Origin of the sequence: Mycobacterium sp. 94-17 (assembly GCF_035617725.1) — a bacterium.
Lineage (GTDB): Bacteria > Actinomycetota > Actinomycetes > Mycobacteriales > Mycobacteriaceae > Mycobacterium.
The window spans coordinates 1-115343 of the sequence record NZ_JAPIYN010000017.1; the positions used below are offsets into that span (position 1 = coordinate 1).

The 115343-nt window shown below is 65.5% G+C and carries 105 protein-coding genes, 1 tRNA gene and 6 pseudogenes (1 of these 112 running past the window's edge); 67 read left to right on the top strand and 45 right to left on the bottom strand.

Annotated elements, in window-relative coordinates:
• Window positions 1-256: 256 nt before the first annotated feature.
• Window positions 257-874, bottom strand: coding sequence for a TetR/AcrR family transcriptional regulator (locus OQ789_RS18690; RefSeq protein ID WP_324687579.1), 618 nt, complete (start codon window positions 872-874; stop codon window positions 257-259).
• 474 nt (window positions 875-1348) lie between these two features.
• On the opposite strand from OQ789_RS18690, the pseudogene OQ789_RS18695 reads away from it, so the two are divergent.
• Together OQ789_RS18695 and OQ789_RS18700 are read left to right on the top strand one after the other, a co-directional pair.
• A pseudogene (locus OQ789_RS18695) lies at window positions 1349-1501 on the top strand ((2Fe-2S)-binding protein); the annotation flags it as partial.
• A 169-nt stretch (window positions 1502-1670) separates the two neighbouring features.
• Window positions 1671-1919, top strand: a complete 249-nt coding sequence (locus OQ789_RS18700) for a hypothetical protein (RefSeq protein ID WP_324687581.1) — start codon at window positions 1671-1673, stop codon at window positions 1917-1919.
• Here OQ789_RS18700 and OQ789_RS18705 read toward each other — a convergent pair.
• Window positions 1916-2569 (bottom strand): QsdR family transcriptional regulator, encoded by a 654-nt coding sequence (locus OQ789_RS18705; protein WP_324687582.1) that lies wholly within the window; start codon window positions 2567-2569, stop codon window positions 1916-1918. The two genes, OQ789_RS18700 and OQ789_RS18705, sit on opposite strands and share 4 nt — an antisense overlap.
• 229 nt (window positions 2570-2798) lie before the next feature.
• On the opposite strand from OQ789_RS18705, the gene OQ789_RS18710 reads away from it, so the two are divergent.
• From OQ789_RS18710 to OQ789_RS26035, 15 genes are all read left to right on the top strand, one after another.
• Window positions 2799-3563, top strand: a complete 765-nt coding sequence (locus OQ789_RS18710) for an SDR family NAD(P)-dependent oxidoreductase (protein WP_324687583.1) — start codon at window positions 2799-2801, stop codon at window positions 3561-3563.
• A 116-nt stretch (window positions 3564-3679) separates the two neighbouring features.
• Window positions 3680-5218 carry a wax ester/triacylglycerol synthase family O-acyltransferase gene (locus OQ789_RS18715; protein WP_324687585.1) on the top strand — a complete coding sequence of 513 codons (1539 nt, stop codon included), beginning with the start codon at window positions 3680-3682 and terminating at the stop codon, window positions 5216-5218.
• 760 nt (window positions 5219-5978) lie between these two features.
• Window positions 5979-6584 (top strand): hypothetical protein, encoded by a 606-nt coding sequence (locus OQ789_RS18720; protein WP_420716152.1) that lies wholly within the window; start codon window positions 5979-5981, stop codon window positions 6582-6584.
• A gap of 213 nt (window positions 6585-6797) precedes the next feature.
• Window positions 6798-7214 (top strand): hypothetical protein, encoded by a 417-nt coding sequence (locus tag OQ789_RS18725; RefSeq protein ID WP_324687588.1) that lies wholly within the window; start codon window positions 6798-6800, stop codon window positions 7212-7214.
• 11 nt (window positions 7215-7225) lie between these two features.
• Entirely contained in the window at window positions 7226-7741 is a 516-nt protein-coding gene (locus OQ789_RS18730; RefSeq protein ID WP_324687589.1) for a hypothetical protein, read from the top strand.
• A gap of 565 nt (window positions 7742-8306) precedes the next feature.
• Window positions 8307-9206, top strand: a complete 900-nt coding sequence (locus tag OQ789_RS18735; protein WP_324687590.1) for an ABC transporter permease — start codon at window positions 8307-8309, stop codon at window positions 9204-9206.
• Complete coding sequence (locus tag OQ789_RS18740; protein WP_420716149.1) at window positions 9206-10075, top strand: ABC transporter permease; 870 nt, start codon at window positions 9206-9208, stop codon at window positions 10073-10075. The genes OQ789_RS18735 and OQ789_RS18740 overlap by 1 nt, the downstream gene beginning before the upstream one ends.
• An 11-nt stretch (window positions 10076-10086) precedes the next feature.
• Window positions 10087-11229: an MlaD family protein gene (locus OQ789_RS18745; protein ID WP_324687591.1), complete on the top strand. Its 1143-nt coding sequence runs from the start codon at window positions 10087-10089 to the stop codon at window positions 11227-11229.
• On the top strand, window positions 11226-12299 hold the full coding sequence (locus OQ789_RS18750) for an MlaD family protein (RefSeq protein WP_324687592.1): 1074 nt from the start codon (window positions 11226-11228) through the stop codon (window positions 12297-12299). The genes OQ789_RS18745 and OQ789_RS18750 overlap by 4 nt, the downstream gene beginning before the upstream one ends.
• 50 nt (window positions 12300-12349) lie before the next feature.
• Window positions 12350-13267, top strand: a complete 918-nt coding sequence (locus OQ789_RS18755) for an MlaD family protein (RefSeq protein WP_324687594.1) — start codon at window positions 12350-12352, stop codon at window positions 13265-13267.
• Entirely contained in the window at window positions 13267-14394 is a 1128-nt protein-coding gene (locus tag OQ789_RS18760; protein ID WP_324687596.1) for an MlaD family protein, read from the top strand. The genes OQ789_RS18755 and OQ789_RS18760 overlap by 1 nt, the downstream gene beginning before the upstream one ends.
• Before the next feature lie 8 nt (window positions 14395-14402).
• Window positions 14403-15395, top strand: coding sequence for an MlaD family protein (locus OQ789_RS18765; RefSeq protein WP_324687597.1), 993 nt, complete (start codon window positions 14403-14405; stop codon window positions 15393-15395).
• Window positions 15395-16381 carry an MlaD family protein gene (locus tag OQ789_RS18770; protein WP_324687696.1) on the top strand — a complete coding sequence of 329 codons (987 nt, stop codon included), beginning with the start codon at window positions 15395-15397 and terminating at the stop codon, window positions 16379-16381. Before OQ789_RS18765 ends, OQ789_RS18770 begins: the two co-directional genes overlap by 1 nt.
• A 53-nt stretch (window positions 16382-16434) precedes the next feature.
• Window positions 16435-17106, top strand: coding sequence for a hypothetical protein (locus tag OQ789_RS18775; protein ID WP_324687598.1), 672 nt, complete (start codon window positions 16435-16437; stop codon window positions 17104-17106).
• On the top strand, window positions 17106-17474 hold the full coding sequence (locus OQ789_RS26035; RefSeq protein ID WP_420716150.1) for a DUF732 domain-containing protein: 369 nt from the start codon (window positions 17106-17108) through the stop codon (window positions 17472-17474). The genes OQ789_RS18775 and OQ789_RS26035 overlap by 1 nt, the downstream gene beginning before the upstream one ends.
• 307 nt (window positions 17475-17781) lie before the next feature.
• Here the strand turns inward: OQ789_RS26035 and OQ789_RS18780 are convergent.
• The 3 genes and pseudogenes from OQ789_RS18780 to OQ789_RS18790 form a co-directional block, all read right to left on the bottom strand.
• Window positions 17782-18684 (bottom strand): annotated as a pseudogene (locus OQ789_RS18780) (lytic transglycosylase domain-containing protein); the annotation flags it as partial.
• A gap of 194 nt (window positions 18685-18878) precedes the next feature.
• The gene (locus tag OQ789_RS18785) at window positions 18879-19943 is read right to left on the bottom strand and encodes an alpha/beta hydrolase (RefSeq protein ID WP_324687600.1); all 1065 of its coding nucleotides are present in this window, start codon (window positions 19941-19943) and stop codon (window positions 18879-18881) included.
• 213 nt (window positions 19944-20156) lie between these two features.
• Window positions 20157-20480 (bottom strand): hypothetical protein, encoded by a 324-nt coding sequence (locus OQ789_RS18790; RefSeq protein ID WP_324687601.1) that lies wholly within the window; start codon window positions 20478-20480, stop codon window positions 20157-20159.
• 916 nt (window positions 20481-21396) lie between these two features.
• Here OQ789_RS18790 and OQ789_RS18795 point away from each other — a divergent pair.
• Window positions 21397-22038 (top strand): TetR/AcrR family transcriptional regulator, encoded by a 642-nt coding sequence (locus OQ789_RS18795; RefSeq protein WP_324687602.1) that lies wholly within the window; start codon window positions 21397-21399, stop codon window positions 22036-22038.
• Between the two features lie 33 nt (window positions 22039-22071).
• Here the strand turns inward: OQ789_RS18795 and OQ789_RS18800 are convergent, their stop codons facing one another.
• Window positions 22072-23229, bottom strand: coding sequence for a zinc-binding dehydrogenase (locus OQ789_RS18800; RefSeq protein ID WP_324687603.1), 1158 nt, complete (start codon window positions 23227-23229; stop codon window positions 22072-22074).
• A gap of 208 nt (window positions 23230-23437) precedes the next feature.
• Entirely contained in the window at window positions 23438-24430 is a 993-nt protein-coding gene (locus tag OQ789_RS18805) for an acryloyl-CoA reductase (RefSeq protein ID WP_324687604.1), read from the bottom strand.
• A 473-nt stretch (window positions 24431-24903) separates the two neighbouring features.
• Here OQ789_RS18805 and OQ789_RS18810 point away from each other — a divergent pair, with 473 nt between their 5' ends.
• From OQ789_RS18810 to OQ789_RS18820, 3 genes are all read left to right on the top strand, one after another.
• Window positions 24904-25422, top strand: a complete 519-nt coding sequence (locus OQ789_RS18810) for a hypothetical protein (RefSeq protein WP_324687606.1) — start codon at window positions 24904-24906, stop codon at window positions 25420-25422.
• A gap of 43 nt (window positions 25423-25465) precedes the next feature.
• A complete protein-coding gene (locus tag OQ789_RS18815) occupies window positions 25466-25813 on the top strand; it encodes a hypothetical protein (RefSeq protein ID WP_324687607.1) in 348 nt (115 codons plus the stop codon).
• 156 nt (window positions 25814-25969) lie between these two features.
• Entirely contained in the window at window positions 25970-27313 is a 1344-nt protein-coding gene (locus OQ789_RS18820) for a flavin monoamine oxidase family protein (RefSeq protein WP_324687608.1), read from the top strand.
• A 276-nt stretch (window positions 27314-27589) separates the two neighbouring features.
• On the opposite strand, the pseudogene OQ789_RS18825 reads toward OQ789_RS18820, so the two are convergent.
• The 4 genes and pseudogenes from OQ789_RS18825 to OQ789_RS18840 all read right to left on the bottom strand — a co-directional run bounded on the left by OQ789_RS18825 (window position 27590) and on the right by OQ789_RS18840 (window position 31520).
• Window positions 27590-28335, bottom strand: a pseudogene (locus tag OQ789_RS18825) (glucose 1-dehydrogenase).
• Between the two features lie 189 nt (window positions 28336-28524).
• Window positions 28525-29052 (bottom strand): hypothetical protein, encoded by a 528-nt coding sequence (locus OQ789_RS18830; RefSeq protein WP_324687609.1) that lies wholly within the window; start codon window positions 29050-29052, stop codon window positions 28525-28527.
• A gap of 82 nt (window positions 29053-29134) precedes the next feature.
• On the bottom strand, window positions 29135-30340 hold the full coding sequence (locus tag OQ789_RS18835; RefSeq protein ID WP_324687610.1) for an acyl-CoA dehydrogenase family protein: 1206 nt from the start codon (window positions 30338-30340) through the stop codon (window positions 29135-29137).
• Window positions 30333-31520 (bottom strand): acyl-CoA dehydrogenase family protein, encoded by a 1188-nt coding sequence (locus OQ789_RS18840; RefSeq protein ID WP_324687611.1) that lies wholly within the window; start codon window positions 31518-31520, stop codon window positions 30333-30335. Before OQ789_RS18840 ends, OQ789_RS18835 begins: the two co-directional genes overlap by 8 nt.
• A 277-nt stretch (window positions 31521-31797) precedes the next feature.
• Here OQ789_RS18840 and OQ789_RS18845 point away from each other — a divergent pair, with 277 nt between their 5' ends.
• The 5 genes from OQ789_RS18845 to OQ789_RS18865 all read left to right on the top strand — a co-directional run bounded on the left by OQ789_RS18845 (window position 31798) and on the right by OQ789_RS18865 (window position 35443).
• Window positions 31798-32337, top strand: coding sequence for a VOC family protein (locus OQ789_RS18845; RefSeq protein WP_324687612.1), 540 nt, complete (start codon window positions 31798-31800; stop codon window positions 32335-32337).
• Between the two features lie 108 nt (window positions 32338-32445).
• Window positions 32446-33477, top strand: coding sequence for an NADP-dependent oxidoreductase (locus OQ789_RS18850; RefSeq protein WP_324687613.1), 1032 nt, complete (start codon window positions 32446-32448; stop codon window positions 33475-33477).
• 39 nt (window positions 33478-33516) lie between these two features.
• A complete protein-coding gene (locus OQ789_RS18855; RefSeq protein ID WP_324687614.1) occupies window positions 33517-34491 on the top strand; it encodes an SDR family oxidoreductase in 975 nt (324 codons plus the stop codon).
• Window positions 34492-34555: 64 nt separating this feature from the next.
• On the top strand, window positions 34556-34849 hold the full coding sequence (locus tag OQ789_RS18860) for a putative quinol monooxygenase (RefSeq protein ID WP_324687615.1): 294 nt from the start codon (window positions 34556-34558) through the stop codon (window positions 34847-34849).
• Window positions 34850-34906: 57 nt separating this feature from the next.
• Window positions 34907-35443, top strand: a complete 537-nt coding sequence (locus OQ789_RS18865; RefSeq protein WP_324687616.1) for a flavin reductase family protein — start codon at window positions 34907-34909, stop codon at window positions 35441-35443.
• A gap of 4 nt (window positions 35444-35447) precedes the next feature.
• Here OQ789_RS18865 and OQ789_RS18870 read toward each other — a convergent pair whose 3' ends face one another.
• Together OQ789_RS18870 and OQ789_RS18875 are read right to left on the bottom strand one after the other, a co-directional pair.
• Window positions 35448-36215 (bottom strand): SDR family NAD(P)-dependent oxidoreductase, encoded by a 768-nt coding sequence (locus tag OQ789_RS18870; protein ID WP_324687618.1) that lies wholly within the window; start codon window positions 36213-36215, stop codon window positions 35448-35450.
• 151 nt (window positions 36216-36366) lie between these two features.
• Window positions 36367-36705: an NIPSNAP family protein gene (locus OQ789_RS18875; RefSeq protein ID WP_324687619.1), complete on the bottom strand. Its 339-nt coding sequence runs from the start codon at window positions 36703-36705 to the stop codon at window positions 36367-36369.
• A 319-nt stretch (window positions 36706-37024) separates the two neighbouring features.
• Here OQ789_RS18875 and OQ789_RS18880 point away from each other — a divergent pair, with 319 nt between their 5' ends.
• Window positions 37025-37618 (top strand): TetR/AcrR family transcriptional regulator, encoded by a 594-nt coding sequence (locus tag OQ789_RS18880; protein WP_324687620.1) that lies wholly within the window; start codon window positions 37025-37027, stop codon window positions 37616-37618.
• A gap of 288 nt (window positions 37619-37906) precedes the next feature.
• A complete protein-coding gene (locus tag OQ789_RS18885; RefSeq protein WP_324687621.1) occupies window positions 37907-38425 on the top strand; it encodes a VOC family protein in 519 nt (172 codons plus the stop codon).
• Window positions 38426-38533: 108 nt separating this feature from the next.
• On the opposite strand, the gene OQ789_RS18890 is transcribed toward OQ789_RS18885, so the two are convergent.
• Entirely contained in the window at window positions 38534-38923 is a 390-nt protein-coding gene (locus OQ789_RS18890) for a PPOX class F420-dependent oxidoreductase (RefSeq protein ID WP_324687622.1), read from the bottom strand.
• 418 nt (window positions 38924-39341) lie between these two features.
• Between OQ789_RS18890 and OQ789_RS18895 the strand changes: the two genes are divergently transcribed.
• The 6 genes from OQ789_RS18895 to OQ789_RS18920 all read left to right on the top strand — a co-directional run bounded on the left by OQ789_RS18895 (window position 39342) and on the right by OQ789_RS18920 (window position 47284).
• Window positions 39342-40502 (top strand): amidohydrolase family protein, encoded by a 1161-nt coding sequence (locus tag OQ789_RS18895; protein WP_324687623.1) that lies wholly within the window; start codon window positions 39342-39344, stop codon window positions 40500-40502.
• Complete coding sequence (locus OQ789_RS18900) at window positions 40487-41467, top strand: TIGR03620 family F420-dependent LLM class oxidoreductase (RefSeq protein WP_324687624.1); 981 nt, start codon at window positions 40487-40489, stop codon at window positions 41465-41467. Before OQ789_RS18895 ends, OQ789_RS18900 begins: the two co-directional genes overlap by 16 nt.
• On the top strand, window positions 41468-43165 hold the full coding sequence (locus OQ789_RS18905; protein WP_324687625.1) for a thiamine pyrophosphate-requiring protein: 1698 nt from the start codon (window positions 41468-41470) through the stop codon (window positions 43163-43165).
• An 86-nt stretch (window positions 43166-43251) separates the two neighbouring features.
• Window positions 43252-44922, top strand: a complete 1671-nt coding sequence (locus OQ789_RS18910; protein ID WP_324687627.1) for an AMP-binding protein — start codon at window positions 43252-43254, stop codon at window positions 44920-44922.
• Window positions 44919-46427, top strand: a complete 1509-nt coding sequence (locus tag OQ789_RS18915) for an aldehyde dehydrogenase family protein (RefSeq protein ID WP_324687629.1) — start codon at window positions 44919-44921, stop codon at window positions 46425-46427. The genes OQ789_RS18910 and OQ789_RS18915 overlap by 4 nt, the downstream gene beginning before the upstream one ends.
• The gene (locus OQ789_RS18920; protein WP_324687630.1) at window positions 46424-47284 is read left to right on the top strand and encodes an enoyl-CoA hydratase; all 861 of its coding nucleotides are present in this window, start codon (window positions 46424-46426) and stop codon (window positions 47282-47284) included. The genes OQ789_RS18915 and OQ789_RS18920 overlap by 4 nt, the downstream gene beginning before the upstream one ends.
• A gap of 123 nt (window positions 47285-47407) precedes the next feature.
• Here the strand turns inward: OQ789_RS18920 and OQ789_RS18925 are convergent, their stop codons facing one another.
• A complete protein-coding gene (locus OQ789_RS18925) occupies window positions 47408-47995 on the bottom strand; it encodes a TetR-like C-terminal domain-containing protein (RefSeq protein ID WP_324687631.1) in 588 nt (195 codons plus the stop codon).
• A 102-nt stretch (window positions 47996-48097) separates the two neighbouring features.
• On the opposite strand from OQ789_RS18925, the gene OQ789_RS18930 reads away from it, so the two are divergent.
• The 3 genes from OQ789_RS18930 (at window position 48098) to OQ789_RS18940 (ending at window position 50385) form a co-directional block, all read left to right on the top strand.
• Window positions 48098-48316, top strand: coding sequence for a hypothetical protein (locus tag OQ789_RS18930; RefSeq protein WP_324687632.1), 219 nt, complete (start codon window positions 48098-48100; stop codon window positions 48314-48316).
• Window positions 48317-48386: 70 nt separating this feature from the next.
• Window positions 48387-48878, top strand: a complete 492-nt coding sequence (locus tag OQ789_RS18935) for a hypothetical protein (RefSeq protein ID WP_324687633.1) — start codon at window positions 48387-48389, stop codon at window positions 48876-48878.
• 319 nt (window positions 48879-49197) lie between these two features.
• Window positions 49198-50385 carry an amidohydrolase family protein gene (locus OQ789_RS18940; RefSeq protein ID WP_324687634.1) on the top strand — a complete coding sequence of 396 codons (1188 nt, stop codon included), beginning with the start codon at window positions 49198-49200 and terminating at the stop codon, window positions 50383-50385.
• A 67-nt stretch (window positions 50386-50452) separates the two neighbouring features.
• Here OQ789_RS18940 and OQ789_RS18945 read toward each other — a convergent pair whose 3' ends face one another.
• The 5 genes and pseudogenes from OQ789_RS18945 to OQ789_RS18965 form a co-directional block, all read right to left on the bottom strand.
• Window positions 50453-50776, bottom strand: a complete 324-nt coding sequence (locus OQ789_RS18945) for a 2Fe-2S iron-sulfur cluster-binding protein (RefSeq protein ID WP_324687635.1) — start codon at window positions 50774-50776, stop codon at window positions 50453-50455.
• A 28-nt stretch (window positions 50777-50804) separates the two neighbouring features.
• Complete coding sequence (locus OQ789_RS18950) at window positions 50805-51179, bottom strand: oxidoreductase C-terminal domain-containing protein (RefSeq protein WP_324687697.1); 375 nt, start codon at window positions 51177-51179, stop codon at window positions 50805-50807.
• Window positions 51180-52023: pseudogene (locus OQ789_RS18955) on the bottom strand (NAD(P)/FAD-dependent oxidoreductase); the annotation flags it as partial.
• Window positions 52024-52079: 56 nt separating this feature from the next.
• Window positions 52080-52865, bottom strand: coding sequence for an SRPBCC family protein (locus OQ789_RS18960; protein ID WP_324687636.1), 786 nt, complete (start codon window positions 52863-52865; stop codon window positions 52080-52082).
• A 5-nt stretch (window positions 52866-52870) separates the two neighbouring features.
• Window positions 52871-53458: a Rieske (2Fe-2S) protein gene (locus OQ789_RS18965; protein ID WP_324687637.1), complete on the bottom strand. Its 588-nt coding sequence runs from the start codon at window positions 53456-53458 to the stop codon at window positions 52871-52873.
• A 419-nt stretch (window positions 53459-53877) separates the two neighbouring features.
• Here OQ789_RS18965 and OQ789_RS18970 point away from each other — a divergent pair, with 419 nt between their 5' ends.
• From OQ789_RS18970 to OQ789_RS18995, 6 genes are all read left to right on the top strand, one after another.
• Window positions 53878-54789 carry an LLM class flavin-dependent oxidoreductase gene (locus OQ789_RS18970; RefSeq protein ID WP_324687638.1) on the top strand — a complete coding sequence of 304 codons (912 nt, stop codon included), beginning with the start codon at window positions 53878-53880 and terminating at the stop codon, window positions 54787-54789.
• A gap of 171 nt (window positions 54790-54960) precedes the next feature.
• Window positions 54961-56502, top strand: coding sequence for an amidohydrolase family protein (locus OQ789_RS18975; RefSeq protein ID WP_324687639.1), 1542 nt, complete (start codon window positions 54961-54963; stop codon window positions 56500-56502).
• A 92-nt stretch (window positions 56503-56594) separates the two neighbouring features.
• Complete coding sequence (locus OQ789_RS18980) at window positions 56595-57059, top strand: hypothetical protein (RefSeq protein WP_324687640.1); 465 nt, start codon at window positions 56595-56597, stop codon at window positions 57057-57059.
• Window positions 57060-57362: 303 nt separating this feature from the next.
• A complete protein-coding gene (locus OQ789_RS18985) occupies window positions 57363-58856 on the top strand; it encodes an amidohydrolase family protein (protein WP_324687641.1) in 1494 nt (497 codons plus the stop codon).
• 361 nt (window positions 58857-59217) lie between these two features.
• Window positions 59218-60045 (top strand): mycofactocin-coupled SDR family oxidoreductase, encoded by an 828-nt coding sequence (locus tag OQ789_RS18990; protein WP_324687642.1) that lies wholly within the window; start codon window positions 59218-59220, stop codon window positions 60043-60045.
• A gap of 114 nt (window positions 60046-60159) precedes the next feature.
• Complete coding sequence (locus OQ789_RS18995; RefSeq protein WP_324687643.1) at window positions 60160-60777, top strand: TetR/AcrR family transcriptional regulator; 618 nt, start codon at window positions 60160-60162, stop codon at window positions 60775-60777.
• A gap of 562 nt (window positions 60778-61339) precedes the next feature.
• Here OQ789_RS18995 and OQ789_RS19000 read toward each other — a convergent pair.
• Window positions 61340-61975 (bottom strand): TetR/AcrR family transcriptional regulator, encoded by a 636-nt coding sequence (locus tag OQ789_RS19000; protein WP_324687644.1) that lies wholly within the window; start codon window positions 61973-61975, stop codon window positions 61340-61342.
• Window positions 61976-62107: 132 nt separating this feature from the next.
• Here OQ789_RS19000 and OQ789_RS19005 point away from each other — a divergent pair.
• Window positions 62108-62314, top strand: a pseudogene (locus tag OQ789_RS19005) (sigma factor-like helix-turn-helix DNA-binding protein); the annotation flags it as partial.
• 149 nt (window positions 62315-62463) lie between these two features.
• Here OQ789_RS19005 and OQ789_RS19010 read toward each other — a convergent pair.
• Window positions 62464-62601 (bottom strand): hypothetical protein, encoded by a 138-nt coding sequence (locus OQ789_RS19010; RefSeq protein WP_324687645.1) that lies wholly within the window; start codon window positions 62599-62601, stop codon window positions 62464-62466.
• A gap of 341 nt (window positions 62602-62942) precedes the next feature.
• On the opposite strand from OQ789_RS19010, the gene OQ789_RS19015 reads away from it, so the two are divergent.
• The 5 genes from OQ789_RS19015 (at window position 62943) to OQ789_RS19035 (ending at window position 68561) form a co-directional block, all read left to right on the top strand.
• Window positions 62943-64778 carry a CocE/NonD family hydrolase gene (locus tag OQ789_RS19015; protein ID WP_324687698.1) on the top strand — a complete coding sequence of 612 codons (1836 nt, stop codon included), beginning with the start codon at window positions 62943-62945 and terminating at the stop codon, window positions 64776-64778.
• A gap of 53 nt (window positions 64779-64831) precedes the next feature.
• On the top strand, window positions 64832-65956 hold the full coding sequence (locus OQ789_RS19020) for a M42 family metallopeptidase (protein WP_324687646.1): 1125 nt from the start codon (window positions 64832-64834) through the stop codon (window positions 65954-65956).
• Between the two features lie 195 nt (window positions 65957-66151).
• Window positions 66152-67138: a GNAT family N-acetyltransferase gene (locus tag OQ789_RS19025; protein ID WP_324687647.1), complete on the top strand. Its 987-nt coding sequence runs from the start codon at window positions 66152-66154 to the stop codon at window positions 67136-67138.
• 55 nt (window positions 67139-67193) lie between these two features.
• Window positions 67194-67883, top strand: coding sequence for a DUF5642 family protein (locus OQ789_RS19030; protein WP_324687648.1), 690 nt, complete (start codon window positions 67194-67196; stop codon window positions 67881-67883).
• Window positions 67884-67910: 27 nt separating this feature from the next.
• Window positions 67911-68561, top strand: a complete 651-nt coding sequence (locus tag OQ789_RS19035) for a DUF5642 family protein (protein WP_324687649.1) — start codon at window positions 67911-67913, stop codon at window positions 68559-68561.
• Here the strand turns inward: OQ789_RS19035 and OQ789_RS19040 are convergent.
• On the bottom strand, window positions 68558-69154 hold the full coding sequence (locus tag OQ789_RS19040; RefSeq protein ID WP_324687650.1) for an alpha-ketoglutarate-dependent dioxygenase AlkB: 597 nt from the start codon (window positions 69152-69154) through the stop codon (window positions 68558-68560). The two genes, OQ789_RS19035 and OQ789_RS19040, sit on opposite strands and share 4 nt — an antisense overlap.
• Window positions 69155-69248: 94 nt before the next feature.
• Here OQ789_RS19040 and arcA point away from each other — a divergent pair, with 94 nt between their 5' ends.
• The gene (arcA, locus tag OQ789_RS19045) at window positions 69249-70460 is read left to right on the top strand and encodes an arginine deiminase (protein ID WP_324687651.1); all 1212 of its coding nucleotides are present in this window, start codon (window positions 69249-69251) and stop codon (window positions 70458-70460) included.
• Window positions 70461-70514: 54 nt separating this feature from the next.
• Here the strand turns inward: arcA and OQ789_RS19050 are convergent, their stop codons facing one another.
• Window positions 70515-71363, bottom strand: coding sequence for a DUF559 domain-containing protein (locus OQ789_RS19050; protein WP_324687652.1), 849 nt, complete (start codon window positions 71361-71363; stop codon window positions 70515-70517).
• 117 nt (window positions 71364-71480) lie between these two features.
• Window positions 71481-73076 (bottom strand): dolichyl-phosphate-mannose--protein mannosyltransferase, encoded by a 1596-nt coding sequence (locus tag OQ789_RS19055; RefSeq protein ID WP_324687653.1) that lies wholly within the window; start codon window positions 73074-73076, stop codon window positions 71481-71483.
• A 24-nt stretch (window positions 73077-73100) separates the two neighbouring features.
• Between OQ789_RS19055 and rsmI the strand changes: the two genes are divergently transcribed.
• Window positions 73101-73937, top strand: coding sequence for a 16S rRNA (cytidine(1402)-2'-O)-methyltransferase (gene rsmI, locus OQ789_RS19060; RefSeq protein ID WP_324687654.1), 837 nt, complete (start codon window positions 73101-73103; stop codon window positions 73935-73937).
• Between the two features lie 10 nt (window positions 73938-73947).
• Here the strand turns inward: rsmI and OQ789_RS19065 are convergent, their stop codons facing one another.
• From OQ789_RS19065 to OQ789_RS19075, 3 genes are read right to left on the bottom strand one after another with little or no spacing between them, the layout of a single operon-like run.
• Window positions 73948-75198, bottom strand: a complete 1251-nt coding sequence (locus OQ789_RS19065) for an aminodeoxychorismate synthase component I (protein WP_324687655.1) — start codon at window positions 75196-75198, stop codon at window positions 73948-73950.
• A gap of 51 nt (window positions 75199-75249) precedes the next feature.
• Complete coding sequence (locus OQ789_RS19070; RefSeq protein WP_324687656.1) at window positions 75250-76161, bottom strand: RNA polymerase sigma-70 factor; 912 nt, start codon at window positions 76159-76161, stop codon at window positions 75250-75252.
• Window positions 76158-77333, bottom strand: a complete 1176-nt coding sequence (locus OQ789_RS19075; protein ID WP_324687658.1) for an NAD(P)/FAD-dependent oxidoreductase — start codon at window positions 77331-77333, stop codon at window positions 76158-76160. The genes OQ789_RS19070 and OQ789_RS19075 overlap by 4 nt, the downstream gene beginning before the upstream one ends.
• Before the next feature lie 327 nt (window positions 77334-77660).
• On the opposite strand from OQ789_RS19075, the gene OQ789_RS19080 reads away from it, so the two are divergent.
• A complete protein-coding gene (locus OQ789_RS19080) occupies window positions 77661-79331 on the top strand; it encodes a hypothetical protein (protein WP_324687699.1) in 1671 nt (556 codons plus the stop codon).
• A gap of 16 nt (window positions 79332-79347) precedes the next feature.
• On the opposite strand, the gene OQ789_RS19085 is transcribed toward OQ789_RS19080, so the two are convergent.
• From OQ789_RS19085 to metG, 3 genes and pseudogenes are all read right to left on the bottom strand, one after another.
• A complete protein-coding gene (locus OQ789_RS19085; RefSeq protein ID WP_324687659.1) occupies window positions 79348-79761 on the bottom strand; it encodes a VOC family protein in 414 nt (137 codons plus the stop codon).
• A pseudogene (locus OQ789_RS19090) lies at window positions 79703-80301 on the bottom strand (helix-turn-helix domain-containing protein). The gene OQ789_RS19085 and the pseudogene OQ789_RS19090 overlap by 59 nt, the downstream one beginning before the upstream one ends.
• Before the next feature lie 114 nt (window positions 80302-80415).
• Window positions 80416-81972: a methionine--tRNA ligase gene (gene metG / locus OQ789_RS19095; protein ID WP_324687660.1), complete on the bottom strand. Its 1557-nt coding sequence runs from the start codon at window positions 81970-81972 to the stop codon at window positions 80416-80418.
• 33 nt (window positions 81973-82005) lie between these two features.
• Between metG and OQ789_RS19100 the strand changes: the two genes are divergently transcribed.
• The 5 genes from OQ789_RS19100 to OQ789_RS19120 all read left to right on the top strand — a co-directional run bounded on the left by OQ789_RS19100 (window position 82006) and on the right by OQ789_RS19120 (window position 87933).
• On the top strand, window positions 82006-82857 hold the full coding sequence (locus OQ789_RS19100) for a TatD family hydrolase (RefSeq protein WP_324687661.1): 852 nt from the start codon (window positions 82006-82008) through the stop codon (window positions 82855-82857).
• A gap of 157 nt (window positions 82858-83014) precedes the next feature.
• Complete coding sequence (locus OQ789_RS19105) at window positions 83015-84142, top strand: resuscitation-promoting factor (RefSeq protein WP_324687662.1); 1128 nt, start codon at window positions 83015-83017, stop codon at window positions 84140-84142.
• On the top strand, window positions 84106-85059 hold the full coding sequence (gene rsmA, locus OQ789_RS19110) for a 16S rRNA (adenine(1518)-N(6)/adenine(1519)-N(6))-dimethyltransferase RsmA (RefSeq protein ID WP_324687663.1): 954 nt from the start codon (window positions 84106-84108) through the stop codon (window positions 85057-85059). Before OQ789_RS19105 ends, rsmA begins: the two co-directional genes overlap by 37 nt.
• A gap of 61 nt (window positions 85060-85120) precedes the next feature.
• Window positions 85121-86077 carry a 4-(cytidine 5'-diphospho)-2-C-methyl-D-erythritol kinase gene (locus OQ789_RS19115; RefSeq protein ID WP_324687664.1) on the top strand — a complete coding sequence of 319 codons (957 nt, stop codon included), beginning with the start codon at window positions 85121-85123 and terminating at the stop codon, window positions 86075-86077.
• A 221-nt stretch (window positions 86078-86298) separates the two neighbouring features.
• Window positions 86299-87933 (top strand): fatty acyl-AMP ligase, encoded by a 1635-nt coding sequence (locus tag OQ789_RS19120; RefSeq protein WP_324687665.1) that lies wholly within the window; start codon window positions 86299-86301, stop codon window positions 87931-87933.
• Between the two features lie 30 nt (window positions 87934-87963).
• Here OQ789_RS19120 and pth read toward each other — a convergent pair whose 3' ends face one another.
• The 4 genes from pth to OQ789_RS19140 form a co-directional block, all read right to left on the bottom strand.
• Window positions 87964-88539, bottom strand: coding sequence for an aminoacyl-tRNA hydrolase (pth, locus tag OQ789_RS19125; protein ID WP_324687666.1), 576 nt, complete (start codon window positions 88537-88539; stop codon window positions 87964-87966).
• Window positions 88540-88551: 12 nt separating this feature from the next.
• Window positions 88552-89226 (bottom strand): 50S ribosomal protein L25/general stress protein Ctc, encoded by a 675-nt coding sequence (locus OQ789_RS19130; RefSeq protein ID WP_324687667.1) that lies wholly within the window; start codon window positions 89224-89226, stop codon window positions 88552-88554.
• Window positions 89227-89595: 369 nt separating this feature from the next.
• Window positions 89596-90465 carry an oxidoreductase gene (locus OQ789_RS19135; RefSeq protein WP_324687668.1) on the bottom strand — a complete coding sequence of 290 codons (870 nt, stop codon included), beginning with the start codon at window positions 90463-90465 and terminating at the stop codon, window positions 89596-89598.
• Between the two features lie 11 nt (window positions 90466-90476).
• The gene (locus OQ789_RS19140) at window positions 90477-91718 is read right to left on the bottom strand and encodes a cytochrome P450 (protein ID WP_324687669.1); all 1242 of its coding nucleotides are present in this window, start codon (window positions 91716-91718) and stop codon (window positions 90477-90479) included.
• Window positions 91719-91848: 130 nt separating this feature from the next.
• On the opposite strand from OQ789_RS19140, the gene OQ789_RS19145 reads away from it, so the two are divergent.
• Window positions 91849-95133 carry a helix-turn-helix transcriptional regulator gene (locus OQ789_RS19145; RefSeq protein WP_324687670.1) on the top strand — a complete coding sequence of 1095 codons (3285 nt, stop codon included), beginning with the start codon at window positions 91849-91851 and terminating at the stop codon, window positions 95131-95133.
• Window position 95134: 1 nt separating this feature from the next.
• Here the strand turns inward: OQ789_RS19145 and OQ789_RS19150 are convergent, their stop codons facing one another.
• From OQ789_RS19150 to OQ789_RS19170, 5 genes are all read right to left on the bottom strand, one after another.
• The gene (locus OQ789_RS19150; RefSeq protein ID WP_420716151.1) at window positions 95135-95794 is read right to left on the bottom strand and encodes an LpqN/LpqT family lipoprotein; all 660 of its coding nucleotides are present in this window, start codon (window positions 95792-95794) and stop codon (window positions 95135-95137) included.
• Window positions 95791-96147 carry an arsenate reductase (glutaredoxin) gene (gene arsC, locus OQ789_RS19155; protein WP_324687671.1) on the bottom strand — a complete coding sequence of 119 codons (357 nt, stop codon included), beginning with the start codon at window positions 96145-96147 and terminating at the stop codon, window positions 95791-95793. The genes OQ789_RS19150 and arsC overlap by 4 nt, the downstream gene beginning before the upstream one ends.
• Window positions 96148-97128 (bottom strand): ribose-phosphate diphosphokinase, encoded by a 981-nt coding sequence (locus OQ789_RS19160; RefSeq protein ID WP_324687672.1) that lies wholly within the window; start codon window positions 97126-97128, stop codon window positions 96148-96150.
• Between the two features lie 94 nt (window positions 97129-97222).
• Complete coding sequence (glmU, locus tag OQ789_RS19165) at window positions 97223-98716, bottom strand: bifunctional UDP-N-acetylglucosamine diphosphorylase/glucosamine-1-phosphate N-acetyltransferase GlmU (protein WP_324687673.1); 1494 nt, start codon at window positions 98714-98716, stop codon at window positions 97223-97225.
• A 172-nt stretch (window positions 98717-98888) separates the two neighbouring features.
• Window positions 98889-98960, bottom strand: a tRNA-Gln gene (locus OQ789_RS19170).
• Between the two features lie 162 nt (window positions 98961-99122).
• Between OQ789_RS19170 and OQ789_RS19175 the strand changes: the two genes are divergently transcribed.
• On the top strand, window positions 99123-99716 hold the full coding sequence (locus tag OQ789_RS19175) for a TetR/AcrR family transcriptional regulator (protein WP_156656103.1): 594 nt from the start codon (window positions 99123-99125) through the stop codon (window positions 99714-99716).
• Between the two features lie 21 nt (window positions 99717-99737).
• On the opposite strand, the gene lysA is transcribed toward OQ789_RS19175, so the two are convergent.
• Window positions 99738-101087, bottom strand: a complete 1350-nt coding sequence (lysA, locus tag OQ789_RS19180) for a diaminopimelate decarboxylase (RefSeq protein ID WP_324687675.1) — start codon at window positions 101085-101087, stop codon at window positions 99738-99740.
• Between the two features lie 120 nt (window positions 101088-101207).
• Here lysA and mfd point away from each other — a divergent pair, with 120 nt between their 5' ends.
• The 8 genes from mfd to OQ789_RS19220 all read left to right on the top strand — a co-directional run bounded on the left by mfd (window position 101208) and on the right by OQ789_RS19220 (window position 110836).
• Window positions 101208-104864 carry a transcription-repair coupling factor gene (gene mfd, locus OQ789_RS19185; RefSeq protein ID WP_324687676.1) on the top strand — a complete coding sequence of 1219 codons (3657 nt, stop codon included), beginning with the start codon at window positions 101208-101210 and terminating at the stop codon, window positions 104862-104864.
• A 49-nt stretch (window positions 104865-104913) separates the two neighbouring features.
• Window positions 104914-105948 carry a nucleoside triphosphate pyrophosphohydrolase gene (locus OQ789_RS19190; protein WP_324687677.1) on the top strand — a complete coding sequence of 345 codons (1035 nt, stop codon included), beginning with the start codon at window positions 104914-104916 and terminating at the stop codon, window positions 105946-105948.
• A 238-nt stretch (window positions 105949-106186) separates the two neighbouring features.
• Complete coding sequence (locus OQ789_RS19195; RefSeq protein ID WP_324687701.1) at window positions 106187-106915, top strand: lytic transglycosylase domain-containing protein; 729 nt, start codon at window positions 106187-106189, stop codon at window positions 106913-106915.
• A gap of 67 nt (window positions 106916-106982) precedes the next feature.
• Window positions 106983-108272: a phosphopyruvate hydratase gene (eno, locus tag OQ789_RS19200; protein ID WP_324687678.1), complete on the top strand. Its 1290-nt coding sequence runs from the start codon at window positions 106983-106985 to the stop codon at window positions 108270-108272.
• A 20-nt stretch (window positions 108273-108292) separates the two neighbouring features.
• The gene (locus OQ789_RS19205) at window positions 108293-109000 is read left to right on the top strand and encodes a septum formation initiator family protein (protein WP_324687680.1); all 708 of its coding nucleotides are present in this window, start codon (window positions 108293-108295) and stop codon (window positions 108998-109000) included.
• Window positions 108993-109481, top strand: coding sequence for a DUF501 domain-containing protein (locus tag OQ789_RS19210; RefSeq protein ID WP_324687681.1), 489 nt, complete (start codon window positions 108993-108995; stop codon window positions 109479-109481). The genes OQ789_RS19205 and OQ789_RS19210 overlap by 8 nt, the downstream gene beginning before the upstream one ends.
• Window positions 109475-110434 (top strand): Ppx/GppA phosphatase family protein, encoded by a 960-nt coding sequence (locus OQ789_RS19215; RefSeq protein ID WP_324687682.1) that lies wholly within the window; start codon window positions 109475-109477, stop codon window positions 110432-110434. Before OQ789_RS19210 ends, OQ789_RS19215 begins: the two co-directional genes overlap by 7 nt.
• Before the next feature lie 102 nt (window positions 110435-110536).
• Window positions 110537-110836: a hypothetical protein gene (locus OQ789_RS19220; RefSeq protein ID WP_324687683.1), complete on the top strand. Its 300-nt coding sequence runs from the start codon at window positions 110537-110539 to the stop codon at window positions 110834-110836.
• Between the two features lie 113 nt (window positions 110837-110949).
• On the opposite strand, the gene OQ789_RS19225 is transcribed toward OQ789_RS19220, so the two are convergent.
• The 4 genes in view from OQ789_RS19225 to kdpB are tightly spaced (at most 34 nt apart) and all read right to left on the bottom strand, a layout consistent with a single transcriptional unit that may run on beyond the window.
• Entirely contained in the window at window positions 110950-111630 is a 681-nt protein-coding gene (locus OQ789_RS19225) for a response regulator (RefSeq protein WP_324687684.1), read from the bottom strand.
• A gap of 34 nt (window positions 111631-111664) precedes the next feature.
• Window positions 111665-114241 carry a sensor histidine kinase KdpD gene (locus OQ789_RS19230; RefSeq protein ID WP_324687686.1) on the bottom strand — a complete coding sequence of 859 codons (2577 nt, stop codon included), beginning with the start codon at window positions 114239-114241 and terminating at the stop codon, window positions 111665-111667.
• Between the two features lie 12 nt (window positions 114242-114253).
• A complete protein-coding gene (locus tag OQ789_RS19235; RefSeq protein ID WP_324687687.1) occupies window positions 114254-115177 on the bottom strand; it encodes a potassium-transporting ATPase subunit C in 924 nt (307 codons plus the stop codon).
• A gap of 1 nt (window position 115178) precedes the next feature.
• On the bottom strand, window positions 115179-115343 hold the 3' portion of the coding sequence (gene kdpB, locus OQ789_RS19240) for a potassium-transporting ATPase subunit KdpB (RefSeq protein WP_324687689.1). Its footprint extends 1998 nt past the window's final position; the window shows 165 of its 2163 coding nt (coding positions 1999-2163); its start codon lies beyond the right edge, outside the window; its stop codon occupies window positions 115179-115181.

The following is a 115343-nucleotide window of genomic DNA, read 5'->3' on the forward strand; positions in this document are numbered from 1 at the left end:
ACTTCAAAGACTCAGGCACCTTCGTTCCCCACAACCGCAGGGCACGCCGACCTCAAAGCCGGCACCTAGCCCCGCTGGAATCCGAAGAGCCAGATAAGTGCCACGGGGGTGGCCGCCCGCCTTACGCCTTAAGCTCGACGCCGACGTGAGCTCCCGACAACCACTCTCGAGGTGCTGGACACCGACAGGCCGGCCGCGTTGAGACCAAGCTCATCAACCAGGGCATCGTCGCGATCCCCTCGTTTCGCCACGGTTCTCAGGGCAGATTGATTCGCCAGTACAGTCCGACAAGGAAATCCGCGAGCTCGGCCGCGGTCATGTCGAGGAGTCCTTCGGCCCATGAGATCAAGAGTTCCGAAGCGGCCCCGGTCAAGGCGAAAGTCTTCGCCCGGACGTCTATTGGGCTGGTGTCGAAATCGCCCACATCGTTTCCTGACCACCGGTAGAAGTTCTCGGCAGCACGCAAAAGAATTTCGTTTCGACGAGCGCCGGCGCGATCGCCCTTACCCAGTGCTTCGATAAAGATGATCCGGATCATGCGGGGATCGCTGGCCAGCGCGTCGACAGATGTTCGCAGTACGATCGATAGCCGCGAAATATCGTCGTCAGGCGCCTCGACGACAGCCGCGTTCACCGCACTTTCGACCGTCTCGTTGGCGAGCTCGAGCACCGCGTCGAACAATGCGTCCAGGTCGCTGAAGCTCTCGTAGAAGTACCGCTCGGTCAGGCCGGCCTCAACGACTATGTCTTTGACCCGAACCGTTCCCGAATCCGCCGAGCCGAATAGGTTCATGCCGGCCTCTATCAGCTTTCGGCGTCGCTCAGCGATTCGCTGCTCACCTGTTGCTCCGCCGTACACGCGGCCAGCCGACACCTTCGCTCCTGCCAGTTAAGTTCTCCGGCTCAGCATAAGTGCTGACCGTCGGCGCGCCCGGCCAACGACATTCGTCTAGATGGTCGGAGATAGATGGTCAATCGACCGTTCGGCAGTCCGTGGGCCTTGATCAAGCCGTACAAAAGTCGCCCGGGCAGTATTGATGGAGTATCTGAAATTAGATATTGTCAGAAGTATGGCACGGCCAGCAGGGCACACCATCCGGCGGCGAAAAATTCCCAGGCAGGGCATCGCTTTGGCGACCTCAAAACGGCCGCAGGGGAATCACGGCGCGGCGACTCGGACTGATGAGCGTCGCCCGATCGTGCGCACCGAGTTCGCCGACACCCTCAACAGACCCTCGATTGCAGGCAGTTTGATTGACTTCAGTCCCGCGAGGCGCCTCGCAATCGTCATCGCCCAACCTTGGCGAGGCATGACTATCGACGACCGTGGCGAATCCGGGTGCCGCTGATGTACGTGTGTCTGTGCCACGGCATTACGCGGCAAACCGTTGTTGGCGCGGTCCTCGAGGGTGCATCAACAACCAACGAGGTCGCTAATGCGACAGCGGCAGGTTCAGACTGCGCCAGGTGCCGGCGCCTCGTTCAGGCAATCATCGAAGCGGAAATCCGGGGTCTAGTGACCGATTCCAGAACCGGCAAGCTAGTGGCTCCGGAGCATGAAAAGTCCACTCACTCAACGTGTTGCGGTCGGCGGGGGAGATTTACTCCACATTCGGCGCAGCAGCCACTGCCGGGGACGTCACCGATCCGATCCGCGACCCCATGATCGCGTGGAATTAGACTTAGAGGTTTGGTGGCACATCGAGATTCGTGATGCGGTTCAGGTCGGCATTCGGCGTTTCTTAATGCGCGGGTTCGACATCCCTGCCGGACTGCCGCCCGGCTGGAAGCTACTGGGGGTCGAACTCGTCGTTATCGACAAATCAGATCGGCTGGCCGATCGCCGGCCCGATGATCAACGCAGTCAAGAGCTTTGCCTGGCCAAGGATTCAAGGCTGAGCCTGCGCGAGGAAGCCTAACCAGTCGGCGCGCCGGCGGCGCTATCGCGATCGAGCAGAACGGCGATAGCCTGCTGGGCTTTGGTGATGTCTGGTTGATCGCCAGTGATGATGTCGGCGTAGAGGAAGGACTCGACAATCCGCACGATCAGGTAGGCGAGGTCATTCGGCGGTAACGGTGGATGTAGCTCAGAATTTGTAATCTCTTCGCGCAGAAGGGTTTCCACCGCAGCAACCAACCGCTTCTGGACTGCGCTCGCGCGGGTGGTCAGGATTCGTAAAGCCCGCTCGGGTTCGCGCCGCAGAAACTCTCGGAAGTAGTCGGCCTCGTCGAGGATGGTGGCAAATCGATCCATAATGGCCACAATTCGCTGCCCTCCGCGGCCGGGTGCACCCTCGGCTGCCAGCGCCAGCGTCGGCTCGGCGAGCGACCAGATGATCTCGGCGAGCAACTCGTCTCGCCCGCCGACCCAGCGAAATAGGGTGGCACGGTTCACCCCTAGTTCGGCGGCCAGTTCCTGCATCTCGATCCGGCGACTCGCGATGAACCACCGGCGAGCGATGCGGAAGGCGGTCAACGCGTCGGGGCGACGGTCCGCCTCCGCCAGCATGCGGGCCAACTGCGTGTCGGTGATAGCAGACCTCCTGGTGGTTGGGTCCGGCGGCTTCATCCAGCCGCGCAGCGCAGGACTGCAACATTCTATCAGGCGTTGCACACTTGGGCGGCCTCCTGAGTGGTTCGGACTCCGCGACTAAGTCAATACAGGCGGTGATCTGGTGGTGTGGCGATGCCTTCTGCCGACTGGCTAAAGTGTGACACATATCTTATCCGTTGCAGTAGTGCAACATATAGGAATACGATGCACAGCGATAATCCTCGAGCTGAAAGTTGAGAGTTTGATGGGCATCCTGGACCGCTTCCGGATCGATGACCGGGTCGCGATCGTTACCGGCGCATCCAGCGGTATTGGCGTCTCGTTCGCACAGGCCCTCGCCGAGGCCGGCGCCCACGTGGTGCTCGGAGCGCGACGCGAGGACCGGTTGGCCGAAACCTGCGCTCTCGTGGAGTCGGCTGGCCGCAAAGCCGTCGCGGTTCGTACCGATGTCACCGATCCAGATGCTTGCCAGGCGTTGGTCGACGCCGCGATGGACACGTTCGGGCGCGTCGACATCCTGGTCAACAACGCAGGGGTGGGCACCGCCGTGCCAGCTATCCGCGAGACGCCCGACGAATTCCGGTCGGTCATCGATATCAACCTGCACGGTTGCTTTTGGATGGCTCAGGCCTGCGCCAAGGTGATGCAGCCGGGCAGCTCGATCATCAACATCAGTAGCATGCTCGGCCTCACCACCAACGGGTTGCCGCAGGCCGCGTACGCGTCGTCCAAGGCCGGCCTTATCGGCCTCACCAGGGATCTGGCCCAACAGTGGACCGGCCGCAGGGGCATCCGGGTCAACGCACTGGCTCCCGGCTACTTCAAGTCCGAGCTGACCGATCGTTTAGACGCCAGTTACTTCGAATCCGCCGTTATCCCGCGCACCCTCAGCGGGAGGCTCGGTGATGCCGAGGAGCTCAGCGCCGCGCTGATCTTTCTGGCCAGCGACGCCGGCAGCTATGTCACTGGCATCACGCTGCCCGTCGAGGGCGGCATGTTGACCAGATGAGGATCGGCGCAAGCCGGCCCTCACCGACGTCAAACCGCGACTCCGACCGGTAAGTCGCTCAAATGCCCACTGCGCGAATAATTTCCGTCGACGTACCTGAGTAAAAGGAGCAGCCCGTGAAGCAGCTCAGCGGTTTGGACGCCGCCTTCCTTTATATGGAGACTCCGACAACGTTCGGCCACGTCACCGGCCTGACGATTTTTGAAAGGCCCAACCCCGATTACGATCCGTATACGGCGGTGTATGCGAAGTACGCCTCACTGATCGGCAAACTCGAACCGTTGCGGCGGCGCCCCGTTGAGGTGCCGTTCGGGCTCGACCACCCGTACTGGGTCGTCGACGCCAACTTCGACCTCGAGTTCCACATCCGCGAGCTGCACCTGGCGCGGCCCGGTCGTGCCGATCAGCTGGCCGATCAGGTGTGCCGGATCGTCGGGCGGCCGATGGATCGCAACCGGCCGCTGTGGGAGGCGTACGTCATCGACGGTCTGGCTGATGGGCGCTGGGCGCTGCTCAACAAGTATCACCACGCCACCATCGACGGCGCGTCCGGGCAGTTGTTGCTGGAAAGCCTGCTCGACGCCACCCCCGACGCGCCGCCGGCACAACCCAGCCCCGAGTGGCGACCCGAACCGCTTCCCACCGATGTCGAGTTGTTGCGCCTCGCGCTGGTGAATCTGGCCGGTAATCCGTTCAAGGCGCTGCGGGTCCAGGCTCGAATCGTGCGTCAGCTAGCCGACGCCGCCGGAATCGACAGCCTGAGCAGCGCTGCGACGGTGGCGGGAAAGGTGGTCAAGCGCGTGGGCCGGCTGGGCAGCGGAGCTCGCCCCAGGATCCCACTGCCGGCTACGCCGGCACCCCGCACGCCGTGGAATAAGACGATCACTCCGCACCGCCGCTTCGCCATGCGCACCGCGTCGCTGGAGAACATCAAACGACTTAAGGCCGCGACCGGCGGAACGGTCAACGACATCGTCATGGCGATCTGTGCCGGCGGGTTACGGGAGTATCTGCTGGCTCATGACTGCCTGCCGGACCGTCCGTTACGGGCCATGGTGCCAGTGTCGATCCGGACGGGCGATGAGGCGGATCCGTGGACCAACCGCGTGTCGGCCATCGTCGCCGAATTGCCGACAGACTGCGATGATCCGGTCGAACGCGTCGTCCGCTGCCGGGAAGCTATGCAGCGCGCGAAACGTCAGTTCGAGTTGGTTCCGGCGGCCGAACTCGCCGATCTCACGCAGTATTCTGCACCGGTGCTGGCCATAGCCGCGGTGCGGCTGGCGTCGCGGCTGCGGCTGGCCAACCGGGTCGCCCAGCCCTTTAATCTGGTGATCTCCAACGTTCCGGGGCCCCGTCGGCCGTTGTACTTCACCGGCGCGAAACTGTGTCACCAGTACCCGATGTCGATCGTCACCGACGGGCAGGGCCTCAACATCACTGTGACCAGTTATCTCGACCGGCTGGACTTTGGATTCATCGTTGACCGTGATCTGGTGCCCGATGTCTGGGACCTGGCCGAAATGCACATCGCCGAGATCAGCCGCCTGTTCGAGGCCACCGGCGCCGAGTGGGCACAGCCGACCATGCCTGACTCCCCGCGACGCGGACAGATTGAGCTCGCCCAGACAGTCGGTACGGCAACCACAACTTGAGTCCCGCAGTCGGGATGGACCGACTCCTTGACTTAGAGCCTCGCCCGTGACTGGTCGCGAGCTTGACAGTGTGACGCCCCGCACACATAATCTGACATGTCGACATGTCAATTTGGTGTCGACGCGGCAAGGTCAGCGGGTCCTCAGCTCGCGGATACGACGATTGCGTTCCCTTCGCGAATAGACCCGTTCCCCGCGACTAGGAAGTGAGTGAGGCATGACGAAATCTCCATGCTTCATAAGTTCGCGCCTGGACGACGGATCATTCTTGCCGGCAACCCTCGAGTCGGTCCGCCGTTGCCCCGCCCGGTCCGACTTCATCGAGCTGTGCTTCACGACGGAAGAGGGCTCGTGGACGTGGTGCTTTCGGGACCCGCCTGAGCGGAGCGACTGCGGCTCGGGTGGCCCGCTCGCCTTGACGATGGGACCGTATGGCGCCCGGGCTCGTTACGTCGACGACGGCGGTCTAGGGCTTGCGTTGCCCGCCTCGGAAGCCCTGCCCATGATCCTCGACGGTTCCCAGACGTACGTTGCACGGCGGCTGGTCGAACGGACGGCAGCCAATTCGGCAACGCCCCCTTCGACATTCAGGTCTGTGGCGCCGAGAGCGTGATCCGAGACTGCATCGGGTGAGCACGGTGGACATCAGCGCAGGGCGCACAGCAGAAGGCGTCGATTTGCCGCGAACGGTGCGGTCGGCCTACAGCCGCATCGAGTCGGCGCAAATTGGTTTCGGAGGTTGCGAATGAGATCGGTCATGATGCGGCCTGGCGCAAAACGCCGCGTATCCGTAGTGCTTTGCTGTCTCGCGTCCCTGGCGGTGGTTTGCGTCGCAGTGGGACTTCCTGCAAGTGCCGATCCGTCGGACCCACCCCCTCCGCTCTTGCCACAGTTCACTCCGACTGCGAGCAACTTCACCCCGCAGTTCCCGTATCCCTACGACGAAACGCGTAATAAGGTCACCCCCGCCGACATCAACGCGGAGCGGGAAATGTGTCAGTGGTTCAATGCGCAGTATTACGACCTGCGACGCCAGCTCGATCAATTCGGATTCAATCTGCTGGCGGCCAACAACGACTGGACGGTCGGCACAATCCAGGCGCAGGCTGACAACGTGGCCACCAACGTCGAGCAGGCCGTCGCTTTCCTTGCCCCGCGCGCGCAGGCTCTGACGCAGACCCAGGATTTCGCGGGCGACAACTACTTCCCCATCTATCAGGGGGAGAGTTTTTATCGGTTGTGGCAGCACCTGTCCAATACCGGCGTCGGTATCAGGGCAAGAAACACTGCCTGGATATACGGTCCCTCGCAACAACGAGAGGAACACTGGGGCAGCAGGATACAGAAGTCGCACGTTTGTGACTAACGGCCAAATCCGTTGTGGGAAGGATAGTTTGCTGAAACCCGGGAGTATGCAACCTATGACTTGCCGTCGTGTCAGAGGGGGGTTGTGATGTCCGCGCTGCATCAGTCCAGCAGTCGGGCGTCCGGGCGGCGGACATCTCGTCTCGCTGGCCGACTCACGGTCGTCGCGGCCTTGCTCGCTACGTGCTTCGCCACCGTGACCACCCTCGGTGCGGTGAAATCCAATGCCAAGGTAGGCGAATTGGGACCGCCTCCTGCCGACCCGGAGGTCAAGCAAGCCCTCATCGACCTTTATCAAAGGGGTCAGCCGCCGGACTTCGCGGTGGACGTTCAATTCGTCGGCCCGATCCTCGTGGGTCAGCCGACGGTGCATCCAAACCCTCCGCCCCAACCATGGTGCGTGCGATGTGCTCATCCTGACCCCGGCTCGAGCGCTATGTACCCTGTGCTGGCGCTTGTCACAGTGACGACCACACAGGGACTGGTGTCCAGTGCGTTGCCCGCTACCAGCTCGGTCGACACCACCACGGTCACCTATGACGGCAAGCCCTGCCCTGGGGATCCCAAGGCGCAATATTGCCCGACCTACTTTTTCTACCGCGACGATGGCGGCCATTGGCAGGTCGCCTGACGAGAATGTAAGTGCTTGAGGAAGTGGTGTTTTCGGTGTCGACTACGTGGGGACGGATCGAGATGGCGACTCGGCGTGCGGTTGTTGTGGCGGTGATGATTGCTGTGACGGCGATGGTGCTGGCGCCCTCGTCGTCGGCGGATTCGACCGCGGATTTGCGATCAGCGGTGGCGGCTAAACGTGGTGGCTGTCCTGCACTGCAATCCGATCCAGTGCTTGAGGGGATCGCTCAGCGCGCCAACCTAGAGACGCAGAACTACGCAAACCACACCGCACGGTTCCAGCCTATGGAGGATCCGATGCCGACCTTGCGCCAGTTGTCGTACCCTGCGGGCAAAGCCAAATTGTTGTCCGGTTTCGCAAACGCCAACCAATTCGCGGACGCCCCGCAAAAGGCCATCTACGGGGCCACGCTATTTGGTTGGGACACCATTCCCGATTGCTCCTACACGCGGTATGGCGCCGACGTCGTGACGGACACCAACACCGGCAACACCACTGCAGTAATCGTCTTGGCAGGCGACTGAATCTCCTTGCACACGGGATGGCCGGTGCGGCCGTGGTAATTCATTGCATGCCCACCGGGCGGCGCTGGTGACTGTCGCCGATCCGGGGATGGAGCCGGTTCAGTTACCGGCGCCGATCAATAGGCTGCGCCGGCCATTTTCAGATGCGCGGCGAGCGCTGATTTGTTTACGCTTCAGCAAATTTATTCGGCCACGTCGGCGGCCCAGGCATAGGCGCAGTCGACAGGAGCCCAGCTGCAACTGGGCGGTGGCGATCCACTGGCGCAAGTCGTCGCCTTCAGGGCCCCCGCCGCTGCTTTGGCACTATCGGCGGGTAGACGCCAGCGCGCCGGTGAGCACTCGGCAGAGTGCGGGACCGCAGGTGAGACTGTCCGTATGTCGATCAAGCGCACATTATCTGGACTAAGACTAATTAGAGCGATCTATTTGACAATCTGACAATGCAGTGCGATAAGATCCTCGGAACGACTGAGATGGCGGTCACAGTCACCTACGCTTACGCAGGTGACTGCACCCGGCAACTTCATCTCGGCCATCAGATGATAGGGAACGAGCCAGCAAACAGATGACAGTCACGAGCACTGACGCACGCGTCGCAGTCGACCCGGCTCGCGGGCGACGCGGCCGGGTACTGGCGGCGGGTCCGATCCGCCGTCGCCCGCCCGCGGGGCTCCAGCGGCTGGCGAAGGCGCCGGTGGTCAGTGCTAACACGGCCGGTCGTGCGGTACTGATGGCAGCAGCGGTCGTTCGCTACATCGTCCAGGACGCGATATCCCTGCGATTTCCGGTCGGCGAAACGATTCACCAGTGTTGGTCCCTATATAAGGTCACCGCGCTGCCGGCGCTTTTGATGGCGATTCCTTTCGGCGGCATGGTGGCCGTCCAGACGTCGGGTTTGATCAATCAGGTGGGGGCGGCGTCGATCGTGGGCGCAGCCAGCGGCGTCGGCGTCGTCCGTCAGGGAGCGCCGCTGACGGCCGGCTTGCTGATGGGCGGCGCCGCGGCATCGGCGATCGCATCGGACCTCGGTGCACGGGCGATTCGCGAAGAGCTCGACGCGTTGCGTGTGATGGGAGTCGACCCGGTCCGGAATTTGGTGATGCCACGATTCGTCGCCTTGATCATCTTGGCTCCCGTTCTGATGGCCGTCATTCTTGCCTCGTCAGTCATCGCGTCGTTCATGCTGGCGATCACGGTCAGCGACGTGACGAGTGGGAGCTTTTGGGCGTCGTTCGGCGCGTTCGCCAAGATGGTCGACGTCTGGTTCGCGATCGGTAAGGCGGTCGTGTTCGCGGCAATCGTGGGAATCGTGTCATCGCTGAAAGGCACTGAGGCCAAAGGCGGACCACGAGGTGTGGCCGATGCCGTGAACGCGGCCGTCGTTGTGAACGTGGTCGGGATCGTCCTCGCGAATCTCGTGATCACACAGGTGCAGGCGATGTTCTTCCCGATGGCGGTGGCGTAATGACCAGTAGGGCAACGGCGCCGTCCCGATACCTCGATCAGTTTCCATTCGTCGAACGATCCCTCGGTGTTCTGCAGGCGCCACTGCATACGATGGGCGGCGCCCTTCTTTTCGTTGGGCAAGTCTTCTATCTCGCGCCGGTAACCATCAAGAATTACCGCAAAGAGACTCTGGCCCGGATGATCAGCCTGTCCTTTGGTCGTGGGTCTTTGATCGTCGACGGAGGTGTGATCAGTGTTCTGACCATCCTGGGCATGGCGATCGGTGCCTCAATCGCAATTGAGGCGTGGGCGACGTTGAACCTGTTGGGTTTTGGTGCGCTTTCAGGAATTGTGGGTGGCCTGGCCAACGTCCGGGAAATGTCGCCCCTGGTCGCCGGGATCGCTTTCGCCGCGCAGGCCGGTGCCCGAATGACAGCCGAGATCGGTGCGATGCGCATCGCCGAGGAGATCGACGCGATTGAGGCGCTCGGTTTGCGGCCGGTGCCGTACGTGGTCGGAACGCGTTTTATCGGCGCCCTGCTGATCGTGATACCTGGGTACGCGCTCACGCTGCTGGTTAGTTTCTTCGTCTCCAACGCCATGATCACCACGGTCTACGAGTCGCCCGCGGGAACCTATAAGCACTATTTCGTTCAATTCCTGTCGCCGACTGACTTGATGTATTCCACGCTGAAGGCAACGGCCTTCTGCGCTGCGGTGACGATAATCCACTGTTACTACGGTTATTTCGCGTCCGGTGGTCCGGTTGGTGTGGGTATTGCCTCTGGGCGTGCGGTACGTGCAAGCCTGGTGGCGATCATGGTGCTGGACTTTGTCCTCACCGTGGCCTTATGGGGCCTCAAGCCGACATTTGTGTTCACCGGGTAAGGGTTTCGATCATGACTACGCTGCTCAACGTCGGCGACGAACGGCACAAGCGCATTCTCACCTTTATCGGTGCAGGGTTCGTTCTGATCGTGCTCCTTGCCCTACTGCTCTACGTCACCGTGATCAATCCGTCCGGGCGGCCCGCAAAGAACACCATCTCGGTTGCCTTCGAAACGCCATACCTTGGGCAGGGGGTCGACAACGGCACCGCGGTTATCTTGCACGGCGTCAAGGTTGGTCAGGTTACGGATATATCCAAACTTGCCGGCAATCACGTCCGGGTGAACGTCGAGTTGCAGAACGGCCCCACCAAAGGATTGACCGACGCCGTCGGGATCGACTTTCGTCCGGCCAACTACTTCGGTGTGACCGGCATCAATCTGCTCCCCGCGGATCGCGGGCAAATGTTGCGCAACCACGCATCGATCAATGTCACGCCGACGGGCAACTTCACCCTCCAAACCCTGTTGTATCGCTTGGGTGAGCTGTCGCACCAAGTCATCACGCCACAATTGATCAGTGTGACTGACCGGGCCACCCGCTACACCGATGCGCTCAATCCACTGTTCGAAACGATGATTCTGGTTTCAACAACCGTCACCGACATTCAAACCGTCCCCACGGAGCAGCTTTTGCGCAACACGGCCGCGATCAGCGTCGGTCTGCCTGGCTTCCTGGACGCGGCGATCAGCACCGGTAACCACTACCTGCACAACTACCCCGGCGTGGGTTTCGACCCCGTTAAGGATCGGGAGGGTGATCCGTATCTGCGGTACTACACGCCCCAGGAGTTGAAGCAATACAACGATGCAACTCACCAATTGGCCACCGATCCGGATAAGTTCGTGTTTGGCCGGCTCAGATCTTACTTCTACGGTGCCCGGTACGACCTCTTCAGCAAGATCGGAGATCTGGAGAAGTCGCATACGTATGACTTGTTCCCCCTGCTGGAAGAAGCTCGTGTGATGGCCGACGTCGTGCCACAGATTGTGAACCCGCAAGACTTCGGGGACAAGCTGCGCGAACTGCGTACACGGCTGGAACGCATGTATGCGGGTTCGGGGGATCAGCGCGCTCTGCAGGTGCGCATCGTGCTGGACCAGTTGCCCGGGGTCGCGGCGCCGCTGGGGCTCATCCTTGGGGGGGCCGGATGAGGAAAAACCTTGGTGCATTATGGAAATTCGCCGTCGCGGCGGCGGTCAGCGGGCTGTTGCTGATCGTCATCTCGAATGTGATTCGGCAACCCGTTGCAGGCGAGACCCGTAGCTATACTGCAGAATTCACTGACATCTCCGGCCTGCACGAAGGGGCGGACGTGCGCGTTCGCGGTGTGCGGGTCGGCAAAGTGCAATCGCTTGCGCTCAACAGATCACAGGGGCGCACCGTTGCGAAGGTCCAGTTCACCTTGGAGCATCGCTACACCATCGTGCCCACGAGTCGCCTGGCGGTGAAATTTCAGGCGCTCACCGGATTGCGCTACATCGACGTGGCCAACGCAGCCCAGGGGCCGGCGCCCAATCGGATGACCAGCATCCCGACGTCGATGACGGTACCCTCCTTCGATGTCACCGTGCTGTTCAACGGTCTGCAGCCGGTCCTGGCAACATTGGATCCCAGCGAAATCAACATCTTCACCGAGAATGTCGCCACCTTCTTGGCCGGCGACGGCAATGGTCTGGGCCCGATGCTCGACAGCATCAAGAGACTGACATCGCTGGTCTCGGATCGTGAAGCGGTGATCTCGACGATCATGCGCAATCTGAAGCGGGTCGCCGAAGGCGTGCGCGGGAAGTCCGATGAGCTGCCCAAGATTTTGGATCAGGTTCGAATAGTTGCCGATTCTGCAATGACAGTGCTGGACGAGTTCCGCAAATCACAGATCTATGGCCCAGCCTTCACCGGTGAGGTAAGTCGCCTCCTTGACGGCCTGGGACTCAATTCCGGGGAGTGGACGACGCCCTCAGTGGAGGGTCAGCCGGTTGGCACCCCGCTCGTCAACCCGAACTACAAGCCTGGGTGGGATCCGGCAAAAGCCTTCGATAAGGCGATCACCAATGTTTACAACGAGATCGAGGGCATCAAGCGGATACCGGTGGTGTGGGAGAACATCCCCGAGCCGCCCGCCGCGGGTACACCCGCCCCGTGTTCCAAAGGCCAAGCCGTGCTACCCATTCCGATGGACGTGCTCCTAAACGGACGCAAGGTTCTCATATGCAATCAATGACGAGGTCATCATTGCGTAGCCCCCTGCTTTGGGGTGTCTTAACGATCGCCTTGACGACGATCATCGCGTTGGTTGTTGCCTGGGTGTACATCTCACCGCCGCACCGCCAGCTTGTCTCGTTCTATACCGATGACGCGGCCTCGGTACGGGCGGGCGATTCGGTTCGTGTGGCGGGTATGGACGTCGGCACAGTGAAGAAAGTTTCACTTGAACCGCAACACGTCCGGGTGCAGCTTTCGGTGAAAGACGGCGTGTTCATCGGGGACCAGACGCAGGTCGATGTGCGTATGCTCACTGTCGTCGGCGGGCATTTTGTCACCCTGGTGCCGCTCGGTGATCGGCCTCTGGGGCGCCATCCCATCCCTGTTGACCGAGTTACAATGCCTTACAGCCTGATTCGGACTTTGTCGGACGCGACGAAGATCACCGACCAGGTCGCGCCCAAGCCGATCAACGAATCGCTGAACCAGATTCAGCAGGGCCTGACCGGAAGCAACACCGAAATCCTGGCCAAGATCCTCGACGCCGGCGACTCCGTCAGCGAGGTTCTCGAACGCCAGCGCGGCCAGCTGACCAGCATCCTGGAAATGTCCAACGAATACCTGCAGATGATGAACGGCAACAGGAAACTGCTTGATTACCTGATTACCCGCGTCGCCATACTCGAGGAAACACTTACCCTCTACGGCAAAGGATTTGCGTCGTCGATCGACGGTCTCGGTCTTATCATCGATAAGATTTTCCCATTCGTTCCCTTCTACATGTCTCACCGGCAGGACTTTGTGGCCAGGGTTCGCGGGGTACTCGGCGAATTCCGTGCAATCGCTGACCGCAACGGGCTTGTCGTCCGCGTACTGCACCGCATCAAGGGACGGATGCAAACAACTCTCGACGCGCAAAACAATGGAACGCCACCCGAGCTCCTCGCGACAGATCTGTGTTTCCCGATCGAGGGGAGTCGCTGCTAATGCGCGGTCTTGGTGCGGCGAACCGTTCTTTCGTGGCCACGGCGGTGGCGATCACGTCTATCCTCGGCGTCAGCTCATGTTCGATGTCCTCAGCATCGTCAGCGAATGAGTACTGTGCGATCTTGTCCGACGGAGTCGGGCTCTACGAGGGCAACCATGTGACCCAGATGGGTTATCCGATAGGCGAAATCCGCAACATCGAACCACGCGCCGCCGACGTCAAGGTCTCGTTCTCCCTCCGGGCGGGACGCCCGGTGCCAGAAGGGGTTCGGGCGGTTACCCGGTCGCCGTCCATTCTGGCCGACCGTTCGCTCGAACTGGTCGGAAACTACACCGGCGGCCCGAAACTCAAGCCGAACGAGTGCATTCCGCTCCGCCAAACCTCCACCCCGCTGAGTATCTCGCGGATCATCGGTTCGGCCACCGAATTCGTGAATGCGATCAACCCGGAAGGCTCGACCAACATCGCCGATGCGCTACGCGGCATCGACCAAGCGATGGCCGGCCAGGGAGATCGCACCAATCAATTACTGGCCCGGTCCTCGCGGCTGCTGGATAACCCGGATCAGACGATCTCCCAGATGGGCGAGATCACCCGTAACCTGGCTGAATTGACCTCGATGCTCCGCGCCAACCGTGCGCCGATCAAACAGATCCTCACCGACGAAGCTGCCGTAGGTCCTGACTTGGTGAAGACCGTGCATGGAGCCCTAGAATTCGACGGGCCATTGTCCGAGATCGAGTTCATGATCCTTGACATCGAGTTGGAAATGGGGCCCGAGCTTCAGAACCTCCTGGATGAAACGGGCGAACAGATGCGGATCTGGAGTCCGCACTACAAGGGCATCGCCAACATGCTCAATTTCTTGCCAAGGATGATCAGCGGCGTCAACGGTGAGCCGCCGGGAGCGATAGCCGGGGGAATCGCCAAGCACCTCAACAATCACTTGTTCCCAGTGCTCACCTGGCGTCCGCCGTTGTTCCGGATACCGACACCCAATGGGCTGCTGGCGTGCGGGGCCATGAATGCCTCGGCCCCGGGCAGCTGCGCCGATGTCGGCGGGCGGCCCTACGCGGTCGACGTCGCACTCTTACAGTACGTACTCACCGAGGCCCAGAAGCGATGAAAATTCGGATGCGTGCGCTGCTCTGCGCGGTGGTCTGCGGCCTTAGCGCCACGGGGTGCTCAGCGCTGAATTCCCTTTCTGTCGATGCGATTCCGGCGCCGGGCCACTCGTATAACGATGGCTACGACATCGTCGCCGAGTTCGCGAACGTCCTCAATTTGCCGGACAGGGCGAAGGTCGTCATGGACGGTACGACCGTGGGAGTGGTGAGCAAGGTCGCGGTGGCCGGCAACCATGTCGATGTGACGGCTCGCATCGCTGAGGGGATCCAGGTTCCGTCCGACACATCTGCGGTGCTCCAACAGGCCACGGTGCTCGGTGACATCTACCTGGCACTGGAACCTCCGCCTGGTGGCGCAACCGCGGCACGGCCGCTAGCCGCTGGAGGACGGATTCCCCTGCAGCAGACGGTATCTCCACCTCAACTAGAAGACACCATCGCCAATTTGGCGAACTTCATCGGCAGCGGCTCAATACAGCGAGGGCAGAACACGCTGGTGCGGCTGAACCGGATTACTCCGCCGAAGGACGAGGTGCGCAGGGTGGTGTCGCAGGTGACGACCGACCTCAACCAACTATCCGACAACGTCGACACTGTCGACACCATGATCGCCGGACTGGAGCAAACGTCGAATGCGGTGGGCGGGTGGGCCCCAGAACTGAGCTACTGGCTCACGCCGCAGGGCGTGCGGGGATTCGAACGATCCACCGTCATTGCCCGGGAGTTCGGCAACCTGCTGCCGTCGATTGGGACGATCTATAGCAGCGGTTACTACATCGTTCCGACCTTTTCTTCTCTCGCCAACGCCATGGCAGCGATACGAGGAGGAAAGCAGGCTTTCGAGGAGGAGTACCCACGCTTTCGGAAGTTCATCCTCGACTACTTCCTACCGCAAGAAAAGCATCCCGCGATCAACATCACCTCGATCGTCGGCCCTGACGGGCGAGAGTTGTCGGGCAATGTGGAACAGGTATTACGGATGTTAGGAGCCGTCCCGTGATGCACCGAGTGACAGCGGTTTTCGCCGTCTTTGCCGCGATGATCACCGCGTTCCTGGTCTACGTTGCCCATCTGGGCATCCGCGTCGCTCCGCCCGCGGACCGGACCAACCTTGCCATGGACGTCGCGGACGTGAACAACCTGGTCGTCGGCTCCAACGTTCTGCTGCGTGGGGTTTCGGTGGGCAAGGTGGACAACATCGAAACGTCGATCTCGCACGCCACCATTGACTTTTTCATCGACAACAAGTTCAAGGTTCCCCGGGACACCGTGGTTCGCCTGGAGAACCTTTCCGCGCTCGGCGAGTCCTACCTCGAACTCGAGCCGCGAAAATCCGGCGGGGAGGCATTCAAAAACGGGCAGCGCATCCCCAGCGAATTGATCGTTGCGCCGAAGTCGATCTCAGAGCTGGGAACCGCTGTCGGCCGGACGCTGAACCAGCTTGATCCTGGACAACTTCAGAAGGTGGTCAACGAAGCCGACGCCGCCCTGCCGGACCCTTACACCGTCCTTCCCAACTTGGAGCGCGCGAGCCAGGTCCTGCACAACACCACCGCGGGACTCAGCGGCCGGGGCAGACAAGCGCTGGAAAACCTGCAAAGTCTGCTGGAGCACGCCGGCTTCGTCGGTTCGCTGCTCGCCCAGGCAGCACCGGACATGAAAAAACTCGGCCCGTATATTACGAACATGTGGGCAGCCGGGGTGAACCAAAACTTGCGCAGCGACATGCCGGGGACCGTTTACCTCTTCGGTAGGTTCATGCAGCGCATCCAGAATTTTTTGGACGATCGGGGCTCTGATCTGCGGGTCCTTACCGAACCGCTGAAGCCCAACGTCCAGGCGATTGCGAGCGCTCTCCGCAACATCGACAGCAGCCAGATCCTGACCAACCTGTTGGCGGCGGTACCTCCCGACGGTGCGATCGAACTTCACGTCGCGCTCCCGCCCCAGGCTGCTAAACCGCCCCCACCGCAGGCTGATCAATGATGTGTCCTGAAACTGAAGACCCCGAGAAGAACACCACGGAAGATGGTGAGGCCATGAACGTCACTGAGTCGACCGCAAAGACCACGCCTGTGGATGCCGACGATTCAGACACGGGGGAATCGGACGATAGCGGTGCCGACGTTAAGCCAGCCGACGATCGCGACACCGACGTCGCGCAGAAAGATCCAGCCACCCGCGAGGGGCGACGGATCTCTTTGTCCGTTCGTAGTTTGTTGTTGGGCATCGTCATCGTCGGTCTGGTCGCGGCGTTGGGCGTGATGACCTGGATGTACCTCGGCGCTAACCGCAAGGTTGATGCCCAGTCGCAGCAGACCAGCGATAATAGCCACGCCGAGCAAGTCGCGCTCGACTACGCCGTACGCGCCGCGATTATGGATTACAAGGATCTGGGCCCGTGGAAGCGGGCGTTGGTCGAGGGAACCACGCCCGAGTTGGGCAAAAAACTCACCGACGCCGCGAATGCGATGGAGCAGATTCTGCTTCCGCTACAGTGGTCTTCTACAGCGAAACCCATTGCCGCCAAAGTGAGATCGCACGAAAAGGGTATCTACATCGTTGATTCGTTCGTCAGCGTCATGACCAAGACCATCCAGGCCAAGGACAGCCTGCAGTCCACGGCGACGTACAGCGTGACAATTGACCCGTCCAACGGCTGGAAAATCAGCGACGTCGGCGGAATCGGTCAAGTGATCGGAGACAGGTGATGCGTCGTGGCAGGCCTAGATCGGTCGTGATCGGGACCGCGTTGGCGGCGGGGCTGACACTGGTGTCCGGCACTATCGGAATTGGCCCCGCCAGCGCCGATGGCAAGTCCTATCTCCGGAAACTGAGCGATGCGGGCATCCACACCCCGCGCGGTGACTACGAGCTACAGGAGTGGGGTTTTGAGGTGTGCGCACTGAGGAGTCGGGGCAAGTCTCCAAAGCAGTGGGTGCAGCAAGCGGTATACCAGGACGCCACCCATCCACCCTATGGACTGACTGAAGCCCAAGCGAACTTCATCGTCGATACCGCGGTGAGCGACCTGTGCGACGACCAGGACGGGCCACCCCCTTACGTGCCTCTCCCATAGGTGAAACTGCTTTCTCTAAGGAGTTTCACCTTCCGACGCAGTGCAGCCGAGTAGATGTCAATATCTGTGAAGTCGCGCTTCGCCAAACGCCAGCTGATTTCGGCTGACTCGAGCCTGTCGTTGAGCGGCTCGTCGACCCGCATAGCCTGGTGAGGTAGCCGGCGACTTCAGTTGCGCTGGATGCAATTTCGCAAACCGAGCTGAGGGAGCGTTCTGAGTAAGCCTCTGCCCGGTGCGTGCGCTCTCATTCTCGTATTCAGATGCTCCGCCCTGGGTGCCACGTCGATTGCTTCGGAGTCACTCAGGGTGGGCCGAAGTTGATCAGGGGCATCTTGGCCAGTGGGTCGGCCGACGGCAAGCCGTAGATATTGAGCGGGAGCCCCGGCCCAATGCCCTCTGGATTCTCCAAATGCACATCACCGAGCGGCGGCGCAGGCCCGGTCGGCGCCGGTAGGTCGACCGGCACCACGCCGGTGGCATACGCCGCTGCCCAGCCCAGCACGTATTGGGCGTACGGCATGGAATTGTTGTAGCGCAGGATGGCCGACAGTGCCTGCTGCTGGTCCCGCAGGTTCAGCCCGCCGCTGCACAGATACCGAGCGGCGGCCAGAGTGGAGTCGTAGAGGTTCTGCGGATCGGCCACCCCGTCGCTGGCGGAAGCGTAGCGCGCCCAGGTGCCGGGCAGGAATTGCATCGGTCCCATCGCGCGGGCATAGGTGACTCGTCCGCCGACATTGCTTTCGATGATGACCTCGTTTCCGGCCAGCGTGCCGTCCAGCGTCGGGCCGTAGATAGGCGGTACGGCTGTGCCGCGGGCGTCCGTCGTACCGCCGTTGGCATGCATCGACTCGATGCGCCCGATACCGGCCAACAGATTCCAGCCGATCCCACACGCGGGATCGGAGGCCGCCATCATCTGTTCGGCATGGCGGTAGGCGGATAGCGCAATCGGTGGGATGCCCAGTGCATCAGGAGATTTCACCACCATGGTCAGCGTCGGGATTGGCGCAGTGGGCACCTCGATGTGGAAGCTGGCCGGTGGACGGTTGACCGCAATTACGGCGGGGCCGCGTGGGTCACTATCGAAGGCCATAAGGGCGGCCAGCGACGTGATGGCGGTACTGCGCACCGTCGTTGCGGGCGTGGGGAACCGGGAGGCGGTGGCCGCGCCGACCGCAGTGGCGAATACCAGGGGAGCGATCACCGCAATGCTTAACGCCGAACTCCACGCCGCGCGGACTCCTCTCTGGCGCGACGTCGGTGGCGACAGGCGACTCGGCGGCGAAGCGACTGAGGCAGCAGACGATCTGCACACCAAAGCCGGTCGCTTGGCGTGAGGTATTCGACGATGACGCGCCATCTTGTTGCGCCTCCTTTCCGCGCACGCCGCAACCAGCGCCGATGTCAGTTGTGATGGGCCCCTTGGGGCAGGGCCTCGGCACGTGCGCGATGCAGCGGTCGCACGATGCGATTGCCCACCGGCCGCTGAACGTCGTGCTGGGACGTGATGCACCGTGGTGTCACCGCACGGATGTACGCGCCGATCTGTTGCAGGGAGCGGACGGCCTCGGGCACCAGCGGGGTGGTGAGCTGAAAGTCGTGCATCTGACCCGGCCAGATCCGCACCTCGGTCGGCACGCCTACCGCGGTCAGCCTGGCGGCGGCCAGTTGCGCGTCGTGCAGTAGCGCCTCCGAACCGGAAACGTGGATCAATGTCTGCGGCAGGCCGGGTTCGATGTGATCGAGCGGCTCGTAAAGCTCTTCGGCCTCGCCGTCGAAGGTGTGTTTGGCGGTGGCGCCGGCGACCAGCGCGATCAGCGCGTCGAAAGCTTTTGGCGGGAACATCGCATCGGTCTTGATGTTGGGATGTGCCTGTTTGGGTTCCTTGGCCAGCTGCAGCAACGGCGACATCGCGACCAGCGCCGCCGGCTCTTCGCCGTCGGCTTGCAGCCGCTGCGCCAGTGTCAGTGCAAGGTAGCCACCTGCGGAATCACCGGCCAGCACGATCTGCTCCGGCTCGTAGCCGCCTTGGCGCAGCCAGCGGTAGGCGTCGTGGCAGTCATCGAGGGCCATGCCGACCGAATGTTGGGGGATCAGACGGTAATTGACCACCAGCACAGGTGCGTCGGCGTATCGCGAGATCGCGCTGACCACCCGGCTGTGTGAGTTCGTTCCGCAGGACAAGAAGGCGCCGCCGTGCAAGTAGAGAACTATCCGCCCGCTGCCGTCGGCCGGCAGTACGCCGGGGGCCCGGACCAGCTGCGCGGTTGCGTTGGGCAATGTCACCGTCGCCCTGATAGCTCTTGGCGCGGGAAGAATTGCGGCGCAGGCGTATTCGAGAATGCCGAATGGCCAGGGGAGATGGGGCATCGTGCTGCCCAGTGCCAGAGCCGGCTTGATTGTCAGCCGCGATATCAGTGCCGCCATCCGTCCGGCCATGCTGGGCCCGGCATCGTCTTGTGTCTCCACGCAAACGTCGTCGTGGCGCCAGCGACACTCCGCGGCGCTGTGGCGACTCGAGCGAAAATCTCCGATGATCGCACGACTGCGGACACCATCGACGGGTGTCGAGGCGAGGTTCATTGCAAACCCTCGTGTCCGCTCGCCGCGCTTGCAGTAGTCAACGGCGCGGTGTCAGACGATTCAGTGTCGATCACGACATGCCCCCTATTGCCGCGTTCCTCATTGGTTCGCCGCCCTGATGTACAGGCCGGCGATGAGTTCGAGCCACTGACGGACATCTTGTTGGGTAGGCAGTTGAATGCGGCGCGGGAATAGGTTGGCCTGCGACCGTTCGACGGCGTCGACGATCCTCTTGGTGACGTACATCAGCCAGTAGGAACAGTCGACAGGTTTGAACGCACCGCAGATCTCTACTCGGTCATCCCCGAAGACGCTTATCCGCCGACCGCCGTCGTGGTCAATGGTGGTGACCACGGTCGGCAGTCCTGAGTTTGCAGTGACTGCAGTCGGCTTGGCTTCTTGTGTGTTCGACACTGTGATCACGCTTCCTCCCTTGGTGTTTCACTCGGCCGGCGAGTCGGAGTTGAGCCCCTCATACGGGCCGCGTATTCTGACGAGCTCCCACGGACAAACCATCCGAGACGTGCCCATGGCCGTCTGCACTTGAATGAGCATGGTGCCTACGTCGGTGACCGTCCCGACATGTAGACCTTCGCGAACCTTGTCGCCGATGCAGAATCGCATTCTTGCTGCCCTCCAAGGCTTCCCATGCGTGCTATCACCAGCATTAGCAGGGATGGGACCCGTCACGACCATCACCGTCCGTAATCGAGTCGTGGGACGGTCAATTCATGGCGCCTGTACCAGCGGAGGGTGTCTCTCCCGTCGCGCCAATAGACCTTGTACCTGATGGCGTCTGTGTCAACGATGACGCCGGCACCGCATCGATGATCAGACCGTGACAGCACGGTATCGCCGGCTACCGGGATACGCGGATCGCGTCCGGTAATCATGGCCGGGGCCGCCGGCTTTGATAGCGAATCTCGGCGACGAAGCGACGCCCATCGTCGTCAAACACTTCCCATGAAAATGGACCGCGCCATTGTGTGGTTCCCAGTGCATGGACGGTACGGCGCGCATCTTGCTCGCAACGGATATTTGCGAGCCGCCGCCCGTCACTGGTGATAAGGGTCCACATCGCTACCGCCGCAGGCCGTCGTTGTCGGAGGGGCGCCGTCTATCGAAGGCGTTCGCAAGTGACCGATTGTCATGGTGGCGGCTCCCTTCGCCGATGAATCGATGAACCCATGATGTAACGGGTGACGTTTTACGTTATTTGTCAGCCTATTCCTCGGAAAAGACGAAAGTCAAGGTCAAAGTCGCATAGATCTGCTGACAGGTCGTGACGCATATACGTGGATTGTCACGCGCGGTCATGAGTATTTAGTACGATGAGCGCATGCCTCGAGGAGCCCGTAACCAGTCGACTGCACCTGCGGCAGCGAGGGACGATCCACGCGACCGGATTCTGGCCGGCGCCGAGCGCTGTATCGTGCGCCACGGCGTTCGAAAGACCACGATGGAAGACATTGCCTCCGAGGTGGGCATGTCAAGGCCGGGTGTCTACCGCTATTTCAGCGATCGCGACGACCTGCTCATCGAGCTGATCACTCGGCACGGAGCGATGCTGCGCGATCGCGCACACAAAGTCATGTCCCGACAGAACGGTCTTCAGGACCAGATCGTCGAGGGGCTTCTGTATGCGGCGAGCGAGTCCATCCTCGATCCCGTGTTGCGACATATCGTCGACCCGGAGAGCTCCGGCCTCGGTCAGCGAGTCATCGAATCGCGGAATTCGGAGCTGCTGTCCGCCGAATTCTTTGATCCTTTCCTTGACGTCGCTTACGTCAACAATGAACTGCCACGTGACCTGCCACGGTCGGACGTCTATCTCTGGTTGACCAGCGTCGGATTGATGCTGATGCGAGGGCTCAAGCATGGTGAGGTCGACCCGGCGCGCTATCGGTCCATATTGCGCCGTTTTGTCGCCCCGGCTTTCGCCGGCCCAAAAAGTAGACCGTCAGCCAAGCGATCGACATAAAACTCGTAGCGGTTCAGGGTATTTGAAGGCCCGTCAGGGAGTCGCGGCTGGACTGGCGGGATCGATCAGAATCTTGGCGTGTTCGGCGTTACCGAGGGCCGCGAAGGCGGCATCCACACCAGCCAGTCCGACGGTTCCGGTGATGAGGGGCGCCGCGTCGACTGTTCCGTCAGCGAGCATGTGCAGCGTGTCGCGGAATTCGCCGGGGTCATAGCCGGTGGAGAAGCGAAGGTCGATCTCTTTGTTGATGGCCATTGCGGGGCGGAAGCTGTCAGGTTCGAGGCACGCGCCCGCCACGATGATTCGACTCATCATGGGAACGGTCGCCAACAGGTTGTCGATCATGCCCGGCACGCCAACGCACTCGAAGATGACCGGGCCCGAAGGGCCCATCTCCAGCTTCTGCGCCGCACGAAAGGCTTGCCACCAAGGCAAATTCGGGATCCGGCGCAACTTCTCCATCGTGTCGAACCCGAGGTTCAGCAGGTCCGGGACATTGTTGAGCCGATTCGGCCGGGGCGACGACGAGAACGGATCCGCGTTGCGCGGATCGACCACCACGTCAGCACCCAAGCGGGTGGCCAACTCCCGGCGCCGCGGAGAGAAGTCGGATGCGACCACGGTCCGCACGCGGGCCGCCTTCAGCATCGCGATCACGGCCAGCCCGATCGGCCCGCAGCCGATGACGTAGGCATTCTGCTTCTTGCTGATTCGGCTGCGGCGCACCGCATGCCAGGCGACCGCCATCGGTTCGGTCAGCGTCGCGTCCGCGGCCGGCAATCCGTTTGGCACCTCGAAGGTCATCGATTCCTGGACGACGATCTGTTCGGCATACCCGCCGGGCACCTGTGTAGAGGCCCCGATGAACTGGATGTCGCGCCCGTCGCGACAGATGGGCATCGCCACCACCGGGGTGCCTGGTTTCCAGCGGCGCCGCGTGTCGGGCCCGTATTCGACGACCTCGCCGCAGAATTCGTGGCCGAAGACGACTTCGTCCATGTGCCGGGGCATCTGATCATAACCGACGGTCGCGGCCATATCGGCAAGCTGGTCAGTGTGCACGCGCGCGTGCAGATCCGAGCCACATATCCCGCACCGGGTTACGTTGATCAGTACCTGGCCCGGTCTCGGCCGAGGATTAGGTATTTCAGTGACTTCCAGCGCACCAGCACAACATACGACTGCCTTCATGTTCCCACCGTAGTGTCGATCGGCCTATTGAATACCCCGCAATAAGGTGGCATTTCGACACTTGCGGGGTTGGCGGCTCTCGGTCAGTCGGTTGCCCTGTCCGAGAGCTCCCGTCGTACCCACCGTCCGAGCCCTGATGGTCCGGCCGTCGTCTCGCCGCCGTCGACGATCAAGATCTGGCCGGTGGCGTCGTTGTTGGCCATGTCGCCTACAGTCGGACGATCGTCCGGCCTTTGACACCGCCGCCGAGGATGTTTGCGGTGACTGCGGGGATCGCGTCAAGGCCAATCTCATGAGAGATGCTGTCCGCCAAATTCTTTGGCTTGAGGTCAGCTCCGAGGCGCTTCCAGACGGCGACACGCACGTGCGCCGGGCACTGAACGGAGTCGATCCCCAGCAGGTTGACGCCCCGCAGGATGAATGGCAACACGGTGGTGTTCACCGCGAAACCGCCGGTGAGCCCACAGGTCGCGACCGAGCCGCCGTAACGCGTAGTCCGCAGCAGGTAAGCGGTTGTGTCTGCACCCACCGGGTCCACAGCTCCAGCCCAGAGCTCGGCCTCCAGCGGGCTGTTGCTTTGCGCTGAGACTTCTTCGCGACCGAGGATCTTGCTGGCGCCCAGCTGTTGGAGGTACTCGTGCTCCGACTCCTTGCCGGTGCTCGCGGCGACCTCGTAGCCGAGTCCTGCGAGCATATTCACCGCTGTGCTGCCCACGCCGCCGGTGGCGCCCGTTACGAGCACGGGGCCGTCTCCTGGCTTCAGGCCGTTCTGCTCGAGTCGTTGGATCGACAGCGCAGCGGTGAAGCCGGCGGTGCCCAGCGCCATCGCCTCCTTCAATGTGAGGCCCGCAGGGAGCGGCTCGAGCCAATCACTGGACAGGCGTGCGTACTCGGCGTAGCCGCCGAATTGCGCTATTCCCAGGTCGCGGCCGATCGCGAGTACTTCCTGGCCGGCGGTGAAGCGCGGGTCGCTCGACTCGACAACCGTGCCCGCGAGGTCGATGCCCGGCACCATCGGGTACGACGCCACCACGGGGCTCTCCGGTAGGCAGGCGAGGCCATCCTTGTAGTTGACGCTCGAGTACTGCACGCGCACGGTGACGTCGCCAGCAGGCAGGTCATCGAGCGTGAGCTGCTGCACTCCGGCACGGAACCCGCCGTCATCCTTGTTCAAGACGAACGCGCCAAAAGAATCGGACATGACACCCTCCTAGATCGGGCGCCCGGCGACAACGGCTGCGGAGGCCGCAGCGAGTGTGGTCTCGGGCATTCGCTTTCTTCACTGGTTACTGCAATGGAGACCGGATCGATCACCGATGGACGCGCCACCTAGCATCTGAAACCCACACGGACGGCACCTTGCGCGACACCGGGGCAAGCCACAGGCGATAGATTGATCTAGTAGACCGAGCCTAATCATTGTGCCGCGACCTCGTCAACAGTGGGCCATTGCCCTGGCATGTGACCAAACCCCGTACGCCGGTTGCGTGTGGGACCGTTGACTACACGAGGAGATTGTGACTAGGCTCATGGCCCTAGATCAATCTATCTAATGGCGATGTCGCGTGAATCCCCATCGCCGCTGTCGAGTAGGACAGCGGCGATGGGCGCGCCCCAGGTTGGCGATAGATGCGATCTCAGCCCGGTGACGGATCAAAGGAGACCCTGCAGGCGATGGAAGAAATGACCAAGAACGAAATGGAAGAAATTCTGCTCGCGCACGAGAAGGGCGAGCTGGAAGAAGACCTCGATGCCACGATGGCCACCCTGGTTGACAACCCACACTACGAGCTTCCGACCCTGGGATTTGCATTCGACGGATACGACGCTGTCCGCGAGGCCTACAGCCGCATCATGCCCGGCACCCGGAAGCGGAATGTGGCAGCCAAGATGCGAGTGCATGCCATCGACAGCAACACGCTGGTCCGTGAGGCGCACGTGTCGTTCACGAAATCTAACGGCGAGCGGGTGACCGGCAACTACATCGTCGTGATGTCGTTCGATCCCGCGCAGAAGCTGATTTCTGGCGAGCGGATGTACATGGACACCAACTTCGCCGAGATGATGAGCGAGAACCTCGGTCCAGACTTCGCCGAGGTGCCCGGCGTCACAAAGCTCAGTGACGTGGCTCCAATGATCGACCGGCACGACGCGTACGAAGTGGCCGAGCGTAAGGGAATCACCATCAACTAGCTTTGCTTTCGCCGAAACATGCCGTAGCGGTGAGGCATTTGCAATGAACACTGTCTTCTCGCGGTGGCCCCCGGCCATCGGGGCCACCGGCCATCGGGGCCACCGCGAGAGTCGCCGTCGGCGGTGTTCTCTGTCCGGGGCGAGCCTGACGCTCGCGTCCGGTGAGCTGTTCCGCATTGGTGGCGGGCGTTTCAATCGCTATGGCATCTACGGCAACAAGGGCATCGAGAACGCCAATCTGACTGCGGAGTTCGTTGCTGACCGGTTCGCTGAAAGCCGCGATATGAGCGATTCGGAAATTGTGTCCGACGCCGCGTATGACATGGCGCGCTTCAACGCCACACTTGCATCTGATTGGCAGAAAGACCTCACGTCGGACTGGTGCAAATAGTTCCAGGGATCGATGGGACCACGCTGATGAACTCCGGATTCTGTTACGGCGCATGCCCCATCGGGATGACGGTCGCCACCACGGCCGCTACGGCACGCACGGCTACGTCAGGATGTAACTGATGTTGGTGGCTGCGGGTGTGGAAGAGGGTGCCGAATGAGCGATCTTGACGTGATCGTTGTGGGTGCCGGGCTGTCCGGCTTGACTGCGGCCTCGGACATCGCGAGTGCCGGGCTCTCCGTCGGAGTGATCGAGGCGCGTGACCGGATCGGTGGCCGGATATACACCATCTCAGATGATTTCGGTCACCCCGTCGAGTTCGGCGCCGAGTTCGTCGGACCTCATCAGACGGCGATCCTTGAACTCGCCGACCGGTACGGCCTTCGACTCCAGCCGACATTCGACGTCGGGATCCACATCGGCAGTTTCGGCCGGGGGGAGCGGCGGTGGACCGGCGATCGGCCCGCGTTGAGCGTTGGGGGCCTTCTCGGCACGGGAGCCGGTATCGGACTCTTGAATGCACTGTCTCGCACCGTCGATCCTGCAGCGCCGTGGTCGGGGCGACTCGCGGGATATCTGGACGGGCGGTCGGTAGCACAGTTTCTGGACCGGCTGCCGCGCGAATCCGTCGGACTGCTGGGCGTGGCGATGCGGTCCATCTTCGCCACCGACATCGACAGGTTGTCTCTGCTGCATGCGGTGATGTGCATTCGGTCGGCCGGCGGCTTCCGTCGCTACCTGCGAACAAATGGGTCACAGCAGCTGCGGTTCGTCGACGGCGCCTGCGCGCTGTGTGAACGACTGGCCGCGACCTTGCCCTCACCGCCGATCTTGAACGCACCTGTCTCGGCTGTGGCGCAGGGCGATTCAGGTGTAGAGGTCGTAACGGACGATGACACGCTACGCGCTGCCGGGGTCGTCGTCGCTCTACCGCCACCGCATGCGGCCGCACTCAGATTTGACCCGCCGCTTTCTGAGGGCCGCCGGCGCCACCTGGCGGCTGCGAACCCCGGGACGGTCCTGAAGTATCACCTCGCCTACCCCAGGCCGTTCTGGCGCGGTGCCGGTCTCAGCGGCAAGAGCATATCCAACGACGATCTGGTCAATGCGACTTTCGACTTCTCCACCGACGATCAAGGGGTCCTGGTGGCCTTCGTCGTCGGGGCGCAAGCACGTCGTCTGCTGGGCCGGTCTGTTCCCGAGCGGCTCGACGCGGTGCTCGCCGACCTGTCCCACCGCTTCGGCCCCGAGGCGGCCCACCCGACCCACGCTCGTATCCACGTCTGGAACGAGGACCAATGGTCACCTGGCTGTTTCGGAGCGTTCCACAGCCCTGGCACCTGGACGTCGAACCGGGCGGTTCCGTCACACCCACAAGGCCGGATCCATTTCGCGGGAACCGAGACGGCTAGCTGCTTCTACGGTTCGATGGAGGGTGCGGTGACAGCCGGCCACCGCGCCGCCACCGAAATCATTGCCGCACAACGGAAGAGACGGTGACCGTGCCGTCGGCTCACCGTCGCGCGTTTCCACCGCGACGCCTCCTGCACTCGGTTTGTGGATACACCCGCACAGGAGTACCTCGAACGGGTCGACGCCTTCATCGACCGCGGGGTCGCCCCGGGCAGAGTCACGTTATGAGCGGCAGCGGCGCGACCGCCCGCGGGCCGTTCCACCGCACCACAGCCTCACGCGCGAAATCGGATAGCCGAAGAAGGATTTATTTCCTAGTGATGAGGAAGCCAGGTCGGACAGATGACCAACAACGGTGCGGCGTCAGGGAACGATTCCTCCGGTCGCCAGCACCAATTGTCCGGTGATCCACCGCGCGTCCGACGATGCCAGCAACGAGACCGCGTCGGCGATGTCGGCCGGCTGCCCGATGCGGCCCAGTGGTGTCCGGGCGATCAAGGCATCGTCCTGCTCTTTGGTGTTCGTCCCGATCAAGTCCGTGGCGGTGAAACCCACGCCGATCGCGTTGACAGTGATGTTCCGCGGCCCGAGCTCGGCGGCAAGCGCGCGGGTCGCGGCCTCAAGCCCTGCTTTGGTCGCCACGTAAACGGTGCTCCATGGGAGCGGATAGACGGTGACGCACGAGCTGATGTTGATGATGCGGCCCCCGTCGGCCGGAAGCAGCGGCGCTGCAACCTGTATGGCGGCAATCGGCCCGAGGACATTGACCGCGAATGCCGGCGCGTGAACTCTTCGGTGATGTCCGCGAGGGGTTCTCTGCCCACGGTTTGTACCGCGTTGTTGACCAGGATGTCGAGGCGTCCGAACTCCGTGGCTGCCTTCTCAACGAGCATTTGCGCTTGCGACCAGTCACCCATGTCGGCCTGGATAGCGATCGCCCTACCCCCCGCCTGCTGAATACGTTCTACTACTGCCTGTGCTTTGTCCACGGACGCAACATAATTCACCACGACGGTCGCCCCATCGGCCGCCAACCGCTCCGCGGTTGCCGCACCGATGCCGCGCGACGATCCGGTAACGATCGCAACTTTGCCTTCCAGATCCGCCATCCGAACACCCTTCTCTTACATTGACAAAAATTCTGTGCGGAACAAATTTCGCGACAGTTGTTGCAGTCATTCGCGGCTCCACCGGATTCGAGCGGCCGCAGTGCTCGAGGCGGGGCACGTCGAACGGCTAAGAGATCATTGCGATCCCGCGTGCAGTTCATGTCCATCGGGGATAAGGGTCGTGAGAAGTTATCTTTCCTTGTGCGGACCGATGGTCAGCCCCTCCGATTCGGCCCACGCAAAGGCGTCGTGCTTGGCGATGATCGGCAACCTATCCGCGGTCCGGGACACGCCGGGCACCTCTCCGAAGTCGGGGCCTAGTTGTTCAGACATCATCTGCCCGAAGAGGGGATCCATGTACATGCGCTCACCCGAGATGAGTTTCAGTTCAGGATCAAAGGCCAGCACCACCAGGTACAGGCCACTGACCCGTTGGCCCTCGAGGTTGTTGAAGGACATGACGGCCTCGCGCAGCAGCGTGTTCTCGGCGATCGCGTGTATCCGCTTCTCAGCGGCGACATCACGATGGTCGACCGGCAGGATTCGGCGGTACATCTCACGTACCGCCGCCTGTCCGTCGATGATCCATCCGAGCGCGGAGAGCTCGTAGTGCGGATCGGGCACCACCGTGGCCATCGTGGCGTCGATATCCTGTTCCAGCTCAGCGATTTCGTGAGCCAGCAGCACATCTTCCATTTCCTTGAGTGTCAAACTCATATGACGCGCCCTCTCGGTGATATTGCTGCATCGCTTTGCGGTTGTGTCGGCGGTTGAATCGAGGGCCGCAGGGCGGGAGTCGTCACCGGCCTGCGGCCCTCGTAATTCCTCCGGCCGCGACCGTGATTTCGTAATCGCTTGTGGCGGTGTCGAGCACGAGTTCGGCGATCCGGGACCGGTGCTCCTCGACACTGCCGAGGAGGGCGGCGTCGGTGAAGGCGCGCTTGAAGTACAAGTGCGCCTGGTGTTCCCACGTGAAGCCGATGCCGCCGTGCACCTGGACGGTATCCATCGCTATGCGGCTGAAGGCGGCCGAGCAGGCCGCCTGCGCTATCGACGCTACAAGCGCTGGATCGTCAGTGCCGTCCTGCAGTGCCCACGCGCCGTAGTAAGCCGCGGAGCGAGCGTGCTCCTGATCGACCAGCATGTCAGCGAGCCGGTGTTTGACAGCCTGGAACGATCCGATGGGTCGGCCGAACTGCAGCCGTTCCTTGGCGTACGAAACGCTCAGGTCGAGCAGGTGCTGGGCGCCACCCACCTGTTCGGCGGCCAGCAGCACCGCGCCGACGTCCAGTGCGTGCTGGCAGATGCGGGCCGCCGCCTCCGGGCCGGCGAGTAGCCGCGCCGCGGCGTCGGTGAGCGTGACGGTGGCCTGCGGCCGGGTCAGGTCCATCGTGGACAGCGCGGCGCGTTCTATCCCTGACCCTGCGGCGTCGATGACCAACAGCGCCAACCCATCCGGTACGGTCGCGGCGACGACCAGGTCGTCCGCGGCGCCCGCGTCGACGACGCGCTCGACGGTTCCGGAGACCGTCCACGTGTCGCCCGATCCGGTGGCCCGCATGGTCACGGCATCGACGGCGAGGCGCCCTGCCTGTTCCGGGACGGCGAAGGCGGCGGTCCGGATGCCGGCGACGAGTGGCCCCAGGGTCTCGGTGCGCACCGGTGTGTCCGGCGCGGCGACCAGCGCGGGAATCGACAATGCGAGGGTGCCGAAGACGGGCCCGCAGAACACGGCGGCGCCCAGCTCCTCGACGGCAATCGCGGCGTCGACGAGGCCGCCGCCTGAGCCATCGAGCTCCTCGGGTACACCGAGTCCGAGCACACCGAGCTCGGATCCGAGCCGCCACCATGCCTTTTGGTCGAACGGGGGAGTGGACTCCATCAGCCGCCGCACGGTGGACTCGTCGGAGTGCGCGGCGCAGAAGCGGCGCACCGCAGTGCGCAACTCCTGCTGCTCCGGCGTGAAGACGAATTGTGCGCTTGGGATTGAGCTTTGGTCAGCCACGGGGCACCTCACGCCAGGGTCCGGCGTCGGCACGCAGATCGCCAGGCAGGCCCAGGATCCGTTCGCCGAGAACGTTTCGCAGCACCTCGGAGGTGCCGCCCTCGATGGTGTTGGCGCGTGAGCGCAGAAATCGCTGCTGCACCGGCCCTTGGTCCTCATCGGGGCTGGCGGCACGCATGGTGTAGTCGCCGTAGAGAAGACCCTCCGGTCCGAGCACGTCCATGCAGAACTCGTAGATCTGCTGGTTCAGTTCGGCGCCGACGAGCTTGTCGATCGACCTCTCTGGGCCGGGGCCGCGGACGGTCGCGGTGGCGCGGGCGCGCTCCGAAGTCAGCCGCTGTGCCTCCGAACGCAACCAAAGTTGGGCGAGGCGATCGCGTCGCACCGGGGTGTGGCGGTCTGGGCGCTGGGCCCACAGCGCGACGGCATCGGCGATCGTGCCGCCGCCGCGATGGGCGCCGCTGGCGCCGATCGAGTTGCGCTCGTTCATCAGCGTCGTCATGGCGACCTGCCAGCCGGCGCCGACCGCACCCAGCCGGTGCGCGTCCGGGATCCGGACGTCGTTGAGGTAGACCTCGTTGAACTCGGCGTGGCCGGTCATCTGGCGCAGCGGCCGGGTTTCGACGCCCAATGCGCGCATGTCGACGACGAAGTAGGTGAGGCCCTTGTGCTTTGGCACGTTCGGGTCGGTGCGGGCAAGCAGCAGTGCCCAGCCTGCGCGGTGCGCCAGGGTGGTCCACACCTTCTGCCCGTTCACCACCCAGTCGTTACCGTCACGGACGGCCGAGGTGGATAGCCCCGCGAGATCGGACCCGGCACCGGGCTCGGAAAACAACTGGCACCAGATTTCCTCCGTGGTCGCGAGTGGGCGCAGCCACTCGCGCTTGAGCTGGTCGGTCTGCGCGTGCTCGCAGACTGTCGGCGCGGCCATGCCATAACCGATGAGATTCAGGGTGTACGGGGCGGGGATGCCGGCGCGCTGCAGGATCGCGTCCGCCACGGCCTGGTGGCCGCGCGAGACTCCCAGTCCGCCAAAGCCTTCGGGAAAGTGCACCCAGGACAGGCCGGCGTCGAACCAGGCCCCGAGGAATTCGGTAATGGAAACGGATCGGGGGTCGTGGTCCTGTACGACCCCGCGCGCCGCTTGCGCTACTTGCGCAGATTCGCCTTCAGTGCTCAACTTCAGCTCCAGTGATCACGGCTCGCTTGCGAGACGATCGCATTGCGCTCCCGTCGTCGTCGGCAACAAGTGATCGGACGATCCGGTGCCGCCCACACCCCGCGGACAACGGGCGGCGCTGGGACCACACGAGCGCGGTCCGGAAAATCGGGCTGGCATTAGATAGAACGATCTAATACCCTAAGCTATCGGGATGCGTCCCGTCATGTCAATGTGGGTCCAGGTACGGCAGGACGTCGTGAGGGGTTGCGCGCGTGAATACACGGAAGGCGAGTAAGTGCTGGTAGCAAAGCAATACAACCAGATAGCCTGGGTTGTAGATGATCTCGACGCGGCCGTCCAATATTGGCTGCAGACAGCCCGGATCGGTCCGTTTTTCGTTGGCGCGCATGTCGGTGGGATCTTCACCGAAGCGTCTCATCGGGGCAGCCCGGCCGAATTGGACATCAGCTGCGCGATCGCCCAGGCGGGTCCGGTTCAGATTGAGCTCATCAAGCAACACGATTCAGCTCCGTCGCCGTACCGTGACGTCTTCGCAGAAGGCGAGGGCGGCCTGCACCATATCTGCAGCTTCGTCGATGATATTGACGCCGAATGCCGCAACTATCAGGAGCACGGTTTCGAGGTGGTGATGAGGGGAGTGGTTGCGGGCCAGACGCCGGTTGCCTACGTCGATACTCGGCCGATGATCGGTTGCATGAGCGAGCTGATGGAGCGGCGTGGTCTCGCGGTGGAGATGTTCGCCGCCAGCGCGGCGGCCGCAGCCGACTGGGACGGTACCGATCCCATCCGCGACCTGGCGACACTGATGTCTTGAGGCTCAACTCCGCCGCGTATTTCGACGCGACAACGCCTCGGGTCGCACGCGCGGCATGACTTCTCCTCGCGTTGTTCCGCTCAACCCTTGGACGAAAAAGCATGTGACATGGCTGGGATGAATCCGGCATGGGTGCTCAAGCACCGACCCGATCATGAGGTCCAGAGCACAGACCTCGAGTTGGTCGAATCGCCCATCGCGCACCTCTTGCACGATCAGATCTTGGTGAAGAACATCTATCTGTCGTTGGATCCGACCAACCGAATATGGATGAGCAGCCGCGATCAGTATCTACCGCCGGTAGGCATCGGTGAGGTCATGCGCGGAGTAACGGTCGGTGTCGTGCAGGACAGCACTTCGTCTCGTTTCCAGCCAGGCGATACCGTCCTTCTCGGGCAGGGCGGCTGGCAGCTGTACACCATTTCTGATGCTGCGACGGCGACCCGCATCCGGCAGCGGCACCACATCCCGCTCACCGCCTCGCTGTCGGTCTTGGGTGCGACTGGCCTCACCGCGTACTGCGGTCTCCTTGACATCTGCCGTCCCAATCCCGGTGAGACGCTTGTCGTCTCGGCGGCCGCCGGTGCTGTCGGATCAATTGTCGGCCAGATCGCGATCAAGGGTTGTCGGGTGATCGGGATCGCCGGCGGCCCTGACAAGTGTCGGTGGATCGTAGATGACCTGGGATTTGACGGTGCAATCGACTACAAGTCCTCGGATGTCGGAGATGAACTCGACCGGCTCTGTCCTGAAGGGGTGGACATGAACTTCGAGAATGTGGGCGGGCCGATCATGGATGCCGTCTTCTCCAGGTTGAACCGAAACGGTCGAATGGCGTTGTGCGGCATGATCTCGTCGTACAACACGGAGGGACCCATGGCCGGCCCGACAGACTTTGGCCGTGTGCTCATGAACCGGTTGACGATTCAGGGCTTCGTCGTGCTCGACCACTTTTCGCGGGCTCGCGAAGCCTACGCCGACCTTGCCACCTGGATCGGCTCCGGACAGTTGCGCTGGAGAGATCGCGTCGTGCACGGTTTGGACAGCGCGCCGGAGGCGATGAACAGGCTCTTCTGCGGGGATCACGACGGCAAGCTCATCGTGCAGATCGCGGATGAAGCCCCGCTTGAGGCCCGCTAGGGCGCCATAGCGCGAAATCGACTCGACTCGCCGAGGGCCGTGTGGCTGGCCCGAAAACTGTCCGCTGATTTCCGCGTCAACCGTTTGATAAATCTGACACAATTTCATGTCAGATTGGGTTATGGTGTCTGTATGACAACGAATTGGCCAGCAGGACAGGCGGCTTTCGTGACGGGCGCGGCGTCGGGAATGGGACTCGGGATGGCCCGCGCGCTCGTCGCCGCGGGCGCCAAAGTGGCGCTCGCCGATATCGACGCCACCAGGTTGGCGAAGGTCGAAAAGGAGTTGACCGATACCGGCGGCACCGTGCTCGCTGTGCCACTCGACGTCACCGACGCCGACCAATGGGCGGCCGCGGCCGATCGCGCCGAAGAGGTCCTCGGCCCGATCTCGATCCTGTGCAACAACGCGGGCGCCAACGGTGGAGGGGAGCTCGACAAGACGCCACTGGAAGTCTGGCGCTGGGTCTACAAGATCAATGTCGAAGGGCAGTTCATCGGCTTGGCGACCTTCCTGCCGCGTTTCAAGAGGCGCGGCGGCCGCGCCCATATCGTCAACACCGCGTCAATGGCCGGGATCGTGCCAATGGTCCGCGTCGGCGCCTACTCGTCGGCGAAGTTCGCCAGCTTCGGTCTGTCGATGGTGCTGCGCAGTGAACTCGAGGGCACCGACATCGGTGTCTCGGTGCTGTGCCCCGGAACGGTGAACACCCGCATCAGCGAGAGTTCTGGCGAAGGCGAAGCGAAATTGCTCGGCGTAGAAGTGAACACCGCTGCGGTCGAAGGCAACAACGCCCTACTGGCACGGGGTGCCGACCCCAACCGCGTCGGTGAGCAGGTTGTCGAAGCCATTCAGAAAGGGCAGTTCCTGATCATCACGCATGGCGACTGGCTGCCGCTCGTCGAAGCCGTGCACACCGAAATCCAAACCACATTCCATGAATTCGACAATCGCCACGGCCCCGACATCACCGCCAAAATTCTGGCCGGGGGCATCAGCCCGGTCACCACATAGATAACGGGCGAAGGGCCAGCGCACATGGACGATGCGGGGTCAAGCTAGAACGATAGAGAGTGGAATGACCGTCCAGGCCATCATGGAACTCACAATCAAGGAAGGTCGCTACGACGACATCCGTGACTTCATGGTGAAGATCATCCCGGAAACCCGTCCCTACAAAGGTTGTGTGTGCATCGAATTCGTTCGGAACCAGGACAACCCCGCACATCTGCTGGTGATGGAGAAGTGGAATAGCCGTGAGGACTATGAGAACTACTTCACCTGGCGGATGGAATCCGGGATCATGGAGACGATCGCCGACATGATCGAGGGTGAGCCGAAACTGCAATTCTTCGATCCGGTCGGACTGTGAACTCGGGTCTACTGGGCGAGTGATGTTCTCGCCATGGCAATTTCGGAGGGCTGACAAATGATCGCTTTCAAGTCGCCTGCCGCCGAACCAGACCTGCTGCGTCGGGCATTCGGATGCTTCCCGTCCGGGGTCACCGCCGTGTGCGCGATGGTCGATGACGCTCCGGTGGGTATGGCCGCCAGCTCGTTCACGTCAGTGTCGCTCGAACCTCCACTGGTCTCGGTGTGCTTTCAGGCATCGTCGACTACGTGGCAGCGGCTGCGTGAGCGGCCCCGCTTGGGGATCAGCGTGCTGGCGCAGGGCCAAGACAAGATCTGCATGAGCCTTGCCCAGAAGGCCACTGAACGCTTCGCCGATGTCGCTTGGGACCACGCTTCCGGGGGTGCCGTGTTCATACTTGGCGCCACCGCGTGGCTGGAGTGCTCCCTACACGGTGAGATTCCGGCCGGCGACCATGCCGTCGCACTGCTGGAAATCCAAGGCCTGCAGGCCAATCCCAAGTCCGCTCCGCTCGTCTTCCACGGCAGCCAATTCCGCCGACTCGCGGGCATCGCGTTCGAAGCGGACGTGGCCGACTTCGCCAACAACGAGTAGATCCCTAGAAGATCGAGTATCCGCCGTCGATGACGATCTCGTCACCGGTGTGGAACCCGCCGACGCCGCCGGCAAGGTACACGGCGATCCGTGCGAAATCGTCGGGTGCGCCCCAACGGCGCTGTGGCATTCGCTTCATGACGTTTTCTTCGAACGTCGGGTTTCCGAACTCTCGCGACACCAAGGGCGTCTCGGTCCAGCCGACCACCATCGAATGTGCGTTGATCCCATACCGCGCCAGTTCCACGGCGCACCCCTTGATCATCGCGGTCAATCCGGCCTTGCTCGCCGCGTAGGCCTGACCGCGGGGGGTTCCGTGGTGAGCCGAAACGCTCGACGTTCCTACCAGCACGCCCCCGCCGCCGCGCGCGATCATGTGCCTCGCCGCGCTGCGCAGGGTAAGGAATGCTCCATCCAGATTCACCCTGGTGACCTCTTGAAAATCAACGAGACTCGTGTCGACGAACGCAATATCGGGGGCCCGCACTCCCGCGTTCGCGAAGCAGGAGTCGACCCTTCCGAAGTGCTCCACTGTCTCCGCGAAGCTCGCGGTCACCGCGCGCTCGTCGCCTACGTCGCACCGGATCGCCCGCACCCGTGTGCCGTGCTTCGCGAGCTCCTGGCCCGCGGCCTCGTTGCGCTCGGCGTTGGTGCCCCAGATGCATACGTCGGCGCCACTTTGGGCGAGTCCGTGTGCCATGCCGAGCCCGATCCCGGAGTTGGCTCCGGTGATCAGAGCGACGTGTCCGGTGAGGTCGAAGAGCGAAGGCAAGCGTTGTCCTCGGGGTCGTCCTAGCCAGGCGGAAGGGTGTCGAGATTGTGGGCGCGCGCAGGAGCCTCCTCCGGCACCGATCGGCCCACAGGGTGATGACCGCTGGGAACCGCGTGAAAGCCCCAGCCGCGGTGAAGCTTTCACGTGCACATCAGCGCAGTTTCGAGAATTCGGTGGGTTCGATGAACACGGACGTTGCGCCGGCCGTGACCTGCTCGCCGCTAGACCTCGCCGCAGTCCATTCGGGATCCGCCCAAAAGTCCTCCCACGATTTCTTGGCGGCTTCCCTGCTCGCATGGGCCACGACGTAGATGAGGGTGTCGGTGCGCTTGCCCTCGTCGTCGGTTTGCACCCAGAAGCCGATGTTGGTCATACCGTGCTTCTCGAACAGCGCCGCGGCATGATCCCCGATGCGACTCACGAGCGCGTCGATTTTGCCCGGCACTGCCTCGTACGTACGGAGTTCGAAGATGCGGGTATCTGAGGCCATTAGATCAATCTATCATATGGTTGGCCAGCCCGGAGGAGACGATGAACTTTCCGGGGTCGACCCGGGCCGCATGATTGGGCGTAGCGCTTTTTGTGGGATCCAGACGCATATGCAGGGCCTGGCTACGTACTGAAAATGATTGCGAGAGAGGGCCGAAGCTAGGAGACGTCTGGAGCGGTCGAGGTCTGAGGCACCGCGATTGCCCAAGCGCTCCAGGTGCGAGGGCCTAGCGTCAGATTTGTGACAGATTGATCTAGCAAGGTACTGTAGACACGTGTCTACCACCTCGTCAGCGACCGCAAAGCAGCCAGACACACGAGTGCGTCTGGTGGAGTCCGCGGCCGAGCTGTTCAGCCGGCAGGGCTTCGGCGCGACCGGCATCAAGGCCGTCCTCGCGGCCGCCGCCGCACCTTACGGATCGCTGTACCACTTCTTTCCCGGCGGTAAGCAGGAGTTGGGGGCCGCCGCCCTCACTCATGGCGGCGCACGTTACCGGGAGCTTCTCGAGTCGGCGTACCCGCCCGGCGCGGACGTTGTCGAGGCGACGGCCAATTCCTTCGTCCAGGCGGCCGGCATGCTCGAGGAGACCGACTACGGCTATGCCTGCCCAATCGCGACGATCGCGTTGGAGGTGGCCAACAACGACGAGCTGATGCGGACAGCCGCCGCGGACGCGTTCGAATCGTGGCTGGAGGTGCTCGAGCAGCGATTCACCGCGGCCGGGATGACCGCGGAGCGCGCCCGCGATGTAGCGGTGGAGATCTTTTGCCTGATCGAAGGCGCGGTCCTGCTGTCACGCACCACGCGATCGTCAGTGCCGATGCACACCGCCGGGCGGGCGGCGGCGAAAGCGGTTGCCGCTGGACTTGCCGAGCGCAATAACCGAAAGAGTCGCAAGAACCGAGCGAGCTGACCGATCGGGCAACGAAGGGAGCGCCGACAAGCCCGTCGATCCGCACCTGGGCGCGAATCCGGGACCACGCGGCTTCGCTCGTCACCGCATCTCATGCCGTGCGAGTCGGTAAGCAGTCCGATTCCGTATCACCACTTGTCAGTGGATAGATTGATCTAGTAGAGTCGACTTTGCTGCTTTGTTGACGAAGCAGGACATGAAGCTCGCTGCGCTGAGAGCTCACTGCCTGGTGAGAGTTGCTCGTCGTCGCCGCATCAAGGGGAACGGAATCGGAGAGGTTTAGGGCAAATGATCAAGATCGAGAGGGTGGCGCACGTCGTCATAAAGGTTCGCAGCCTGGAGAAGTCGCTTGATTTCTATACCCGGGTCCTCGGGTTGAAGGTGATGGGCAAAATTCCTCCGGCAGTCGTCTTCCTTTCGACCGGCCGCGACCACCATGAGCTAGGAATAGCCGAACTCGGTTCCGAGGCGCCAGATGGAACGTTCTACCAGATCGGAATGGAGCATTTCGCATTCAAACTCCGCAGTGAGGATGATCTGCGCGAGGCGTATGACACGCTCTTGCGCGAAAACGTCAAAATCGCCTACACCGTCAACCACGGGGTGACGAAGAGCGTCTATTTCTACGACCCTGACGGCAATGAGCTCGAAGTCTATGCAGACAATTCCCCAGAGGAAGTCGCAAGCTTCGAGAATCCTTATGGCGGGATGGAAAAACTATCATTTGCTGCCGACAAGCCTTCACTGATGGATTCACTCATCGAGGCTCAGCAGTCGATGGCCGGCGCGGCGGCACCCGAAGCCTAAGGGATTCAGCGCGATACGGCCATCGCCGCGAACACCGCGTTCGGGTAGCGGGCTGACCGCGCCGGACGAGAGGACGTCGGCGCGGCCGCTTCGCGGCAGATGCATCGGTCAGCCCTGAGCAACAATGCGGCTCGGCAGCAAGGTGATAGCGACCCGCCCCTCGCGCGGCCCAGGAAAAGCGGCTGGATCATGGCCGTAATGCCGAAGAATATTCTCGAAAAGCTCCAGCTTCGGATCCTCGCCGACTTCCACCGCCCCCCGAATCTCGAGTGTCCGGAACGGATTACTCGGATCGATGATGAACAGCGTCGCCTGCGGATGTGCAATCACATTTTTGTACTTTTGCCTTGAAGTCACCAGCGACGCCTTCACCGTGTCACCTTCCGTGACGAACCAGATCGCCGTCACTTGAGGTGTCCCGTCGGCGCCGACGGTGGACAGCGACGCGACAAGCGGCGCCTCGACTAGGTCGCGGTGGGATTCAGGAATGACGGGCATGGTTCCCTTCCAGTTGGGTGATGGTGTGCGCCCTCGCCGGGCTGTCCGCCAAGGGTTGACGAGTTCGGACAATTATGATTGTCTGATCGTACTAGAGCAATCTATTTAGTCTGCTGGGTCGGCGCTACGTCGGCGGAGCATCAATTGAACCGGCGGGGCGAATGTGTAGCGGCCGACTTGGAGCCATGGGAGGCGTGTATGGGCACCAAACATGGAGATCGCATGGCACTGGAACGCGCGATCTGGAGAAGGTCAACCGGTTCTGCGCCGATGTCCGCGGCGCAAAGGCCAACTCGAAGGGCAACTCGAGCGGAACTCCCGTTGGCGCTTGCTTTCAACCCACTCATCATGAACCGCGAAAGAATCAGCCAGAGAGGTTGCAATGAAGCTCCTTGCACATGACGTTGACAGTCACGAGATGATCCCCAGCCACCTGCTCGAGGACGTCCTGGGCCAGCCCGGCCGAATCATGGGCAAAGTCTTTGAATCCGCGGACAAGCTCCGCCCAGATCCGACTGCGACCAACATGCACCAGACGGACATCGTCGGCGACATGAAAGATATTGACCCCGAGGATATCTGGAAGGTCAAGGGACCGTCGGCACCGAGCGCGATCGACCTCGGCCGGCGCGTCGAGGTGCTGGACGTGATGGGCATCGATCGTCAGCTGGTCTTTCCGACCACGGCGATCGCAGCGATGATCGTCGGTGGCATGAATGACATTGCCTACGAAATGCGGTTCGGCGGTGACATGTCGGTGTTCGAGGGTGCATCACGACCAGACTTCGCCAAGAGTTTCCTGCGCGCGTACAACGAGTGGGTCATGGACAACGCGGTTTTGGCCGACGGGCGAATCCGGATGGTAGGCATCGTCCCCACCCGCCCCGACGTGAACGAAATGATCGACACGGCAAAGAGATTGATCGAGGCCGGTGTCCGTGCGGTATACTTGCAGGCCGACGTCCCACCCGGCGGGGTCTCACCGGCGCACTCGCAGCTCGACCCGTTGTGGCGCCTCTTCGAGGAAAACGACATCACCGTCACGCTGCACATCGGAACCGAGTTCGCCTTCTTGGACCCGGGGTGGATGATCGCCGAGACCTTCCAGGATCTGTTCCAGTCACCGGAGATCCCGAATACCAATATTCAGCTCTTCTCGACGGTGCATATGGCAGTCGACAACTACGTCTCTGCCATGGTGCTCGGTGGGGTGTTCGAGAGATTCCCCCGGCTGCGGCTCGGTCTGATGGAGGTCGGGGCGCACTGGGTCGGATGCGCCGCGCGGCGGATGGACATGTACATCAAGGTGTTTCCCGGAGCCGCGGCGGCGAAATTCTCATTGAAGCCCTCCGAGTACATCGCGCGCAACATCCGAGTCTCACCGTTCAATTTCGAGCCCGTCGACCGCTACTTCCAAGATGACCCCGAGTTGGCCGACGTGTTCTGTTACTCCACCGACTACCCGCATGTCGAAGGCACCAAAGACTCGATGAAAAACATGCTCAACAAGATCGAGCCCCTCGGCGAGGAGATCACCACAAAGTTCTTCCGAACGAATGCCGAGTGGCTCTTGCCGTGACAGCCGCTGTGACTGACAAGGCTTGCATTCCAGACCTCGGTCCGCTCGGCATCTGGTCGGCACAGCTCGATGTGCAGCCGATGACGCGCGCCCAACAGGCGGCTGCCGAGCTTGACGAACTGGGCTTCGGCGCGCTGTGGGTGCCCGAGGCGGTGGCTCGCGAGCCATTCGCCAACGCGGCGCTCCTGCTACGGGATACCGCTCGTATCACGGTGGCGACGGGCATTGCCAGCTTGCACGCGCGCACCGCCATGACGATGAACGCGGGCTGGCGCACGCTGAGCGAGGCCTTCCCGGGGCGGTTCCTGCTGGGTGTGGGGGTGAGTCATCAGCCGCTGGTCAACGGCGCTCATCAAGGTGAATACGGCGACAAGCCATACTCCACGATGGTCGACTACCTCAACAAGATGGATGCGGGCGTTTTCCTGGGAGCGGCCTCGCCGGTGGCCCCCCGGCGCGTGCTGGCAGCACTTGGACCGCGGATGCTGCGACTGGCCGCCGAGCGCGGCGTGGGCGCGCATTCGTACTTCGTGCCAGTTGAGCACAGTGCCGTCGCCCGTGAGGCGCTCGGCGGGGACGCACTGCTTGCCCCCGCCCAGACCGTCGTGTTCGAGAGCGACCCGACCGCCGCGCGCCAGATCGCTCGCCGATTCATGGCGATGTATCTGACGCTGCCGAACTACACGAACAACCTCCGGCGCCTGGGCTGGGGTGACGACGATCTGGATGGCGGGGGAAGCGATCGGCTTGTCGACGCGATCGTCGCCTGGGGGTCCCTCGAGCAGATCGCAGCCCGGGTGCAGGAGCACCTCGATGCCGGTGCGGACCACGTGTGCGTGCAGGTGCAGACCTCGGATACGCAGCGTTTGCCGGTGGCCGAGTGGCGCGAGCTCGCATCGATCATTCCCTCGCTGCGCACCAGGTCAGCCCTAACACCCATCCGAGTACCGAATAGAGAGCCGTAAATGTCGCAGACCGCCGCCACCCGCTATCTCACCGCGCTTGCCGAGCTCGGCATCGAGTCGTTCTTCGTGAATGCGGGGACCGATTTCGCGCCGATCGTCGAGGCCTATGCGGACAACAAGAAAGAGGACGGCGGTCCGACGCTGCCGACGCCCGTCATCTGCGCACACGAAAACCTTGCCGGCGGCATGGCCCACGGCGCTGCTCTGGTGACGGGACGCCCACAGGCCCTGATGCTCCACGTCAACGTCGGCACGGGGAACGCTGTGTGCTCGGTCGCCAACGCCGCCCGCGATCGGGTACCGCTGCTTGTTACCGCCGGTCGTTCACCGATCCTCGAATCGGGCGCCACGGGCGCCCGTGACCTGCCGATCCACTGGTCACAGGAGATGTTCGACCAGGCCAGTATGGTGCGTGAGTTCGTCAAGTGGGACTACGAGCTGCGCGATCCACGCCACGTCGAGGCCGTTGTCGACCGCGCCCTGAGCGTCGCCGCCGCCCACCCCCGCGGGCCCGTCTATCTCTCGCTGCCCCGCGAGGTTCTCGCCGAGGCGGTGGATAAACCGGCGGAAGCGCACCGGCGCACGCCGGTACAGACCGCAGTGCAGCCCGACCCGGACGACGTCGAAGCGCTCGCGGACCGGCTGGCCGCCGCCGCCTTCCCGGTCATCGTGGCGACAGCGGCCGGCGCCGAGCCCGAATCCGTGAGTCTGCTCGGCGACCTGTGCACCCGGTTCGGGATCGGCGTCGCCGACCCGTGGGGCCGCTACCTGAACATCCCGTCCGACCATCCATACCGCGTCGCGTCCACTGTCGCGGCCGTGCTCGACAAGGCGGACGTCATCGTCTTCCTCGAGTGCGACGTGCCATGGATTCAGGCGCGGGAGACCCCGCCGGCAGATACCTTCATCGCCCAGGTCGGTGTCGATCCGCTGTACTCCACGTATCCGATGCGGTCGCACCGCTCCGACCTCAACATCAGCGCCACACCGGCCGCGTTCCTGACCCGGCTGATCGAGGCCCTCGAGGACCGCGCCGACGGCATCGATCAGGCCCGGCCCGAGCGCATCCGTAGCGTCGCCTCGGCGAGGCGTGACGGTATTGAAGAGCAGCGGCGACAAGAGAACAATCGCGACGCCGACGCACCGATCACCGCCGTGGCCATCTCGGCCGCCCTGGGTGACTTGCTGGACGAAGACGACATCGTGTTCAACGAGTACGTGTCGACGTACTGCCTACTCCGCCGCAGGAAGCCGGGCACGTACTACTTTTTGCCCGCATCGGGAGGTCTGGGCTGGGGCCTTCCCGCGGCGCTGGGCGCCCAGTACGCCGCGCCGGACCGCACCGTGGTCGCCACGCTCGGTGACGGTGCCTACATGTTCGCCAACCCGGCGGCCTGCCACCACGCGGCCGCCAAGCACAACCTTCCGGTGCTGACGATCGTGGCCAACAACAGCAACTGGACGGCGGTCGACATGGCGACGGAGCTCGTCTATCCGGACGGAACAGCTGTCACCACTCGCGAGGACCGTTTCTCCAATCTCTCGCCGTCGCCGGACCTGGCGGCCTACTGCATCGCGTCGGGCGGCCACGGCGCGACGGTCCACCATCGCAGCGAGCTCGTCGGCGCACTCAAGGAGGCGCTGCGTGTCGTGCGCGACGAGCGACGTCAGGCTCTCGTCGACATCCGCTGCAGCTAGGCCGATCTCATGCCGAGTCGCAGGCCCTGGTTGATCCCCAGCGTCGGGGCCTGCGACTTTTCCACGTTGCCCCCGATGGAGATCTGATGCGATACAACCACGCCGAGTTGTTCGCGGGGATTGCTGCGGCGATGCCCGAGCGCGACTGCATCGTGTTCCGCGAACGGCGGCTGACGTACCGCGACGTGGCCGAGCGCACCAATCGCTTGGCGAATATCCTGCTGGCACAAGGCATTACCGCCAACCGGGAGCGTACTGACCTGGCGCCGTGGGAGTCCGGCCAGGACCACGTTGCGCTGTATCTGCACAACGGCAACGAGTATCTGGAAGGGATGCTCGGTGCTACCGGCGCTCGTGCGGCGTCGTTGAATGTCAACTACCGCTACGTTCAAGCCGAGCTCGCCTATCTTCTCAACGATGCCTCGCCTCGCGCGATCATCTACCACGCCCGCTTCGCACCGACACTCGCCGCGGTCCTCGATCTGCTGCGCGAGCCGCCGGTTCTCCTGCTCCAGGTCGCCGAAGAATCCGGCAACGCATTGCTACCCGGCGCCCTGGACTACGAGGACGCGCTATCGGCCTCCAGCGCCGCCACGCCCCCAACCGCTCCGACGGCCGACGATCTCTACCTGCTCTACACCGGTGGCACCACCGGGATGCCGAAGGGGACGATGTGGACCCAGGCGGACATCCTCGAGGGCGCCGTGGCCGGATTTCTGCCCGACGGCATGTTCGACGCGGCGTCGCTCGCCGACGGTGTCGCCTTGGTTGCGGCCGCTGACCGGCGCGTCGTGCTGCCTCTGCCGCCGCTCATGCACGGCGCGGCTCAATGGCTGGCCATGTCCGGCATTCTGGGCGGCGGCACGGTCGTGTTCCCCGATGTCGTGGATCGACTCGACCCCGCGTCGGTGTGGGACCTGATCGACCACGAAGGCGTGCAGGTCATGAACCTCGTCGGTAATTCGTTCGCCACCCCGCTGTGTGATGAGTTCGAGCGCGGCGGCCGCCACGGGCGTTCCCTGCAGCTGATCGGCGTTGGCGGCGCCGTCACCAGTGCGTCGGTCAAGGACCGCATCTTGCGACTCCTGCCCCACGTCGCCGTCGCGGATGTGGCCGGTTCGTCGGAGACCGGTTCGCAGCTGACCAACGTGAGTACCAGTGCGGCGCCGGCGGTCTCGGGTGTCTTCACCCCGGCGATGGGCACCTGCGTGGTGGATGAGGATCGCGGTCGGATCCTCGAGCCGGGGGATCCCGCGACGGGATGGTTGGCCCGATATGGTCCGATTCCGTTCGGATACCTGGGGGACCGCGCCAAGACTGAGCGGACGTTTCCCACCGTCGAAGGCCACCGCATGTCGTTGCCCGGCGACCGGGCGCGGCACCTCGCAGACGGCCGTGTCGAGCTCCTCGGACGCGACTCGGTGACGATCAACTCCGGTGGGGAGAAGATCTTTGCCGAGGAGGTCGAGGACGCGCTGATCGGCCATCCTGCTGTCGGCGACGTCATCGTGGTGGGACGGCCGAGCGAGCGATGGGGCAATGAGGTCGTCGCCGTCGTGCAGCTACTTTCCGGGCACGATCCCACCGACAAAGAACTCCTGGTTGACGCCGAGCAGCGACTGGCCCGGTACAAGTTGCCGAAAGCCATTGTCCGCGTAGACGCGGTGGTGCGCGGCCCGGCGGGGAAGGCCGACTACCGGTGGGCCAGCGAGATCGCCGCACAGTATTCGCCTGCACAAAAGGAGCCGAGCATATGACTGACCAAATGATCAGGACCACCGAATCGATCGCCGAAGTCGCGCCCGAGGAACTGCAACGCCTTCTCGATGCTCAGCGGGCCGCCCAGGCCGCTGATCCGATCCCCGACGCCGCGACCCGGCGCGACCGCATCGACCGCTTCGTGGCGGCGGTCCTGGAGCACAGTGCCGAACTCGCCGAGGCGCTCGACGCCGACTTCGGCAGCCGGCCCTCGACCACTTCGATGGAGCTCGACATCCTCGGCGGAATGGCGACGATCGCCTACGCTCGGGAGAACCTCGAGGCGTGGATGGCCCCCACCGAAGTGCCGGGCGGACTGGGCGGTGCCTTTCCGACCTTCATCCAAAATCGCCCCAAAGGTGTTGTCGGAGTGATAGGTCCGTGGAACTTTCCGGTCGTCCTCGTGTTCACGCCGACCGTCGAGGCTCTCGCCGCCGGCAACAGGGTGATGATCAAGTTCTCCGACATGACGCCACGCACCGGGACGGTGTTCGCGCGTGCGGTCGCCACCAGGATGAGCCCCGAGGAGGTCGTGGTCGTCAACGGTGGGCTGCAGACCGCCACCGCGTTCACCAACCTGCGCCTCGACCACATCTTCTTTACCGGCTCACCCAAGGTCGGACGTCTCGTCGCCACGGCCGCCGCAAAGAACCTGGTGCCGGTGACACTCGAGCTCGGCGGCAAGAACCCCGCGATCGTCGCCCCTGACGCCGACATCGCCGATGCCGCAACACGACTCGCCGCAGCCCGGCTGGTCAACAACGGTCAGGTGTGCCTGTGCCCGGACTACGCCTTCGTCCCCGAGTCGGGCAAGGACGCCTTCGTCGAGGCGTACCAGAGCGCGGTGCTCGCACACTTCCCAACCTTTATCGACAACCCCGACGTCGTGTCGATCATCAATGACGCCAACTACGCGCGCGTCCGCGGTCTTGTTGAGGACGCAAAATCTAAGGGCGCCAGGGAGATCGTGATGGTGGCCGAGGCCGAGAAGGGCCGGATGCCGGACGCCGGCTCTCGCCGATTCCCCCCGACGCTGTTACTCGATACCCCGGCGGATGCCGCGATCAACAGCGAGGAGATCTTCGGTCCGGTGCTGGTGGTGCACACCTATTTCGACGTCGAGGAAGCGATCGCCTACGCCGCAACCGGCGAACACCCGCTATCGTCCTACTGGTACGGCGCGGACACCGATGATTTCCAGCGTTTCTTGCTGAACACCACCTCAGGTGCTATCTCGCGCAACGACTTCGGGCTGGCCTACATCAACGACGCCGCACCGTTCGGCGGCGTCGGGATGAGCGGCTCGGGCGCTTATCACGGCAAGGCCGGGTTCGACACGTTCTCTCACCGACGTCCCGTTGCCCAGAGCGACCTGCCGACCCCCTTTGCCGCCGCCTTCACCCCGCCCCTGACGCCCGAGCGCGTCGAGGGCGCTGTAGCCACGGCCGCCGCTGTTCTGGCCGACACCACGTCCCGGCTGCTCCAGACGGATGGGCAGGCGTGACCTTGAGCGAGTTCGAGACGATACAGTACGAGCGGCCGGCCGAGAAGGTCGCTCGTATCTTGCTCGACCGGCCCGAGGCGAGGAATGCGCAGAGCATGCGCATGCTGTACGAGATCAATGACGCGTTCGACTCTGCCGCGCAGGATGATTCGGTCAGCGTCATCATTCTCGCCGCGAACGGCCCACACTTCTCCGCCGGGCATGACCTGCGCGAGCGCAATGCGCTCCAGGTGGTGGCCGATCACCAGCGGGTCGGCACCTGGTGCGGCTTCGGTTGCGCCGGTGCCGAATCGCAGATGGCGGTGGAGAAGGAGATGTACATCGGACTGTCGGAGCGGTGGCGCAACCTTCCGAAACCGACCATCGCGGCCGTGCAGGGCAAGGTGATCGCCGGTGGCCTCATGCTCGTATGGCCCTGCGATCTGATCGTTGCCGCCGATGATGCCCTGTTCCAGGACAACACCGTGTCGATGGGCGTCTCCGGCGCGGAGTTCTTCAACCACCCGTTCGAGGTTGGCGTCCGTAAGGCCAAGGAGATGTTGTTCACCTCCGACTTCCTCACGGCTGAGGAGGTCCATCGGCTCGGCATGGTGAACCACGTTGTGCCCCTCGATGAACTCGAGTCGTTCACGTTGCAATTGGCGTCGCGCATCGCCGAAAAGCCGTTGTTCGCGCTGAAGCTGGCGAAGGAGGCCGTCAACGTTGCCCAGGACAATCAGGGGCGCGTCAACGCGATGCAGACGTCGTTCGCATATCACCAGCTGTGCCACAGTCACAACCAGCAGGTGCACGGGATGTTGATCGATCCGGCTTTCATGGCGAAGACGTTCAAGGCGAAGGCCGAGGCTGGATCATGAACCCGGCGGAGCCGGGCTGCCGCCTGGCTGGGAGGTATTAGGCGACGAGTTTCTTGTCCCCGAGGGGGCGGGTCGGCCGGCTGATGGTTTGGTCCAGAGCGGACGCTGAGAAGGTATCAGGTATCAGCGGTCGCGTGTGCGCAGACCGTCGAGAAGGAGGCCTATCAGGTCTTCGTGATCGGAGACTGCAAAGAAGTCGGCCAGATTGGCGGACGCGCGCAACGAGATAGCGCCGATGATGGCGTCCGCCACGGTACTGGGTTTGATGTCTGCGCGAATTTCGCCGCGGGTGATGGCGTCGTGAAGGGCGTCTTCGATGGCAGCCAGGCAACGATCGACCGAGTCGCGTTTGAAGACGACGTACAGGTCCGGGTAATCCGCGATCTCGGCCGCGCACCGTTGCAGGATGGTGAGTCGTGGTTCGACGAACACGGCGGCGATCTCGTCGACCAGGACGACCAGGTCTTGGCTGATCGATCCCGTACGAGGCGGGTCCAATGTGGCTGCGAGGGTGGATATTCCGGCCAGGATGAGGTCTTCGCGGTGAGGCCACCTCGCGTAGATGCTGCGTTTGGCTGCGCGCGCCCGTGCTGCCACCGACGTGATGGTGAACTCCGCAATGCCCTTGTCCGCCAGTTCCTCGACCGCAGCGGCCAGCACGCGCCTGTCGACGGTGTCGTCACGAGGCCGTCCGCGGGGTCGGGAAGTCATGCCGGGCAGTATATGCAGTAAATATGTCACGGTTATCGTTGCATAATTTGTGCGAATCAAATAGCCTCAACCTGAGGGCAATTCACGTTCCGAGGATGTGTAATGTCAGGGTCCTTTAACGGTTTCGTCGCCAACATGAGTGACGCTGTGCTCAGCGGCGGCGTGCAGCAATTCACCCTCGATGGCCTGACCCCAGGCAACGCCGCCGTGCGCGTGCACTATCTGAGCGTCAAGAACGACGGCCCCGCCTTCCTCCCAGAAAGCGCCGCTTTCGGCCGTGGCGACAAACGCAATCGGCTGGCCCGAATTCCCGTGGAGTGACAAGGCGTCACGTCCAAGTACGAGTACAAGAGAGGAAACACAGAAGATGGAGAAATCAACTCTGAAGCAGATGGAAGAGATCCTCATCGTTCATGAGACTGCTGAGTTTGACAATGATCTTGACGCGGTGATGTCGACCCTCACTGCCACACCGGTGTACGAGCTTCCCAGCATTGGATGGCACATCCAGGGCGCCGAAGGAGTTCGCGAACTCTACAAGCGGTGGCTGACCGGGGCCGAGAAGCGCAATGTCTGGGCGGAAAAGCGGGTTCAAGCGTATTCGATGGATGAGAACGCGCTGATCCGCGATGCTTACGTGTACTACGACGATGACAACGGTAAGCGTGTCACGGGCCGGTACTCGACGGCGATTTCGTTCGACGGCGGTCTGATCAGCGGCGAGCGAATGTTCATGGAGACGCCGTTCGCCAAGCTGATGTACGACATCCTCGGTGCCGACTTTGCCGACGTCCCGGGCGTTTCGACGCTGGAGGAAGTCGCCCCGCCGCCGGTGGATCGACTGGATCGAGCGGCCGCGCACGCGGCCAACCCGCACCACTGATCCAATAGAACCAATAGCCCAACAGCCCTATGCACAGCTGGACATCGGCGCACGGCCACGTCGTAGATGACGGCTGGCGCCGCGTGGGTGGTGTGCAGCACTCGATGAAGGTGTGCTGCACACCACGGTTGTGCGACTGCGGGACGACCCCTTGCTTGCTGTGATATCCGGGAATACTCCTGCAGCCCTTGCTGTTCGGTGGCATCTCAGGAACACCTAGGGCAAACTAAGCGGCGGAGCCGGCCGACTGTGGCGCCGCTACGACACGCTAAGAGGCTCGGAGCGCCGAGCTTCCCGAAACAAAGCCAGAGAGGTTGCAATGAAGCTCCTTGCACACGACGTTGACAGTCACGAGATGATCCCCAGCCACCTGCTCGAGGATGTCTTGGGCCAGCCCGGCCGAATCATGGGCAGGATTCTCGAATCTGCGGACCAGACTGCGGGAAATGCGGACAACATGTGCCAGCCGGACCTTGTGGGCGATACGAGCCATGTTGACCCCGAGGATATCTGGAAGGTCAAGGGACCGTCGGCACCGAGCGCGATCGACCTCGGCCGGCGCGCAGAAGTCTTGGACGCCATGGGCATTGATCGTCAGCTGGTCTTTCCGACCACGGCAATTGCTGCGATCATGGTCGGCGGGATGACCGACCTCGTCTACGAGCAGCGCTGGGGCGACCAGTCCGTCTTTGAAGGCATGTCCAGGTCGGACTTCACAACGAGCTTCCTGCGCGCGTACAACGACTGGGTCATCGACAATGCGGTCTTGGCCGACGGGCGAATCCGGATGGTCGGGATCGTCCCCACCCGCCCCGACGTGAACGAAATGATCGACACGGCAAAGAGATTGATCGAGGGCGGTGTCCGTGCGGTATACGTGCAGGCCGACGTCCCACCCGGCGGGGTCTCACCGGCGCACTCACTGCTCGACCCGTTGTGGCGCCTCTTCGAGGAAAACGACATCACCGTGACGCTGCACATAGGAACCGAGTTCTTCTTTCTGGATCCTCGCTGGATGATCGCCGAAACGTTCCAGGATCTGTTCCAGTCACCAGAGATCCCGAACGCCAACATCCAGCTCTTTTCCGCCGTGCATATGTCGCTAGACAACTACGTCTCTGCCATGGTGCTCGGTGGGGTGTTCGAGAGATTCCCCCGGCTGCGGCTCGGTCTGATGGAGGTCGGGGCGCACTGGGTCGGATGCGCCGCGCGGCGGATGGACATGTACATCAAGGTGTTTCCCGGAGCCGCGGCGGCGAAATTCTCGTTGAAGCCCTCCGAGTACATCGCGCGCAACATCCGAGTCTCACCGTTCAATTTCGAGCCCGTCGACCGCTACTTCCAAGATGACCCCGAGTTGGCCGACGTGTTCTGTTACTCCACCGACTACCCGCATGTCGAAGGCACCAAAGACTCGATGAAAAACATGCTCAACAAGATCGAGCCCCTCGGCGAGGAGATCACCACAAAGTTCTTCCGAACGAATGCCGAGTGGCTCTTGCCGTGAGTCACGTGACACAGTGCGGCTGCCGGTGTTCGTGATTCTGACAGCCGGGCCAAGACGAGCGATTCGCTTAGCGCTGCTGGCTTTCGGGCATGCGCAGGATCAGGCCGTCCAAGGCATCACTGACCTTGATCTGGCATGACAGTCGTGAATTGGGCTCAACTCCGTCAGCGAAGTCGAGAATGGTTTCTTCCATCGCGGTCCGCTCGCCGGTCTTGGCCAGCCAGCATTCATCCACAAAGACGTGACAGGTGGCGCAGGAGCAAGCGCCGCCGCACTCGGCGTCAATACCGGGCACATTGTGTCTCACCGCCCCTTCCATCACCGAAAATCCCGCCTTCACGTCGACGGCATGCTCGGTGCCGTCGTGTTCGATATAGGTGATCTTGGCCATGTGCTCCCTTTCGCGCCCTTGGGTTACGTTAGGCGGCAACCTCTTTCATTGAAATCGTGATATCCAAAAGCCGTTCTCGCGCAATCGGCTTCTGCGCGGCGATCAACTGTTTACCGCCCATGAATTCCGGGGCGGCGTTGACCGCTTCCACGGCGCGGATCACGTCGCCCTTCAGGTGGAAGGCAGCGAAACTGCCGTTCGCAGGATCTCCGCGCAACAGAATCGAGTCGGCATCCACCGCAAGCCCGCCGATCTGAAGCTTCAGATCGTATTGGTCGGACCAGTTCCACGTGACTTCTGGCCGCGGCTCGGGCTTGCCGACGATGGCCGCGGCGGCCTGCCTGGCCTGCTCCAAGGCGTTGGCGACGCTTTCCAGGCGGACGTGACGGCCATAGAGTGGCATGGGTCTGCGCGTCACGTCGCCGATCGCGAAGATGTCCGGATCGGAGGTCTGAGCAGTCAGATCGACGACCACGCCGTCAGCACATTTCAGGCCGCACTCTTGCGCCAGTTCTGCATTGGGAATTGCGCCGATGCCGACTAGGGCGGCGTCACAGGGGATCACGCGCCCATCAGCCAGCTTGACCGCGATGACGCGGCCATCCGCACCTTCGAATCCGGTGACCCCCACACTCAATTCGAATGCAACACCGCGGGCACGGTGATAATCGTGAAAATAGGTCGACAATTCTTCGCAGGCCACCCGCGCCAGAACCCGGGGCATGACCTCGATCACCATTGCCTCGGCGCCCAGGGCCCGCGCCGACGCGGCCGATGTAGCCGCCGCCGATCACCGCGAGGCGCTTGCCTTTGCCCAAGGACGCCTTGAGTATCTCGGCGTCCACCGAATTGCGCAGGGACATCACCCCGAAGAGGTCGGCGCCCGGTACGGCCAAGGGTCTGGCCCGCGCACCGGTTGCCAGAATCAGCTTGTCGTAGCAGACCGCCGCACCGGTGTTGACGTGAATTATCCTGGCGGAGCGCTCGATCCGCACCGCCTTCTGGTTCAGGCGCAAATCGATCTGAACCTGCGGATAAAAGCTCGCCGGCCGCAGCGCCAGAGAGTCCGCGTCAGCCTCTCCGGTTAACCACGCCTTGGAAAGCGGCGGCCGTTGGTAGGGAACGATTGCCTCCTCCCCGAGCAGGGTGATGGGCCCGGTCAAGCCATATTGTCGCAGGATGGCGGCGGCCGACCCGCCTGCGTGGCCCGCCCCAACGATGACGACGTGGGGGCCAGATTCGCTCATAGCACCTCTTGAGTCTTCGCGCACCGTCGTCGGCGTCGCTGCGGGCAAGCATCCGGCTAGATGGTCGGCTGGACTCCGAGGTATCGGTTCAACGTTTGGTGGAAATGGCCTATGCGAGACTCGTTGCGTGCGAGGACCACCGTCTTTAGCGCCCGGTTGCGCAGACCGCGCTGCTGACGCGGGATCTGCTCCCGGTCCTGGTCGAGCACGAGGCCCAAGCTCTGGTCCTGGGGGATCCAATTGTGCTGCGTTGTCAGCTTTTCGCGGTCCTTCGGGGGAACCCACTGATAGTTGACTACGTCGAAGATGCAGCGGTTCGGATCGCCGGAGGGATCAGGGCGGAAGCGAAAGAACAGCGTTTCCCGCGCGCGCACGACCATGGTGGTGTTCGGGAACAGCAACCAGGAGTGCGCGTCGCTCATCTGGTTGTCGGTCAACCCGGACACGTCTTGCCCGTCGGCCTCGGCCGCGGCGCGGTTGGCCTGCTGGAAGAGGGAGCGCAGCGAGACGCCGGGGGGGAATGTGATCTTGCCGGTCTCGTCACGGTAAGGAGTGACGAGTTCCTCCATCGGATTGCTCGCGCCGGGGCCCTGGATCGCCTCGGCCATCGAACCGAATCCTTTGACGATCCGCTCCGGTATGACGTTGCCGAGGCGCGGGCTCGCGACGGCGTAGGCGACGGTGAACACGTCGTGATCGCCGAAAAAGCCGTAGTGCATGTCCTTGTCGTCGCTTGTGGTCAGGACCTGAGGGTGGATGGCGTGAACGTGATATTGCTCGATAAACGCCTCGATGCCAGCCTTCCAGTTGGCTGCCAGAGGCTGACTCACGTTGAAGCCCAACGGGATCAGCTCTTTCGTTCGGTAGGGCGCGAGCAGAGCCTTGACCTCGTCGCCCAGATAGTCGTCGAGGGGCGGTGCATCAGGATCCGGATTGATGAAGACGAACCCCCCGAAAAGCTGGCGCGGACTGGGATCAGTCCGAGGTTCGACTTATCGCGGGAGGCGAACTCCTCCTCCTCATCGGAGATCTTGCGGAGACGGCCGTCGAGTTCGAACTGCCAGAGGTGGAAGGGACAGGTTAACCGCGCGGAATGGCCGTGGCCTTCGCATAAGGCGTTGCCACGATGCCGGCAGGCGTTGATGAATGCGCGAATCTTGTTGTCATTCCCGCGCACGATCAAGTACGACTGATCAAGCAGCGTGTATTCGAACCAATAGCCCGGTTGCGGCACCTCAGACTCGTGGCAGGCGACCTGCCACGTGCGCGGCCACAGGTGGACACGCTCGAGCTCGGCGAATTCGTCGGACCAGTAGCGCTCGGTATCAAGCTCCATCGGCCATTGGGACGTGTCGAGGTCGGCAACCTTGGGGCCGAGCTCGAGACGTTGAGCCGGGGATAGGTGCGCCTCCGGCGCGTACGTAGATGCCGACATTTCGTATCTCCCACGTGAAGGTATAGCCGCGGACACGGTCCATACGCCGTGGCTGAGCCAGACTTGACCCTGAGGTCATGTTGGCAACGGTGACACCGGATCCGCACTGCGGTCCGCGCATGCCCCGGACTGCTGCAGACTGCCCGCCGTACTAGATCAATCTATCAACGTATGCCACAGCAAATTGGCCGTCTAAAGCCTGTCAAGCAGACCCGAGCGATTGGCCCAAAATCTGACATGGCGTAATGTCGGATTGGTATAGATTCGCCGGGTGCATCAACTCAGACCGGCGCCCGATGCTCGCGAATCTGGGCATCGCAGCGGCGATCGTCGGGTGAGCGGCATCCGTCGATATTGCCGTGGTGGTCATCGGGTCTTTCACCAGTCCCTGACAACATTGACAAAGCAAGGAGCGCAACATGTCTGGACCTGACATAGGGGTTTTCCTGCCCACCATGAGTCCTACTGCGGAGGTGCCGTCGGATGTCGTCGCCGCCGCCCGGCAGGCGGAGGGCCTCGGTTTCGAGTCCGTGTGGGTGATCGACCAACTGGTGGCCGGCAGCGAAATGGCCTTTTTCGAGAGCACCACAGTTCTGGCTGCGGTGGCCGCAGCCACAGAGCGAATCAAGCTGGGCTTCGGCATCATGGTGCTTCCACTGCGGCCGGTGGCCTGGGTGGCCAAGCAAGTAGCCACGCTGCAACACCTGTCCGATAACCGGGTGATCCTCGGTGTTGGAATTGGCGAGGACCGTCATCCAGGGTCTTGGGGGGCCGTAGGCGTGGCCCGACGCGATCGGGGCCGATTGACCGATGCGGCTCTGCGTGTGCTTCCTGATCTGATCTCCGGCCGTTTTGCATCGGGGTGCGACGGTGTCGAGTATCAGTTGCTGCCCGGCGCCATCGTTCCACCGATCCTGGTGGGCGGAATATCGCAAGCGGCCCTGAACCGGGCTGTTGAGGCCGGCGGGTGGTTCGGTCTGCCCCTGCCGCCGGCTGAAATCGCTCGGGTCCGCGACGGGCTCACGGAACTCGCTGTGGCGGCGGGCCGGCCGGCGCCGAGCATCACCGGGTTCGTGATGGCCGCCATCGCCGGCGATCCGGCGGTGCCCGATCGTCGCGCCGCGGTGGAAGCCGTGGCTGACCCTGCCGGCATGTACGGCTTCCCGTACGAGCTGGCCGTCGCGATGGTCATGGCCGGTACTCCGGCCGAGGTCGCCGAGGAGCTGGCCGCTCTGCGCGAAGCCGGAGCCGAACGGGTAGCAGTCACTTTGGTGGGTAGCTGGTCTCGGCAGGCCGAGTTGCTCGCCGAAGCCAATCGCATTCTCGGCTGACATTGCGACGATTCCGGCAATCCCGCGCGGCGCCCCCGATCGCGCCCGATTGCGGTGCCGACTCACGCCGCGTCTTCTCCCGCCGGAAAGAACGGCGCGATAACCCAATTCGGTGTCTGCGGTGCGACGCGCTGCTTAAGGGACGATTGCGTAGTCACGAAAACGCTTGACGTGGGCGACTGGCAGGGCTTAACTGACAGTACGAAATGTCAGATGCTCCACATGTGGGAGGGGTGCCCGATGCGAGCCAGCTTCGATGTGCGGAATGCCGACGCGGAAACCCTGTCGAGTCCAAAGTTGAGACCGATGACGATTGTGTCGGCTGACTCGCATGTCTCGTTGCCGCCCAAGATGTACAAGGAATATCTGGATCCGAAGTATTACGGCTCGTGGGACGTTTTCCTTGACGATATAGCGCTCATCAACAAGGTGGTCGATCTGCAGGGGTATCCGTTCCCGCCGGAGGCTCTCGAGGTGTACGACAAGCGGCGAGTGGTGGAGAATGCCGGTGAGGTCGGCTTTTTCGATCCGGTGTGGCGGCTGCGGCAGACCGAGGCCGAGGGAATTGTGGCGGAGTTCTTGCATCCGCTCGGGCCGATTGGTTGCGCCCCGTTCATCGATGTGACCAACTCGCGGTGTTCGCCCGAGTTGCGGATGGCGGGGGCGCGTGCGCACAACCGGTTCTTGGGTGATTTCTGTTCGGAGGCCCCGGGCCGACTGTTGGGGGTGCCGTTCATTTACCCTTGGCCGGATTGGAATGCGGCGGTCGCCGACATGGTGTGGGCCCGGGATGCCGGTTTCCGCGCGATCTTCCCGCCTTACATGGCGGGGGCGCCGGGGGATATACCGGCGCTGTATGACGCCTGGTGGGATCCGATGTGGGCGGCTTGTCAGGACCTGGGTCTGGCAATCCACATCCATGCCGGTTTCGGCAACCCCCAGGGCGCGGTTGCTGAGTTGTCGCGGCAGGCTTTCGGCAACGCCAACGGGGCTGGGGGCGGCGATGGTCTGTCGATGATCGACCCGAATATGCTTCCGCAGTTCGATCCCGACGGCGATGGCGAAAGCCAGAACTCGTTCTTGTCCGCGTTCTTCGAATCGTTCACCGAGCGTCGGCCATTGTGGCAGTTGATGTGGGGTGGGGTATTCGACCGGTTCCCGAACCTGAAGGTCGTCTTCACTGAGATTCATGCAGATTGGCTGCCTGCGACCCTGGGCTATCTGGGCCGTGCGCATGCGGCTGAGCCCGGTCCGATGAAGTTGACCCCGACGGAGTATTGGCAGCGCCACTGTGCGGTTGGGACGTCGCTGATGCGGTACGGCGATGTGGCAGTGCGTCACGAGATTGGTCTGAACAAGATGATGTTCGGTAGCGACTATCCGCACACGGAGGGGACGTGGCCGAACACTCATGACTGGATTCGTGCGACTTTGGGCTCGGTCCCCGAGGTCGAGGTGCGTGCCATCTTGGGGGAGAACGCGATCGATTTCTACGGGTTGGACCGCGCATTGTTGGAGAAGACGGCCAAGCGTATCGGCCCGCTGCCTGGCGAACTGTTCAACGGTCAGCCCGTGGACCGCAAGTTGATCCGGCACTTCGAATTTCGGGCCGGTATCAATAAACCCGTCAACTTCAGTGTCGATCAAATGAACCAGGCATTCGAGGATGACCGGACCGGAGCGACCAAAGCTCTTGCCGCCTATGGGAACTGAGTGCTCGGAGTCGGTAATTCGCGCCGGCCACTGCTTCCTGGGCTCAGCCGGGACTGAGATCGCTATATCGCCCGTCAGCTGGAGAGGACGAAATGACCGAGATTAACCAACATTCCGAAATAGGCGTAGAACCTGTCGGTGCGGACCAGATCAATCGACTGCAGGCCGCACTCTTTCATCACGGCCTGATGGAACTGGAGCAAGACCTCGACGGAACGATGGCAACGGTTGTCGCTGATCCGCACTATGAGCTTGTGAACGTCGGGTGGCGGATCGATGGCCGAGAGGCGGTTCGCGAACTGTACCGACGCATGTATGCCGGCCCTCAGCCCTTGTCAACCGAAGGAGCAGTTTTGGGGGCGTCACCAAACTCGCTCTGCTATCAGGTCTCCGTGGAGTTCGAGCCCGGCGTGGTCAGTCGAGATCTGACCGTGCTCACCTTCGACGGCGGTTTGGTTGCCTCCGAGGTGTTCTATACAGATCCGAGTTTCACAAAAGTAATGGGCGAGGCCCTCGGCGACGACTTCGGAGATATCCCGGGCGTTTCAAGAATTTAGAGTCGCGATTCAGTAACTGTGGGCTGATCGGGACAACCTCCCCACCATGGCGCGCCAACGGGGGATGCGCACACCCGCATGTCGATGGGCCAGACGGCGATCCGCTTGAATCGGAAGTCGTGAGCAACTCCGTCGGTCATCGCGGTGAATCGCGCATCTCACCACCGCCGTTTGGTTCATTTCCTCCACGCGGTGGCGCCTGAAGAACTATCCGGTGAATAGGCAGAAGGCCTTGACGAGACTTCTGATCGGGGGCAAACTGACATTTATAAATGTCAGATAATCGTGTGGAGGGATCTCGGGATGCGGGCCAGTTTCGATGTGCGGGAGGCCGATTCGAATACGCTGTCGAGCCCGGAGCTGAGGCCGGTGACGATGGTGTCCGCGGACTCGCACGTGTCTTTGCCGCCGAAGATGTATAAGCAGTACCTGGACTCGAAATACCATGACTCGTGGGCCGGCTACCTCGACGATGTGTCGGTCATCAACAAGGTCGTCGAACTGACCGGCTACCCCGCCCCGCCGGAGGCCCTCGAGATCTACGACAAACGTGGTGTGGTCGAGGGTGCGGGCGAGGTCGGCTATTTCGATCCGGTGTGGCGCCTGCGTCATGTCGAGGCCGAGGGCGTCGTGGCCGAATTCCTCCACCCCTTCGGCCCGATCGGTTTCGTGCCATTTGTCGACGTGCAGAACCAGATGCGTTCGCATGAGTTGCGCTGCGCGGGTTCGCAAGCGCACAACCGGTTCCTGAAAGAGTTCTGCTCAGAGGCACCGGGACGCTTGCTGGGTGTGCCACTGATCTACCCATGGCCGGACTGGAAGGCCGGGGTCGCCCAAATCGTGCAGGCGCGCGAGGACGGATTCCACGCCATCTTCCCGCCGATGATGTCCGGGACGCCGGGCGATCTGCCTGCTATGTATGACTCGTGGTGGGACCCGATGTGGGCGGCGTGCCAGGACCTGGGCATGGTGGTGCACATTCACGCCGGTTTTGGTAACCCGCAGGGTGGCGTCGTCGAAATGGTGCGAAATGTGTTCGGCCGCAATGATGCAGATGGTCCTGACGCCAGCAAGGAAGGTCTGGCGGCGATCGACCCGAGCCTACTGCCCAAGTTTGATCCGGACGGCGACCCTGCGGCCGCCGGTACGAATTCATTTCTGAGCGAGCTATTCGAGACGTTCGGTGAGCGGCGGCCGTTGTGGCAGTTGATGTTAGGGGGAGTGTTCGATCGATTCCCGAGGTTGAAAGTCGCCTTCCAGGAGATCCATGCCGACTGGGTACCAGTGACGCTGGCATATCTCGATCGTGTGCACGCGGCCAATCCTGGTCTGATGAAGCTCACACCGAGTGAGTACTGGGCCCGCCAATGCGCCGTTGGGACATCGCTGATGCGTTATGGCGACGTGGCGGTGCGCCATGAGGTCGGAGTGAACAAGCTGATGTTCGGTAGTGATTACCCGCATTTCGAGGGAACGTGGCCGAACACGCACGATTGGATTCGCGCGACCTTGGGGTCGGTTCCCGAGGTCGAGGCGCGTGCCATTCTGGGGGAGAACGCAATCGATTTCTACGGGTTGGACCGCGCGTTGCTGGAGAAGACGGCTAAGCGCATCAGCCCGTTGGTCAGCGAGCTGTTCAACGGTCAGCCGGTGGATCCGAAGTTGATCCGGCATTTCGAATTCCGGGCGGGGATCAACAAGCCCGTCAACTTCAATGTCGATCAAATGAACCAGGCGTTCGAAGAAGACCGGGTTGGGGCAACCAAAGCACTGGCTGGCACGGGAAATAGTGTGTGACGCCGAATATCGTGATCCGCAAAGGGCGGTATTGGTAGCGGCACTTGAGCGGCGGGTCGCGAATGGGGTGTCCTCGGTTGGTGTGTCGAGGCGGCAACCGAGGAAGCCGGGCTCGGACCTCGTAGCCGGGCGACGGCCGCATGCGCAATGACGAGCCTGCGCCTGTTATACGGCGAGATGGACCGAACATAGGATTCGCGTGCAACGCCTGAAACGCGATCGGCGTCGCCGAAGGTTTCGCGATGAAACTCGCGAGAGACGTCCAAGTAGACAGCGGTGCCAGCGCAGCATCGAACACTCCGATAACCAACAACTACAGCGCCGTTCGTTGCGGCGGCGGTATAGAAAGTGAGCCCCGGGCATGGCAGGAAAGCTTGAAGACAAGGTCGCGTTCATTACGGGTGCAGCTCGAGGTCAAGGCCGTTCGCATGCCGTCCGTCTCGCCGACGAGGGTGCCGACATCATCGCGATCGACGTGCCGAAGCATATCGTTGGCCTGCCCTACGAGCCTGCGACTGCCGCGGATCTCGCCGAGACGGTACGACAGGTCGAGGCCCTCGGCCGCCGGATCGTGGCTGCCGAGGCGGACGTGCGTGACCTCGCTGCAATGCAAGCCGCGGTCGACGCGGGCGTGGCCGAACTCGGACGGCTGGACATTGTGCTCGCAAATGCGGGCATCTCGGCGCCCGCTCCCACGCTCGACATGAGCGAAGAGCATTGGCAGACGATGATCGACATCAACCTGACCGGTGTCTGGAAGTCCCTCAAGGCATCCGTTCCGCAGATCATCGAGGGTGGCCGCGGCGGTTCGATCGTGATCACCAGCTCGCTCGCGGCAATCATCGTGCAGCCGAACATCGCGCACTATTCGGCGGCCAAGGGCGGGCTGATCCAGCTGTCGAAGGTATTGGCTAAAGAGTTAGCGCCGCAGGGTATTCGGGTCAACACCATCCACCCGGGGACGGTCCTGACCCCCATGGTTTTGAACGAGCCGTCCTACCGGCTGTTCCGGCCCGACCTCGAGCACCCGACCCAGGAGGACTTCGAGGAGGTGGCGCGCTCGATGACCGGGCTACCCACAAGTGCGATCGACCCGGTCGACATGTCGAATGCGATCGTCTATCTGGTTTCCGACGATGGTCGTTACGTGACGGGTACGAGTCACGTGGTCAGCGCGGGCATGTTCTGACACCACGTTGCGGCAGGCTCATGTATGTGCCATTCTCTGGAATGGATGCCGTTGGGGCAGAACGAAAGTCAGTACCTGTGCTTGGTCTTCACAACTTAACTGGTAGGAGCGAAGGTGTCGACTGGCCGCGTGTATGGCGGAGTAACAGGTGAACAGCGAATCGCTGAGCGGCGCCGGAGGCTGATTGAGGCCGGCATGCACGTATTCGGTTCTGCGGGTTCCGGATCGGTGCGGGTCAAAGATGTGGTGGTTGAAGCCGGATTGACGGAGAGGTACTTCTACGAGAGCTTCAGCGACCTGGACGCGTTGTTCGACGCGGTACTCGAGCTCACCATGGAGACGGTCGAAATTGCCGTGAACGCCGCGGTCCTGGATGCACCTGATGACGATACTTCGCGACTATCGGTCGTACTCCGAACAACTGCAGATACGCTGGCCGGCGATCCGCGAACGATCCGGATCATCTTTGTCGAGGCACTCGGCAAAGGTGGGCGCGCCGGTGCTCGTCGAAATGAGATCCTTGTGCGTGCCGCCGAGAACTTCTTCCGGTGGTCGGGAACCGACATGGGTGATTTTGCCAGCAGCTCCCTAGAGGTCCGAACGAAGACTTTCGCCTTGACCGGTGCCGCTTCGGAGCTTTTCATCTCGTGGGCCGAAGGGCTTCTCGACATGACCGCGGCCCAGCTCGCGGACTTCCTTGTGGGACTTTACTGGCGGATCAATCTCCCCTGACGGATGCGGAAGGGGTCCCACGGTGGTGCCCCGTGTGGCGAGAATATAACGAAGCTGGATCTGGGGGTCCGATTGTCTAGCAAGAGTGTTCGCACGAGCTCGTAGATAGGCGCCTCAGGTCCATCGGGACCCAGTGCGATCGGTGCTTGCCGCCGCGTCGGGCTTGGCGCCGACAGCATCGAGCATGCGTCGTACGCACCCGGCGTAATCGACGCCTGTGTGTCGCTTTGGCATTCGCGCCTGCGATGATCGCCCGCATCCGGACTCCGCCGGGACCGGCGCACGACGAGCCCGATTTCATCTGCAGGTCGGCAATGAGATACCGCGCGGCGGCTGAGCCCGTACTAACCGGTTCGCCCCGGAACGGCCTTGCCGGCGTCACGTGTAGTAACAACACCGATCCGCCGGACGTGTTCTCGAGCCGTCGGGCGACGCGCCAGATGCAACGCCCAGTGTCGCGTCACCTCCAAGGCGCTCTTACCGGTCTTGGGGCTGGGACCCGCGTCCCTCGGCGATGTGGGCCCACCGACACGCGAGCATATCGGGAACGGCACTGTGCCACTTATCGCGCGCGTGGAAGCTGATCGAGGACCGCGAGGATGAGCACATAGGTTGCCTCGATGAGCTGTGCGCGAGGGCGTCGGCGATGATCGAGGAGCCACTGGGTGGCAACTGAGGTGATCACCCCGAAGATTCCTTGTGCGATGACGTCCAATTGGGGCTTGGGAAGGTTGCTGGTGGTGAAGGCATCGCCGGCGAGTGCTTGCACGGAGCTGGCGACTCTTCTGAATTGCGCCGCATAGGCCTCATCGACGGTGGTGCTGACGCCGAGCACTTCTAGAAGGGTGATCCTGGCGCCGCGTTGGTCGGCATCGATGGCGCTGAAATAGCCGACGAGCGCGGCGCGGAGCTGGGCCTCAATGGTTGCAGACGCGTCGGCGACCGCCAAGACCATTGCGTCGTGGAACTCGTTGACACAGCGCTCATAGCAGGCGAGCAGCAGCGCCTCGCTGTCGGGGAATGATTCGTAGAAGTAGCGCTTGGACAACCCGGCCCGCGCGCAGATGTGGTCAATGGTGGCCGCGCGGTAGCCGATGGTCCCGAAGATGTCTATCCCGGCGTCGACTAATTGTGCGCGGCGCTGCTCGACGCGCTGGTGCGGGGAAGCGCCCCGATAGGCGCGAGACAACGAACTCACGTCTAGATGTTGACACAACTTGGTTCCTGATGAAAACTAGAACCACACCGTTCCCGAAAGGCGGTCATTGTGATCATCGGCAACGTGGCGCTGAGTGCCGGCGCGGCGAACCGGGATCGGGGCGCCCCCACCTTGAATCTCGTAGCAGACCGGCAGCTGATCGGCCACGCGTTGGCACAGCTGTCCGTCGAGCAGCGCGCCGTGATTCGCCGCTCGTACTACGAGGCGCAGACGACGGCCCAGATCGCCGACGATCTCCAACTCGCCGAAGTCACCGTGAAATCGACACTGCACTACGCCGTGCGGGCGCTACGGCGCGCGGTGCAGGATATGGGGTAACCCGCGCAGTCGCGGCCGCCCCACGGGGTGCGCTCGGTCTGACAATCGGCTGCCAGGGGGCTATCCCGTGCTCGCGATGATCGGCAACGATTGCCGATGCCGACCGTGAGAAGACGCGCCGCCCGGCTACACGCGGCGTGAGTTATTGGTTAAAACGCGGTCACTGGCGGCGCACCGCCGCCGGTCACACCCTGGGCAACTACGCAGCCCGACGATCCCAGCATCACACCGGTCAGCATCGCGATCACTGCAGCAGTTTTAAGAATCTTCTTCTTGCTCGCGCTCATCGGTTCGCCTTTCTGCCGGTAGACACAACCGCGGAAAATATTATCGCGATCTTTGGGCGGAGATGCGTTATTGCACGAACGTGGTGAAAGCGCCGTCGTCGCATCGGCTTCAGAGGCGTTCGACCGTCAGCTCATCCGATCTCGAGGCGTGGCGGAAAGCCCGCGCCGGCGTTGCTCTAAGTTCGTGGAGTAATTCGCGGCGGCGCCGCCGCGAGCGTCAGGGGGAGCTGCCGATGGCGAAAGTGACCAGTCTGCGATCCGGGCGCAAAGCGCGACGTGCCCGCACGACCAGCCCGTCGCCCTTCGTCCCGGAATGGACGCCACCCCCGGCGACGTACGGCGTGGGGGTGCAGCACAATGTCGCGGTGCCGATGAGCGACGGCGTCGAGTTGCGGGCCGATATCCACTACCCCGCGCTGCCCGACACCGGACAACCCGCCGCCGGTCCGTTCCCCGTGTTGCTGTCGATCACGCCCTACGGCAAGAAGGCGCCGCCGCCGGCCGCCCAGATCGGCGGCGGCGCGGCTCCCTACCTGATCAAGCGCGGTTACATCGAGGTGATGGTCGACGTTCGCGGGACCGGATCATCGGGCGGCTCCTTCGAAATGTGCGGCGACCGCCAGACGCAGGACGGAGTGGAGCTGGTGCAGTGGGCGTCCACGCTGCCCAACGCCAACGGTCGCGTCGGCATGGTGGGGCTGTCCTACCTGGCGATCAACCAGCTGTTCACCGCGGCCGCGGTCGGCCCGGACTCGCCGCTGAAAGCGATCTTCCCGGTGATGGCCGCCCGCGACTTCTACCGCGACGCCGCCACGATGGGCGGCGTACCGCACCTGCACGCGGTCCGCGGATACGGTTCCGTCTACACGCTGCTCAACGTGGTCAACCCGACACTGGAGTGGCTCGCCCGCGGCGGTCACGCGCGACCGCGCTCCGGTGGCCTCGCCGCGGTCCGGCAGCGCGGACGCGACCAGCGCCACTACTTCCGGCCGTTGATCGCCGAGGTCGTCGCCGGCGGCGAAACCGCCTACGACGGCCCGTTCTGGGACACGATGAGCCCGGGGCTGGTGCTGTCCAAGGTCGCCGCCAACGGCGTCGCGACCTTCCTCGTCGGCGGGTGGCACGATGCGTTCCAACGCGGGGGCCCGCTGAATTACGCCGCGTTGCAGAACGCGGCCACCGGCCGGCCTGACGACGCACCGATGCAACCCGGCCAGCCCGTGTCGGAGCGCATCCGATTGATGATGGGCCCCTGGTATCACGTGTCGAATCACGGCGGACTGCACCTGGCCGCGCTGCAGGTGCGCTGGTTCGACTACTGGCTCAAAGACGATGCGGACGCGGCCATCTCGGGGAAGCCGCTGACGTTCCAGGCGATCGGAAGCTCTCGGTGGTTCTGCGCCGACAACTATCCGCTCGCCGAGGCGACCCCTACGCGCTTCTACCTTTCCGACGCCGGCCGATTGAGTTCGGACGCCTCGCCGGACAACACCGTGGCGCCCCTCACTTACGTGGCGCGCGGACCGCTGTCCGGTCGCAGCCTCGAGCAGTGGTCGCTGGGCCTGAACAGCTTCATGTTCGCCCAGCGGGGCCGCGCGATTCGCTACGACCAGGACAACCGCCGCCTGCAGCGCGGCGCGCTGACCTACACCACCGAGCCGTTCGGTGCGGCGAAGCTGGTGGCCGGGCCTATCGCGCTGACCATCCACGCGACGGCCACCACCACCGAGACCGTGTGGGTCGCGCACCTCGACGACGTCGCGCCCGACGGGTCCAGCCGCCCTCTGACCCAGGGCGCGCTGCTGGGTTCGCACCGCAAGCTGGATCCCGACCGCACCTGGTACCTGCCCGACGGAAGCGTGTTGCGGCCGCAGCACCTCAGCACCCGGTCGGCCGCGCAGCCCGTGGTGCCGGGCGAGGTGACCCGCTACGACGTGGAAGTCTTTCCGACGGCCGCGCTGATCGAGGCGGGCCACCGGCTGCGCCTGACGATCACCACCTACGACTTTCCGCATCTGGTGCCCAGCAAGCCGGCGCGACGGGCGTTGGCCGGCGGGCGCTACCAACTGCATCAGGGTGGGCCGACGCCGTCATACATCCTCGTCTCGCTGGCAGACCCGGAGGCCGTGAGCCGAACCGGGGATCCGGCGGGGCCGTCGTCGCCGCCCGTGGGGTAGCCGCAGCCCCGCACTGGGTACTGATCCACTGAACCCCGGCTCGAGAGGAACCCATGGCGCACGACTCGGTCGACGACCTGCTGCAAGAACTTCTCTGGACCTACGGGCCGCCCGGCCAGGAGGACGCGGTGCGCGCCGTCTGCGCCCGCGAGCTGCAGCCCGTCGTCGACGACATGTGGACCGACGACGCCGGCAACCTGATCGGATACGTCGCCGCCGATCCTGCGGCCGTCGATGCCGGCGCGCACGACCACCGCTACCGGACGACGTCCGAACCCGGCACCGCCACGCGGGTGATGGCACACATGGACGAGCTGTCCATGATCGTCAAGCGCGTCGAACCCGACGGCACACTGCATTTGACCCAGCTCGGCATCATGTACCCGGGCAACTTCGGGCTGGGCCCGGTCGCTGTGCTGGGCGACAACGAAACCCTCACCGCCGTACTGACTCTCGGCTCTGAACACACCACGAAGGAGAGCCCGCGGATCTGGGAGACCAAGCCCGATCAAGGCGACCGCTCGCTGGACTGGCAGCACGTCTACGTCTTCACCGGACGCAGCACCGACGAATTGGCCGCCGCCGGGGTGCATGCCGGGACCCGGGTGTGCGTCGAGCGCAGCAAGCGGGACCTGGTCGAGATGGGCGACTATGTCGGCGGCTACTTCCTCGACGACCGCGCCGCGGTGACCGCCCTGCTGCGCGCCGCGCGCCTGCTGCATGAGCGCGACCAACGACCCGCCGACGACGTGTACGTCGTGTTCACTACCAACGAGGAGATCGGCGGGGTGGGGGGCAGCTACGCCAGCTCGCACCTGCCCGGCGACCTGACGCTGGCCCTCGAGGTCGGCCCGACCGAACGCGAGTATCACACCAGCGTCACCGGTGGCCCGATCATCGGCTACAGCGACGCCCTGTGCGTGTACGACAAGAGCATCGCCGACCGGCTGCTCAAAATCGCCACCGACCGCGATCTGTCACCGCAGCCGGCCGCCCTGGGCGCATTCGAATCCGATGCGTCGCACGCCAAGGCCTACGGGCTGACCGCACGGGCCGGGCTGCTGTGCCTGCCCACGCTGAGCACCCACGGCTATGAGGTGATCGCCCGCCACGCGATCGACGACATGGCCGGGATCGTGGTCGATTTCGTGTTGGAGCCGAGTCACAAGACGGCCTGAGACCGCGGCGCGGGCGGTGCTCGCACCCGCTCGTCCTTGCCGGAGCCGCGACCGTGCTCATAACCTGGCAATAACCGGCCGCATCCGGGGGGTTGGGCCCGACGCGGTAGACGACGGCAAGCAGGCGGGCAGGTCAATGGCAGCAGCGCGACGCGCACCGCGGTGTCGCGACGCGGCGGGCGGCGGTCGTGGGCGATGGCCGAACTGACCGGCGCTCGGGTGGACGAGCTGGCGGCGATGGACATCTTCGAGGGATGTCCCGCCGAAGACCTGGCCCCGCTGGCGGGCCGACTGCAGCCACTGCGGGCCGCGGCCGGCCAGGTGCTGATGCGGCAGGGGGAGCAGGCGGTCTCATTTCTGTTGATCTCGTCGGGTACCGCCGAGATCAAACACGTCGGCGACGACGACGCGGTGATCGTCGAGCATGCCTCGCCGGGCATGATCGTCGGCGAGATCGCCCTGCTGCGTGACATTCCCCGAACCGCGACGGTGACCACAGCCGAACCGTTGACCGGTTGGATCGGTGATACCCGGGCCTTCGCCAGCATGGTGCACATCGGCGGCGTGACGCCGCGGCTGCTGCGCACCGTGCGTCAGCGCCTCGCCGCGTTCATCACGCCGGTTCCCATCCGCGTCCGCGACGGCACGCTGCTGCTGCTGCGCCCGGTCCTCCCCGGGGACAGCGAGCGCACGGTGCACGGCCACGTCTACTTCTCCGCGGACACGTTGTATCGCCGGTTCATGACGCCGCGGCTTCCCACCCCCGCGTTGATGCACTACCTGTCGGAAGTCGACTACGTCGACCACTTCGTGTGGGTGGTCACCGATGGCAGCGACCCGGTGGCCGACGCCCGCTTCGTGCGCGACGAGAGCGACCCGGCGGTCGCCGAGATAGCGTTCACCGTCGCCGACGCCTATCAGGGCCGCGGCATCGGCTCGTTCCTGATCGACGCGCTGTCCATCGCTGCCCAGGTCGACGGCGTCGAAAGATTTTCCGCCCGAATGCTTTCGGACAACGGCCCGATGCGCGCGATCATGGACCGCTACGGCGCCGTGTGGCAGCGCGAGGACATCGGCGTCATCACCACGGTGATCGACGTACCCCAGCCGCGCCACCTGCCGCGCAAGGAGGCCGAGCAGATCAAACGCATGGCCCGGCAGGTGATCACCGCGGTCGGCTGAGACCGCGCTGGCGTGGGAGGGCCGGCGCGCTCGCATCGTGTGTTATCAACTCCTCATGCGGCCGTTCTGGATTGGCCCGTCGCTGCTGGGGGTGCTCACGCTGGCAATCGCCGCGTGTGGTCATCCACCCGCACGCACCCCGTCGGCAACTCCCACGAAATCCGCAACCCCGAGCCCCGTTATCGTCAATCCCGCCAATATCAAACGGGTGGTGCGCGACCTGCCGCCCGGTTACGAGGTGACCACCGCAATCCCCGGCGCCGCCTCACCGAGGGTGATCTGGAGCCTGGGGGAGGACGTGCAGGCCAAGCCGGCCAAGTGCCGGACGCTGGCCGACCCGGGAAACGGGCGCGACCAGTCGGCGCAGGGTGTGTCGGGATCGGGGAGCGGCGGCATCGTCGACGCGGTGGTGGTGGCTTTGCCGGAGCCGGTGGATTTTCCGGAAGGCCTGCTCGCCGCGTGTGCCCAGTGGTCGGAAACCGCCGGGCACACCGTCGCGCACGTGCTCCTCACCGATGCTCCGCACGTCGACGGTGTCGACACGCTCGGCATGGTGGCCGACGTCAAGTCCTCCGTCGAGTCGGGCACCGAAATAGACTCGCGCACATACACATTCACCGCATATCTGGGAAATTGCTACGCGTTCACCACGCTGACCACCGATCCGGGCTCGGGGCTTCCGGTGTTGCCGCCGCAATTCGCCGCGGATCTGCTCGTCAAAACGGTGTCCACGTTACGCAGCTGAGCGACGCGCTTGGGTAGATTGGCCACGATGTCCAAGATGTTGCTCGCGGTCGTGGCCGTTGGTCTGCTGACAGGCTGCTCATCGGGCAGTCATCCGGCGCAGGTCGACATCAACAAGGTCGTCGACGTCAAGTCCAGCTTCGGGCCCGAGTACAAGGTCAGCGACATCAGCGAACGTGGCATCGATCCCAAGCTGCTGGCCGGCCGCAAACTGCCCGACGGGTTGACGTTCGACCCCGCCAACTGCGCGAAAGCCTCGGCCGGTCCGGACATGCCCGCGGACCTGCAGGGCAACATGTCGGCGGTCACCGCGGAGGGTCGCGGCAACCGGTTCGTGGTGATCGCGCTGGAGACTTCAAAAGCGTTGCCGCTCAACGAACCTGGGAAGGATTGCCACAAAGTGACCTTCACCGGCCCGCAGCTGCGGGGCGGCGTCCAGGTGGTCGAGGTGCCGCAGATCGAGAACACCCGCACGCTGGGCGTGCATCGCGTCATGCAGGCGCTGACGCCGGGCGGCCCGCGAACGGGTGAGCTGTATGACTATTCGGCCGCATTCGGCGACTACCAGGTGATCGTCATCGCCAACCCGCTGGTGGCCCCCGACCAGCCCGTCGTCCCGGTGGACACCCAGCGGGCGCGCGACCTGCTCGTCAAAGCGGTGTCGGCGGTGCGCGGCTAGCGCACGCCGCGTGGCCGGAACTGGATGCTCACCCGCGGACCCACAGGCGCCGTCGTCTTGGGCACTGCGTGCTCCCAGGTGCGCTGGCACGACCCGCCCATCACCAGCAGATCCCCGTGCGCCTGGGGCAACCGCAGGGATGGGCCGCCGCCGCGGCGGCGCATCGCGAACGAGCGGGTGGCGCCCAGGCTGACGATCGCCACCATGGTGTCCTCGGTACTGCTGCGGCCGATGGTGTCGCCGTGCCAGGCCACGCTGTCCGACCCATCGCGATAGCAACACAATCCGACCGTGGTGAACGGCTCGCCGAGCTCGCCGGCGTAGATGTCATTGAGCCGGCGCCGCAGCCGGGCCAGCTCCGGGTGCGGCGGCTCATCGGCCGCGAGGTCGTGAAAGCTCACCAGCCGCGGCACGTCGACGACCCTGTCGTACATCTGCCGGCGCTCCTCGCGCCACGGCACCGTCGACACCAGCGCGTCCAGCAGGTCATCGGCATCGGTGAGCCAGCCGGCGCGGATCTCGATGAACGCCCCGTCGCCGAGCTGCCTGCGCTCGGTGTGCTGGAACAGGGAGCCTTGGACCGCGATCTCCACGCGACCGAGTTTATCGCACATCCGTTCGATGACGCCGTGGGCGCGACGCGCGTGTAACCCGACCGCGGGGGCCACGCGCCGCTACGGTTGACGGGTGGGTGTTGTCGAGCTGGGCACCAATTCCGAGGTCGGCGCGCTGCGCGTGGTCATCCTGCACCGGCCCGGCGCCGAGCTGCTGCGGCTGAATCCGCGCAACGTCGACCAGCTGTTGTTCGACGGCCTGCCCTGGGTCGCCCGCGCGCAAGACGAGCATGACCAGTTCGCCGCGCTGTTGCGGTCCCGCGGCGTCGAGGTGCTGCTGTTGTCGGACCTGCTCACCGAGGCGTTGACGCACAGCGGAGCCGCCCGGATGCAGGGCGTCGCGGCCGCCGTCGACGCCCGGCGGCTCGGAGTGCCTCTGGCGCAGGAACTTTCGGCATACCTGCGGGGGCTCGAGCCGGCGCGGCTGGCCCAGGTGCTGATGGGCGGCATGACGTTCAACGAGTTGCCCTCCGACACCCGTACCGACGTCTCCCTGGTGCTGCGCATGCATCACGGTGGCGATTTCGTCATCGATCCGCTGCCCAACCTGGTCTTCACCCGCGACTCGTCGATCTGGATAGGCCGGCGAGTGGTGATACCCACGCTGGCGCTGCGCGCCCGCATCCGCGAGGCGTCGCTGACCGACCTCATCTACGCCCATCACCCCCGGTTCACCGGTGTGCGACGTGCCTACGAGTCGCGCACCGCCCCCGTCGAGGGCGGCGACGTGCTGCTGCTGGCGCCCGGCGTGGTCGCCGTCGGGGTCGGCGAACGTACGACTCCTGCTGGCGCGGAAGCCTTGGCGCGCAGCCTGTTTGACGACGACCTCGCCGACACCGTGCTCGCGGTGCCGATCGCTCAGCGGCGCGCCCAGATGCACCTGGATACGGTGTGCACGATGGTCGACACCGACACGGTGGTGATGTACGCCAACATCGTGGACTTGTTGTCGGCCTTCACCATTGCGCGCACACCCGACGGTGTCGCGATCAGCGACGAGGCCCCCTTCCTGGAGGCGGCGGCCAAGGCGATGGAGATCGACAAGCTGCGGGTGATCGACACGGGGCTCGATCCCGTCGTCGCCGAGCGTGAGCAGTGGGATGACGGCAACAACACGCTGGCGCTCGCGCCCGGCGTGGTGGTCGCCTATGAGCGCAACGTGCAGACGAACATTCGCCTGGAGGACGCCGGCATCGAGGTGCTGACCATCGCCGGTTCCGAACTGGGCACCGGCCGGGGCGGGCCCCGGTGCATGTCGTGCCCCGTCGCCCGCGATCCGCTGTAGCGGACGGCGCCGAGATTGCCGTGATGGTCGTGGTCCGGGCGCCGAGCACAGCCCTCACGGCAATCTCGGCGATGAAGGCCGCGCCAATGCCTCGCGTGCACGCTGCACGATGACGTGAGGGCGGTCCTCGTTGATCACCCTGATCACGTTCCAACCGAGTCGGCTCACCATTTCGGCTCGCCGAATGTCTTTCACGTATTGGCCTCGGTCGGTGCGGTGCTGTTCGCCGTCGTACTCGATTGCCACCATCGGCTGCTCCCACCCCATATCCAGGTACGCGACCATCCGGCCGTCAGTAACCCTGATCTGGGTGACGGGCCCTGGCAAGCCCGCGTCGATCAGCACGAGCCGCAGCCAGCTTTCTTTGGGCGATTGCGCGCCGCCGTCCATGAGTGAGAGGGCTGTTCGGCATCGGCGTACGCCCCGGGCCCCTTTGTGTTCGGGGATCAGGGGAGTGACGTCGGCGGCAGTGATACCCGTCGCGGCGGACAACGCGTCAAGGGTGGCGACCGCCGAGCCCCGCGGTAGGTGCCGAGCCAGATCGAACGCGGTACGCGCCGGGCTGGTGACAGGCAGTCCGCCGAGGTCGACGATCTCTTCGGCGCCGATTCGTTCACGGCGAACGATTACTCCGGTGGGCGGATGGTTGAGCGGTCCGATGATTTCTATAGGTGTGAACTCGTCGACCCATCTGGCCCCGTGCAGCGCGGCAGCGGCGCGGCCCGCGACGATTCCCCGACTGCCGGACCATAACCAAGCCCCATAAATGTTGTCCCGCAATGACCTCGCGGCACTTTTCGGCAGGTAGACGTTCTGGTGAATTCGCGAGTAGTTCCAACGCAATTGGCCGCGGGTCAGCGCACCGCGCGCAATCGCATCGCTGCCGAGAAAGGTCGCCGCCATCGGCACATGATGCGTGCCGGGGCCGACACACCTCAGCGAGATTGCGGTCATGGTCGTGGTCCGGGCGCCGAGCACAGCCCTCACGGCAATCTCGGCGCAAAGCGCGAAGCGCCAAGATCAGCGCCAGCTGGGTAGCCAGATCTCCATGTTCCACGTCTGCTGCGAAATCGGCAGGCCGGTGAGCACCGGGAACAGCCACGCGAAGTTGGCCACCACCAAGGCCACGTAAGCGCACACCGCGATCAGGCCCAGCGTGCGTCGCTCCGAATAAACCCGCACCCCTAGCCGCCGGGGCGGGGCGCCCGGGGTGTAGAGAATGTCGCCGCAGATCAGCGCGATCGCCATCACCAAAAACGGCGCCATGGTCGAGGCGTAGAAGAAGTACATCTGCCGGTCGATGTCGGCGAACCAGGGCAGCCAGCCCGCGCAGTAGCCGACCAGCACTGCGGCGTAACGCCAGTCGCTGCGCACCAGCATGCGCCACGACGCGAAGGCCAGGACCGGCACCGCCAGCCACCACATCGCCGGGGTGCCCACCAGCATCTCGGCCTTGACGCACGATTGGGCGCCGCACCCGGCGACATTCTGCTCGTCGATGGCATAGAGCACCGGCCGCAACGACATCGGCCAACTCCACGGTTTGGATTCCCACGGGTGGTAGTTGCCGGCGGCGTTCGTCAGGCCTGCGTGGAATTGGAAGGCCTTGGCGGTGTAATGCCACAGCGATCGGATGGCGTCGGGCATCGGCACGATCGAGTGGGGCCCGATCGTCTGGCCCACCTCGTGGCGGTCGATGGCGGTCTCGGAGGCGAACCACGGCGCGTAGCTGGCCAGGTACACCAGCACCGGCATGACGGCCAGCGCGTACACGGTCGGGGCGAGGTCACGCCGCACCGTCCCCAGCCAGGGCCGGGTCACCTGGTACTGGCGCCGGGCGGCCACATCGAACGCCAACGACATGACGCCGAAGAACAGCACGAAGTACAGGCCGGACCACTTTGTGCCGCAAGCCAATCCGAGTAGAACCCCGGCGCCGAAGCGCCACCAGCGCACCCCCAGCCGCGGACCCCACACCGTCTCGGCGGTGCGGCCCTCCTGCAGCGCGACGTGCATTCGCCGGCGGACCTCGTCGCGGTCGACGATCAGCGCGCCGAACGCCGCGACCACGAAAAACGTGAGGATGCCGTCGAGCAGGGCGGTCCTGGCGGTGACAAAGCTGACGCCGTCGCAGATCACCAGCACCCCGGCGATCGCGCCGATCAGCGTCGAGCGGCTGATCCGCCGGACGATCCGCATCACCAGGGCCACCATGACCACGCCGAGCAACGCGCCGGTGAACCGCCAGCCGACGCCGTTGTAGCCGAAGATCGCCTCGCCGATCGCGATCAGCTGCTTGCCGACCGGCGGGTGGACGACCAGGCCGAACCCGGGGTTGTCTTCCACGCCGTGGTTGTGCAGCGCCTGCCAGGCCTGCGGCGCGTAGTGCTTCTCATCGAAGACCGGGGTGCCGCCGTCGGTCGGCGAGCCCAGATTGAGGAATCGGGTCACCGCCGCCACCAGCGAGATCACCCCGGTCACCACCCAGCCGCGGACGTGATCGGTCGGCCCGAAGTCGGCCACCGGCACCAGCGGCCCGGGGCTGACGACCGGCACCGCCCGCTGCAGCGCGTCAGCCGCCACGGGCTGCGGGGATTCGCGGGGCGGGGCGGACATCACGTCGATCGTAGGCTGTCGGTCATGACCACCGGCCGCCTGTTGCTGGGCGCAACTCCCCTGGGGCAGCCGTCGGATGCCTCGTCGCGCCTGGTGCAGGCACTGGCCCGGGCCGACGTGGTGGCCGCCGAGGACACCCGCCGGGTGCGCACCCTGGCCAAGGCCCTCGATGTGCGCATCACCGGCCGGGTGATCAGCATGTTCGACCAGGTCGAAAACGCCAGGGCGGAGGCCGTGCTGGAGGCGATCCGCGCGGGCGCGACGGTGCTGGTGGTCAGCGACGCCGGGATGCCGCTGATCAGCGACCCCGGTTACCGGCTGGTGGCGGCCTGTGTGGAGGCCGGCCTGCCGGTCGGATGCCTGCCGGGGCCGTCGGCGGTGACGACCGCGCTGGCGCTGTCCGGTCTACCGGCCGAGAAGTTCTGCTTCGAGGGTTTCGCGCCGCGCAAGAAGGCGGCGCGACGGACCTGGCTGGATTCACTGGCCGACGAGCGGCGCACCTGCGTGTTCTTCGAATCGCCGCGCCGGTTGCCGGCCTGCTTGCGCGACGCGGTCGAGCGGCTCGGCGGCGGCCGCCGCGCGGCGATCTGCCGGGAGCTGACCAAGGTGCACGAGGAAGTGGTGCGCGGATCCCTCGACGAGCTGGCGGCATGGGCGGCCGACGGTGTGCTCGGCGAGGTCACCGTGGTGCTGGCGGGCGCCGCCCCGAGCGCCGACGTGCCGTCGCTGGTCGCCGAGGTCGAGGAGCTGGTGGCCGCGGGCACTCGGGTCAAGGACGCGTGCGGTGAGGTGGCCGCCGCCCATCCGGGGGTGCGTCCGCGCCAGCTCTACGACGCGGTGCTGCGCAGCCGCCGCGACTGAGGCCTCCCGGTCAGCCCGCCGCGCTCGCGGCGGCGATGGACGGCACCCCGACGATGGGGGACGCCTTGTGCAGGCATTCGGCCCATTCGGCGTCCGGGTCGGAGTCGGCGGTGATTCCCCCGCCGACGCCCAGCACCGCGCCGCCCGCGGCATCGAATTCGACGGTGCGGATCGCGACGTTCATCTCGCAGCCGGCTACGGGCGAGGCCATTCCGATTGTGCCGCAATATATTCCACGACGGTTCGGTTCCCACTCCGAAAGTAGTTGGCGGGCACGGTGTTTGGGTGTTCCGGTGACCGAGGCCGGCGGGAAGGTCGCGTCGAGCAGCGCCGACGTCGGCAACTCGGCGGGGACCTGCGCGCACACCGTCGACACCAGGTGCCACACGCCGGGGGCCCGCTTCACCACCAGCAGTTCGGGCACGGTCACCGTGCCGACGATCGCCACCCGGCCGAGGTCGTTGCGCACCAGGTCGACGATCATGATGTTCTCGGCGACTTCCTTGGCCGACGCGCGCAGCGCCGACGGCCACGCGTCCAGAGGCAGGGTGCCCTTGATGGGGCTGGACGTGACGACCGTGCCGCGGCGCCGCAGGAAGAGCTCGGGGGACAGCGACGCCACCGCGCCCCACGGCCCGGCGAGGTAGGCCGCCCGGGCCGGTGAGGTGCGCGCGACGCCGTCGATGAAGAAGTCCAGCGGGTCGCCGGTGACCGTCCCGGTGAACTGCGTGCAGACGCAGGCCTGGTACACCTCGCCGGCGCGGATGGCCTCCAGGCAGGCCAGGACCCCGTCGCGATGCGAAGCCCGGTCGGCGATGTCCCAGTCGATGTGGCATTCGCGCGCCGCGGCCGCCGGCGCGGCGAGGGCCGCGGCGAGCCACTCGGGCATCGGGGCGCCGGGCAGGCTCTCGTACCACCACTGGCCGTCGCGGTCGCGGCGCAGCACACAGTCCGTCCAGCCGCCGGCGGCCTCGGGGATCCGCTGGGGCCGCCCACCGGCGCCGGGGTCGGGATACGACAGGTAACCGATCCAGCCGCCGCCCACCGCGTGCGGCTCCGGCGTGATCAGCGCCTGGACCGCGAACACATCGTCGGCGAGTGCCGGGCGCACCGACAGGCTGGGTGCGATCACCGCCAGGGCGCCGAACCAGTCGCCCGTCAGCGCGGCCGGCGGGGGCAGGCCGAGCCGGCGGGTGGCGTCGCCCACGGCGCCCAGCACCCGGGGCGCGGCGCCGAGGTCGCCCAGCCGGTCGATTCGCACAGCCCTAGCTTGACAGAGCGGCGGCGTTTCGCACCCCCGGCGGCCGCCGGCTCAGCCGCGGCTGATGTCGCGGGCGGTGGCCAGGGCGGCCAGTTTCTGCGGGTTGCGCATCACATAGAAGTTGGTGATCTTGTCCCCGGCGATCTCCAGCGTGATCACGCCTTCGAGCCGTTCGCCCAGGTAGAGCAACACCGCCGGGGCGCTGTTGCAGGTCACCGTGTCCGCCCGGAACGTGCCCAGCTCCGCGGCCCGCCGCATCAGGCCGCTGATCGCACGCGCCACCTTTTCGGCGCCGACCACCGGCCGGCGGGCGGCGCTCACCACGCCGCCACTGTCGGCCGTCCAGGTGGCGTCCGGGGCGAGCATCGACATCAGCGCCTCCACGTCACCGCCTGCCGCCGTCGCCAAGAACTGTGCGGTGATTTCGGCGTTGCGTTCCGGGTCCACCGAGTCGAATCGCTTGCGCCGGGCCCGCACGTGTCCGCGGGCCCGGTGCGCGACCTGCCGCACGGTGGGCGCCGGCTTGCCCACCGCCTCGGCGATCTCGCCGTAGTCGAACCCGAACACCTCGCGCAGCACGAACACCGCTCGCTCGTCGGGACTCAACGTCTCCAGCAGCACCAGCATCGCCATCGAAATCGACTCCGCCAGAACGACATCGGCCGAAGGATCCTGCTCGTCGAGCAGCAGCGGCTCAGGCAGCCACGGACCCACGTAGTCCTCGCGCCTGCGGGCACCGGCCCGCAGCGAGTTCAGCGCCTGGCGGGTGACCAGCTGGGCCAGATACGACTTGGTGTCGCGCACCGTCGTCAAGTCGACCGCCGCCCACCGCAGATAGCTGTCCTGCAAGACATCGTCGGCCTCGGTGGCCGAGCCCAGCATCTCGTAGGCGATGGTGAACAGCAGTGGCCGCAGCAGGGTGAACCGTTCGGCGTGCTCGCTGCCGGCCGGTGCGGGTGTCATCGCGCGACGACCTCGTCGGCCGGTGCCGGCGCGGGCCGCTCGCCGCCCTTGATCCAGAAGTACGAACCGGGCTTGGCGGCTTCCCGCCGGATCGCCCACACCGTGCCCTTGCAGATCGCCTCCTTGACCGAAGCCGCCGCGCGGCCGCTGAGGATCAGGTTCGCCGGGGTGTCGTCGGTGTGGGAGAACTGCACCGTGGCGTGTTTGCGGCCCAGGCTGATGCACTGCCCGGCGAACGCCTGGCTCAGCAACGCGGGAGCCTCACCGGCGACGCGGCTGAGCACGGTGTTGGCGGCCTGGACGCCCATCGGGCCCGCGGCCTGGCAGCTCATCCGCAGCGGTTGGCCGGACGGCGCGGCGGCGTCCCCGGCGGCGACGACGCGCTCGTCGTCGCCGCTGGTGAGCGTCTCGTCGGTGAGCAGCCGCCCCATCGCGTCGGTGTGCAACCCGCTGCGCGCGGCCAGGTCCGGCACGGCGAAGCCGGCCGTCCAGATGGTCGCCGCGCTGGGCAGTGCCACACCGTCGGTGAGCACCACCTCATTCCACCGCACCTCGGTCACCGCCACGGATTCAAGCACGTTGACGCCCAGGCGCCGCAACCGCCTGGCCACCGAGCGGCGGCCCCGCGCGCTCAGCGACGGACCGAGCACCGGGCCGCACACCAGGGTCACCGGGCGCCCGCCCTCGGCCAGCTCGGACGCCGTCTCGATGCCGGTCAACCCGCCGCCCACGACGGTGATGGGTGCGGGCAGGGGCAGATCGGTGAGCGCGTAGTGCAGCCGCTGCGCGCTTTCCAGGTTGGCGACCGAGTGCGCGTATTCGGCGCAGCCGGGCACCGTGGAAGTCCCGGTCGTGCTGCCGACGGCATAGATCAGATAGTCGTAGTCGAGCCCGGCGCCCGAGGCCAGCAGGAGCCGCCGCCCGGCGGGGTCGATGTGGTCGACGCTGTCGACGACCAGCCGGATCCCCTCGCCAAGCAGCGTCGCGTAATCCACGGTGGCCGTGCCGGTGTCGGCGACCAACTGATGCAAGCGGATTCGCTCGACGAACACCGGCCGCGGGTTCACCACGGTGACGTCGATGTCCGGGCGCTGGCGCAGGTGGTTGGCCGCCAGTGTGCCGGCGTAGCCGGCGCCGACAACGACGACGTGAGTTCTTTGCGGGGCGTTCATGGCTGTCTCCTTTTCGTGCGGACCTGTGTCCTTGAGACACCGCAGCACCGCCGGGCGTGACAGGCGGGCCCGCAACTGTGACCGGCCTCACTGCCCGTCGGCGGGCCGATCCGCGCGGGAACCGGCGCTGAGCTGCGGCGAAGCCATGCCGAGACGCGCATGCTACGCTGCGCTACGCCCGTTCGTGGCCTGCCCCGAGCCGGATTCACGCACCACCGGAACGCGCGATTCATGGGGCCACTTCGGTGCGCATCGGTGTGTAGTGGGAGAAGCAACCTTGACGACGATCGCCGTGACAAGTCCGTGCACCGCGAAATCGCGCGGGTGATGCGCTTCCCGGGCAAATGCGCGCTGGCCGCTGTCGTGTGCGCCGTGACCGCGCTCAGCGGCTGCGGCGGAAAAAGCGACCCGGGGCCGCTGTCGGCGATGGTCAGCCCGGCCATCCCGCCCACCGCGCAGGAGATCCCGAACCCGCTGCGCGGCCAGTATGAGGAAATGTTGAATCCGCTTTTCCCGCAAGGTAATCCGGCGCAGCAACGGTACGCCTCCTGGCCGGCGTCGTACGACGCCAGCCTGCGGGTCTCGTGGCGGCAGTTGCAGCCCGTCGACCCGCGCACGCTGCCCCCGGACGCACCCGACGACCGCAGGTTCGATTTCAGCGCCATCGACGACGCGCTGGCCAAGCTCGGCACGCGGAACATGCGGCTCGCCCTCGGCGTGTACGTCTACAAGTCCTGCTGCAACGACTCCTACGCCGACAACACCAACATCGCGATCCCGGACTGGCTGCGCCCGTCGGCGGCCACCTATCCCACGCCGCCGAACGGTTCCGCCCCGGGCGTCACCCAGGTGGTGCCGAACTTCAATGACGCCGACTACCTGAATGGCGTCAGCCAGCTGCTGGCCGCGCTCGGCCGCCGCTATGACGGCGACGAGCGGCTGTCGGTCTTCGAGTTCTCCGGCTACGGTGACTTCGGCCAGAACCAGCTCGCGTATCTGCGTGATTCGCTGGGCACGGCGGGCCCCACCCCCGACGACAGCACCGCAAAGCTGGGCTACTACAGCCAGTTTCGCGACCAGAGCATCACCAAGGCGTCCATCGCCCGGCTGGTTGCGGCCAACGTCAACGCCTTTCCGCACACCCAGCTGGTGGTGGCTCCGCAGAATCCGGAGATCGTGCGTCAACTGTTCGCCGACGACGTCACCAAGAGACTGGCCGCACCCGTCGGCATCCGCGCCGACTGCCTGGGGGTGCAGTCCCCGCTGCCCGAATGGGCCGAGGCCAACGACTCGCACTACGTCCGGTCCAACGACGCGGTCGTCAACGCGATCAAACAGCGGCTGGACACGGCGCTGGTGATCAGCCAGTGGTGCCGATTGCCAAGCGGAGCCGACGTCCGGTCCTACTACGAGAAGGGCTTGCACGACGTCATCCGGTATCACGTGGCGATGACATCGAGCACCGATTTCCCGGACCGCGATGCGACGACCGCGATGGACCCCAAACTGTTTGGGCTGTGGAGCCGCGCCAATACCGCTGCCGGCTACCGGTATTCGGTCGAGGGGCAACCCGGATCGCAGTCGATCCAGGGCACGGTGGCGAGCATATCGGTGGTCTGGACCAACTACGGCTCCGCGGCGGCGACCGAGCGCTGGGTGCCCGGCTACAAGTTGGTCGACTTCTCCGGCGCGGTGGTGCGCAGCCTGCCCGCGACGGTCAAGCTCGCGACGCTGGTTCACGACGAATCCAGCCAGTCGCGCGAGGAGCCGGTGGCGGAGTCGGCCGGCGAGTCGGTGCATGTGGACGTGACGGGCCTGGCGCCCGGTCACTACACGCTGCGCGCGTCCGTCGAGTGGCAGCAGCACAAAGCGGGTGCCTCACACGTCGTGAACTACGCGCCCATGGCCCTGGCCCGCGACGGTCGTGACGGCTCAGGGCTGTACCCGATTGCCACCCTTGACATTCCGGGCGACTCGACGCCGGTGAGCGGCCAGTGAGCCGGTCGCCGGGTCGTCAGCCGGGCGCGGGCTCGCCCGGATAGTCGCCGAAGGACCACAAGTTTCCCTCCGGATCGCGGACGGCGAATTCGTTTGCGCCGTAATCAGTTTGGGCGAGCGGGCGGATGACGTCGGCCCCGTTGGCAAGGACCCTCTGGTAGAGCCGCTCCGGGTCGCCGGTGACGATGTAGCCGCCGGCGGTCCCCGGTTGGCGTGACCAGTCCGCGTCGGGTTTGTGGCTGCCCAGCATGATGCCGCCACAACCCTCGGGCCAATTCAGCTGCGCGTGGTCGACCCTGTCGCCGTCGCCGTATCGGGCCGCGACGACGAGGCCGAACGTGTCGACATAATAGTCGATGAGCTTGGGGGCGTCATGGGCCTGCAGGGTCAACCAGACGCTCGGGTTCGAAGTAGTCCTCGCAGTAGTCATGGTCCCACTGTGAACCGAAGCGGTGGCCGCCGTCTTGGATGTTTCCGAACTCTTCGGCCAGCCAGACCCGCGGCGGCACACCGGCGAACCGGACGAACTCCCGCGTCAGGTGGGCCTGGTCGCAGTACCCCGTCTCGGCCGCGACCGCCGCCAGGTCGACGCGGCCGCGCCTCGCCGACGCCGAGATGCCGGCCGTGGCGTGCTGGAATCGCATCAGCATCGACACCGTCTTCGGTGACCTGCCGACCTCCCGTCGTAATCGATGACGGACAGTTCGGCGCTGGGCACACCGAACAGCGCGCGTGCCGCCAAAGGGTGCACCGCCAGCTGCACACCCGCCTGGCCGCGCCGCTGCCGCACATGACTGGCGTGCACGTGCAGGCCGCCGAGGACCAACGGGGTGGGCCGGGTACCGGCCAGCGCGTCAGCGTCGGACGCCGCCTCCACCCCGTCGTCGAGGCTGACGATGAACGTCAACGCCGACGACGGCAGGCCGCGATGCACCGTCTCGGGCACCTCCAGCGCCCGATACCCCACCATCGACGCGACGCCGGGCGCGCTCCGCGGAGGCGCCACCACGAACTCCCAGCTGCGCTGGACTTCGCCGACCATCGGCAGCAACGCTAGCGCAGCGATATCAAGCGCCGCGAAGGTTCAGCCGGCTTCGGAAACCGGCTGATAGCGCGGGAACACGCCCAGGGGAGCGGGTAGCGCCGTGCCCGGTGCCAGGCGCGTGCCGACGGCGGCAAACGCCCGCTGGTCTTCGGACTGCCCGAGCAGGTCGAGCAGCTTGCCGGCCGATTCGGGCATCACGGGCGCGACCAGCAGCGCGGCGATGCGGACCGCCTCGCAGGTGACGTACAAGACGGTGCGGAACCTTTCCTGGTCGGCCAGCGACTCGCTCTTGCGCAAGACCCAGGGCTGCTGCGCCGAGAAGTACCTGTTGGCCTCGCCGAGCATCAGCCAGATCGCCTCCAGCGCCAGATGCATCGCCTGCGAGTCGAAAGACGTCCGCACGCGGTCCAGCAGCCCGTCGGCCGTCGCGAGCAGCTCGGAGTCGGCGGCATTCAGTGCACCGGGTTCGGGCACCACCCCGTCGAGGTTCTTGGCGATCATCGACAACGACCGTTGGGCCAGGTTGCCCAGCTCGTTGGCCAGATCGGCGTTGATCCGGGTGACGATGGCGTCTTCGCTGAAGCTGCCGTCCTGCCCGAACGGGACTTCCCGCAACAGGAAATAGCGCACCTGATCCACGCCGAACGTGTCGACCAGCCTGACCGGGTCGACGACGTTGCCCACCGACTTGCTCATCTTCTCGCCGCGGTTGAGCAGGAACCCGTGCGCGAAAACCCGTCGCGGCAGCTCGATTCCGGCCGACATCAAAAAGGCCGGCCAGTACACGGTGTGGAATCGGATGATGTCCTTGCCGATCATGTGCAGGTCGGCCGGCCAGTAGCGGCGGAACGGCTCGGAATCGGTGTCGGGGTAGCCGACCCCGGTCAGGTAGTTGGTCAGCGCGTCGACCCAGACGTACATCACGTGGTCGGGGTGTTCGGGTACCTGCACGCCCCAGTCGAACGAGGTGCGTGAGATGGACAGGTCGCGCAGCCCGCCCGAGACGAAGCTGACCACCTCGTTGCGCCGTACGTCGGGCGCGATGAAGTCCGGGTTGGCCCGGTAATGGGCCAGCAGCTTGTCGGTATAGGCCGAGAGCCGGAAGAAGTAGGTCTGCTCCTCGGTCCACGTCACCGGGGCGCCGGTCTCCACGGCAAGCCGGGTCCCGTCCTCGAGCAGCCTGGTCTCCGACTCGACGAAGAAGCGTTCGTCGCGCACCGAGTACCAACCCGAGTAGGTGTCCAGATAGATGTCACCGGCCGCCGACATCCGGCGCCAGATCTCCTTGGACGCCGCGTGGTGGTCGGCATCGGTGGTGCGGATGAACCGGTCGAAGGAGATGTTCAACCGCTCCTGCAGCCGCTGGAACACGTCGGAGTTGCGCCGGGCCAGCTCCGCCGTGCCGATGCCCTCGGCCGCCGCCGTTTCCACCATCTTGAGGCCGTGTTCGTCGGTGCCGGTCAGAAACCGCACATCGAACCCGTCGAGCCGCTTGAACCGGGCGATCGCGTCGGTGGCGATGTACTCGTACGCGTGGCCGATGTGCGGGTCGCCATTGGGGTAGGTGATCGCGGTGGTGACGTAATAGGGCCTCATCGCCCTCAACCTTATTTGTGGGCACCTTATTGTGTGCGCGTGAGTTCCAAACGTCCGCCGCCGCCGGCCCCCGAGCCGCTGCGCCCGCTCGTCGATGCGCACACCCACCTCGATGCGTGTGGTGGCGGCCCGGACATGGGAGCCGAGGGGGTGCGGGCCATCGTGGACCGCGCCGCGGCGGTGGGGGTGGGCGCGGTCGTCACGGTCGCCGACGACCTCGATTCGGCGCGCTGGGTGGCCCGCGCCGCCGAGTGGGATCCCCGGGTCTACGCCGCGGTGGCCTTGCACCCGACCCGCGCCGGCGCGCTCGACGACGCCGCCCGCGCCGAGATCGAGCGACTGGTGGCCCATCCCCGGGTCGTGGCCGTCGGCGAGACCGGCCTGGACCTCTATTGGCCCGGCCGTCTGGACGGCTGCGCCGAGCCGGCCGTGCAGCGGGAGGCGTTCGCCTGGCACATCGACCTGGCCAAGCGGTGCGGCAAGCCGCTGATGATCCACAACCGGGACGCCGACTCCGAAGTGCTCGACGTGCTGGCCGCCGAGGGCGCCCCGGATGCCGTGATCTTCCACTGCTTTTCCTCGGACGCCGCGATGGCCCGCCGCTGCGCGGACGCCGGGTGGCTGCTGAGCCTGTCCGGCACCGCGAGCTTCCGCAACGCGCACGCCCTGCGCGAGGCCGTCCCGCTGATACCGCAGGAACAGTTGCTGGTGGAGACCGACGCACCATTCTTGACGCCGCATCCCTATCGGGGGTCTGCGAATGAGCCCTATTGCCTTCCCTATACTGTTCGGGCGATCGCCGAATTGGTGGATCGTCGCCCAGAAGAGCTGGCCCAGATAACCGCGGCCAATGCTGCGCGGGTGTACGGATTGGTCACAGTGTGAGGTGAACGACCAGGCGATTCGTCCGGGATCGGTGGTCGTGGAGTTGCCCAACCTTGACCGGTTCGTTACCGTCTTGTGATCGAACGACAGGGCCTGCGGGCCCTTGATTTATGACCTGCTGCTAAATGAGTGGTCGTTGAGGGTTGGGTAGCGCACGTTGAACGTATTGACAAAACTTCATCAGAATCCTTCGCCGATGTTGCGTTTCGTGGTCGGAGGGCTGCTGGTAGTCCTGGCACTGGCGGGCGGCTACGCCGTCTCGGTGTGCAAGACGGTGACGTTGACGGTCGACGGGGTCGCCATGCGGGTGACCACCATGAAGTCGCGGGTGATCGACGTCGTCGAGGAGAACGGTTTCGCCATCGACGAGCGCGACGACCTGTACCCCGCCGGGGATGTCGCGGTGCACGACGCCGCCAAGATCGTGTTGCGTCGCAGCCGACCGCTGCAGATCTCGCTCGACGGGCATGACACCAAGCAGGTGTGGACCACCGCGTCCACCGTCGACGAGGCGCTGGCCCAGCTGGCGATGACCGACACCGCCCCGGCGGCGGCCAACCGCGGCAGCCGCGTTCCGCTGGCCGGCATGGCGCTGCCCGTCGTCAGCGCCAAGACCGTACGCGTCAACGATGCCGGCGCGGTTCGCACCGTGCACCTGGCGGCGCCGAATGTCGCCGGCTTGCTCAGCGCCGCCGGCGCACCGCTGCTCGACAGCGACCAGGTCGTGCCCGCCGCGACAGCGCCGATCGTCGACGGGATGGAAGTCCAGGTCACCCGCAACCGGATCCAGCAGGTCACCGAGCGAATCCCGCTGCCGCCCAACGCCCGTCGCATCGAAGATCCGGACATGAACATGAGCCGCCAGGTCGTCGAGGATCCGGGCAGCCCGGGCACCCAGGACGTCACCTTCTCGGTGGCCACCGTCAATGGCGTCGAGACCGGTCGGCTGCCGATCGCCAACACGGTGATCGCGCCCGCCCGTGACTCGGTGGTCCGCATCGGCACCAAACCCGGCACCGAGGTGCCTCCGGTCAGCGACGGCTCGATCTGGGATGCGATCGCGAGCTGTGAGGCCGGCGGGAACTGGGCGATCAACACCGGTAACGGCTACTACGGCGGTGTGCAGTTCGACCAGGGCACGTGGGAGCGCAACGGCGGGTTGCGGTTCGCCTCCCGCGCCGACCTCGCCACCCGCGACGAGCAGATCACCGTCGCCGAGGTGACCCGCGAGCGCCAGGGTTGGGGTGCGTGGCCAGTGTGCAGCGGAAGAGCTGGTGCACGCTGACCGTCCGGCTGCTCGGGCGTACCGAGATCAGGCGGCTGGCCAAAGAACTTGAATTTCGGCCACGGAAATCTCTCGGCCAGAACTTCGTTCACGACGCCAACACCGTGCGTCGCATCGTGTCGACCTCCGGGGTGAGCCGGACCGACCACGTCCTGGAAGTCGGGCCCGGCCTGGGGTCGCTGACCCTGGCATTGCTCGACCGCGGCGCGGCCGTCACCGCCGTCGAGATCGATCCGGTACTGGCCGCACGGCTGCCCCAAACGGTCGCCGAGCACTCCGGCGGCGAAAGTCAGCGCCTGACGGTGCTCAACCGCGACGTCTTGACCCTCCACCGCGACGAGCTCGCCGCCGAGCCGACAGCAGTGGTCGCCAACCTGCCGTACAACGTCGCGGTCCCGGCGCTGTTGCACCTGCTCGCCGAATTTCCGTCCATTGCGACCGTGACGGTCATGGTGCAGGCCGAGGTCGCCGAGCGCCTGGCCGCCGAGCCGGGCGGCAAGGAGTACGGCGTGCCCAGCGTCAAGGTGCGCTTCTTCGGCCGGGTTCGCCGTTGCGGCATGGTGTCGCCGACCGTCTTCTGGCCGATTCCCCGCGTGTACTCCGGCCTGGTGCGCATCGACCGGCACGCCACGTCTTCGTGGCCCACCGACGAGGCGTTCCGCAGGCAGGTGTTCGAGTTGGTCGACATCGCTTTCGGGCAGCGGCGCAAGACCTGCCGCAACGCGTTCGTGGGCTGGGCCGGCTCGGGCAACGAGTCGGCGGACCGGTTGCTGGCCGCCAGCATCGACCCCGCCCGTCGCGGTGAGACGCTCTCGATCGACGACTTCGTGCGGTTGCTGAAGCGGTCCGCGGACCGGCCGCGCCGCACCGCGGAGAGCCCCGAGCAGGCCGCTGAGCAGGGGGCGTCGGCCGGCTGACGGCCCGCCGCGGGGGGTGCCGTTGCGTGTGATCGCCCGGCGGCAGCGATAGTCTGCTGCGGTGTCAGCGTCTGATGGCAACACGGCCACACAGTGGGTTCCCACCGGCTCGGTCACGGTGCGGGTGCCCGGAAAGGTCAACCTCTATCTGGCGGTCGGTGACCGCCGCGAGGACGGCTACCACGAGCTGAACACGATCTTTCAGGCCGTTTCGCTGCTCGACGAGGTGACGGTCCGCAACGCCGATGTGCTCTCGCTCGAGGTGGTCGGCGAGGGCGCCGAGAAGCTGCCCACCGACGAGCGCAACCTCGGGTGGCAGGCCGCCGAGCTGATGGCCGATCACGTCGGGCGGGCGCCGGACGTGTCGATCATGATCGACAAGACCATTCCGGTGGCCGGCGGGATGGCCGGCGGCAGCGCCGACGCGGCGGCCGTGCTGGTGGCGATGAACTCGCTGTGGGAACTCAACGTGCCCCGCCGCGATCTGCGCATGCTGGCCGCCCGCCTGGGCAGTGACGTCCCGTTCGCGTTGCACGGCGGAACCGCCTTGGGCACCGGCCGCGGCGAGGAGCTGGCGACGGTGTTGTCCCGCAACACCTTTCACTGGGTGTTGGCGTTCGCCGACCGTGAGCTGATGACGCCGGCCGTCTTCGCCGAACTCGACCGGCTGCGCGACGCGGGGGATCCGCCGCGGCTGCCCGCGCCCGGGCCGGTACTTGCCGCGCTGGCCGCAGGCGATGCCGCCCAGTTGGCGCCGCTGCTGGGCAATGAGATGCAGGCGGCGGCGGTGAGCCTGCACTCCGGCCTGAGGCGGACGCTGCGCGCGGGTGTCCAGGCCGGCGCGCTGGCGGGCATCGTGTCCGGATCCGGCCCGACGTGTGCCTTCCTGTGTCCGTCGGCGGCCGCCGCGGTGGACATCGGCACCGAGGTGTCCGGGGCGGGCGTGTGCCGCACGGTGCGGGTGGCCAGCGGGCCGGTGGCCGGTGCGCGGGTGGTCCCCACCCCCACTGAGGTGTGACTTTTTTCGCAACGTGTGCGTTGGTTTGGCGCTTCCCTAAGAGGAGTTTAAGATGAGGCGCGGCGGCGGGAAGTGTCGAGCAGGAATGACGCGGACGCATCATCGATTCGAGACCTAATCGCCGCGCAACTGTGTTGGCGTGCTTGCGGCCAAGTTTTACCCAGCGGGCGGACCATGAAGTCTGGGGTATTCGGACGAGGGCTGAAACCGAGGAGGGTTTTGTGAGCCGGTTTACCGAGAAGATGTACCGCAATGCCCGGTCCGCGAAGACGGGCATGGTCACCGGTGAACCTCACGAACCGGTCCGCCACACCTGGGGCGAGGTCCACGAGCGTGCGCGCCGTATCGCGGGCGGCCTGGCCGCCGCGGGCATCGGGCCCGGCGACGCGGTCGGCGTGCTGGCCGGCTACCCGGTGGAGATCGCGCCGACGGCGCAGGGCCTCTGGATGCGCGGCGCGAGCCTCACCATGCTGCACCAGCCCACCCCACGCACCGACCTGGCCGTGTGGGCCGAGGACACGATGAACGTCATCGGCATGATCGAGGCCAAGGCCGTCGTCGTCTCCGAGCCCTTCCTGGTGGCCATCCCGGTACTCGAGGAGAAGGGCATCCGCGTCCTTAGCGTTTCCGACCTGCTCGCGGCCGAACCGATCGACCCCGTCGAGGTCGGTGAGGACGCGCTCGCCCTGATGCAATTGACGTCCGGATCCACCGGGTCTCCTAAGGCGGTGCAGATCACCCACCGCAACATCTACTCCAACGCCGAGGCGATGTTCATCGGCGCGCAGTACGACGTCGAGAAGGACGTCATGGTCAGCTGGCTGCCCTGCTTCCACGACATGGGCATGGTCGGATTCCTCACCATCCCGATGTACTTCGGTGCCGAGCTGGTCAAGGTCACGCCGATGGACTTCCTGCGCGACACGCTGCTGTGGGCCAAGCTCATCGACAAGTACCAGGGCACCATGACCGCGGCGCCCAACTTCGCCTACGCGCTGCTGGCCAAGCGGCTGCGCCGGCAGGCCAAGCCGGGCGACTTCGACCTGTCGACGCTGCGGTTCGCGCTGTCCGGCGCAGAGCCCGTCGAACCGGCCGACGTCGAGGACCTGCTGGACGCGGGCAAGCCGTTCGGGCTGCGGCCGTCGGCGATCCTGCCGGCCTACGGCATGGCCGAGACCACGCTGGCCGTGTCGTTCTCGGAGTGCGACGCCGGCCTGGTGGTCGACGAGGTCGACGCCGACCTGCTGGCCGCCCTGCGCCGGGCCGTGCCCGCCAGCAAGGGCAACACCCGCCGGCTGGCCACGCTCGGTCCGCTGCTCAAAGACCTCGAGGCGCGCATCATCGACGAGAACGGCGAGGTGATGGCCGCGCGCGGCGTCGGTGTCATCGAGCTGCGCGGCGAGTCGCTGACGCCGGGCTACCTCACCATGGGTGGTTTCATCCCGGCCCAGGACGAGCAAGGCTGGTATGACACCGGCGACCTCGGCTACCTGACCGAGGAAGGCCACGTGGTGGTGTGCGGTCGCGTCAAGGACGTCATCATCATGGCGGGCCGCAACATCTATCCCACCGACATCGAGCGCGCCGCGTGCCGTGTCGAGGGTGTACGGCCGGGTTGCGCGGTCGCGGTGCGCCTGGACGCCGGGCATTCGCGCGAGACGTTCGCCGTGGCCGTGGAGTCCAACGCCTACCAAGACCAGGCCGAGGTGCGCCGCATTGAGCACCGGGTGGCCCGTGAGGTGGTGGCCGAGGTCGACGTTCGGCCGCGCAACGTGGTGGTGCTCGGTCCGGGAACCATCCCGAAGACGCCGTCGGGCAAGTTGCGCCGGTCCACGTCCCTGCACCTGGTCACTTAGTCCGGCACGCGCGGTCGGGCATCGCGCCGGTTACCACGCGTGGACGCGATTCTGCGCCGGCTCTAGGCCCAGTTCGATCAGCAGCTCGGTGGCATCCGCGGCCTGTTCGCAGATGGTGGGAACTTCGGGGCGCTCGGCGGCGCTGAAGCCTTCCAGCACGAACACCGCCGGATCCTTGCGTCCCGGAGGACGGCCGATCCCGATGCGCACCCGCTGAAAATCCTTGCTGCCCAAAGCGTTTCCCACAGAACGCAGACCGTTGTGGCCGCCTTCGCCGCCGCCGATCTTGAGCCGGATGCGGCCGAAGTCCAAGTCGAGATCGTCGTGGATGACGATGACGTCGCCCGGTGGCACCGAATAGAACTTCGCCAACGGGCCGATCTGACGGCCGGATTCGTTCATGTAGCAGCGCGGCTTGGCCACCACCACCGAATGTCCGGAGAGCCGGCCACTGACAATCTCGGCACCGGAACGCTTGTGCGCCTTGAACTTCGAGCCGATTCGCGCGGCGAGCAGGTCGGCGACCATGAACCCGACGTTGTGCCGGGTCCGGGCGTAGTTGTCTCCGGGATTGCCGAGGCCGACGACCAGCAACGGTTCGGCCACGTTGTGATCCGCCTACTCGGACTGGGATTCGGCTTCGCCGGCCTCTTCTTCGCCGGCCTCGGCCTCTTCGTCGCCTTCGGCCGCCTCGGCTTCCTCGGTGGTCTCGCCGGCGCCCTCTTCGGCGAGGTCCTCTTCCGTCGGCGCGGTGACGACGTTGACCACCAGCGTGTCCGGGTCGGAGATCAGGTTGACGCCGTTGGGCAGGGTGACCTGGCCGGCGGTGAACTGGGTGCCGGGCTCGGCGCCCTCCACCGAGACCGTCAGCTGCTCGGGGATCGACAGGGCGTCGGCCTCGATCTCGATGGTGCTGGCGTCCTGGGTCACCAGCGTGCCGGGCACGGCCTCGCCCTCGATGACCACGCGGACCTCGACGACGACCTTCTCGCCGCGACGCACGACCAGCAGGTCGGCGTGCTGAATGGTGCGGCGAATGGGGTGGATGTCGAGCGACTTGGTGAGCGCCAGTTGCTCCTTGCCCTCGATGTCGAGGGTCAGCACGGCGTTGGTGCCCGCGTGCCGGAGCACGGCGGCGAAGTCATGGCCGGGCAGTTCCAGGTGCTGCGGGTCGGCGCCGTGGCCGTAGAGGACGGCCGGGATCTTGCCGTCGCGGCGGGCGCGCCGCGACGCACCCTTGCCGGTCTCGGCGCGGACCGCGACCTTCAACTGGTTGAGTGCTTGCTTGGCCATCGTGTCGCTCCTGTGTGCTCGCCGGTGTTTCGGGGCACGGCCAGGGTCGCGACGAATCGTCGGTCTCCGTCGATAACGGTGCAGGTCCAGCCTGTCACCCTCGCCGTGACGCCCGGCCAGGTTAGCGCATCCGCACCTCAGAGGGGAAATCCACGTCGGGGGGGCGTCACACCCGTCACACAGCCGGAGGGATGTGGCAAGTGCCCGCCTCCGCGCGACAACTTGGCGGGAGTCGTGCGTCGGCCCCGCAGCGTCGGCCCGCCCTGCGCCGTCGGGCCGCCCCCGGCCCGTGCCCCCGGCGCCTGTTGTCGCTCAGAGGCGGGCACAACGCCTATTGCTCCCGCCAGGGGCTGGTGTGACGGATATCAATCAGAGGGGAAAGCTGGTCTTGGTGAGCTGCTCGGACAGCGACCACAGCGCTGCGGCGGTCGCCGTGTCCCGGGCGCGCGGGCTGCGCCCGACCGGTTGGGTGCGGCCGATCTGGCCGAATCGGGGGCCGACGAAGGTGTCCCCGGGCAGATCCTGGGACGCCGCGTACAGCGTCTGCCGGGCACCGAAATCGGCGTCGGTGGCGAACACCCGCGTCGCGGCGGACATCAGCGTGTCACCCAGCTTGCGGCCGGAAGCGCCCTGCAGGTTGGTGTGCGAATAACCCGGGTGGGCGGCGAACGCGCGCAGCGGCGACCCGGCCGCGGTGAGGCGGCGCTGCAGCTCGCTGGTGAACAACAGGTTCGCGAGCTTGGACTGGCTGTAGGCCAGCCACGGCGAGTACCGCCGGTGCTGCCAGTTCAGGTCGTCGAGGTTGATGCGTCCGGGCCAGTGCGCCATCGACGACACCGTCACCACCCGGTCGGTCAGCCTGGGCAGCAACAGGTTCGTCAGCGCGAAGTGGCCGAGATGGTTGGTGCCGATCTGGGTCTCGAAGCCGTCGACCGTCAGCGCGAAGGGGGCGGCCATGATGCCCGCATTGTTGATCAGCACGTCGGCCTCGCCCACCGCGTCGGCGAAGCGGTGCACCGACGACAGGTCCTGCAGGTCGAGCTCCCGCACCTCGACCCGGCCGGCCATCTGACGGGCCGCGGTCTCGCCCTTGCGAATATTGCGGACGGCCATGATGATCGTGGCCCCTCGTCGCGCCAGCTCGCGGGCCGTAATGGCGCCCAACCCGCTGTTGGCGCCGGTGATGATGACGGTTCGTTCGGCGAACGACGGTAGGTCTGCGGCGGTCCAGCCAGTCATGACCGGCAAGCTTAGCGCCCAGGGTCGAACTCCAGCGGAACACTGGTGGGTCCGGTTACCCCGGCCATGACCTTCCAGGGGCTCGGCCCGGTCAGGCGGGGGTTGGGCAGTCGGCCGGTGATGACCCGTAGCGCTTCGGTCAGTTCCAGTCGCGCCAGGTGGGCACCGAGGCAAAAGTGCATACCGCCACCGAAATTGAGGATGGCTGGCGGGTTCTGGCGGGTGATGTCGAGACGTTCGGGGTCGTCATGGACGGCTGGGTCGCGGTTGGCTGACGCGATGTTGGCGGCTACCAGCGTGCCGGCCGGAATGCGGACGCCGGCGAGCTCAATGTCTTCGGCGGCGCGCCGGATGGTACCGAAAATGATTGGGCGGTAACGCATCAGCTCGGTGACCGCAGCCGCCGCCAACTCGGGATGCCGGGCGACCAAGTCCCACTGCTCGGGGTGGGCGGCCAGCACCTGCACCGCTGCGGCGAGCTGGCTCCGGGTGGTGTCGGTGCCGGCGGTCAACAGCGCGGAGGAGAGCGCGATCAGTTCGTCGTGGGTGAGCCGGTCGCCCGGATGTGCCGGGTCGTCGGCGCGGATCAGATCGGAGATCAGATCGTCGGCCAGCGCCGCCTTCCGCCGGGCGATCAAGTCCTCGATGTAGCCGTCCTGTGCGTTCACCGCCGCCAGGATCGCCGGGGTGTCGTTGACGACGTTCCACTCCAAGACCTTCTTGATGTCGTCGACCCAGCCGGAGAACAGCGGCCAATCCTGCGGGGGTACGCCCAACAGCGCGCAGATGACCGGTGTCGGATAGCCCCGGGCGATGTCGGTGACGACGTCGCAGCGGCCGACGGAGGTGACCGGTTCGACTAGCGCGGTGATGATTTTGACGGCGAGGGTGCGCAGTCGCTGGGCGGCGCGCGGTGCGAACGCCGTCGACACCAGTCGGCGGAGCCGATGGTGCACCGCACCGTCCAGGCTCAGGATGCTGCGCACCGTCCGGTCCCAGAGCGGGCCCGAGGTAATGCCTTGCGCCTCCAGTCCCAGGCCTTTGACCGTGATGAATCGGTCGTCGCGCAGGACTGTGCGGACCAGCCCGTGGGTCAACACCTCGGGGCCGTAAGGGCCGATCGCGATGGGCGCCCGGGCGCGGGCGTCGGCGATGACGCGGTGCGCCTCGTCGGGGTCGGTGAGGTGCTGGTAGTGCAGAGTGGGCAACCCCGCGTCAAGAACGCTCGCGCAGTCGCTGATCAGAGTCGTCATGCCCCCGACTATCCGGTTTCTCCTGGGCGCAGACCATCCGCTCTGGCGCGTAGATTGCGCGCTCGGGGGTCGTAAATCTGCGCGTCTTCGCCGATGTTTTCGTGCAGTGGCGACCGCGATGCTAGCTACCATGAGCCAACACGCGGAGATGCCGCTGAGCTGGAGTTTGACTGAGTTGCTGCCGACCGGAACGGTGACGTTGTTACTGGCCGACGTCGAGGGGTCGACGCGGCTATGGGAGACCCAGCCCGAACAAATGACCGCCGCGCTGGCCCTGCTGCACCGGACGGTGGACGACGCGGTTGCCGCTCATGACGGGGTGCGGCCGCTCGAGCAGGGCGAGGGAGACAGCTTCGTGACGGCGTTCGCCCGCGCCAGTGATGCCGTGGCGTGCGCGGTGGCTTTGCAGCGGGCGCCGTTGGCGCCCATCCGGATACGCATCGGAATTCACACCGGTGAAATCCAGCTGCGCGACGACGCCAACTACGCCGGGCCGACCATCAACCGGACCGCGCGGCTGCGCGATTTGGCGCATGGCGGGCAGACGGTGCTGTCGGGCGTGACGGAATCGCTGGTGGCGGACCGATTGCCCGAGGGCGTATGGCTGACGGAACTCGGTAGCTACGCACTGCGTGGGGTGCCGCGCCCGGAGCACGTGGTGCAGCTGTGCCACCCGGACCTGCACAACGAGTTCCCGCCGCTTCGAGTCGGCACCGGTGTCTCGTCGCACAATCTTCCGGCGCAGTTGACGAATTTCGTTGGGCGACAGGCGGAAATGACAGAGCTGCATCAGCTGGTGACCGATAACCGGTTGGTGACGCTGACCGGCGCGGGGGGCGCGGGTAAGACCCGACTTGCCGTTGAGGTCGCCACGCGTCTGATAGCCGAGTTCGCCGACGGGCTCTGGTACGTCGATCTGGCACCGATCACCAATCCTGTTGTGGCGCCAGTGACTGTCGCGCGCACGCTGGGTCTGCCCGACCAGCCGGGCCGCTCCACCATGGACATACTGCAGCGATTCATCGGCGACAATTCGATGGTGTTGCTGCTCGACAATTGCGAGCATCTGCTCGATGCGTGCGGCGCCATGGTCGTTGAGTTGCTCAACGCCTGCCCGCACTTGACGGTGCTGGCCACCAGTCGTGAGCCGCTTGCGCTGCCGGGCGAGCTGAGCTGGCGGGTACCGTCACTGCCGGTTGCCGACCAGGCGGTTGAGCTGTTCGCTGACCGCGCGCGTCGCGCTCGCGCGGATTTCGTTGTCAATCAGGACAATACAGCGACAGTAGAGGAGATATGCCGGCGCCTGGACGGGATGCCGTTGGCGATCGAGCTCGCCGCGGCGCGGGTTCGGGCGCTGTCGCTGACACAGATTGTGGACAGTCTGCACGACCGATTCCGGTTGCTGACCGGGGGCGCACGCACCGCCGTGCGCCGCCAGCAGACGCTGCGCGCATCGGTGGATTGGTCGCACGCATTGCTGACCGAGCCCGAGCGGTTGTTGTTCCGCCGGCTCGCGGCGTTCGCCGGGGGATTTGACCTCGATGCCGCTCAAGCGGTCGGGGCCGGCAGTGACGTCGAGGTCTATCAGTTAATGGACCAGCTGGGCCTGTTGGTGGACAAATCCCTGGTGGTCGCCGAGGATAACGGCACTCGAATGCGATACCGGTTGCTGGAGACCGTCCGTCAGTACGCACAAGAAAAGTTGGGTGAGTCGGGTGAGGCCGACCAGGTGCGCACGCGCCACCGCGACTACTACGCGACTAAGGCCGCTGAGCTGGAATCACGCGGACACGCCCGCGACGATGTGCTGTTGGCGTGGGCGCAAACCGAGATAGACAATTTGCGCGCCGCGTTCGCGTGGAGCCTGGAGAACTTCGACCTGGCGACAGGCCTGCAACTCATCGAGTCGTTGCGGCCGTTGTGGTTACGCGGCGGCCGTGTCAAGGAGGCACTCGTCGGCCTGGACGCGCTCTTGGCCGACGAGAGTCACTCGCAGATCCCACCCGCGGTCTGGGTAGGCGCCGTGACCCTGCGAGCGATCCTCGCGGCGTGGGTTGGCGTGTCGATGGACCTGGACCTGACGCGGCAGGCCCTCACCATCGCGCGTCAGCTCGCGGAGCCCGCGCTGATCACTCAGGCACTCATCGCCTGCGGACGGCTCGCGTATTACGGCGGCGAGGACGCCGAATCCTACTTCGCCGAGGCGATTGACCTGGCCCAGGCTGCCGGCGATAGGTGGAGCCTTTGCCAAATTTACGGCTATCAGGCGACGGCGGCCTTCCTCGCCGGTGAACCGATCGCGGCGTGTGCCGCCGCTGAGCAGGGACGTGACCTGGCCGACTCGCTGGGCGATCGGTTCTTCTCGCGGAGCTGTCGGGCCTGGCTGTCGTTAGCGCTGCTGATCCGGGGAGATTACGCGTACGCCGGGCAAGTCGGCCGCGCCCTGATCGACGAGGCGGAGGCGGCCGGCGACCTGACGATGAATGTCTATGGCCAGATTGCCTGCGCATCACTCCACGCGGCCCTGGGTGATGCGGCCGCCGCGTACGCGGCGGCGCAATCGGCGCTGAGTGCCGCGGAGGCGATAGGCGGGTTCCTGGAAGATTCGGTATATGCCGGGTTCGCTAACGCCGCTCTGGCCGCCGGTGACGCTTCGGCGGCACTGCGAGCGGCCCAGAACGCCTGGCAGCACACCAATCCGCAGCGTGAAGTTTTGACCGCAATCACCACACCGATGGCCGAGGCCGCGCTGGCCTGTGGTGATCTGGCCGTCGCACGCCGTTGGGCCGACGACACCGTCGTTCGAGTGTCGGGCTGGTACCAAATGAGAGCGCTGACCGTCCGCGCATTTATCGCTATCGCACAGGGCGATTTCGAGCAGGCCGAGCGCGACGCTCACGACGCGCTGGCGTTGGCCGTCCACACTCGGGGATATCTGCGCGTGGCCGACACCCTGGAATGCCTTGCTCGCCTCGCGGCCGCCGACGGTAATCGTCAATACGCGGTGCGCCTGTTGGGTGCGGCGGCGGGCATCCGCCAGCGTATGGGGCAACCTCGCTACCCGATGTATCAGGCGGACTACGACGCGGCGGTCGCGGTGATCCGGGAAGCGTTGGGGCAAGAAGGGTTTGAAGCTGCATGGGCCGAGGGCACGGCTCTATCGGTCGACGAGGCGATCGCCTACGCGCAGCGCGGTCGCGGTCAACGCAAAAGACCCAGCAGCGGCTGGGCCTCACTGACCCCGATGGAAAACGATGTGGTGCGCCTGGTCGCAGAAGGATTGGGCAACAAGGACATCGGGACCCGGCTCTTCATCTCGCCGCGCACCGTGCAGACGCACCTCACCCACGTGTACGCGAAGCTCGGCCTGACGTCGCGCGTCCAGCTGGTACAGGAAGCCGGCCGTCACGCCTGAATTACTTTGCCGCGACGACGAATCCGTGGATGATCGCGTCGATGTCGCTCGACTGCGCGGCGGCCTGATTGGCGAAGCCGGTGATGGTGAGCTGTACCAGATAGCGCTGGTGCGCCGGCCCAGAGCCGGTGGGAAGGATGATGCGGTTCCAGCTGTGCAGCCGCATGCCACCCTCGAGGTCGTAGCTGCCCTGGATCATCGACGAGGGAAAGCCGTTGTAGGGCGTGTCCGAGGCGTCCAGCTGCTTGAAGTTCTCGAACAGTTGCGCATCGTCGTTGCCGTGCTTGATCACCTGGGCCGGGTCGAAGTCACCGTTGAGCTTGAACACCACCAGCCGCGCCGTCGGGAACTTGCCGCCCTGCGAGATGATCAGCGTCTGCGGGCTGATGTTCGGGCTGGTGAACGGCGACCAGCCGGGCGGTGTCGGTATCGACACCGTCAGGTCGGGCAGCGATCCCGGTGCCACCGGTTCCCCGGTCACTCCGATGCTCTGCAGATACTGCGACAGAGGAACCGGCTTCCCCGCCGCCTTGGTTGTGGTGGGCGTCGAAGTCGTCGACAAGATCGATTGGTAGTCAGGCGTTTTCGGTGCACAGCCGCCGGCGCAAAAAGCTACCGCAACCAAGGCGGTAGCGGCTATACGGCCACTGGGCCGACTCACAGAATCTCGCGGACCGCGTCGATCGGACGGGCCAGCCGAGTGCCCTTCGAGGTGACGACGAAGGGTCGTTCGATCAAAATCGGGTGCTTGGCCATCGCGTCGAGCAGTTCGTCGTCGCCGGCGTCGTCGAGCGCGAGCTCGGTATAGAGCGACTCACGCTTGCGGATTGCGGTGCGTACGTCGATGCCCGCGGCGCGGATCATCTTCGCCAGCTCGGCGCGCGACGGCGGGGTTTTCAGGTACTCGACCACGGTGGGCTCAAACCCGTTGTCCCGCAACAAATCCAGCGTCTTGCGGGAGGTGCTGCAGCGTGGGTTGTGGTAGATGACGGCGGCAGCGGAACCCGACGCCATCTAGGCGTCTCCGTCGAATAGCCCGGTGACCGAACCGTTTTCGAATACGGCGCGAATGGTGCTGGCCAGCAGCGGCGCGATCGACAGCACCGTCAGCTGGGGGAAGCGCTTCTCCTCGCCGATCGGCAGTGTGTTCGTGACGATGACCTCCCGCGCGCCGCAGGCGGCCAGCCGCTCGGCGGCCGGATCGGAGAGCACGCCATGAGTCGCGGCGATCACCACATCGGAAGCACCGTCGTCATGCAGCAACTTCACCGCGCCGGCGATGGTGCCACCGGTGTCGATCATGTCGTCGATCAGGACACACGTCCGCCCCTGCACCTCACCGACCACACGGTTGGACACCACCTGGTTGGGCACCCGCGGGTCGCGGGTCTTGTGAATGAAGGCCAGCGGCACACCGCCCAGCGCGTCGGCCCACTTCTCGGCGATGCGCACCCGGCCGGAGTCGGGCGAGACGACCACCATGTTGCCGTCGGGGTAGTTGTCCCCGATATAGCCGGTCAGCAGGTTCTGCGCGCGCATGTGGTCGACGGGCCCGTCGAAGAAGCCCTGGATCTGGTCGGTGTGCAGGTCCACCGTCACGATCCGGTCGGCGCCCGCGGTTTTGAGCAGGTCGGCCACCAGGCGTGCCGAGATCGGTTCGCGGCCGCGGTGCTTCTTGTCCTGGCGGGCATACGGGTAGAACGGCATGACCGCGGTGATCCGCTTGGCGCTGCCCCGCTTGAGGGCGTCGATCATGATCAGCTGTTCCATCAGCCAGTTGTTCACCGGGTCCGGTGCCGACTGCAGGACGAAGGCGTCGCACCCGCGTACCGATTCGTGGAACCGCACGAAGATCTCACCGTTGGCGAACTCCCGCGCGGTCTGCGCGGTGACGTGGACGTCGAGCTCCTTGGCGACCTGCTCGGCCAGCTCCGGATGCGCCCGGCCGGAGAAGAGCATCAAGTTCTTGCGGTTATCTGTCCAGTCGTGGCTCAACGCGCTGCCCTCGCCAAATCGGGGTGGGGGATGGAAGGCCCCATCGTACGAAGCGAATCGTACGGAAATGTGGCCGGGTTGCCAGCTGCCAAATTCACGGTGTCTGTTCGGCTTCTGGCGTGGGGGCGGCCGCAGGGCCCCGACCGGCGGCTTTCTCGGCGGCCTCCGCCGCCTCCGCGGCCGCGCTGCCCGGGCGCTTGCGGCGCACCCAGCCTTCGATGTTGCGTTGCGGGCCCGCGGATACTGCCAGCGTTCCGGGCGGGACGTCGTTGCGCACCACGGTGCCCGCGCCGGTGTAGGCGCCGTCGCCCACCGTCACGGGCGCCACGAACATGGTGTCCGAGCCGGTGCGCACGTGCGAGCCGATGGTGGTCCGCCGTTTGGATTCGCCGTCGTAGTTGACGAAGACGCTGGACGCGCCGATATTGCTGTGTTCGCCGATGTCGGCGTCGCCGACGTAGGTCAGGTGCGGCACTTTGGAGCCGGTGCCGATGGTGGCGTTCTTGGTCTCGACGAACGCGCCGAGCTTGCCGTCGTCGCCCAGCACGGTTCCGGGGCGCAAATAGGTGAACGGCCCGACGGTGGCGCCGGCGCCGATGGATGACGAGGTGCCGTGCGTGCGCACCACCGAGGCGCCGTCACCGACGCTGACGTCGGTCAGGGTGGTGTCAGGGCCGACGACGCAATGGCTCCCGATCTGGGTGCGGCCGAGCAGGTGCGTCCCGGGCTGGATGACGGTGTCGCGACCGATGCTCACGTCGACGTCGATCCAGGTGGTGGCGGGGTCGACGATGGTGACGCCGGCCATCTGGTGGGCCGCGATGAGGCGGCGGTTCAGTTCGGCACCGAGCTGCGCGAGCTGGACGCGGTTGTTGACGCCGGCGACCAGCGCGCTGTCGTCGACGTGGCGTGCGTGGATGGCCAGGCCGTCGCCGCGCAGGATGGCGATGACGTCGGTCAGATAGAGCTCCTGCTGGGCGTTGTCGGAGCTCAACCGGTTCAGCGCCGAGCGCAGCGCCGCGGTGTCGAAGGCGTAGACACCGGCGTTGACCTCGCGGATTTCGCGCTGTGAGGGCGTGGCATCGGCATGCTCCACGATCGCCATGACCTCGTTGTCCTGGGTGCGCAGGATGCGGCCGTAGCCGCTGGGGTCGCTCACCGTCGTGGTCAGCACCGTAACCGCGGCCGTCGTGGCGTTATGGCCGGCGACCAGGTCGGCCAGGGTGTCGGCGTCCAGCAGCGGCGTGTCGCCCGAGGTGACGACGACGACCCCGGCGTAGTCGGGGGGTAGCGCGGACAGGCCGCACAGCACCGCGTCGCCGGTGCCGCGGGGCCGGTCCTGCAGCGCAACGTCGATGGGGCGCCCGAGGGCGTCGGCCCAGTCGGCCACCAGGGGCGCGATGCGCTCGTGGTCGTGGCCGAGGACGACGATCAAGTGCTGGGGAGCCACCTTGGTGATCGCGTGCAGCAGGTGGGACAGCATGCTGCGCCCGCCGATGGTGTGCAGGACTTTCGGGGTGTCCGACCGCATCCGGGTGCCGGGCCCGGCCGCCAGCACCAGGACCGCGGTATCACCGGGAGACGACATCAACCCTCCTTTTGGGTTTGCTTCCGCGCGGGCTGTGCGCGGGAACGCCGACACGTCGTCAAGCGTGTCACCTCAGCTGCGGTGAGGCAAAAACCGATCGGATATCGGGCGGGCCGCTTCGACCAGTTCGCCGAACGTGGGCCCTAAGCAGCGAAACTGCCGCGCCGGGAAGCTCCGTCGCCAGGACTCGAACCTGAACTATCTGAACCAAAATCAGAGGTGCTGCCGATTACACCACGACGGATCGCGAACCGATTGGCGGGCGGCGGGCTGAACCCGACCGCGCCAAGAAGACTTTAGTCTGACCGCTCGCGGCCCGACGACCGATACGCTGATTGACGTGGCCGTGCTGGACTCCCAAGCGCAAAAGGAACCGGACAAAGAGGCGCGGGCGCCGCGGGCGCGGATGACGGGCACCGAGCGCCGCCAACAGCTCGTCGGCATCGCGCGCACGCTGTTCGCCGAACGCGGGTACGAAGGCACCTCGATCGAGGAGATCGCGCTGCGCGCCAACGTCTCCAAACCGGTCGTCTACGAGCATTTCGGCGGGAAGGAAGGCCTGTACGCCGTCGTCGTCGACCGCGAGATGTCGGCGCTGCTGGACGGCATCACCTCGTCGCTGACCAACAACCGGTCCCGGGTGCGCGTCGAGCGGGTCGCGCTGGCGCTGCTCACCTACGTCGAACAGCGCACCGACGGCTTCCGGATCATGATCCGCGACTCGCCGGCCGCGATCAGCTCGGGCACCTATTCCAGCCTGCTCAACGACGCCGTCAACCAGGTCAGCTCCATTCTGGCCGGCGACTTCTCCCGTCGCGGCCTGGATCCCGGGCTGGCGCCGCTGTATGCCCAGGCGCTCGTCGGCTCGGTGTCGATGACGGCGCAGTGGTGGCTGGACACTCGGGAGCCCAAGAAGGAAGTGGTGGCCGCGCATCTGGTCAACCTGATGTGGAACGGGCTGACCCACCTGGAGGCCGACCCGCGGCTGCAGGACGAGTAGCCCGCTTCGCGAGCGTAAGGGTTACCCGCAGTCGCGGGCCAGCAGGTCGGCAACGGTTTCCCGGCGAACCAGTTCGCGGGCCCGCCCGTCCTTGACCGCCACCAGCGCGGGGCGGCCGACCATGTTGTAGTTCGACGCCATGCTGTGGTGGTAGGCGCCGGTGCAGGCCACGGCCAGCAGGTCGCCGGGGTGCAGGTCCGCGGGGAGTTCGATGTCGCGGATGATCTCGTCGCCCGCCTCGCAGTGTCGGCCGACGACCGTGACCCGCTGCTTGAGTCCCAGCGAATGCCGGTTCGCCAGCGCGACTGTGTACTGCGCGCCGTACAGCGACACCCGCGGGTTGTCGCTCATGCCGCCGTCGACCGCGACGAAGGTGCGTCCGCCGGGCTGGGTCTTGATCGAACACACCCGGTACAGCGTCACGCCGGCCCGGCCGCTGATGGCCCGGCCCGGTTCCACCACGATCTGCGGCCGCGGGAAATGCTCGGCGGCGCAGGCTTCGTCGAGCGCGTTCTCGATGACGTCGGCCAGCTGCTCGAGGTTGAGTTCGCGATCGCCGGCCACATAGGGGATGGCGTGCCCGCCGCCGATGTTCAGCTCGGTGAGGATGACGCCGTGCCTGGTCCGGATATCGGCCATCGCGGTGATCATCCGGTGGATCGCCTCGCCGTACAGGGCGGGGTTCCATACCTGCGAGCCGATGTGGCAGTGCAGGCCGACCAGGTCGAGGATCGGGTGCGCCAGCACGCGCTGGGCCGCGACGTCGGCGCGGTCGCCGTGCAGCGTGAATCCGAATTTCTGGTCGCTGATTCCGGTGGTGACGGCCCGGTGTCCGTGGATGTCGATGTCGGGGGTCACCCGGAGGAGCACGCGTTGGCGGCGTTGCGCCAAACCGGCGAGGTAGGCGATTTCCATGCTGGAGTCCAGCACGATGCGTCCTACCCCGGCGCGCACCGCTTCGCGCAGCTCCTCCGGCGATTTTGCGTTGCCGTGCATGACGATCCGTGCCGGGTCGACTCCGCCGGCCAGGGCGATGGCAAGCTCACCGCTGGAGCAGACGTCGAGGCCGAGGCCCTCTTCGCGGGCCCAGCGGGCCACCGCGGTGCTCAGCAGCGACTTCCCGGCGTAGACCACCACTGTGTTTCCGGCGCCACGTAGCGTGCGGCGGTAGCGGCGGGCGCGTTGCCGGAAGTCGGTTTCGTCGATGACGTAGGCCGGGGTGTGGAACTCGTCGGCGATATCGGCCAGCGGTACACCGCCGACGCACAGCCTGCCCTCGTCGTCGGGATGGGTGGTAATGGGCCAGATCGCGGGATCGAAACGCGGGGGGACCGCCTGGCCGAGCGACGGCAAGATGTCCAGCAATGTCATGGGTTCAACGTGCGCCCGCGGGCGGCCGGGTGGTGGTTTCCTTACGATCATTTGACGGCGGCGAGCTCAATATTGACGTGGTTCGGTGCGTCCGGAGCCACCCCTAGAATGGGGTGCATCATGACCGCACCGGGGGCTGCTCGCCCAGAAACCCCGATCGCGGGGCTCGTTGAATTGGCGCTCACCGCGCCGACCTTCCAGCAGCTGATCGACACCGCGGCCGCCTCGCCGGCCGAATTGAGCCTGGTGGGTCCGGCCGGCGCACGGCTGTTCGTCGCCGTCGCGCTGGCGCGGTCGGGCCCTCTGCTGGTAGTCACCGCGACCGGGCGTGAAGCCGACGACCTGACCGCCGAGCTGCGCGGTGTGTTCGGCGATGCCGTCGCGGTGTTCCCGTCGTGGGAAACGCTGCCGCACGAACGGCTTTCGCCCGGCGTCGACACCGTCGGCGCCCGTTTGACCGTGCTGCGCCGGCTGGCCCATCCCGACGACGCGCGGCTGGGCCCGCCGTTGCGGGTGGTGGTGACCGCCGTGCGTTCGCTGCTGCAGCCGATGACGCCGCAGTTGGGGCTGGTGGAGCCGGTCACATTGAGCGTCGGTGCGGAGATCGAGTTCGAGAGCGTGATCGCCCGGCTCGCCGAGCTCGCCTATACCCGGGTTGACATGGTCGGCCGTCGCGGCGAATTCGCCGTGCGCGGCGGCATCCTCGACGTCTTCCCGCCCACCGCCGAGCACCCGGTGCGCGTCGAGTTCTGGGGCGACGAGGTCAGCGAGATGCGGATGTTCTCGGTCGCCGACCAGCGATCGATCCCCGAGATCACGGTCGACACCCTGATCGCGGTGGCCTGCCGCGAGCTGCTGGTCACCGACGAGGTGCGGGAGCGGGCCGCCGAGCTCTCCGCGCGGCACTCCGCCGGGGAACCCGCCATCACCGGCAGCGTGACGGACATGCTGGCCAAGATCGCCGAGGGCATCGCTGTCGACGGCATGGAGGCGCTGCTGCCGGTATTGCGCCCGGGCGCGCAGGTGCTGCTGGCGGACCAATTGGCCCCTGGCACACCGGTCTTGCTCTGCGATCCGGAGAAGATCCGCACCCGGGCGGCCGACCTGATCAAGACGGGCAGCGAATTCCTGGAGGCGTCGTGGTCGGTGGCCGCGCTCGGCACCGACGCGCCGGTCGACGTGACCCAGTTCGGCGGGTCGGGGTTCGCCGAACTCGACGACGTGCGGGCCGCGGCGGCCCGCGGTGGCCATCCGTGGTGGACGCTGAGCCAGCTGTCCGACGAGTCGGCCGTCGAGCTCGAGATCCGCTCGGCACCGTCGGCGCGCGGGCACCAGCACGACATCGACGGCATTTTCGCGATGCTGCGTGCCCACGTGGCCACGGGCGGGCACGCCGCAATCGTTGCCCCCGGGGCCGGGACGGCCCACCGCGTGGTGGAGCGCCTGGCCGACTGCGACACCCCGGCCGCCATGCTGGAATCCGGCGCGGCGCCCAAGGCCGGCGTGGTCGGCGTGCTCAAGGGGCCGCTGCACGGCGGCGTGATCATCCCGGGCGCCACCTTGGTGGTGATCACCGAGACGGACCTGACCGGCAGCCGGGTGACGGCCGTCGAGGGCAAGCGGCTCGCGGCCAAGCGGCGCAACACCGTCGACCCCCTGGCGCTGACCGCGGGCGACCTGGTGGTGCACGACCAGCACGGCATCGGGCGATTCGTGGAGATGGTCGAGCGCACCGTCGGCGGCGCGCGGCGCGAGTACCTGGTGCTCGAATACGCCTCGAGCAAGCGCGGTGGCGGGTCCGACAAGCTGTATGTGCCGATGGATTCGCTGGACCAGCTGTCCCGCTATGTCGGCGGGCAGGCGCCCGCGCTCAGCAAGCTGGGCGGCAGCGACTGGGCCAACACCAAGACCAAGGCCCGCCGGGCCGTGCGCGAGATCGCAGGCGAGCTGGTGTCGCTGTACGCCAAGCGGCAGGCCAGCCCCGGGCACGCGTTCGGCCCGGACACCCCGTGGCAGGCCGAGATGGAGGATGCGTTCGGCTACACCGAAACCGTCGACCAGCTCACCGCGATCACCGAGGTCAAGTCGGACATGGAGAAGCCGATCCCGATGGACCGCGTGATCTGCGGCGACGTCGGTTACGGCAAGACCGAGATCGCGGTGCGGGCGGCGTTCAAGGCGGTCCAGGACGGCAAGCAGGTAGCGGTGCTCGTGCCCACCACGCTGCTGGCCGACCAGCATCTGCAGACCTTCTCCGACCGGATGACCGACTTTCCGGTGACCGTCAAGGGCCTGTCCCGGTTCACCGATCCGGCCGAGTCCAAGGCCGTCATCGAGGGCCTGGCCGCCGGAACGGTGGACGTGGTGATCGGCACGCACCGGTTGCTGCAGACCGGGGTGCGCTGGAAGGACCTGGGCCTGGTCGTGGTCGACGAGGAGCAGCGGTTCGGCGTCGAGCACAAGGAGCACATCAAGTCGCTGCGTACCCATGTCGACGTGCTGACCATGAGCGCGACCCCCATTCCGCGGACCCTGGAGATGAGCCTGGCCGGCATCCGCGAGATGTCGACGATCCTGACGCCTCCCGAAGAGCGCTATCCCGTGCTGACGTATGTCGGCCCGCACGACGACAAACAGGTCGCCGCCGCGTTGAGGCGCGAGCTGCTGCGCGACGGGCAGGTCTTCTACGTGCACAACCGGGTCAGTTCGATCGACCGGGCCGCGGCCCGGGTCCGCGAGCTGGTGCCCGAGGCGCGGGTGGTCGTCGCGCACGGGCAGATGCCCGAGGAACGGCTGGAACGCACGGTGCAGGGCTTCTGGAACAGGGAGTACGACATCCTGGTGTGCACCACGATCGTGGAGACCGGGCTGGACATCTCCAATGCCAACACGCTGATCGTCGAGCGCGCCGACACCTTCGGCCTTTCGCAGCTGCACCAGCTGCGCGGCCGGGTGGGGCGTAGCCGCGAACGCGGCTACGCCTACTTCCTGTATCCGCCGCACTCGCCGCTGACCGAGACGGCGTACGACCGGCTGGCCACCATCGCGCAGAACAACGAGCTGGGTGCGGGCATGGCCGTCGCGATGAAGGACCTCGAGATCCGCGGCGCCGGCAACGTGTTGGGAGTCGAGCAGTCCGGGCACGTCGCCGGCGTGGGTTTCGATCTGTATGTCCGATTGGTGGGCGAGGCCGTGGAAGCCTATCGGGCGGCCGCCGACGGCCAGACCGTCACGACCGCCGACGAGCCCAAGGATGTGCGCATCGACCTGCCGGTCGACGCGCACCTGCCGCCCGACTACATCGCCAGTGACCGCCTGCGCCTGGAGGGGTACCGGCGGCTTGCCGCCGCGGCCTCCGACGGCGAGATCGACGCGGTCGTCGAGGAGCTCGTCGACCGGTATGGGGCGCTGCCCGAGCCGGCGCGTCGGCTGGTGGCGGTGGCGAGGCTGCGGCTGCTGTGCCGCGAGGCCGGCATCACCGAGGTCTCGGCGGCGTCGGCGGCGACGGTGCGGGTCTCGCCGATGGCGTTGCCGGACTCGGCGCAGGTGCGGCTCAAGCGGATGTATCCGGCCGCGAGCTACCGCGCGACGACGTCGACGGTGCAGGTCCCCATCCCGCGCGCAGGCGGGCTGGGCGCGCCGCGACTGCGCGACGTCGAGCTGGTGCAGATGGTGGCCAACCTGGTGACCGCACTGCAGGGCAAACCCCAGATCGATGTTGGTATAACGGGTGAACTCCCTGCATCGATGGCGACTGAGGAGCGACGGGCGCGATGATCCGCGCCGGCGACGATGCACAGCGAAGCGATGAGAAGGAGCGGCGCGGATGATCGTCGTCTTGTTCGACCCCCGCCGGCCTTCGCTGGTGCCGATCGAAGCCATCGCGCACCTCGGCGGTGAGGTGCAGTACACCGAGGAGATGCCCGTCGCGGTGCCGTGGTCGTTGCCCGCGGCGCGGCCGGTGCACTCCGGTGAGGACGCCCCGGTGCTGCTGTCGTCGGACCCCGACCACCCCGCCGTTGTCGCCCGGTTGGCGGCCGGCGCCCGGCTGATCGCGGCGCCCGAGACACCGCGCGGCGAACGGCTGGTCGATGCCGTGGCGATGATGGACAAACTGCGCAGCGCCGGGCCGTGGGAAAGCGAGCAGACCCACGACTCGCTGCGCAGGTTCCTGCTGGAGGAGACCTACGAATTGTTGGACGCGATCGGCAGCGGCAGCACCGACCAGTTGCGCGAAGAGCTCGGCGACGTGCTGCTGCAGGTGCTGTTCCACAGCCGCATCGCCGAGGATGCGTCGCAGTTCCCCTTCACCATCGACGACGTCGCCGCCACCCTGATGCGCAAACTGGGCAATCGGGTGCCGGGAGTTCTTGCCGGGCAATCTATTTCGCTCGAAGAACAGTTGGCTCAATGGGAGGAGCGCAAGGCGGCCGAGAAGCCGCGAAAGTCGGTGATGGACGAGGTGCACACCGGGCAGCCCGCATTGGCGCTGGCGCAGAAGGTCGTTGCGCGTGCCCGCAAGGCGGGCCTGCCTGACGACCTGATCCCCGAGGAGATCACCTCGGTCTCGGTGTCGGCCGAGGTCGATGCCGAAAGTGCCCTGCGCGCCGCCGTTCTGGAGTTCGTGGAGACGGTCCGCGGAGTCGAGCGGGCGATCTCGGCCGCCCGCCGCGGCACCGGCATTCCCGAAGAGTTCGACGTGGCCCCGCTCGGCGAGATCGACGGGGAGGAGTGGCGCGAGCACTGGCCGGCCGGCGCGGCCGGCTCCAAGGCCGGCTCCAAGGCCGGCTCCAAGGCCGGCTCCAAGGAGGACTCCACAGCCCACTCCATGGCCGACAACGCCACCGCCGGCGACGACTGACGGGCCGGCAATGCCCGGCCCGCGTCCTATTTCACACTTTCGGCAATATGGTGTCCGGCGATGCAGAAATCTTTGCCGAATGCGCCATCGTTACCCGTTAAACGGTGGATCGGATTAGCTGAAACCTTCACGCGAGGGCGCGCGGAAGCCCGACGCGACCGGGTAGTTCCCGAACGCATGGGACGATGGTGGGGCGGAAGTTGATGCAGGCGAGTCTAGGGGAGCTCAGGAAAGCATGGTGTCGCCGAGGCGTTGGATGCGCGCGGCCGCCGTGATCGGCGCGACCGCGATAGTTCTGGCCTCCAGCTGTACCTGGCAGCTCAGCCTGTTCATTCCCGACGGCGTCCCGCCACCGGCCGGCGATCCGGTGCCCGCGGTGGACACCCACGCCAGCGGCCGGCCCGCGGATCAGTTGCGGGAGTGGGCGGCGCAGCGGGCGGCGGGGCTGGAGATCCCGGTGATCGCGCTCGAGGCCTACGCCTATGCGGCCCGCGTCGCCGAGGTCGAGAACCCGAAGTGCCACATCGCGTGGACCACCTTGGCCGGCATCGGGCAGGTCGAGAGCCACCACGGCACGTACCGCGGCGCGCGGCTGGCCCCCAACGGCGATGTGAGCCCCCCGATTCGGGGGGTGCGCCTCGACGGCAGCGGCGGCACGCTGCGCATTGTCGACTCCGAGGAAGCCGTAACCGACGCGGACGGCGTGACGCGCGCCATGGGTCCGATGCAGTTCATCCCGGAGACGTGGCGGCTTTATGGCGTCGACGCTCACAACGATGGGCGGGTAAGCCCGGACAACATCGACGACGCCGCGCTCGCGGCGGCCGGCTATCTTTGCTGGCGCGGAAAGGATCTCGGGACTCCCCGCGGCTGGATCACCGCGCTGCGCGCCTACAACAACTCCGGTGTCTACGCCCGGGCGGTCCGCGATTGGGCGACCGCCTACGCAAAAGGTCACCCGCTGTAGCAGGATGTATCGCTGACCGGCGAATGCCCGCGCCGGCGCCCGGGCAAGTCTAGGCAAGGAGAACTCAGTGCCGATTATCGAGCAGGTCGGGGCCCGCGAGATCCTCGATTCCCGCGGTAACCCGACAGTCGAGGTCGAGATAGCCCTGATCGACGGAACCTTCGCCCGCGCCGCGGTGCCGTCCGGCGCGTCGACGGGCGAGCACGAGGCCGTCGAACTGCGCGACGGCGGCGAGCGTTACGGCGGCAAGGGCGTGCGCAAAGCGGTGCAGGCGGTGCTGGACGAGATTGGTCCGGCAGTGATCGGCCTGAACGCCGACGACCAACGGCTGGTGGACCAGGCGCTGCTGGATCTGGATGGCACGCCCGACAAGTCGAGGCTGGGCGGCAACGCGATCCTGGGTGTGTCGCTGGCCGTGGCCAAGGCCGCCGCGGATTCCGCCGAGCTGCCGCTCTTCCGTTACCTCGGCGGCCCGAACGCGCACATCCTGCCGGTGCCGATGATGAACATCCTCAACGGTGGCGCTCACGCCGACACCGCCGTCGACATCCAGGAGTTCATGGTCGCGCCGATCGGTGCGCCCAGCTTCGCCGAGGCGCTGCGCTGGGGCGCCGAGGTGTATCACGCGCTGAAGTCGGTGCTGAAGAAAGAGGGCCTGAGCACGGGCCTGGGCGACGAGGGCGGTTTCGCGCCCGACGTCGCAGGCACCACCGCGGCCCTGGACCTGATCAGCCGGGCCATCGAGTCGGTCGGTTTCAAGCCCGGCGCCGACGTGGCGCTGGCCCTCGACGCGGCGGCCACCGAGTTCCACACCGACGGCACCGGTTACCGGTTCGAGGGCTCCACCCGCTCCGCCGAGCAGATGGCGGAGTTCTACGCCGGTTTGCTCGGGTCATACCCGCTGGTGTCCATCGAAGACCCGCTGTCAGAAGACGATTGGGACGGCTGGGTGACCCTGACCGCGTCGATCGGTGACCGGGTGCAGATCGTTGGCGACGACATCTTCGTTACCAATCCCGACCGCCTGGAAGAGGGAATCGACAAGGGCGTGGCGAACGCGTTGCTGGTCAAGGTCAATCAGATCGGCACGCTGACCGAGACGCTGGACGCCGTCGCACTGGCCCACCACAGCGGCTATCGCACGATGTTGAGCCACCGCAGCGGAGAGACCGAGGACACCACGATCGCCGACCTGGCGGTGGCCGTCGGCAGCGGGCAGATCAAGACCGGCGCGCCGGCCCGCAGCGAACGTGTCGCCAAATACAACCAGCTGCTGCGGATCGAGGAGGCGCTCGGCGACGCCGCCCGCTACGCCGGCGACCTGGCCTTCCCGCGGTATGCCGTGGAGGCGAAATAGCTTGACGTGCAACGGCTGGCATGGCTGACGCGAAACGGCCCGACCCGAAACGGCGCTCCCCGGCCTCACGCCCGGGGAAGGCCGGCGAGTCGGGCCGTGGCCGTCGCACCGCCAAGCCGTCCTCCAAGCCGTCAGCGCGGACCTCGCCCACGGCGAGCCAGGCCGGCCGGGCCGGCGCGCGGTCACAGCAAGAGCATGTCGTCGAGCCCATAACGCGCCAGGCCGCCGAATCCCTCGAGCAGCGCTCGGAGCAACGGCTGGGCTTCACGGCACGGCGTGCGGCGGTGCTGGCCGCGGTGGTCTGCGTGCTGACCTTGACCATCGCCGGGCCGGTGCGCACCTACTTTGCGCAGCGCACCGAGATGAACCAACTGGCGGCCAGCGAGGCGGCCCTGCGCGGTCAGGTCGCCGACCTAGAGCAGCAGAAGGCCAAACTCGCTGACCCGGCCTACATTGCCGCGCAGGCTCGCGAGCGGCTCGGGTTCGTCAAGCCCGGAGACATCCCTTTCCAGGTGCAGCTTCCGCCGTCGGCGGCCGAGCCCACGGAGCCGGGGTCCCCGTCGGCGAAACCGGCCAACGGGGACCCTTGGTACACCTCGCTGTGGCACACCATCGCCGATGCCCCGCATCTGCCGCCGGCCAATTCGCCTGCGCCCCAACCACCTCCGGTCGAGCCGGGATCGCCCGGTCCGGAGCCCGCGCCGAGTCCCGCGGGTCCCGGTGGTTGATCGTGCCGACCTGGAGGCGGTGGCGTGCCAACTCGGGCGCGAGCCGCGCGGGGTACTCGAGATCGCCTACCGTTGTCCCAATGGTGAACCCGGCGTGGTGAAGACGGCGCCGAAACTGCCTGATGGCACGCCGTTTCCGACGTTGTACTACCTGACCCATCCGGTGCTGACGGCCGCCGCCAGCAGGCTGGAGACCACGGGGCTGATGCGCGAGATGACCGAGCGGCTGGGGCGGGACGTGGAGTTGGCGGCGGCGTACCGGCGTGCCCACGAGTCCTATTTGGCCGACCGAGACGCGATCGAATCGCTGGGGACCACGTTTTCCGGTGGGGGGATGCCCGACCGGGTGAAATGTCTGCACGTGCTGATCGCCCATTCGTTGGCCAAGGGTCCTGGCGTGAACCCGTTCGGCGACGAGGCGCTGGCTGTCCTGGCCGATTCTGCTGCGATGGAGGGCATTTTGGTGGCCGGACAATGGTGAACGACAGGTTCGCGGGAATCGACTGCGGTACCAACTCGATTCGGTTGTTGATCGCCGATGTCGACGGTGGCCGCCTGCGCGATGTGCACCGGGAGACGCGGATCGTGCGGCTGGGTCAGGGTGTCGACGCGACCGGAGAGTTCGCGGCGGATGCGATCGACCGGACCCGCGCGGCGCTCACCGATTACGCGGCCCTGATCGCCGAGCACGGCGCGCGGGGGGTGCGGATGGTGGCCACGTCCGCCGCCCGCGATGTCGCCAACCGTGACGCCTTCTTCACGATGACGGCCGACGTGCTGGGTGCGGTGCTGCCCGGGGCGATGGCGGAGGTGATCAGCGGCGCCCAGGAGGCCGAACTCTCGTTTCGTGGGGCGGTCGGCGAGTTGGACAGTGCCGCGGGACCTTTCGTCGTCGTCGACCTGGGCGGCGGCTCCACCGAGATCGTGACCGGCGCCGGTGACGGCGCGGACGCGGTGAGGGCCAGCTATTCGGCGGACATCGGCTGCGTGCGGCTGACCGAACGCTGCCTGCATTCCGACCCGCCGACGCCCGAGGAGGTCACGGCCGCGCGCCGGGTGGTGCGTGAACGGCTCGACGTCGCGCTGGGTGTGGTGCCCGTGGAGGGTGTGAAGACTTGGGTGGGGCTGGCCGGAACCATGACGACGCTGTCCGCGCTGGCTCATGGGTTGACGACGTATGACGCTGCGGCCATTCATCTTTCGCGCGTGCGCGGTGATGACCTGCTGGCGGTGTGCGAACGACTGATCGGTATGACGCGGGCCGAGCGCGCCGCGCTGCCGCCGATGCACGAGGGCCGGGCCGACGTGATCGGCGGGGGAGCGATCGTGGTCGAGGAGTTGGCGCGCGAACTGCGGGCCCGTGCGGGCATCGATGAGCTGACGGTCAGTGAGCACGACATCCTGGACGGCATCGTGTTGTCCATCACCCCTTAGGTCACATCAGCCACTTTGGCCTCTGGAAAAGGATGCACATGTTGTGCCCGCCTCATAGCGACAACGTGCGTTTGTGTCGTACCCGCGTGCGACCGTCGCCGAATGAACCTTCGCGGAATCGAACTGCGCTACGTGCTTGCGATGCAGCTGGCGGTGCACGGGCCGGCGACCATCGCCGAATTGATCGAAGCGCTGCAATGGCATGGCTTTCGGGTGCGCGGCAGGCCATCGAAGTCCATCTCGGATGCGCTGCGATGGGAAGTCGAACGCGGCAGGGTGTATCGCCTCGGGCGGGGCAGGTACGGGCCCGGGTACATGCCGCGCGGCACCGAGCACCGGATCCACCAGCGTGTGCTGGCGTTGCGGGACGCGGCCAAATGTCGCTATGAGGCGGGCAATTGACTTATGTCTTCGGGCGGAGGTCAAAGTGGCGGGTGTGACCAAAGTGGACGGCGGGACGGCGGCGGGACGGCGGCGGGACGGTGGGACGGCGGCGGCACCGCGTGGCACTGTTCTCACGCCTCGAAGCGATACCCCATGCCCGACTCCGTCAGCAGATGTTTGGGATGCGACGGGTCGTTTTCCAGTTTGCGGCGCAGCTGCGCGAGATACACACGCAGGTAATGTGTTTCGGTGGCGTACGCCGGTCCCCACACCTCTTTGAGGAGTTCCTCGCGGCCGACCAGCTTGCCGCGATTGCGGACGAGGACTTCGAGCATCCCCCATTCGGTCGGCGTGAGGTGCACTTCGCTGCCGTTCTTGGTGACCTTCTTGGCGGCCAGGTCGACGGTGAACGACTTGGTCTCGATCACGGGTTGCTCCATCTCGGAGGTCGCGGTGTTGCGCCGCACGGCCGCCCGCAGCCGTGCCAAGAACTCGTCCATGCCAAAGGGTTTCGTCACATAGTCGTCAGCGCCGGCGTCCAGCGCCTCGACCTTGTCCGAGGAATCGGTGCGCGCCGACAACACGATCACCGGCGCGGTGAGCCAGCCGCGCAGCCCGGCCAGCACGTCGATGCCGGAAATGTCCGGCAGGCCGAGGTCGAGGATCACCACGTCGGGCTTGTGCTCGGCGGCCGCGCGCAACGCGCCGGCACCGCTCGACGCGGTGATCACCTCATAGCCCCGCACCGTCAGGTTGATGCGCAGCGCGCGCAGGATCTGCGGCTCGTCGTCGATCACCAGCACCCTGGTCATGCGCGCCGCTCCTCCGCATCGCCGTCGACGCCCGTCATAGCGCATCAACCGCTTGTGGCGCGGCCATATCCACGATCACGGTGAGTCCGCCGCCCGGTGTGTCGGTTGCCGTAATCGTCCCGCCCATCGCTTCGACGAAGCCGCGCGCCACCGACATGCCCAGCCCGACACCGATGGTGTTGTCCTGGTCGCCGAGCCGCTGAAACGCTTCGAAGATCTGTTCCTCGGCCCCGTGCGGCATCCCGGGGCCCTCGTCGATCACGTTGATCAGCACGCGATCACCGACTTGCCCGGCGTTGACCCGCACCACACAGTCCGGCGCGTAGCGCAGCGCGTTGTCGATCAGGTTGGCCAGCACCCGTTCCAGCAGGCCGGCGTCCGCCATCACCATGGCATCGGACACGTCGACCTTGACCCGGTCGATGGCAGACCGGAAATAGCCCGTGGCGCCCTTGCCGACGCTGACCAGCGCGCGCTGCACGGTTTCCTCCAGATACACCCGGCTCAGCTCCGGGTGGATCACCCCGGCGGCCAGACGCGATGAGTCGAGCAGGTTTCCGACCAGCGCGGTCAGCTGGTCGATCGACTCCTCGACGGTGGCCAGCAATTCCGCGGTGTCGGCGGGGGAGAAGGCCACGTCCTCGGCGCGCAGGCTGGAGACGGCCATCTTGGCCGCGGCCAGCGGCGTGCGCAGGTCGTGGCTGACCGCCGACAGCAGCGAGCGCCGAAGCTCGTCGGCCCGCAGGATCGCCTCGGCGCGGCTCGCCTCCTCGGCGAGCTCACGCTGTTTGATCAGGCCCGCGGCCTGCCGGGCCACCGCGCCCAATACCCGGCGGTCGCGCGCGGCGAGCTTCCGGCCCGCCAGCAACATCCAGAACTCGTCGTCCCCGACTTCGATCGCGGTGTCGGCGGAATCGACGGCGGCGCAGGGGTTCCTGCCGACACAGGCGATCACCTCGCTCCTCTTGCCGCCGGCCCGCGCATCCTCGCCGGTCTCCCGCAGCAGGCTGACCGAGCGCTGTGCGTACGTCTCGCGCACCCGTTCCAGCAGTGTCTCCAGGTCGGCGCCGTACAGCACCGAACCGGCGAACAAGGTCAGCAGCTCGGCCTCCTGCGAGGCCCGGCGGGCCTCCCGGGTGCGTTTGGCCGCGAAGTCGACGAGCACCGCGACGGCGACCGCGACGAGCAGCAGCACCAATTCGGTGATGGCGTTGCTGGGTTCGGCGATGGTGAAACTGTGCCGAGGCGCGATCAGATAGTAGTTCAGCAGCAGCCCGGACAGCACGGCCGAAAGCGCTGCGGGCGCAACGCCTCCCAGCAGCCCGACCGCCAGCACGCCGATGAAGAACAATGCGCTTTTGCCGCCGGTGTCCAGATACGGGTCCAACGTCGTCACGGTGACCGCGCAGATCAGCGACGGCACGAGGAAGGCCGCCAGCCACGACGCGACCCGGCGCTCGCGGGGCGCGAGCGATGACGCGCGGAAGCCGCGTTTGGCTTCCTCGTGGGTGACCAGGTGCACGTCGATCTTCCCGGACAGCTCGAGGATTCTCGGGCCGATGCCCTCCTCGAAGAGGCGCGCCCAGCGTGACCGCCGCGAGGTGCCGATCACCAATTGTGTGGCGTTCATTTCGCGGGCGAACTCGAGCAACGCCGCGGGCACATCGTCACCGACCACGGTGTGCATCGACGCGTCCAGACTGCTTGCGAGTTCCCGTATCTTGGCCATCCGCGCCGCCGACAGGCCGGCCAGCCCGTCGCCGCGGATGACATGCACCACCTTGAGTTCGGCGGTGGCCTTCGATGCGATCCGCGATGCCCGTCGCACCAGCGTCTCGGATTCGGGACCGCCGGTGACCGCCACGACGACGCGCTCGCGGGCCTCCCACACGTCGGTGATCTTGTTGTCCGCACGGTACTTGGCCAGCGCGGTGTCGACCTGGTCGGCGAGCCACAGCAGCGCCAATTCCCTTAGTGCGGTGAGGTTTCCACGGCGGAAGTAGTTGGACAACGCTGCGTCGATACGATCCGGCGCGTAGACATTTCCATGAGATAGCCTGCGACGCAACGCCTCCGGGGTGATATCGATGAGCTCGACCTGAGACGCCTGCCGGACGGCCGAGTCCGGTATGGTCTCCTTCTGCTCGATGCCGGTGATCTGCGCGACGACGTCGTTCAGGCTCTCCAGGTGTTGCACGTTGACGGTTGAGATCACCGTGATTCCGGCGCCGAGCAGTTCCTCGACGTCTTGCCATCGCTTGGCGTTCTTGCTGCCCGGCGTGTTGGTGTGTGCGAGTTCGTCGACGAGGACGACTTGCGGGTGGCGCTCCAGCACCGCGGGTACGTCAAGTTCGGCGAAGGTGCCGCCACGATAATCGACGTAGCGCGGCGGGATCAGCTCGATGCCCTGAAGCAGCTCAGCGGTTTTCGACCGTCCATGGGTTTCCACCACGCCCGCCACCAGGTCGGTCCCGCGTTCCAGCCGCCGATGCGCCTCGCCCAGCATCGAATACGTCTTGCCGACGCCGGGGGCCGCGCCGAGGTAGATGCGTAGCTCCCCGCGCTTGGGATGGTGGTCGCGGAGACTGGCGTCGCTCACGTCAACCATCATCCCCCCTCGGCGCTAACTCGTGACCGGATACCGGTGGTCGAGTTGCAGATTTAGCTGCAGCACATTGACGCACGGTTCGCCGAAGAACCCGAGTTCACGGCCGCTGGTGTGCTGCGCGACCAGTTCGCGTATCTGAGCTGCGCTGACGTGACGCACCTTGGCCACCCGCGCCACCTGGATTTCGGCGTAGGCGGGTGAAATGTTCGGGTCCAGGCCGCTGCCGCTGGCCGTCACCGCGTCGGCCGGGACCGCGGGGTCGTCCGGCGCGGCGCCGCGAATCGGCACGATCTGACCGATCGTGTAGTCCTCGCCGTACTTGGCGCACTCGACGCGCACACCCTCGTACAGGGTGAGGAACGGGGCCGTCGTCGATCCGCACGGCTCGTTGACGCTCACCACCCGGGTCGGGTGCACGACGTTGCCGCGCGCGTCGCGCGGCCCGATCACCGACAGCACCGCACCCACTCCGCCGCCCGTGCAGAACGGCCGCGACCCGTCGACTCCCTCCAGCTTCGCCACCGCGGCGCTGCGCGAGCACACCGTCGTCAAGAGGCCCGGTTTGAATCCGGCGTCCGCCGCGGACTTGCCCGCGGCCAACTGTGCCGGGTCGGCGGGTGTGTCGATGATGCTCTCCGGACCCAGGTTGCTGCCGCCCGACGACGTCGGGTCATACCCGTTGCCGGCCGCCGACGGACGGCTCTGGAAGTACTGCGGCAGCGCGTTGCCGTCCTTGTCGATAAACTGCTGACCGATCAGGCTGCTGCCCAACGGCTTTCCGTTCGCGGTCAGAATCGATCCCTCGGCATGACCTCGCAGTCCGGGGAACTGCGCAACCAGCCAGACGAACAGGGGATAGGCCAGGCCGGTGATCACGGTCAGCACCAGCAGTGTGCGCAGGGCCGCCCAGTGCAGGCGGACGAAATTCGAGAACCTCATGTCAGGACATCCCCGGGATGAATTGGACGATCATATCGATCACCTTGATTCCGATGAACGGGGCGACGATGCCACCGAGACCATAGATATACAGGTTGCGGCTCAACAGCTTTGACGCGCTGCTGGGCGTGTATCGCACGCCGCGCAGCGACAGCGGGATCAGCAG

What these genes read in the sequence shown, in the direction of transcription:
- OQ789_RS18705 (WP_324687582.1), bottom strand. Translation starts at nt 2,569, where the DNA reads ATGAAGCCGCCGGACCCAACCACCAGGAGGTCTGCTATCACCGACACG.
- OQ789_RS18940 (WP_324687634.1), top strand. Translation starts at nt 49,198, where the DNA reads ATGAAGCTCCTTGCACACGACGTTGACAGTCACGAGATGATCCCCAGC.
- OQ789_RS18775 (WP_324687598.1), top strand. Translation starts at nt 16,435, where the DNA reads ATGAACGTCACTGAGTCGACCGCAAAGACCACGCCTGTGGATGCCGAC.
- OQ789_RS18945 (WP_324687635.1), bottom strand. Translation starts at nt 50,776, where the DNA reads ATGGCCAAGATCACCTATATCGAACACGACGGCACCGAGCATGCCGTC.
- OQ789_RS19075 (WP_324687658.1), bottom strand. Translation starts at nt 77,333, where the DNA reads ATGAACGCCCCGCAAAGAACTCACGTCGTCGTTGTCGGCGCCGGCTAC.
- OQ789_RS18850 (WP_324687613.1), top strand. Translation starts at nt 32,446, where the DNA reads ATGGCTGGGATGAATCCGGCATGGGTGCTCAAGCACCGACCCGATCAT.
- OQ789_RS19215 (WP_324687682.1), top strand. Translation starts at nt 109,475, where the DNA reads ATGGTGAACGACAGGTTCGCGGGAATCGACTGCGGTACCAACTCGATT.
- OQ789_RS18810 (WP_324687606.1), top strand. Translation starts at nt 24,904, where the DNA reads ATGGAAGAAATGACCAAGAACGAAATGGAAGAAATTCTGCTCGCGCAC.
- OQ789_RS18915 (WP_324687629.1), top strand. Translation starts at nt 44,919, where the DNA reads ATGACTGACCAAATGATCAGGACCACCGAATCGATCGCCGAAGTCGCG.
- OQ789_RS18895 (WP_324687623.1), top strand. Translation starts at nt 39,342, where the DNA reads ATGATCCCCAGCCACCTGCTCGAGGACGTCCTGGGCCAGCCCGGCCGA.
- OQ789_RS19205 (WP_324687680.1), top strand. Translation starts at nt 108,293, where the DNA reads ATGGCTGACGCGAAACGGCCCGACCCGAAACGGCGCTCCCCGGCCTCA.
- OQ789_RS18905 (WP_324687625.1), top strand. Translation starts at nt 41,468, where the DNA reads ATGTCGCAGACCGCCGCCACCCGCTATCTCACCGCGCTTGCCGAGCTC.
- OQ789_RS19135 (WP_324687668.1), bottom strand. Translation starts at nt 90,465, where the DNA reads ATGACTGGCTGGACCGCCGCAGACCTACCGTCGTTCGCCGAACGAACC.
- OQ789_RS18930 (WP_324687632.1), top strand. Translation starts at nt 48,098, where the DNA reads ATGTCAGGGTCCTTTAACGGTTTCGTCGCCAACATGAGTGACGCTGTG.
- OQ789_RS18875 (WP_324687619.1), bottom strand. Translation starts at nt 36,705, where the DNA reads ATGGCCTCAGATACCCGCATCTTCGAACTCCGTACGTACGAGGCAGTG.
- lysA (WP_324687675.1), bottom strand. Translation starts at nt 101,087, where the DNA reads ATGACATTGCTGGACATCTTGCCGTCGCTCGGCCAGGCGGTCCCCCCG.
- OQ789_RS19025 (WP_324687647.1), top strand. Translation starts at nt 66,152, where the DNA reads ATGGCCGAACTGACCGGCGCTCGGGTGGACGAGCTGGCGGCGATGGAC.
- rsmI (WP_324687654.1), top strand. Translation starts at nt 73,101, where the DNA reads ATGACCACCGGCCGCCTGTTGCTGGGCGCAACTCCCCTGGGGCAGCCG.
- OQ789_RS18865 (WP_324687616.1), top strand. Translation starts at nt 34,907, where the DNA reads ATGATCGCTTTCAAGTCGCCTGCCGCCGAACCAGACCTGCTGCGTCGG.
- OQ789_RS19190 (WP_324687677.1), top strand. Translation starts at nt 104,914, where the DNA reads ATGATCGTCGTCTTGTTCGACCCCCGCCGGCCTTCGCTGGTGCCGATC.
- OQ789_RS19145 (WP_324687670.1), top strand. Translation starts at nt 91,849, where the DNA reads ATGAGCCAACACGCGGAGATGCCGCTGAGCTGGAGTTTGACTGAGTTG.
- arsC (WP_324687671.1), bottom strand. Translation starts at nt 96,147, where the DNA reads ATGGCGTCGGGTTCCGCTGCCGCCGTCATCTACCACAACCCACGCTGC.
- OQ789_RS18800 (WP_324687603.1), bottom strand. Translation starts at nt 23,229, where the DNA reads ATGAAGGCAGTCGTATGTTGTGCTGGTGCGCTGGAAGTCACTGAAATA.
- OQ789_RS18935 (WP_324687633.1), top strand. Translation starts at nt 48,387, where the DNA reads ATGGAAGAGATCCTCATCGTTCATGAGACTGCTGAGTTTGACAATGAT.
- OQ789_RS18815 (WP_324687607.1), top strand. Translation starts at nt 25,466, where the DNA reads ATGAACACTGTCTTCTCGCGGTGGCCCCCGGCCATCGGGGCCACCGGC.
- OQ789_RS19230 (WP_324687686.1), bottom strand. Translation starts at nt 114,241, where the DNA reads ATGATGGTTGACGTGAGCGACGCCAGTCTCCGCGACCACCATCCCAAG.
- metG (WP_324687660.1), bottom strand. Translation starts at nt 81,972, where the DNA reads ATGAGGCCCTATTACGTCACCACCGCGATCACCTACCCCAATGGCGAC.
- OQ789_RS19020 (WP_324687646.1), top strand. Translation starts at nt 64,832, where the DNA reads ATGGCGCACGACTCGGTCGACGACCTGCTGCAAGAACTTCTCTGGACC.
- OQ789_RS18720 (WP_420716152.1), top strand. Translation starts at nt 5,979, where the DNA reads ATGCGGCCTGGCGCAAAACGCCGCGTATCCGTAGTGCTTTGCTGTCTC.
- OQ789_RS18885 (WP_324687621.1), top strand. Translation starts at nt 37,907, where the DNA reads ATGATCAAGATCGAGAGGGTGGCGCACGTCGTCATAAAGGTTCGCAGC.
- OQ789_RS18990 (WP_324687642.1), top strand. Translation starts at nt 59,218, where the DNA reads ATGGCAGGAAAGCTTGAAGACAAGGTCGCGTTCATTACGGGTGCAGCT.
- OQ789_RS19070 (WP_324687656.1), bottom strand. Translation starts at nt 76,161, where the DNA reads ATGACACCCGCACCGGCCGGCAGCGAGCACGCCGAACGGTTCACCCTG.
- OQ789_RS18745 (WP_324687591.1), top strand. Translation starts at nt 10,087, where the DNA reads ATGACTACGCTGCTCAACGTCGGCGACGAACGGCACAAGCGCATTCTC.
- OQ789_RS18985 (WP_324687641.1), top strand. Translation starts at nt 57,363, where the DNA reads ATGCGGGCCAGTTTCGATGTGCGGGAGGCCGATTCGAATACGCTGTCG.
- OQ789_RS18760 (WP_324687596.1), top strand. Translation starts at nt 13,267, where the DNA reads ATGCGCGGTCTTGGTGCGGCGAACCGTTCTTTCGTGGCCACGGCGGTG.
- OQ789_RS18950 (WP_324687697.1), bottom strand. Translation starts at nt 51,179, where the DNA reads ATGCCACTCTATGGCCGTCACGTCCGCCTGGAAAGCGTCGCCAACGCC.
- OQ789_RS18925 (WP_324687631.1), bottom strand. Translation starts at nt 47,995, where the DNA reads ATGACTTCCCGACCCCGCGGACGGCCTCGTGACGACACCGTCGACAGG.
- OQ789_RS19220 (WP_324687683.1), top strand. Translation starts at nt 110,537, where the DNA reads ATGAACCTTCGCGGAATCGAACTGCGCTACGTGCTTGCGATGCAGCTG.
- OQ789_RS18795 (WP_324687602.1), top strand. Translation starts at nt 21,397, where the DNA reads ATGCCTCGAGGAGCCCGTAACCAGTCGACTGCACCTGCGGCAGCGAGG.
- OQ789_RS19030 (WP_324687648.1), top strand. Translation starts at nt 67,194, where the DNA reads ATGCGGCCGTTCTGGATTGGCCCGTCGCTGCTGGGGGTGCTCACGCTG.
- glmU (WP_324687673.1), bottom strand. Translation starts at nt 98,716, where the DNA reads ATGTCGTCTCCCGGTGATACCGCGGTCCTGGTGCTGGCGGCCGGGCCC.
- OQ789_RS18820 (WP_324687608.1), top strand. Translation starts at nt 25,970, where the DNA reads ATGAGCGATCTTGACGTGATCGTTGTGGGTGCCGGGCTGTCCGGCTTG.
- OQ789_RS19175 (WP_156656103.1), top strand. Translation starts at nt 99,123, where the DNA reads ATGACGGGCACCGAGCGCCGCCAACAGCTCGTCGGCATCGCGCGCACG.
- OQ789_RS18710 (WP_324687583.1), top strand. Translation starts at nt 2,799, where the DNA reads ATGGGCATCCTGGACCGCTTCCGGATCGATGACCGGGTCGCGATCGTT.
- OQ789_RS19140 (WP_324687669.1), bottom strand. Translation starts at nt 91,718, where the DNA reads ATGACGACTCTGATCAGCGACTGCGCGAGCGTTCTTGACGCGGGGTTG.
- OQ789_RS18860 (WP_324687615.1), top strand. Translation starts at nt 34,556, where the DNA reads ATGACCGTCCAGGCCATCATGGAACTCACAATCAAGGAAGGTCGCTAC.
- OQ789_RS19085 (WP_324687659.1), bottom strand. Translation starts at nt 79,761, where the DNA reads ATGACTACTGCGAGGACTACTTCGAACCCGAGCGTCTGGTTGACCCTG.
- OQ789_RS19225 (WP_324687684.1), bottom strand. Translation starts at nt 111,630, where the DNA reads ATGACCAGGGTGCTGGTGATCGACGACGAGCCGCAGATCCTGCGCGCG.
- mfd (WP_324687676.1), top strand. Translation starts at nt 101,208, where the DNA reads ATGACCGCACCGGGGGCTGCTCGCCCAGAAACCCCGATCGCGGGGCTC.
- OQ789_RS19080 (WP_324687699.1), top strand. Translation starts at nt 77,661, where the DNA reads ATGCGCTTCCCGGGCAAATGCGCGCTGGCCGCTGTCGTGTGCGCCGTG.
- OQ789_RS18735 (WP_324687590.1), top strand. Translation starts at nt 8,307, where the DNA reads ATGACAGTCACGAGCACTGACGCACGCGTCGCAGTCGACCCGGCTCGC.
- OQ789_RS18750 (WP_324687592.1), top strand. Translation starts at nt 11,226, where the DNA reads ATGAGGAAAAACCTTGGTGCATTATGGAAATTCGCCGTCGCGGCGGCG.
- OQ789_RS18805 (WP_324687604.1), bottom strand. Translation starts at nt 24,430, where the DNA reads ATGTCCGATTCTTTTGGCGCGTTCGTCTTGAACAAGGATGACGGCGGG.
- OQ789_RS18770 (WP_324687696.1), top strand. Translation starts at nt 15,395, where the DNA reads ATGCACCGAGTGACAGCGGTTTTCGCCGTCTTTGCCGCGATGATCACC.
- OQ789_RS19235 (WP_324687687.1), bottom strand. Translation starts at nt 115,177, where the DNA reads ATGAGGTTCTCGAATTTCGTCCGCCTGCACTGGGCGGCCCTGCGCACA.
- OQ789_RS18965 (WP_324687637.1), bottom strand. Translation starts at nt 53,458, where the DNA reads ATGTCGGCATCTACGTACGCGCCGGAGGCGCACCTATCCCCGGCTCAA.
- OQ789_RS18970 (WP_324687638.1), top strand. Translation starts at nt 53,878, where the DNA reads ATGTCTGGACCTGACATAGGGGTTTTCCTGCCCACCATGAGTCCTACT.
- OQ789_RS18980 (WP_324687640.1), top strand. Translation starts at nt 56,595, where the DNA reads ATGACCGAGATTAACCAACATTCCGAAATAGGCGTAGAACCTGTCGGT.
- OQ789_RS26035 (WP_420716150.1), top strand. Translation starts at nt 17,106, where the DNA reads ATGCGTCGTGGCAGGCCTAGATCGGTCGTGATCGGGACCGCGTTGGCG.
- OQ789_RS18740 (WP_420716149.1), top strand. Translation starts at nt 9,206, where the DNA reads ATGACCAGTAGGGCAACGGCGCCGTCCCGATACCTCGATCAGTTTCCA.
- OQ789_RS19035 (WP_324687649.1), top strand. Translation starts at nt 67,911, where the DNA reads ATGTCCAAGATGTTGCTCGCGGTCGTGGCCGTTGGTCTGCTGACAGGC.
- OQ789_RS18765 (WP_324687597.1), top strand. Translation starts at nt 14,403, where the DNA reads ATGCGTGCGCTGCTCTGCGCGGTGGTCTGCGGCCTTAGCGCCACGGGG.
- OQ789_RS19010 (WP_324687645.1), bottom strand. Translation starts at nt 62,601, where the DNA reads ATGAGCGCGAGCAAGAAGAAGATTCTTAAAACTGCTGCAGTGATCGCG.
- OQ789_RS18830 (WP_324687609.1), bottom strand. Translation starts at nt 29,052, where the DNA reads ATGAGTTTGACACTCAAGGAAATGGAAGATGTGCTGCTGGCTCACGAA.
- OQ789_RS19130 (WP_324687667.1), bottom strand. Translation starts at nt 89,226, where the DNA reads ATGGCCAAGCAAGCACTCAACCAGTTGAAGGTCGCGGTCCGCGCCGAG.
- OQ789_RS19055 (WP_324687653.1), bottom strand. Translation starts at nt 73,076, where the DNA reads ATGTCCGCCCCGCCCCGCGAATCCCCGCAGCCCGTGGCGGCTGACGCG.
- OQ789_RS18910 (WP_324687627.1), top strand. Translation starts at nt 43,252, where the DNA reads ATGCGATACAACCACGCCGAGTTGTTCGCGGGGATTGCTGCGGCGATG.
- OQ789_RS19050 (WP_324687652.1), bottom strand. Translation starts at nt 71,363, where the DNA reads ATGGCGGCGACCTTTCTCGGCAGCGATGCGATTGCGCGCGGTGCGCTG.
- OQ789_RS18890 (WP_324687622.1), bottom strand. Translation starts at nt 38,923, where the DNA reads ATGCCCGTCATTCCTGAATCCCACCGCGACCTAGTCGAGGCGCCGCTT.